Here is a 115,343-nt window from a genome sequence, read left to right on the forward strand (position 1 = left end):
CGGTGCCAGGTGGACCAGTAGAGCTTGTAGGTATAGGCCTCCGGCTCAGCTGGCCGGATTCGGCGTTCGCCAGCATGCGCAAGGCGTTGTAGCGCATGATCTTCAAACCGATGTGGGCCTGGGCGAGCCGCTGCCGGATCAGCGGGTCGGCGGCCTTGCCGTTCGCCTTGGCGGTGGCGATCAACTCGTCCAGCTCGGTACGGAAATGCATCTGCTGGGCCAGTGTGGACACGCCACGCTCGAACCCCAGCAAGCCCATCGCGACCTTCCAGCCCTGACCCTCCTCCCCACAAGGTCGCAAGCCTTGGCCCCGCCCCGTCGAAGAACACCTCGCTGAACTCGGACTCGCCGGTGATCTGCCGGATCGGCCGTACGGTGACGCCCGGCTGGTGCATATCCACCAGCAGGAACGACAGCCCCTTCGATCCGCCGATCCCACCTCGGTTCGGCACAGGACGAAGCACCAGTCGGCGATCGAGCCCATGGACGTCCAGATCTTCTGGCCGTCGATGAGGTAACGATCGCCGTCGCGCCGCGCCTTGGTGCGCACGTTGGAGAGGTCCGAGCCGGCATTGGGCTCGGAATAGCCCTGGCACCAGATGCTGCGGCCGCCGGCGATGTCCGGCAGGAAACGTTGCTTCTGCTCCTCGCTCCCGAAGGCCAGCAGGGTCGGACCCGCGAGTTCGATGCCGATATGGCCGATACGGGCCGGGGCGCCGGCGCGCGCGTACTCCTCGGCGAAGACGACCTGCTCGGCGATGGTGGCGTCACGCCCGCCGAAGGCTTGGGGCCAGCCGATGCAGCTCCAGCGCGCCGCACCGAGCCGCTCCTCCCATTCGCGGCGGCGCTCGATCGCATCCACATGGTTATGCAGACCGCGCAGATCCTTGAACGGGCCGGACAGTTGCTCTTCCAGCCAGGCGGCGGCCTCGGCGCGGAAGGATTCCAATTCGGGGGCGAAGGCCAGGGTCATGGCGAGCCTCAGTAGATTTCGAACAGCCCGGCGGCACCCATGCCACCGCCGATGCACATGGTGACGACTCCATACCGGGCTCCCCGCCGCCGGCCTTCCAACAGGAGGTGGGCGCTCATGCGGGCTCCGCTCATACCGAACGGGTGGCCGACGGCGATGGCACCGCCGTCCACGTTCAGCTTCTCATCGTCGATGCCGAGCCGGTCACGGCAGTAGAGCGCCTGCGATGCGAAGGCCTCGTTCAGCTCCCACAGATCGATGTCATCCGCTTTCAGCCCGTTGCGCTCCAGCAGCTTCGGCACGGCGAAGACCGGGCCGATCCCCATCTCCTCGGGTGCGCAGCCGGCGACGGCGATGCCGCGATAGGCGCCCAGCGGCGTCAAGCCCAGCCGGGCCGCCGTCTTCGCCTCCATGACCAGCACGGCCGCGGCGCCGTCCGACAGCTGCGAGGCGTTGCCCGCGGTGATGTGACGCCCTTCCTTCACAAGCGCGCCGTCCTTGTAGATGGGGGCGAGCTTGGCCAGTCCTTCCAAATTGGTGTCGGCACGCGCGCCCTCGTCGCGGGTCAGCGTCACCTCCTCGTAGGTGGTCTCGTTGGTCTCCTTGTTCAGCACGGCCTTGCGGGTGGTGAGCGGGGCCAGCTCGGCATCGAACCGGCCGGCGGCCTGGGCCGCGGCGGTGCGCAGGTGGCTGCGGACGCTGAACTGGTCCTGTGCTTCGCGCGAGATGCCGTAGCGCTCGGCCACCACCTCCGCCGTCTCGATCATCGGGATCCACATGTGCGGCATGTGATCGAGAACGGACTGCGAGCGCGCCCGGTAGGTGCTCTTGTGCTTGGTCTGGGTCAGGCTGATGTTCTCGACGCCGCCGGCCACCACCACGTCCATGCCATCGACGATGACCTGCTTGGCGGCCGTGGCGATCGCCATCAGGCCGGATCCGCACTGGCGGTCCAGACTCATGCCGGCGACGCTCTGCGGCAGGCCGGCGGAAGCCACGGTGAGGCGGCCGATGTTGTAGCTTTGGTTGCCCTGCTGCGAGGCGCAGCCGATGATCAGATCCTCGACCATGGCCGGGTCGATCCCGGCCCGGCGGACCGCTTCGGCGGTCACATGCCCGGACAGGGCGGCGGCATCGGTGTCGTTGTAGGCGCCGCGGTAGGCCTTGCCGATGGGGGTACGGGCGACGGAGACGATGACGGCTTCACGCATGGGAGCGGCCCTTCAAAGGAAATAGCGGGAAACGGTGTCGGCGACGCAGGCAGGCTTGCCATGCCCGTCGATCTCGACGGTCACGCGGACGGTCGACTGGACGGCCCCCCCCTTGACCTCCTCGACCTTGACGATCTCGCCGCGGCCGCGGATGCGGGCGCCCACCGGCACCGGGGCGACGAAGCGCAGGCGGTCCAGCCCGACATTGACGCCCGAGGAGAAGCTGCGGATCGTCAGGATCTGCGGCAGGAACAGGTTGACCAGGCTCAGCGTCAGATAGCCGTGCGCGATGGTCGTGCCGAAGGGGCCGTCCTTGGCACGGACCGGATCGACGTGGATCCATTGATCGTCGCCGGTGACGCGGGCGAAGGCATCAATGCGGTCCTGATCGATGGACAGCCAGTCGCTGGCGCCGAGGTCGGTGCCCTCCTTGCCCAGGAGATCGCGGGGAGTGTCGAAAACGACCGGCACCGTCAGGCCCTCTGGCTCGATACGGACAGGACCTCGCCCGTCATGTAGGACGACAGGTCCGAGGCCAGGAAGACCATCACGTTGGCGACTTCCCACACCTCGGCCGGGCGGCCGAACGCCTCCTGGGCGGCCAGACGCTCCAGCGCCTCCTGCGAGGTCACCTTGGCGAGGAACGGGTGCATGGCGATCGACGGCGCGACGGCGTTGATGCGCACGCCGTGTCGCGCCGCCTCGATTGCCGCGCAGCGGGTGAAGGCCATCACGCCGGCCTTGGCGGCGGCATAATGTGCCTGTCCCGCCTGGGCCCGCCACCCGAGGACGGAGGCGTTGTTGACGACGGCGCCCGTGCCCCGGGCGTACATGCCCGGCAGGAAGGCGCGGCACATGCGCAGGACGCTGGTCAGCGTGACGTCGATGACGCGCCCCCACTGCTCGTCCGTCATCTCGACCACCGACACCTCGCCGCCCAGGCCGGCGTTGTTGATCAGGACGTCGACGCCGCCGAAGCTGGCCTCGGCCGCGTCGCGCAGTGCCTGGACCTCGTTCTCCTTCGTCACGTCGCACACGAAGGTGGCGGGGCGCCGGCCGGTTTCGGCCTCCAGCCGGTCCGCCGCCTCGCCCAGGCGCCGCTCGTGGAAGTCGCTGATCAGCAGGCGGGCGCCTTCCTCAGCCGCGCGCTTGGCGACGGAAAAGCCGATGCCGGTGCCGGCGGCGGCGGTGATGACGACCGACTTGTCGCGCAGCAGGTCGCGGGCCGGCGGGTAGATGGGGGTCAGGCTCATGACGGTCTTTCCTTGCGTGGCGGTGGCCGGGGCCGATCAATCCAGGCCTTTCAACCCAGGCCGATCAGACGGGCAACCCGTTCACGGTGATGGGCGGCGTCGCCGAACCAGGTCGAGCTCGACCAGGCGCGCTTGAAATACAGGTGGGCGTGGTGCTCCCAGGTGAAGCCGATGCCGCCGTGCAGCTGGATCGCCTCGCCGGCGCACATCCGATAGGCGTCCGTGCACCAGCTGCGTGCGACGGATCCCGCTTCGAACACCGCCTCGCCGCCCTGGTCGATGGCAACCGCGGCGTAGAGCGCCGCCGAGCGGGCGGCCTCGACCGCCACCATCATGTCGGCCAACTCGTGCTTCACCGCCTGGAAGGAACCGATGAGACGGCCGAACTGCACGCGCTGCTGAGCGTATTCGACGGTGGTGGACAGGCAGAATGCCGCACCGCCGGCCTGTTCCGCCGCCAACAGGCCGGCCGCGACGGCCAGGGTGCGCTCCAGGGCCTGCCCGGCGGCATCCGGCGCGCCGAGGATCGCGTCCTCTTCCACCGTCACGTCGTGGAACAGCAGACGCGCGAAGGGGCGGGTGGGATCCAGGCCGGGCAGCCGCTCGACCGTGAGACCGGGAGTGCCCGCGGACAGCACGACGATGCTGATCGCCTCATCGCCCACCGAGCCGGGAGCGCGAGCGGCGACGAGGAGCAGGTCTGCCACATGGGCGAACGGCACGAAGCCGGCTTCCCCCGTCAGCCGCCAGCCGGCGCCGCTGCGCTTCAGCACCGCGGTGATGCCGTCGGGCGACGGCCGCCCGTCCGCACCGGTGATCGCCACCGTCGCCTTGCTCGAACCGTCGGCGAGGGCCGGCAGCAGGGCGTCCCGCTGCGCCAGGGTGCCGGCGTTCAGGATCGTCTGGACGGCAAGGACGGCGGTCTCGAAGAAGGGGATCACCGCCAGCCGGGCGCCGAGTTCCTCCAGCACCAGGGCCATCTCCACGGCGCCGAAACCGGTGCCGCCTTGCGCCTCCGGCACCATCAGGCCGGTATAGCCCATCTCCACGGCGAGTGCGTTCCAGAGCGCCGCGTCCCAGCCGTCAGGCGAGGCGATGGCCGCGCGGAGCTGTTCCAGCCCGGCCTCCTTGGCGAGGACCGCCCGCACGCTCTCCCGGATGGCTCGCTGGTCGTCGGTCAGGGCGAACTGCATGGCCAACTCCTCACGCCGCGCCATAGACCGGCTTGGCCGGTGCGCGGCCGTTCAGCAGGCGGCGGACCACCGGCCCCAGCTCGTCGGCCTTCCAGCGCGCCTTCTTGTCGATGTCCGGGCTGTCGGTCCAACCCTGCGACAGGAAGATGCGGCCGCCCTTCAGCTCGAAGACCTGCCCGGTGACATCGCTGGACTCGGCGCTGCACAGCCACGCGATCAGTGGCGCGGTGTTCTCCGGTGCATAGACGTCGAGGCCGTCCTCGACGCGGCTCATCTCCTCGGCGAAGACGCTCTCCGTCATGCGCGTGCGGGCGCTGGGAGCGAGCGCGTTGGCGGTGATGCCGTAGCGGGCCAGTTCGGCCGCCTGCACCAGGGTCAACGTGGCGATGCCGCCCTTCGCCGCCGAATAGGCACTCTGGCCGATGCTGCCCTGCAGGCCGGCACCGGAGGTCGTGTTGATGATCCGTGCATCGACCGGCCGGCCGGCCTTCTGCTGGTTGCGCCAATAATCGACCGCATGGCGGCTGGTGCAGAAATGGCCGCGCAGATGGACGCGGAGGACGGCGTCCCATTCGTCGGGCGTGCAGGACACGAACATGCGGTCGCGCACGAAACCGGCGTTGTTCACCACCGCATGCAGGTCGCCGAAGCTGTCCAGCGCGCATTGGACGATGCGCCTGCCCGCCTCCCAGTCGGTGACGTCGTCGGTGTTGGCGACCGCCTCGCCGCCGGCCGCGCGGATCTCGTCCACCACCTTCTCGGCGGCCCCCTTGGTGGTGCCGTCCTCGCCGTGCCGGCCGACGCCGAGGTCGTTCACCACCACCTTGGCGCCTTCGACGGCCAGACCCAACGCATAGGCACGGCCGAGACCATTGCCCGCACCGGTGACGACGACGACCCGCCCCTCGCAAATCCGCGACATCATTCTTCCCCGTTCTTTGAGGCGTCGGCCAAGCCGTAGCGCCGTTCCCGTTCCTGGGCCGTCTCGCCACGCAGGCGGACGGCGATGGCGTTGGCGCGAATGCGCGGGCGGTCCGGCTCGGCGGCCGGGATCGGCTGGCATTCGGCCAGATCGGTGAGAGACTCCCGCGCGAGGCGCTGGTACTCGCCCTCGCCGGTGTTGCGCCAAGTGATCTGTTCCGGCGCGAAGGCGCGCAGGACCCGCGCCGGATTGCCGGCGATCAGGCTCCGTGCCGGCAAGCGGGCGTCCGGCCGCACCAGCGACAGGGCCGCCACCAGGCACTCGTCGCCGACCTCGGCGTTGTCGAGGACGACGGCGTTGATGCCGATCAGCGTGTGGCGGCCGATCCGGCACCCGTGCAGGACCGCGCCGTGCCCCACCGTGGCGCCGAGGCCGACCACGCAGTCGTTCCCGGACGAGGTGTGGATCGTGCAGTTGTCCTGCACGCTGCTCGCCCCCTCGACCATGATGCGGCCGAAGTCGCCGCGCAGCGAGGCGCCGGGTCCGATGTAGCAACCGGGGCCGACGATCACGTCGCCGATCAGCGTCGCCATCGGGTGCAGGAAGCTGCTGGGATCGACGACCGGAACGATGCCCTGGTAGCGGTAGACCGGCATCGGATCACAGCCGTTCGATGATGGTGACGTTGGCCTGCCCGCCGCCCTCGCACATGGTCTGCAGCGCGTAGCGGCCCTGGCGCTTTTCCAACTCGTTCAGCATGGTGGTCATGATGCGGGCGCCGGTGGCGCCGAGCGGATGACCGAGCGCGATACCGCCGCCGTTGACGTTGACCCTGGCCGGGTCGAGGCCCAGCTCCTTGATCCAGGCGAGCACGACGCTGGCGAAGGCCTCGTTGCACTCGAACAGGTCGATGTCTTCCAGCCGCAGACCGGTTTTCTCCAGTGCGTGGCGGGTCGCGGGGATCGGCGCGGTGAGCATCCAAACCGGGTCGGCACCGCGCACCGTCATGTGATGGATGCGGGCGCGCGGCGTCAGCTTGTGCGTCTTCACCGCGCGTTCCGAGGCGATCAGCAGGGCGGCCGACGCGTCGGCGTTCTGGCTGGACACGCCGGCCGTGATGGTTCCGCCCTCGATCAGCGGCTTGAGGGTCGCCATCTTCTCGATGGAGGTGTCGCGGCGCGGCGTCTCATCGTCGGCAAAATCGCCGACCGGGGCGATTTCCGCTTTGAAACGGCCACTGTCGATGGCGGCCAGCGCCTTGCGGTGACTGTCGAAGGCGAAGGCCTCCATGTCGTCGCGCGAGATGCCCCACTTGTCGGCGATCATCTGGGCCGAGCGGAACTGCCCGACCTCCTGGTCGCCGTAACGCGCCCGCCAGCCGGGCGAGGTCGAGAAGGGATCGGGGATGCCGTACTGCTGGCCGACGATCATGGCGGCCGAAATCGGGATCATGTTCAGGTTCTGCACGCCGCCGGCGACCACCAGATCCTGCGTGCCGCTCATCACGCCCTGTGCCGCGAAATGTACCGCCTGCTGGGCTGAGCCGCATTGCCGGTCGACGGTGACGCCGGGAACATGGTCGGGCAGGCCGGCGACCAGCCAGCAGCTGCGCGCGATGTCGCCGGCCTGGCTGCCGATGGTCTCGGTGCAGCCGAACACCACGTCCTCCACCGCTCCCGGATCGATGCCGGTGCGCTCCATCAGCGCCTTGATCGCGTGGGCGCCCAGATCGGCGGAATGCAGGGTTGCGAGCGACCCCTTCTTGCGGCCGATCGGCGTGCGGACGGCGTCGATGATGTAGGCGTCAGGCATGGTCGGTCTCGTTCAGGAAGGTCTGGTCGGGGCCCAGCGGGTGGTTCAGGACGCGCTGTTCGACCCGCGCCGTGTGGAAGGCCGGGTCGCCCCAGGCGTAGGTCAGGGCCAGGGCACGCTTCAGGAAGAAATGGACATCGACCTCCCAGGAATAGCCCATGGCGCCGTGCACCTGGATGGCGGTGCGCGCGCCGAGGTCGGCGGCCTCGGCAGCCACCAGTTTGGCGTGGGAGACGACCGCGCGTGACCGGACATCGCGCGCGGCCAAGCGGGCGGCGGCCGAGTGAAGTACCGGCCGGGCGAACTCGATCTTCACCTGGACGTTGGCAAGCAGGTGCTTCACCGCCTGGGTGGAGCCGATGGGCTTTCCGAACTGCGTGCGCTCCTTGGCGTAGTCGACCGCGAGATCGACGCAGCGCTGGGCGATGCCGAGGCACTGCGCGGCGGCGAACAGGGCGCCGCGGTCAAGCGCGTCTGCCAGCAGCGGACCCGCCGTGGCAGCGGTGGCGAGACGGGTCGCCGGCGAAGGAGCCCACTCCACCGAGAAAAGACGACGGAACGGATCGATGCTCGGTTTGCGGATCAGGCGGACCGCGTCGCGCTCCACGAGGTGGATCGCGCCATCATGGACCAGCAGCAGGGCGGCGGCGGTGTCGGCATCGGCGACCAGCGGGTTGACCGGATGGCCGATGGCGACGGTGACCTCGCCCGCCATCGCCGCGGAGAGCAGCGCATGGCCGGGTGCGGCGGCGGCCAGCAGGGGCAGGGCGATGCCGGCATGCTCGACCAGCGGCTCCGGCAATGCGGAGTGGCCGGCCGCTTCGGCGACGATGGCGAAGTCGATCTCGGCCAGGCCAAGACCGTCCTGCTCCGCCGGCACCAGCACCGGCACCAGCCCGGTCTCCACGATGGCGGCCCAGCGGCCCTTGTCGTGGACCGTACCGGCGTCCATCAGGCTGCGCAGGGCCGGGGGTGGGCAGCGGTCGTCCATCAGCTTGCGGACGACCTCGGCCAGCATCTTCTGTTCGTCGGTGAAGGTGAAGTTCATCGGCCAGTCCCTCAGCGCGGCAGGCCGAGCATCCGCTCGGCGATGATGTTGCGCTGGATCTCGTTCGAGCCGGCATAGATCGGCCCGGCGAGCGAGAAGATGTAATCGTCCAGCCAGTCGCCGGTCGGATTCGGCTCGTCCGGGTCGGGCATCAGTTCGGCCCGCGCTCCGAGGATCGACAGGGCGACGCGGTTGAGCGCCACGTCCAGTTCCGACCAGAAGATCTTGTTGGTGCTGGTCTCCGGCCCGATGGGCTGCCCGGCCAGGATGCGGCTGGCGGTGGAGTAGATGGACAGCGCATAGGCCTCGGCGTCCATCCAGGCGCGGGCGACGGCGGCGCGGGTCGCCGTGTCGGCCGGGTTGCCCTGGCGGCGGTACAGCTCGGCCAGACGGGCGGCGGCCACCTGATAGCGGGCCGGGCTGCGCAGCATCAGGCCGCGCTCGAACCCGGCGGTCACCATGCAGATGTGCCAACCTTGGCCGTCGTCGCCCAGGCGCTGCGAAACCGGCACGCGGACGTCGTCGAGGAAGATCTCGGCAAAGCCGACCTTGCCGTCGATGCGGGCGATCGGCTTGACGGTGACACCGGGCGCGGTGAGCGGGAAAAGGATCAGCGTCAGCCCCTTGTGGCGCTGGCTGCCCGGCTCGGTGCGGAACAGGCCGAACGCCCAGTCGGCGAAGGCGGCGCGGGAGGACCAGGTCTTCAGCCCGTTCAGCACATAGTGGTCGCCGTCGCGGGTGGCGGTGGCGCGCACGCCGGCGAGGTCGCTGCCTGCCTGCGGCTCCGACCATGCCTGTGCCCAGATCTCGTCGCCGGACGCCATGGCCGGAAGGAAGCGCGCTTTCTGCTCCGGCGTGCCGAACTCCATCAGGGTCGGGCCCAGCAGGAAGATGCCGTTCTGGTTGACACGGCCGGGTGCGCCGGAGCGGTAATACTCCTCCTCGAAGATCAGCCACTGGATCAGGTCGACGCCGCGGCCGCCATACTCCTGCGGCCAGGTGACCATGCCCCAGCGGCCTTCGGCCAGGGTGCGCTCCCAGGCGCGGTGCGCCTCGAACCCCTCGCGCGTGGCATCGAAGGACGGCAGCGGCTTGTCGGGCACATGGCGCGCGAGCCAGTCGCGGATCTCGGCGCGGAACGCCCGCTGTTCGGGGGTGTAGGTCAGGTTCACCGCTGGCTCCTAGAACTGCGCCGCTTGGCCTTTGTTGTGGACGAAGGCGTCGCGCGCCTTCTGGCTGTCCTCGTGCATGTACATCTCGAGGGTGAAGCCCTGTTCGAAGCGGTAGCCGTGGCAGGGATCGGTCGCCTCCAGCCCGTTCAGCGCCTGTTTGGCCAAGGTCAAAGCCGTGCGGCTCTTGGCGGCGATGACGGCACAGAAGCTGCGGGCCTCGTCGAGGAGCTGATCGCGCGGCACCACCTTCTCGACCGCGCCCAGGCAGTGGGCTTCCTCGACCGTCACGCGCCCGCCGGTGAAGAAGGCGGCACGGACCTTGTGGAGGGGCAGCATGCGCGACATGAAGGCGGCGCCGCCCATGGCGCCGCGGTCGATTTCCGGCAGCGAGAAGAAGGCGCCCTCGGCACCGATCAGCACGTCCGATGCTCCGGCGATGTTGACGCCGCCGCCGATGACGAAGCCGTGCAGGGCCGAGACCACCGGAACCGGGCAGTCGCGGATCGCCTTGAACGTCAGGTAGTTGTCCCGGTTCAGCTTGACGATGCGCTCGGGATGGGCCTGCATCTCCTTGATGTCGACACCGCCGCAGAAGCCCTTGCCCTTGGCATGGATCAGCACGCAACGCACGGACAAGTCGGCGCCGGCTTGCTCGACCAGGCGCGGGATCAGCTCCCAGCCGGTGGTGTCGAACGCGTTGACCGGCGGCCAATCGAAGACGATCTCCGCGACGCGGTCATGGATTTCAAGCGTGATCGGCATGGAGCGTCCTTGTGGCGGGAAGGGTGTCGGGATCGGCCAAGGCGGCCAGACGCTGGCGGGCTTCGGCGACGATGCCCTCGACGAGGTCGCGGCAGGTCGGGATCTCCGTGATCCGGCCGCCGACGATGCCGGTCGCCATCACCCCCTCGTCGGGTTTGCCTTCGACCACCGCCTTCTGGATCAGCATGGGGGCGCTGGCGGCCATCAACGCCTGCTGCAGCGTCAGCCCGCCATGTCCGGTCATGCCGCGCACGGAGCGGATCAGGTCGGCCCAGCCGGCGCCGGTCTGCCGCTTCATGGCGAGGCCGCTCTCCACCGCACGCAGCCACATGCCGATACGGCCGGAGCGCTCGATGCGGTCCATCAGGGGTGTCCGCACCATGCGCTGCGGCAAGCCGTCCAGCTTGGTGGTGAGCAGGATGGACTCGGTGGTCGCCTTCAGGTAGCGCTCCTTGCTGGCCATCGGCACCGGGCTCTCGGCGGTCAGCAGGAAGCGGGTGCCCATGGCGATGCCGACCGCGCCGTAGGCGAGGGCAGCGGCGAGGCCGCGGCCGTCGGCGAAGCCGCCGGAGGCGATGACGGGGATCTTCACCGCATCCAGCACCTGCGGCAGCAGGACGGTGGTGGGAACCGAACCGGTGTGGCCGCCACCCTCGCCGCCCTGGACGTTGACCATGTCGACGCCGAGCTCCGCCATCTTCTGTGCGTGCTTGACCGCGCCGACCGTCGGCACGCACAGGATGCCGGCGTTGCGGAAGCGGGCGATCATCTTGGCATCCGGCCCGCGTCCGAAGCTCACCGCGCGGATCTGGTCCCGGTTGGCGATGATGATGTCGACGATCTCCGCCGCGCCCGGCTGGAACATGTGGAAGTTGACGCCGAACGGCTTCGTGGTCAGTCGGCGGACGACGGCGATCTTCGTCCGCGTCTCCTCCGGGGTCATCACCGCCGCACCCAGGAAGCCGAAGGCTCCGGCTTCGCAGGAGGCGGCGACCAGCGGCGGCTCGGCGACCCAGCCCATGGCGGTCTGGATGATCGGATAGCGGCATCCGAGCCGATCGACCATGATCGTGTGCAGCGGGTCGCGGGCCATCCGATCAACCCTCCTTCGCCTGGGCCTTGTTCGCCGACGCCATCGACTTGGCGTCGAGGCCGCCCAGGCTGTTGCTCGAGGTCAGGTCGCTTTGGGCGTGGGCAAAGTGGTGCATGTGGAACACCGCGTCCATCGCCGTGCGCTTGCCGCGCAAATCCTCGACATGGTTGAGGGCCTGCTTGGTCAGCCAGCTGCCGAGGCGGGGGCGGGAGGCCAGCTCGGTGGCGACGGCGCGCACCTCCTCCTCCAGCCGGTCGCGCGGCACCAGACGGTTGACCATGCCGAAATCATAGGCTCGCTTGGCCGGCATGCGCTCGCCCAGAAGGATGAACTCCTTGGCGATGCGCGGCGGCAGCTCGAAGCCGTGCGCGAAATACTCGACGCCGGGGATGCCCATGCGGCCGACCGGGTCCTGGAAGAACGCATCCTCGGACGCGATGATCAGATCGCAGACCCAGGCCAGCATGAGCCCGCCGGCCACGCAGGCCCCCTGCACCATGGCGATGGTCGGCTTGGGCACGTCGCGCCAACGGCGGCACATGCCCAGATAGACCTCCTGCTCGCGGGTGTAGAGCAGCTCCGCCGCCGGCTTGTTCACATGGTCCGGGTAAAGCAGTTTGCGGTCGAACGAGCTGTGCAGGTCGCGGCCCGGCGTGCCGATGTCGTGGCCGGCGGAGAAATGCTTGCCCTCGCCTTTCAGCACGATGACCCGGATGCTGTCGTCATCGACGGCACGCCGGAAGGCGGCGTCGAGTGCGTAGGTCATCTGCGAGTTCTGGGCGTTGTTGTATTTGGGGCGATCCATGATCACCCAGGCGATCGGCCCCTCGGTCTCATAGCGGACCGGGGTGTCGGTCTCGTAGGTGGGCTGGACGGTCTTGGGTTCGACGAGGTCGTTCATGGCCAGCCTCATGCAGCCCGGCGATCGCCGGGGGATTGTCCTTGAACACGGTCTTGCGCACGCCGTTGGGATCGAGCCGGGCGATCAGCTCCAGCTGCCCGGCGGTCGGCGCCGGCGTGGTGGGGATGTGATCGGGACGGACCAGCGGGAAGCCGGTGTTGTCTTGCACCTGCTCGAAGGTCACGCCGGGGTGCAGGCTCACGACGCGGACAGCGTGATCCGGCGCACCGAAGTCCAGGACCGCCAGTTCGGTCACGATGATGCGCAGGTCGAGCCCCGCCGGCGGCTTGCCGTTCAGGTAGCGGGCCGGGTTGTAGCCGGCGCTGCACACGAAGTCGACTTCGCCCGGGACGAAAGCGCGGGTGGTGTGGGACGCGAAGAAGAAGCTGTTGGGGTGATGGACCGAGTTGCCCGGGAAACCGCGCGCTCCCAGCATCGCCGATTTTGGTTTGGCGTGGTCGCCGATGACGCTGATGTTGGTCTGGCCGAAACGGTCGATCTGCACCGGCGCCACCATGGCGTGGCGCTTGCCGCCCCACAGCGTGGAAAACACACGGTCGTAGGGCGACCAGCCCTCGATCTCCGGCTCCCGGTGGCTGCGCGGGCCCGGCGGCACCGGCTCGGAGGTGTAGAAGCACTCTCCGTCGGTGGTCTGCAGGGCGGGGTTGAAGGTGGTCTTGGCCAATGCGGTGCCGAGGCGCGGCAGCGGTCCGATGCCGGTGGCCATCACTTCGCCGTCGTGGCGCCAGGCCTCCGCGGCGGCAACGATCACGAGTTCGGCCAGGGAATAGTTGGGCGTGGTCATGCTTCGCCTCGCTCAGTAGACGGGCTTGGGCAGCGCGGCGATGCGGTCGAGACCGCCCACGGCTTCCAGGTAATGCTCGGGCGGCAGCTCGACGAAGGAGGCCCGGTAGGCGGCCCAGGCCTCGGCGGACGAGGCGCTGTCGACATAGGCCTTGAGGTGCTTCAGATCGAGCTGGTAGTCGGGGTCGGCGCTGGTCGGATGGGCTCCGAAGGGCGCCTCGGCCACGCCGGTGATCAGGCTGCGTTCGCACAGGTTGAACCGGGCGTTCGCGCGCATGTCCAGTTCGGCCGTGGGGACGACCTTCTCCGCGCTCACATAGACTTTGTCGGCGGCGCGGGCCATCAGCTCGTCGAACAGCGGGTCCGGGCTGAGCGTCAGGACGTTGCCGCGCTGGTCGGACCGGTGCACGTGCAGCAGCGCCGCGTCGAGTTTCAGCGCCGGCACGGCGATCAGCTCCTCGCCGTCCTCGTAGGGGCTGCGCACGGTGCGGAAGACCGGCTGGCGGATGATGTCGGTGCCGGCGCCGATGCGGGTGGGCAGGAACGGCACGCGCATGGCCGCGGCCCGCAGGCCGAGGTGGAACATGCCCTCGTCGAGTTCCAGCACTTCCAGACCGGCCTGCCGGGCGGCGCGGAAATGCGGGTCCAGCGGGTAATGGTCCAGCGAGACGAAGGAAAACACCAGCTTGCGGATCCGCTTCTCAGCGGCCAGCAGGCCGATATCGGGTCCGCCGTAGCTGACCACGGTCAGATCCTTGAGACCGCTGCGCAGGATCGCGCGCACCAGCGCCATCGGCTTGCGGCGGGTTGCCCAGCCGCCGATCCCCACGGTCATGCCGTCGGCGAGCTGGGCGACGACGTCATCGATGGTCATGCGTTTGTCGAGCATGGGGTCAGCCCTCGCTTTCCGGACGGGCCCAGGCGTGGCCCCAATCGCTGACCGGCAGGCTCGTCGTCACAATCCAGGATTTCGGGTCGATCTGCAGGCCATGGCAGCCGTATTCGATGTCGAAACCGCTCGGCGAGCGCATGTAGAAGGACAGCATCTTGTCGTTCACGTGCCGGCCCAGGGTGCTGGAGATGCGGACATTGTTCTTCTGAGCGCGCTCCAGGGCGCGTCCGACGTCGTCGATGGTGGCGACCTCGACCATCATATGGACCAGCCGCGACTCGTTCGGCGGAAGCTGACCCAGCGCCAGGCTGTGGTGACGGATGTTCTCGGCGTGCAGGAACGCGAAGCCGACGCCGGGATCGTCGTCGCCGCCGGCCAGGTAGAAGCGGCCGAGGTCCGTATCCCCGAACCCCAGCACATCCTTGTAGAAGGCATGGACCTCGTCGAAGTTCAGGGCGGCCAGCACGACATGCCCAAGACCCATTTCGCCGGACGGACCGGTCACGAATTGGCTGACGCCGGCCGGCGATTGGAACGGCACATAGTCGAGAAAACGACCGTAGAAGATCTCCAGCTCATAGCCGGTGGGATCGGACGACCGCGCCAGTCCTGCAACCTGTCGAGCCTTGGCTTCGGCCGCGCCGGCCACTTCGACCGGACGCCCGGCGGCTTTCAGGCGCTCGATGGCGGCGCGGAAAGCCTCTTCGTTGGCGAACTCCCAGCCGGGCTGCACGAAGGCATCGCGGTCGCCGCGCTGCACCCAGAAGCGGAACGGACGGTCGTCCATGCGGAACAGGAGCACATCGTCGCGTGGCGAGGGCGCCGGCATCAATCCGAGGATCCCGGTGGCGAAGCGCGACCAAGCGTCCAGATCCCGGGTCTCTATCACAACGTATCCGAGTGACTTCACTCTCATCAGGCGCGCTCCTTCCCCACTTGGCCACCTCCCGCTCCGCCATCTGCGCGAATCCGGGATCAGGAGGTCTGCGTTCTACGGTTATGCGCTTTTAATATCCATATTTACAGCGCAAAGCTACAATAAACTTCGCCATTAACCGTTATTCGCGTTACCGATGCCCCACCCGTCAACGCGGCTCGCGGGCATGGGCCTTTACGATCTCCAGAAACAGGGGGCGTTCACCGCCGCCATCCACGGCCAGCTGCGCGCCACTCACATAGGCGGCGAGGGGAGAGGCGAGGTAAAGCGCGGCCGCGGCCACGTCACGGCCGCGGCCCATGCGATTGAGGGGCAGGGATGCGGCGATGGCGTCGCGCGCAGCAGCGGTGCCGTAGGTTTCCTCGGGATTCTCCGTCTCGATCAGTCCGACGACGATGGCGTTCACGCGGATTCGTGGGCCCCATTCCTGTGCCAGGCTCTGCGTCAACCCGAGCAGGCCGGCCTTGGCGGCGCCGTAGATGGCCGTTCCCGGCGAAGGTCGTATGCCCGAAACGCTGGCGATGTTGATGATGCTGCCGCCCTCCTCCTGTGCCGCCATTACGCGGTGCGCTGCCTGGGACACATGCAGGGGGGCCAACAGGTTCAGTTTCAGGATCGCTTCTGAGAAGCGCGGCGAGGCGGTCGCCGCGTCGGCCTGTGGCGAGCCGCCGGCATTGTTGACGACGATGTCCAGGCGGCCATGGCGCTCGGCTACGGAGTCGACGAGGGCGCGGGCCTGGTCCGCGTCGCGGAGGTCGCAGGCATGGAAGCTGGCAACCCGGCCATCGGCACTGGGAAGGGCTTCCGGTTCGAGGCGGCCGCAGACGGCGACCTCGCAACCGGCCTGCAGGAAGGCCTCGGCGATGGCGCGGCCAATGCCGCGCGTTCCCCCGGTAACGATTGCAACGCGGCCGGGCAGGGGGATCAGGGATAGCGGGTCGGACAAGGGGAGCTCCTGGCGATGATGGGTATGTTGCAACGTCGGAATCGGCAGCAAATGTGCATTTCAATGAATAAGTCTTGCAAAATTGCTATTTTGCGTAAATGATCGTACCACATCCTACGAAGGATGCCACGACTCTCGAAGAGCATGCGTCCCACCAATCAAGGAATCCCGACCGTGGCTACGAAAAGCGCGCTTCATCCCAGTCCCTCGTCCGAACGTGTGGCACCGTTGGTGGAGGTCACGCCCGAAGAGTTGATCGCGCGCGCGCGAGCCATGATCCCGACACTGCGGGCGCGGGCGGCGCGGGCCGTCGCGGAGCGCTGTGTTCCGGCGGAGACCATCGCCGAGATGCAGGAGGCCGGGTTCTTCCGTATCCTTCAGCCACGACGCTGGGGCGGCTACGAAATGCACCCGAACGTCTTCTTCGAGGTGCAGAAGGCGGTGGCGAACGGCTGCATGTCGTCAGGCTGGGTTCTGGGCGTGGTCGGCGGCCATCCCTACGAACTGGCACTGTTTCCGGATCAGGCCCAGCGCGATGTCTGGGGCGAGGACCAGAGCATCCTCGTCTCCTCCTCCTACCAGCCGGTGGGCAAGGTGGAGCGGGCCGAGGGCGGCTATTATCTGAGTGGCCACTGGGGCTTCTCGAGCGGCTGCGACCACTGCCAGTGGGTGCTGCTCGGGGCGGTCATTCCGCCGGAGAAGGAGGGCGATGCGCCCGATATGCGCACGTTCCTGGTGCCGCGCACGGACTATGAGATTGTCGACGGCTGGACCGTGTTCGGTCTTCAGGGCACCGGCAGCCAGGACATTGTGGTAAAGCGCGCATTCGTTCCGGAGCACCGGACGCACAAGTCATCCGATGGCTTCCTGTGCGCCAATCCCGGTCAGGTCGAGAATTCCGCCCCGCTATTCCGCCTTCCTTGGGCGCAGCTGTTCCTGCGTCTGGTCTCCACCGCCGCATTCGGCGGCACGCGCACCGCGATCGAAGCGGCCATCGGCATCATGAAGGAGCGGGTGTCCACCAACACCGGCAAGGTGTCCAAGGCGGATCCGCTGCTGCTCAACGCCATCGCGCGCGCCTACGCGCAGCTTGACGAGATGGAGGCGGTGCTCCGGCGGAATATGGACGACATGCTCATCCGTGCCGAAGCTGGCGAAGAGGTGCCGATGGAGAAGCGCACGCTCTACCGCTACCAATCGGCCAGCGTGGTGCGCCGCTGCGCCGCCTTGGTGGACGACCTGCTGCCAATGCTCGGCGGCCGGGCGATTTACATGTCGAGCTCCATCATTCAGCCCTGGCTCGACCTCATGGCCGCACGGGCACATGTCGCCAACGATCCGAACAACTTCGGCCCGGACCTGACGAACGGACTGCTGGGCGACGAGCCGGCATTCAAGTTCCTCTGAGTGTGGCGGACAGAAGGACCGCAATCAAATGGTCATGGCTGCGCTTAGGACGGCCCGGCACCGCCTCCGGTCCGGATATGAGATTTGCATCAACGAGGCGGGTGACGGCCCGGCTGTCGTGTTCATCCACGGCAGCGGCCCGGGTGCCAGCGGCGCCTCCAATTTCCGCCTGAACATCGACGCGTTCGTTGCGGCGGGGTACCGGGTGCTCTTGCCCGACCTGATCGGCTACGGCGCCTCATCGAAGCCGGAGGGCATCGACTACACACTCGCCCTGTTCACCGACACGCTCCACGAGGCGCTGCTCGCCCATGGCGTGGGCAAGGCGACATTGGTGGGCAACTCCCTGGGGGGAGGCATCGCGATCCAGATGGCGCTGGACCATCCGGCCTTCGTCGACCGGCTGATCCTCATGTCACCAGGCTGCATTGAGGAGCGTGAGGTCTATTTCGCGATGCCGGGAATCGCGAAGATGGTCAGCGACTTCGGTGGTCCCGACTTCACCATCGGGGACCAGCGCCGCCTCGTGACCAACCTCGTCTACGATCCGGTGCATGTCACGGACGAACTCGTGGCCGAGCGCTTCGCGGTAGCCCGCACCCAGCCCAAGGACGTGCTGGCGCGCATGCGCACGCCGAACTTGGCGCCGCGCCTGGGTGAACTGAACATGCCGATCCTGGGTTTCTGGGGCCTGCAGGACCAGTTCCTTCCGGAGAGCGGTGCCAAGCGCTTCCTGGAGGCCTGTCCGGACGCCCGCTTCCTGACCTTCAACAAGGTCGGGCATTGGGTGCAGGTCGAACGCGCGGAGGAGTTCAACCGCTACTCCGTCGATTTCCTCAAAACCACCGAAGGCACGCGCCGATGATACCCCACAGCGATGAACTCTACCGCGCCCTGCGCGGCCGTTTCACCGTTCCGCCCTTGTCCGAGCGCAATGCCACGCTGACCATCGACGACGCCTACGCCATTTCCCTGTCGGTGGTGGCGCGTCGCCAGGAGGACGGCGAGCGGATCGTCGGCAAGAAGATCGGCGTCACCTCCAAGGCGGTGCAGGATATGCTGGGGGTGCACCAGCCGGACTTTGGTTTCCTCACCGACCGCATGTGGATCCACGACGGTATCATCGACATCGATGCGAGCAACCTCATCCAACCCCGTGCCGAGGCGGAGATCGCCTTCATCCTGAAGGCGCCTCTCCGCGGGCCGGGCATCACCGCGGCCGACGTGCTGACGGCGACGGAGGCCATCGCGCCCTGCTTCGAGATCGTCGACAGCCGGATTCACGATTGGAAGATCGGCATCGTCGACACGGTGGCCGATAACGCGTCCTGTGGCGTCTTCGCGCTCGGCGAGGCACGCGCCGATCCGCGTGACTATGATCTGGCGATGCTGAAGGTAACGGTCCAGAAGAACGATGCCCCGCTGTCGGAGGGTTACGGTTCCGCCGTGCAGGGATCTCCGCTGGAAGCGGTGGCGTGGCTCGCCAACACGCTCGGGGCCTACGGCGTCACGCTGAATGCCGGTGATGTCATCCTGTCGGGCAGCCTTGTCCCCCTCGCGCCGGCGGAGCGCGGCGATCGGTTCGAGATGGACCTGCAGGGGATCGGGACCTGCACCATCCGCTTCGTCTGACCCGCCGCCATGCGCCTTGCGCTCGACCATTTGACGGCCGTCGATACGCTGCCGACGGACCTCGCCGACATCGCGGCGGCGACCGGGTGCGGGGGGATCTGCCTGTTCCTGCAGTCCATGTCCGTCCTGCCCCGGATGCCGCCTTTCGATCTGGTCACCGACACCGCGGCACGCCGGGCGTTGCGCGCAAGATGCCGTGACCTCGGTCTCACCGTCGATCTCGCCTATCCATTCACGCTCGGCGCGCGGTCCGCCCCTGGCGATTTCCAGCCGGCACTGGAGGTCGCGGCCGAGCTCGGCGCTGCAAGTGTAAATGCGCTGCTCTATGACCGGGATCCAGTTCGCCGCCTGGACACCTTCGCAGGCTTCTGCGAACGGGCCAGCGCGGTAGGGCTGAAGGTTTCCGTAGAGTTCTACCCGCCATCCCAAGTGAAGACGCTGCGGGAGGCGAGTGCGCTCATCGAGGCTGCCGCCCGGCCGGGAACGGCCGGCATCACCCTCGACCTTCTGCACCTCGTGCGATCCGGCGGTTCGATCGCGGATGTCGCAGCCGTACCTCCGGACCGGATCTTCATCGCACAGATCTGCGACGGTCCCGCCATGGCCGATCCGGAGCGGCTGGTCACCGAGGCAGCGGAGCAGAGGATGCTGCCGGGAGACGGCGCCTTCGATGTCAGCGGCTTTCTGCGGGCTCTGCCGGCAACCGCAGGGCTCAGTGTCGAGGTTCCGCAGGAGGACCGGCTCCGACAGGGTCTCGCGCCTTTGGACCGGGCCGCAGCAGCCGTCGCTGCCACACAGGCGGCTATTGAGGGTGCAGGGCGGTGATCCCACCCTCATCGGACACGGAACTGGACATCCGCCCGAGATGCTCGCCCGGCGGCCCTGCCTCCACCACTCGTTGATCATCGGTGTGGCGACGCTCAGGCAATCACGTCGGCCATGGCTGATGGCATCGGTCCGCATCCACATCTGACCCAAGGCGCATTCCGCACTCCACGCCTGAGATAGAAATCCGCTACCGCCCGCGACTGCGGATTTGCTCTATTCTCTACCCGCGATGTGGGCATGGCCGGCGTCCCATCGAGATTCCGGCTATCGGCTCGACCGGTGGGTTCGGGCATTGCCGTGCCCCAGATCAATGAAAACGGTCGCGTGGCCTGGGTAACATTGCTACATTGCGTAGCGATAGGCATCGTTGGCAATCACTCGCAAGGTTTTCCATGCAGATTAGAAAAGGGCGCCGGGCGGCCGGGGCCGGACTTGACGCGGTGGACGAGGCCATCATCGATATCCTTCGATCGAACGGGCGGGCGACCAACCAGGAAATTGCCGATCGCTTGTCCATCACTGCCGGCACGGTTTCCGCTCGCCTCAATCGGCTGGAAGAAAGCAAGGCGATGAAGGTTGTCGCCGTCGCCGATTTCGCCGCCCACGGTTACAATATGCTGATCGCCACCGGTGTGAAGGTGCTTGGACGGCCAGTGGCCGAGGTGGCGCGGGAATTGGCGGCTTTGCCGGAAGTGTTCAGCCTGCACATCATGAACGGAAACTATGATATCGAAATGCTGGTCATTCTCCACGAATTCCAGGAAATCAATACATTTCTGCTCGATCATGTCGCCAAAATTCCAGGTATTAGTGAAATAAATCCGGGTATCGCAGCGAACATCGTCAAATTTGAATTCAATGTGGCGCCGCTATGACCGGGCACAAACTTGACGAACTGGACCACCGTATCGTCGAGGCGCTGAGCCGTGACGGTCGCTCCTCAAACCGTCAGATCGCCGCTGAACTGAGTGTCACGGAAGGAACAATCCGTACCCGAATCAAGCGCCTGCAGAACGAAGGCCTGATCCAGTTCACCGTCGTCACCAGCTTTCGTATGGCGGGGTCGCCCAATCTGGTGATGATGGGCATCCATGCCGAGCCTAGCTGCGTCCCGGATCTTGCGACCGAGCTGTCTTCGATTCCGTCGATCGGCTGCGTCATGGTGTTGCTCGGCCGCTATAACCTGATGGCTATGGGGCTGTTCACCAGCCTCGAACAGGTGCACGAACTGGTCAGCACGCGGATCAAGACCCTGCCGGGGGTCCGCGAAGTAGAGGTGTCCGTTTCGATCCACAGCCTGAAGTATGACGCGCGTATGGCGCGGATCGTTCCCCGGCAGAGCGTTATCCCGACCGTGGAGGACTGACACTATCAAATGAGCAATGGCTGTCTTGCTCTTGACGCCGGATCAACTGGTGGATTGAAGCGGACACCATAAGCGAATGAACTCCTTATGCAGGTGGCGGGTCACGCACGGACCCGCCACGATGCCGTCCAGTTCGGCAAACAGGGGCGTCGTTCCTTGACGGATGCAGTCGTGAATGGGCGTCGTGTGCGTGCACCTCTCCATTCTCTCGTTGCTATAGGCCCGCATAGTTGGGGCCGCCGCCTCCTTCCGGGACCACCCAGTTGATGTTCTGAGTCGGGTCCTTGATGTCGCAGGTCTTGCAGTGCACGCAGTTCTGCGCGTTGATCTGCAGGCGCGGGCTGGCGCCGTCGGCGTCGCGCACGATCTCGTACACGCCGGCCGGGCAATAACGCTGCTCCGGTGCATCGTACAGCGCCAGATTGACGCTGATCGGAACCGACTTGTCCGTCAGCGTGAGATGCGCCGGTTGGTCTTCCTCATGATTGGTGTTCGACAGGTATACCGAGGAGAGCCGGTCGAAGGTCAGCTTGCCGTCCGGCTTCGGATACTCGATCTTCGGCGCCTCGCCAGCCTTCTTCAGCGTGGTGTGGTCAGGGCGCTTGTGGTGCAGTGTCCATGGCGACTTGCCTTTGGTCGCCGTCTCATACACCGCGTTTGCCAGACCCGCCCACAGCCCTTTCTGAAAGCCCGGACGGATGTTGCGCACGGCATGCAACTCCGACCACAGCCAGGAGTTCTTCATTCTCTCCGGATATCCGGTAACCTCGGGTCTGTTGTCGCCACCGGTCAAGTGGTCGAACACCGCCTCGGCTGCCACCATGCCGGACTTCATGGCGGTGTGGTTGCCCTTGATTTTCGGAACGTTCAAGAATCCCGCGGTGTCGCCCACCAGCAGGCCGCCGGGGAAGGTCAGCTTCGGAATCGACTGGAAACCACCCTCCGACAGCGCGCGGGCGCCGTAGGCAATGCGCCGGCCGCCTTCGAAGGTCGGACGGATCACCGGGTGCGTCTTGTAGCGCTGGAACTCCTCAAACGGGCTCAGATGCGGGTTCTTGTAGTCAAGCCCGATGACAAAGCCCACCGATACCAGGTTGTCGTTCAGGTGGTAAAGGAAAGAGCCGCCATATGTCTTCGGGTCCAGCGGCCAGCCCAGGGTGTGTTCGATCCGGCCGGGGTTCGATTTGGCTGGATCGATCTCCCACAGTTCCTTGATGCCGATGCCGTAGGTCTGCGGATCGACGCCGTCGTGCAGGTTGAAGCGCGCCATCAGCGCTTTTGTGAGTGATCCGCGGCAGCCCTCGGCGAATATTGTCTGGCGCGCATGCAGCTCGACGCCCGGTGTGTAGTTGCCGGTCGGCTCACCGTTCTTGCCGATGCCCATGTCGCCGGTGGCGACACCCTTCACCGCACCGGTGCCGTCATAGAGCACTTCGGCGCCTGCGAAGCCGGCGTAGATCTCCACTCCCAGTTCCTCGGCCTGCTGACCAAGCCAGCGGCCCAGGTTGCCCAGGCTGATGATATAGTTGCCGCGGTTATGCATCTGCGGTGGGGTGGGCAGGCGAACCGCTTTTGTCGGCGTCAGGAAGAGGAAGCGGTCATCCTTCGCCGGCGTGTTCAGCGGCGCGCCCTTGACGCGCCAGTCGGGAATCAACTCATCCAGGGCGTGCGGCTCGAACACGGCGCCGGAAAGCAGATGCGCGCCAACTTCCGAACCTTTCTCGATGACGCAGACCGAGAGCTCCTTGCCCGTTTCCGCTGCCAACTGCTTCAGACGGATGGCGGCGGACAGACCGGACGGCCCAGCACCCACGACGAGAATGTCGTATTCCATCACCTCGCGCGGATCGCGCTCCATATCTATCGACCTCCTATGCGCAGGGCGCGCAAGATGCGGATGTTGCTAGTCCGCCAAAGCGGCGTGCGGCGCGATGGTGTGCGCAGATTGCTCATGAAAAGCGTCACCGGCACGCGCGTTTTGCTCCGCTGAAATGGCGCCGAGGTCATGCAGGCTGAAAACGGCTGCAGGATTGATGTCGCTGAACGCCAGGCAATCTTCAAACGTGATCATCGTTTTGTATCCGTTTCTCTTAGCGTGACGGTATCGGAGGATTGTGTGTGTAGTCGTAAAAGCCGCGACCGGCCTTGCGGCCGATCCATCCGGCTTCGACATGCTTCACCAGCAGCGGGCAGGGGCGGTACTTTGGATCGGCCAGCCCTTCATAGAGCACCTGCATGATGCCGAGGCAGGAGTCCAAGCCGATGAAGTCTGCCAGCTCCAGCGGACCCATCGGGTGCCTGGCTCCAAGCTTCATGGCGATATCGATGTCTTTGGCGCTGCCGACGCCCTCATAAAGGGTATAGACGGCCTCGTTGATCATCGGCAGCAGGATGCGGTGGACGATGAAGGCTGGGAAGTCCTCGGCGACGGCAGCGGTCTTCCCGATCCTTGTGGTCAGGTCGGCGATGGCGGCAAACGTCTCCTCATCAGTCGCGATTCCTCGGATCAACTCGACCAATGGCATCACCGGCACCGGGTTCATGAAGTGCATGCCCATGAACTTTGACGGTCGGTCGGTGGAGGCGGCCAGATGGGTGACCGAAATCGAGGAGGTGTTGGTAACGATGAGTGCCTCAGCCTTCAGGTGCTGAGCCAGAGTCCTGAAGATCCGGCGCTTGACCTGCTCATTCTCAGTGACGGCCTCGATAACTAGATCAGCATCGACGAACACCGATAGGTCGCTGCTGGTCGAGATGCGGGCCAAGGCCGCGGCTTTATCGGCTGCGTACAGTAGTCCCTTGCGGATTGAGCGATCCAGGTTTTCAGTGATGACGGTTATGGCTTCGGCAAGTGCGTCCTCGCTGATGTCGCACAGAACGACGTTGAGGCCGGATTGGGCGCACGCGTACGCGATGCCGCTGCCCATCTGACCGGCACCGACAATGCCAACCGTCCTGATCGTGACCATGCCGACGTCCTTGATAAAGAAGCCGGGCACGCGCGCCCGGCTCAAGTGTCGCGCTCGGACAGGGAGGAGCCTGAGCGCGAGGAAACGCGGAAAATTTCAAAGAGCTTCGGTCAGCTCCGGCACGGCCTTGAAGAGGTCCGCGACGAGGCCGTAATCGGCGACCTGGAAGATGGGCGCTTCCTCATCCTTGTTGATCGCGACGATCACCTTGCTGTCCTTCATGCCGGCGAGGTGCTGGATCGCACCGGAGATGCCGACGGCGATGTACAGCTCGGGCGCCACGATCTTGCCGGTTTGTCCGACCTGATAATCGTTCGGCACGAAACCCGCGTCCACGGCGGCGCGGCTGGCGCCCACCGCGGCACCCAGCTTGTCGGCGAGAGCCTCCAGCATCGGGAAATTCTCGCCCGACTGCATGCCGCGGCCGCCCGACACCACCACGCGGGCGGCGGTCAGCTCCGGACGCTCCGATTTGGTCAGTTCGGCCGAGACGAAGCTCGACAGGCCGGCGGCGCCGGCGCTCGACACCGCCTCGACCGAGGCCGAACCGCCTTCGGATGCTGCGGTCTCGAAGGCGGTGGTGCGGACGGTGATGACCTTCACCGAATCGGCCGACTGCACGGTGGCGATCGCGTTGCCGGCGTAGATCGGCCGCTCGAACGTGTCGGCGGAGACCACCGCGGTGATGTCGGAGATGGCGGCGACGTCCAGCAGGGCGGCGACACGCGGCAGGAGGTTCTTGCCGACCGAGGTGGCGCCGGCCAGGACATGGCCGTAACCGCTCTTGGCGGTGGCGACCACCAGCGGTGCGACATCTTCCGGCAGCTGGTGCTCGTAAGCGGCATCGTCGGCCAGCAGCACCTTGGCGACACCGGCCACCTTGGATGCTGCCTCGGCGGCGCCTTGCGCGCCCTTGCCGGCAACCAGGACATGGACGTCTCCACCGATCTTGGCGGCGGCGGTGACGGCGTTCAGGGTGGCGGGCTTCAGCGACGCGTTGTCGTGTTCCGCGATGACGAGACTGTTGGCCATGGTCGGTTCGTTCCCCTCAGATCACGCGCGCTTCGGTCTTGAGCTTGTCGACCAGTGCGGCGACGTCCGACACCTTGATACCGGCCTGACGCTTGGCGGGCTCGGCCACCTTCACCGTCTTCAGTCGCGGCGTCACATCGACGCCCAGGCTGTCCGGCGTAACCGTCTCAAGCGGCTTCTTCTTCGCCTTCATGATGTTCGGCAGGCTGGCATAGCGCGGCTCGTTCAGGCGCAGATCGGCGGTGACCACCGCCGGCAGCTTCAGCGACACGACCTCAAGCCCGCCGTCGATCTCGCGCGTCACCGCCACGGCGTCACCAGCCGGCGCGACCTTCGAGGCGAAGGTGCCCTGGCCCCAGCCCAGCAGAGCCGCCAGCATCTGGCCGGTCTGGTTGCAATCGTCGTCGATCGCCTGCTTGCCGAGGATCACCATTCCCGGCGCCTCCTTTTCGACCAGCGCCTTGAGGACCTTGGCGACGGCAAGCGGTTCGGTGGTGACGTCGGTCTGCACCAGGATGGCGCGGTCGGCACCCATGGCGAGAGCGGTGCGCAGCGTCTCTTGGCACGTGGCCGGGCCGACGGACACGACGACGATCTCGGTCGCCTTGCCGGCCTCCTTCAGGCGGACGGCCTCTTCGACGGCGATCTCGTCGAAGGGGTTCATGCTCATCTTCACGTTGGCGGTCTCGACGCCGCTGCCATCCGCCTTGACGCGGATCTTCACGTTGTAGTCGACCACCCGCTTCACGGGCACCAGGACTTTCATGGGCTCTTTCAATCCTCGTACAGGGCGCGTTGGCGGTCTGGTTGGCCGGTCGCCGGGCACCAGTGGGGTTGGCCCCCGGCGGACGCGGCTCAGGCTGCCTGGGACCGCTCCTTGATCAGGTCCAGGGCGACGTCGACGATCATGTCCTCCTGCCCGCCGACCATCTTGCGCCGGCCGAGTTCGATCAGAATCTCGCGTGCGTCGATACCATAGGTCTGCGCCGCCTTCTCCGCGTGCCGCAGGAAACTGGAATAGACCCCGGCGTAGCCCAACGACAGGCTCTCGCGGTCCACCCGAACCGGACGGTCCTGCAAGGGACGCACGAGGCCGTCGGCGGCATCCATCAGTGTGTAGAGATCACACCCATGCTCGTAGCCCATGCGATCCAACACGGCGATCAGCGCTTCCAGTGGTGCGTTTCCGGCGCCCGCACCCATGCCGGCCAGAGAACTGTCGACACGCACCGCACCGTTCTGGACGCCGACCACTGCGTTGGCAACGCCGAGAGTGAGGTTGTGGTGCGTGTGGATGCCGACCTCCGTTTCCGGTTTCAACGCGGCGCGGAATGCCTTGACGCGTTCCGCTGCGTCTTCCATCAGCAGGGCGCCTGCCGAATCCACCACATACACGCACTCAGCCCCATAGCTCTCCATCAGCTTGGCCTGCTCGACCAGCTTCTCGGTCGGGATCATGTGGGCCATCATCAGGAAGCCGACGGTGTCGAAGCCCAGTGAGCGGGCGTGTTCGATGTGCTGCCGGGAAACGTCGGCCTCCGTGCAGTGGGTGGCGACGCGCACCGAGCGCGCGCCGGCCTGGTACGCCTCCTTCAGATCCTCCTTGGTGCCGATGCCGGGGATCAGCAACACGGTGACTTTGGCGTGAGTCAGCACGTCGGCCACCGCGGAAATCCACTCGTGGTCGGTGTGCTTGCCGAAGCCGTAATTGAAGGTGCCGCCTGCAAGCCCGTCGCCGTGACAGATCTCAATGGCATCGACTTTGGCGGCGTCCAGCGCCTTGGCGATGGTCGTCACCGTCTCCAGCGAGTATTGGTGACGCAGTGCGTGCATGCCGTCTCGCAGCGTCACGTCCTGGATGTACAGCTTGCCCATGATTTGGCCCTCCCTCAGGCCCTCAAGGTGCGCTCGACCCAGCGGTCGGCGGTGGCCATGGCGGCCGAAGTCATAATGTCGAGGTTGCCCGCGTAGGCCGGCAGGTAGTGCGCCGCTCCTTCGACCTCGAGAAAGATCGAGGACTTCAAGCCGGAGAATTCGCCATATCCCGGGATGCGCAGCGGGTTGTTGTCGCCGATGTGCTCGAACTGGACCTTCTGCTTCAGGCGATAGCCGGGCACGTAGCTCTGGACCTCCTTGACCATCGCCTCGACGGATGCTTCGACCTCCTCCGGCTCCGCGCCCTGGGAGAAGGTGAAGATCGTGTCGCGCATGATCACCGGGGGCTCCGCCGGGTTCAGGATGATCACTGCCTTGCCGCGATCCGCCCCGCCCACTGTTTCGATGGCACGCGCCGTGGTCTCAGTGAACTCGTCGATGTTGGCGCGCGTGCCGGGGCCCGCCGAGCGCGAACTGACGGAAGCCACGATTTCGGCATATGGCAGAGCCTTTGCCACGCGCTTGACCGCGTAGACCATGGGAATTGTGGCTTGCCCGCCGCAGGTCACCATGTTGACGTTGGGCTGGTCGAGGTGGGCGTCGAGGTTGACCGGCGGCACGGTGTAGGGGCCGATGGCGGCCGGGGTCAGATCGATCACCTGCTTGCCGGCGGCGATCGCCGTCGCCGAATGCTTTTTGTGCGCATAGGCCGAGGTGGCGTCGAACACCACCTTGATATCCTCCCACTCCGGCATCTTCACCAGTCCGTCCATACCCTCGGCGCAGGTGGCCACGCCCATGCGTGCGGCGCGGGCGAGGCCGTCGGAGGCCGGGTCGATGCCCACCATAACGCCCATCTCCAGGTTGCGCGCGCTGCGCATGATCTTGATCATCAGGTCGGTACCGATGTTGCCCGAGCCGACGATCGCTACCTTGACTTTGGCCAAAGCCACCTCCCGCAAATTCAAAGCCAGACATCGGCGCTTCCGAAGGCTGCGCCTCGGCCTTCGATTGGAGACGCTAGACGATTTCTACGCAATGCGTCAATAAATTCCGTCACGTATCCGGTGAGTGCGTTTCTGTTGTCGGAACTGACGACGCAAACATCGACGCTGTCGATGGGTGCTCAGCGTTCAACGAAAGCTCGCTCGATGACGAACTCGCCTGGCCGGTGGCTCGCGCCTTCGGAAAAGCCATGCCCTTGAAGGATGGTCACCATGTCCGTCAGCATGGCCGGGCTTCCACAGACCATGACGCGGTCGCGGTCGGCGTCCAATGGCGGCAGGCCGGTGTCGGCGAACAGATGGCCGCTCGTGATGAGGTCGGAAAGTCGGCCCCGGTTGGTGAAGGGCTCGCGCGTGACGGTCGGAAAATAGATCAGCTTGTCTTTGATCGCGTCGCCCAGGAACTCGGTGCCGGGAAGGGTATTGGTTATGTAGTCGCAATAGCCCAACTCGCTGACATGGCGGACGCCGTGGGCGAGCACAATCCGGTCGAAAGCCTCATAGACGTCCGGATCGCGGATGATGCTCATGAAGGGTGCCAACCCGGTTCCGGTCGAGAGCAAGTACAGGGTCTTGCCGGGCCGAAGATTGTCCATGATGAGCGTTCCCGTCGGCTTGCGGGACACCAGCAGCGTATCGCCGGGCTGCAGGTGCTGAAGCCGGGACGTCAGCGGGCCACCCGGAACCTTGATGCTGTAGAACTCGAGGTGATCCTCGTAATGAGCGCTGACAATGCTGTAGGCCCGCATGAGCGGCCGCCCGCCCACTTCCAGGCCTATCATGACGAATTGGCCGGGTTTGAAACGCCGACTTGGTGAGCGACTGGTGGTGAAGCTGAACAGCGTCGGATTCCAGTGATGAACCGAACGGACCTTTTCTTGCTGGATGGACATGCGCTGACCCTTTGCTGGACGGCTGGCTTTTCCGGCTGGGCGGAAGGTCGTTATAGGGCGCGGCGCGCAACGTGTTTGCCCGATGGCCCCTATCCGGCGTGATTTGACCAGCGCGCGGACTGGCCACCTGGAGCGGGGCGCCGGTGCTCATGGCCTCGCCCGCCTCCGCGCCTGCGCCGGTTGTCGTTGATCTGATGACGCCGCTGCTTCACGCGTCCCATTCGAGCGGAAGCGCTTTCAGCATCATCGTAGCTCCGGGCGCGTTTTCGATAGTCCGTCCGGGCGTAACCCGCAGGTTCGGCATCCGCGGCAGCAGTTCCTCGAGCATGACCCTGATCTGGGTGCGTGCCAGATACGCGCCGACGCACAGGTGCGGCCCCGACCCGAAGCCGAGATGCTTGACCCGGTGTCCCTGAGCCCGGTTGAAATCGACGGTCAGCGGGTCCGGGAACGCGCGGGGGTCCAGGCCTGCGATGGGCGTTCCGGCACAGACCGGATCGCCCTCCTTGAACGTCACGCCATGATATTCGAAGTCCTTCGCAGCAGCGCGGCCGATGAAGGAGATGCCGAACCGGCGCAGCATTTCTTCCAGGGCGACCGGGATCTTTTCAGGGTGGTCGAGGAGATAGTGTCGGTGTTCCGGGCTCTCCGCGAGAAACCGCATGATGTGGGTCATCTGCGACGTCACCGTGTCGAGCCCGCCGGTGAACAGCATGATGGTGATCGAATGCATTTCCTCGAATGTCAGCGCGCGCCCATTCAGCCGAGAGGCGACCATCGCGCGGAACATACTGCCCTGGTTGCGTTCGGGATCGGCGAGCTGCTCGGTCAGCCAGCGCGTGACGAAGTCGTACGCCGCGGTGAAACCATCCCGCATCTCCTGCAGCGACCGGCCGCGGAAGATCCCGTAAATCCACGACAGGCACTCGTCACGATGGCTGGGGTGTGCGCCCATCAAGGCGAGGAAGATGTCGATCGGGAGCTTGTAGGCGAAGTCGTGCACGAACTCGCACCGGCCCGGCTGGAAGGCACCGAACAGCGCGCGGGAGAAATCCCGTGAATCGTCCTCCAGCGTGGCGAGGGCACGCGGCGAGAACAGGTTGTTGGCCAGGATCTGCCGATAGCCGGAATGATCCGGCGGATCGAAGCTGTTGGGGATCAGCTTGAGCGGGTTGACCATCTTCGGAATGGACAAGGAGGTGGCGGTGAACAGCTCGTGGCGCCTGAACACCTCGTCAATGAGGTCGGAGCGCGTCACCACCCAATAGCCGCCCAGGTCCGGGGAGAAGAATATATCAGGTTTTTCCGCCAAGCTCGCGATATACCCCCAAGGATCTCTCCGAAATTCGTCGTCATCACGAAAGTTAAAACGCAAAACAAGTTCAGAAGGAACATGGTCGGGGATGAGTATGTTATTGTCCATCGTCGTATTTCCTCTACAAGAGTGGCGTTCTACATGCGCAAATTTATCTCTGGCTCAACAGTGAGGCGCTGACCGATTGAGCGCAAGCCGGAGCGCTTCGGAGATTCGGACAGGTTTCGCCGGTTCGGACAAAATGAGGTGAGGGGGGCTTGACCTCGACGCGGGGCACAGGCAACTGTGGGAAATGAGCGCACCCCTCAACATTCTGGCGGGCAAACATTTACCCATCGGCGAGGCGCAGCTCGTCGAGTGGCACTGGCCTTCACCGATAGATGTGACGATCTGCGAAGACCGCCACATGATCGAGATGTCGCTTCCGCCATTGGCTGCCGACGGTATGGCGAGTTTTCCCGATCTCTCCCCAGGCCGCTTCAGCTCCATCGGAAACCTGTTCCTGAGACCGGCCGGTATCGCCATTCGTGCCCGGAGCAAGGGCGGTCATATTCAGGTCGTTCGCGTGGCCGTGCAGCCGGCGTCCTACGCAGCGATCGTCGGCACCGAACTCGATTATGAGGAGGCGTTGCTGCGCGCCGGGCTCGACCTGCGTGACGATGTGCCGAAAATGCTACTGCACCGGCTGCGTGAGGAACTGACGGCTCCCGGCTTCGCCAGCACCATTCTTGTCGAAGCCTATGCCGTGGCGCTGGTGGTCGAGACCGCGCGGAGCGTGTCGGATCGTGCAGAGCGCCGGGCGGACACGGGACGGCTCGCGGGCTGGCAATACCGTCGGGTTTGCGAGCGCATCGAGTCGGACCCGACATCGCCGACGCTCAGCGAACTTGCGCGGCTGTGTGGCGTAAGTCCGCGCCACTTCGCGCGCTTGTTCCGCGCACTGACCGGGGAAAGCGTGACGGCCTACGTCACCCGCGTCCAGATCGCTCGCGCAGCGGCGCTTCTGGAGAAGGACGACCTGCCTTTGAAGGAGATCTCCGCCCGGCTTGGCTTCACCAATCCCGGGAGCTTTTCCACCGCGTTCCGCCGCGCCACCGGCGTCACTCCCAGCCGCTACCGCCGCGAACGCGCATACCCATAGATCAGAGCGACTTCATCGCACAAGCGGGTAAACCGCCTGCACGCGGAGGAAAACAAAGCCATGGCCCAGCGCCAGCAATTCGACTTCGTCATCATCGGTGGAGGGTCGGCCGGGTGCGTCCTCGCAAACCGCCTGTCGGCAGATCCGCGGACGCGCGTCCTGCTCATCGAGGCCGGTGGGCGCGACCGCAGCGTGTTCATCCATGCCCCCGGCGGACTGCTGCCGATCATGTACCGCGGCTGGTTCCAATGGATGCACGTCAGCATTCCGCAGAAGGCGACCGGGGATCGGATCATCTACACGCCACGAGGCAAGGTGCTCGGAGGGTCCTCCTCCATCAACGGGATGGTTTACGACCGTGGCGCGGCGGGCGACTACAACCTCTGGCGCCAACTGGGGAACGAGGGGTGGGCGTACGAGGATGTCCTTCCCTATTTCAAGAAGCTGGAGGATTACCGGCCGGGTACCGGTCCGGCGGACACCGGTCCTTTCCACGGCCGGGGCGGCCCGGTGCACATCAGCCGGCCGGGCATTCGCCACCCCCTGGCCCAGGCCTTCTGTGAGGCGGCGAAGGCCGCCGGCGTCCCCTACAACGACGACCTGAACGGGGCGGTCCGTGAGGGGGTCGGGCCGGTCGACGTCACTGCTTCCGCGGGACGGCGTTACAGTGCGGCGCGGGCTTATCTGCGCCCTGCAGCAGGGCGAGCGAACCTGACCGTCTTGACCGACGCCCATGTGACACGTGTGCTTACGACCGGCAAACGGGCCACGGGCGTGGAGTACCGGCACGGGGACGCCACGCTCCAGGTGGACGCCGCACGGGAGGTCATCCTGTCGGCCGGCGCCATACACTCGCCGCACATCCTGATGCTGTCGGGGATCGGCGAGGCGGCGCACCTCGCCCGGTTCGGCATCCCCGTTGTGCATGATCTGCCCGGCGTCGGCCAGAACTACCGGGACCATGTGGCGGTGACCGTGAAGCAGGCCTGTACGCAGCCGATCTCCCTCTACAATTTCTTCAATCCGTTGGTGGCTGCAAAGGCGGTCGCGGACTTCGTCCTGTTCCGCAGGGGCCCTCTGGCCCAACCCCCGATGGAGGTGACGGCCTACCTGCGCACGATGCCCGGCTCGCACGAGCCCGACATCAAGATCCACTTCTCGATGGCCCTTTACGAGGCGATGGGCCGGAAGCTCAGCATGCGCCACGGCTACTTTGCCCACATCGACCTGCTGCGGCCGGAAAGCGTGGGTGAAATCCGCTTGGCTTCGGCCGATCCGGCAACTCCGCCGGCAATCGATCCCAACATCCTGTCGACTGAAAATGACATGGCGATGGGACGGGCGGCGATCCGTGCCACGCGTGCGATCTTTGCGCAGTCCCCGTTCGACCCGATGAGGGGGGAAGAGTTGGCTCCCGGCGGGGCAATGCAGTCCGACAAGGACCTTGACGCCTATCTGCGGGCAACGGCGGTCTCCGATATCCATTCCGTCGGAACCTGCCGGATGGGCCCGGATCCGATGGCCGTCGTCGATTCCCGACTGCGCGTCCATGGGATCGGGGGCCTCCGTGTCGTCGACGCCTCGGTTATGCCGCGCGTGCCGGGTGGGAACACCAACGTGCCGACCATGATGGTGGCGGAAAAGGCGGCGGACATGATCTTGGCAAGCTGACCCTGATATTGCTTGGCGCTGACGATTCGGGGCCGAGCTCGCTCTGCACGAGCCGTTGGTCCTGCCCGGTCATCGCGCAATCGATACTGGCGTCCGACTTGAAAACTCCGAACGCGGATTGGAGGGCCTGAGCCGATTCCGAACGCGCCCAGGCCTGCGGAGCCGCCTCGTCGCGTACTGTCACGTCGATTGCGCAAATTCAGGTTGCTATCCGCTTGATACCGTTGTTTGCGCGCCTATTGCGGTATAATATTACGCATACATCGATCAAGGCGCGCTCCAATTTCCGGCTGTGCGTATGGAGCTTTCCCCGTTGCGCTGTGCCTTCGTCATTTCCAGCGGACGCGGATGAGGCCGGGGAGAGCCCCTTGAACGGGGTCTCGCCGACGCCTGAGCCGATTTGGAGCTTGTTCCAGCGCCAGGAAATCCGGTCGTGCCCATGCCCTGCTGCGGCCGAGCGGAGAACTTCAACTTCAATGGAGGAACTGCCATGAGCGGGTGATCGAGGAGACAGATTTTGCCGGGGCCGCCCCCGTTTGCCGGTGAGCGCCTCCATCCTCACCGAGCCTGCGGTCCTGGATGTGTATCGCTTTGCTTCCCATCACTCGGGGCCGGTGGACAGCCGGCCCGCCCTTTTCCCGGGCACGCTGCGCCTGACCACCGCCGCCGCGTGCTCGGCCGATTGATCAACAAAGCAGGAGCTAGGGATGAAAACGGGATCTTGTGCCGTGGCCATATTGGCGCTGTTCATCGTGAATGGGGCACAGGCCGCCGTCACGGCCGACGAGGCGCAGAAGCTGAAGAGCGAATTGACCCCCATGGGAGCGGAACGTGCCGGCAACAAGGAGGGCACGATCCCCGCCTGGACCGGGGGCCTGAAATCGCTTCCCGGTCAGGCGCCGGGTAACCATCGCCCCGCCATCCATCCCGAAGACCAGGTTCAGTTCTCGATCGATTCGAAGAATATGGATAAGTATAAGGACAAGTTGTCGCGCAATCTGATGGCCACGATGGCCAAGTATCCGAACTTCCGCATCGACGTCTACCCTACCCGGCGCACTGCCGGGCTCTCCCAGTGGAACTATGACCAAACCTTTTTGAACGCCACGCGCACGACGACCACCAATGACGGGCTAACCGTGGAGAACGCGTTCGGCGGCACCCCTTTCCCGATCCCGAAGACGGGACGCGAGGTGCTCTGGAACGCGACGATGCGCATCACGGTACCGGAAATGGAGAGTGTCGCCAGGAACTGGGCCGTAATGCCGAACGGCGACAAGGTTCTGCTGTCCGAGTTGAACATGCGGGTCGCCTATCCGATGTATGATCGGAACAGCAGCATCGAGGAATACAAAAAGGGGCCGGGCTTCTTCAGCCTTACCCGCTCCGAATTCAGCGGCCCGCCGGTGAAGAACGGCGAGATGTTGCTGATCCGCTTCCCCGCGGACACCTACACGAAAAAGAACGATATCTGGCAGTATCTGGCGGGACAGCGGCGGCTGCGCAAGGCGCCGAACCTTGATTACGACGCGCCGAACCCGAACACATCCGGCATGAGCAACATGGACGAATCGTACGGCGTGTCCGGCTCGCTGGACCGCTTCGATGTGAAGCTGCTCGGCAAGAAGGAGATGTTCATCCCGTATAACAACAACAACATCGCTCTGATGAAGATCGATGATATCCTGAAGCCGAACTTTCCCAATCCGGATGCGGTGCGCTGGGAGCTGCATCGCGTCTGGGCGGTGGAGATGACGGTCAAATCGGGCATGCGCAATACCGTTCCCCATCGCATTGTCTACATCGATGAGGATTCATGGAACTTCGCCCTCATCGATTCCTTCTCGGCCGATGAGAAGCCGTGGAAGCTGACTTACTTCAACCAGTATGTCTGCCCGGATGGGCCGATGGTGGGGCTCGCCGGCTACTTCAGTCTGAACCTACAGAGCGGAACCTACCTGATGGAAGGCGAGATCTCCGGTTCTCCCAAGCCGCTGAACTGGGTCGTGAAGAGCCCGGCCAGCTACTACAGCCCGGACGCGCTGGCGGCGGCGGGCGTGCGCTGAGCCGGGACCGGGTGGTGGCGGACTTGACATGGTCCGCCACCAGTCAGGTGACAGCCGAGGTGTCGAAAATGGCGGGCTGAGGTGTGTGACTGTGTCGGGTTTGGTATTCAGGGGGCGCCGAATGTACGGTTTCCCTCGAACGGAGTCCGCATGGCGGCATCGTCGCCTTGGGCCCATGCCGGCCCGCTCCCCCCAGGATCGAGGAGCGGGCACCACATCGTCACGCCCAATCAGGCGGTACGGAGCCGCCGCAGGTCTTCGGACGAAAGCGTGAGGTCGCACGCCGCGACACTCTCGGCAATCTGTTCCGGCTTGCTGGCGCCGATGATCGGGATGGTCGGCACCGGCTGCGAGGTCAGATAGGCGAGCGCCACGTCGTTCAGGCCGGCGCCCCGCTCCTCTGCCACCTGCTGGAGAACGGCGAAGCGGCGGCGGTTCGTGTCGTTGAGGTACATGTCCCGCAGGTCGTCGGATAGCCCGGCCTCGCCGGCAGTCGCCAGCTTGGTGAAGAACCCCCGGCTTTGAGCCGAATAGGGAATCATTGTGAGGCCGCCGGCATGGAGCGCCTCGTACCCGTCCTCATAGTAGTTACCGTAACCGGATGTGGCGGCCATCGCGCGGTCGGGTGCCGCCAGTCCCCAGAACGGCTGGCAGGCGACAAAGCCGGCATGGCCGATGCTGCGGGCGTAGCCCTGGGCCTCGGTGATCCGGGCCACCGACCAGTTGGACGCTCCGAAATACCGGATGCGGCCCGCTTGCTGGTGGGCGATCAAGGCATCGATGATGGCGCCGACCGGTTGCGCCTCGTCGTCCATATGGAGCCAGTACAGGTCGATCGTGTCGATCTGCAGGTGCTCAAGGCTTTCGCGCAGGTCCTGCTCGAGGTGGACGGGGGTGACGCGCTTTTGATAATCGCCGGCGCGAATGTCGAAGAAGGCGCCCTTGGTGGCGACCACGATGTCGTCGCGCCGCTTCGTCTTCAGCCACGCGCCCACGGCGCGTTCACTCGCTCCCTTTGGGGCGTCGGCAATCCAGTCGCCGTAGGAGCGCGCGGTGTCGATGAAGTTGCCGCCAAGTTCGGCGAAGCGGTCGAGAAGCGCGTTCGCCCGTCCCTGATCGACGGCGGTGCCGAACATATTGGTGCCGAAACACAGGCGGCTGACCGCCAGCGTCGTCTTATCCAGAGTGACCTTGGACAACATTCTTCTCACCTCTTGGTCAGGCGACGACCCTTCCAGGCCCATCGCCCTGATGGACGCCGTTCGCGCCTCCCAGGACGGGAGGCGCGCGGGCGGATTCGATTGCGGAAGGAGAGGGTGCGTCGGCGCTCAGGCCGCCGCTTCCCGGTGCGTCGGCATGCCGCGAACGGGATAGGTGCCGTTCGCCAGCGATTGGAACTTCTCCGCCTCGGCGCGCGGGTTGTAGAACTGCTTGTACCACATGCGCACCTTCGAGAAGGCGCCGTCGCCCGGAACGGCCAGCGGCGTGATGCAGGCGCGCTTGTTTCCCCAGATCTCGAAGTCCTGCGCCAGCGCCCCCAGCGCGCCGGCCTGCGCCTGCCGGGCTGCCGGCAGGTCGTCCGGTGTGGCGATCGCCTTGCCGCTGTTCACCAGCAAGCCGTGCCAGGCCATCAGCGAGCCGTCGTCGACCGGTGTGTTGGCGATATACATGATGGCGCTGGCCTCGTTGTAGTAGGACAGCAGAATGCCGGGACCGGTGTAGAAGGTATCGGTCTCCAGGATAAAGCCCGGCAAGAGGGTGCGGTGCGGCGCCCCCTGGTACTGGCGTAGCACGATCCCGTTGATCTCGTTGCGGAAATAGATCGGCTGGCCGCCGTGCGTCGGACCCAGGTGGCCGACATCCGCCATGTTGTCGATGATTTCCTGCGGGTGGCAGGGCAATATGCCGAGATGGTCGATCGCCCAGTGGACATAGGCGGGGTTGTCCCATTCCGGGATGACCGGAAGGTCGAAGTCCGGCCCGCCGCCCTCGGGATCATGCCACGTGAACAGGCAGCCGTACTTCTCCTGCAGCGTCCAGGTGCCGACCTTTGCCGCGGCCGGGATCTTGCCCTGGAGGTAGGGGATATGGTTGCAGTGCCCGTCCGGTCCGAACCGCCACGCGTGGTAAGGGCAGCGGATCGACTCGCCCTCCACATGCTGGTTGTCCTTGATGACATAAGAGGTGGTGTTCTTCGCCAGATGGGTGCCCATGTGCGGGCAATAGGCGTCGATCATGTAGGCGCGACCGCTCTCGCCCCGGTAGAGCACAAGGTCCTGGCCGAAAAAGCGCACGGACTTAGGCACCGATGTGACCTCCGCCGCCTCCGCGACCATGAACCATCCGCGCGGAAACGTGAACGGCCCCAACCCATAATCCGCAGTCCCAGCCATGACGGCCTCCCTCAGCGTTTCGTGTGATAGCTCGCTTGATGCGATCCTAGCACGGTATATTTCTCCGAGAAATACGATTTATCTAGGCAACAATCCGCTATTTGCGTAATTTTGATCCAAGTCAATCACCTGCCTGGCCGATCATCCGCAAGGCGGCAGCGGGTGACTGAAAACCCACACACGCGATGAATGGGGTTGAGATGAGCGGCGGCGATCAAGCCTGGGATATGGACGTTGACGTCCTGGTGGTTGGGTCCGGCGCGGGCGGGTTGCTGGCGGCGGTGGTTGCCGCGCACCACCACGCCAAGGTGCTCGTGATCGAGAAAAGCGACGAGTACGGCGGCACCTCGGCCACGTCGGGTGGCGGCGTCTGGATCCCAAATAGCCCGCTGGCTCCGCCCGACCTGCACCAGGACAGCCCGGACGACGCGTTCCGCTACATCCGCGCGCTCAGCGATGTGAGCGTGCCGGACGAGAACATCCGCGCCTACGTGCAGTGGGCACCTGAGATGCTGCGCTGGCTCACCGCCAATACGCCGGTGCGCTACAAGAGCCAGCCCTACATCGACTACCACGCCGAGGTTCCCGGCGGCAAACTCGGCTATCGTACCCATCTGCCTGAACCGATGGACGGCCGCTTGCTCGGACCGGACATGCTGGACCTGCGGTCCACGTCGCCCGCGGCAAGCCTGTTCGGCGTCATCAATTGGCAGTTGTCGGAGACCTTTGCGCTGCTGTTCCGGCCCAAGGGATGGGTTCGCACAGCCGCGCGCATGGTCGCCCGCTATTACGGCGACCTGCCGCATCGCTTCCGCTCGCGCAAGGACCGCTTCCTGACGCTCGGCACCGCGCTCGTCGGTGGCCTCCGGCTGGCCGCGAAACAGCGCAGTGTTCCGCTTTGGCTGCGCACCCGTTTGCTGGAGCTGGTCGCGGAAGAGGGGCGGGTGGTCGGTGCCGTGGTCCAGCAGGACGGCCGCAAGCTGCGGATCCGCGCCCGCCGTGGCGTCGTGCTGGCGGCGGGAGGCTTCGAGCGGAACCCGGAGATGCGTCAGCAACACATGCCCGCGGTCCCTGTCCCGACGGTGAGCGGCTCGCAGGAGAACAACACCGGCGACAGCATCCGCGCGGCGACGGCGATCGGTGCGGCGACGATGAACCTCCACATGGCGTGGTGGGCACCGGTGTTCTCGATCCCCGGCGAGAGCCGTGGCCGCTTGTCCACGATCGAGCGGGCTCTGCCCGGCTCCGTCCTGGTGAATCAGGCGGGCCGCCGCTATTTGAACGAGGCGGCGTCCTATCACGTGGTCGGGCGCCAGATGATCGACGCCGACCGGCCGGACGCCCGCACGAACCCGTCCTGGCTGGTGTTCGACGCCATCTTCCGGCGGACTTATCCGGTCGGACCCATCCTGCCGCTTCTCCCGGACTGGGTGCTCAGTGCGCCGCTGCGCAGCATCCTCAAGAAAGCCTCCACGATCGACGGGCTCGCCCGTGCCATCGGCGTGCCGGCGGCCACGCTGCGGGAGACGGTGGGTCGCTTCAACACCGGGGCACGGCAGGGCGTCGATCCTGAATTCGGCCGCGGCGCCCAGGCCTATGACCGGATGTTCGGCGACCAGCGCGTCCAGCCCAACCCTTCGCTTGGTCCCATCGAGACGGCGCCCTTCTACGCCATTCCCATGCATGCCGGCGACATCGGCACCTGCGGCGGGTTGAAGACCAACGCCGACGCCCAGGTGCTGGGAACGGATGGCCTGCCCATCGCCGGCCTCTACGCTGTCGGCAACAACGCCGCGTCGGTCATGGGCGGCAGCTATCCCGGCGCCGGTTCGACGCTCGGCCCCTCGATGACCTTCGGCTTCGTGGCCGCCCGGCATGCGACAGGGGCCAACGTCCCGGCCTGACGCCGGGACGTGGCCGGGGGAGGGAAGGCTGTGGGATTGGCGGCGCACCCTTGCGGGGGACTCTAGGGGGTGCGCCCGGCCGCCGCCGGGATGCGGTTCAGCGCCGGATCGATGCCGTTCCCGGTCAGCGGGCAATGGGTGCCGGACGGGCCGTACATCACCGCGACGCAGCGATTGCAGGCGGTGCAGGCGGAGTGGTGGGCCGGATCGTCGCGGAAGCGCCGTACCAGGTCGGCGTCATGCACCAGCGACCGCGCCATCACAACCGCTTCGAACCCCTCGTCCAACACGCGCCGCGCCGCGTCGAGCGACAGAACGCCACCGACATAGCCGAGCTTGCAGGACACCGCTGCGCGGACCTTGCGGGCGGCCTCCAGGAAATACAGCTCGGAAAAGCGCACGGTCTTCGGCGTCGCCAGCTTGAGCAACGTGAACTGCAGCTTGTTGAACAGGCCGCTCTTCATGGCGGCGAAGTCGTCGAAGGGCAGGGGGCTGGAGAAAATGGCCCAGGGAGCCTCGATGTTGCGCCCGCCCGACAGAACCAGCATGTCAGCCCCGGCGCGCTCCAACAGGCGTGCCGTGACGATCGCATCCTCGACCGTGGCGCCACCTTTGACGCCGTCATAGAGATTGATCTTGGCGAGAACCGCGATATTCGAGCCGACCGCCTCCTTGACGGCCGCCATCACCTCGACCGGGAAGCGTGCCCGGCCTTCCGTCGAGCCGCCATAGGCGTCACGGCGCTTGTTCGAGAGCGGTGACAGGAACTGATTGAGCAGGTAGCCGTGGCCCATGTGCAGTTCGACCGCGTCGAAGCCCGCCTTTACCGCCAGACGTGCGGCGGTGACGAACTCGTCGCGGACCTGGTCCATGTTCGCGCGCGTCATCGCCCGCTGGAGGGGCCGGCCCAGCATCAGCCCGATCTTGTCGATGCCGCCGCTGGCGGACATGGCGCGCCGCGTGGTCAGCTCCTTGTGCTGGGCGAAGCTGCCGCCATGCGTGATCTGCGCCGAAATCAGCGCGCCCTCGGCATGCACCGCCTCGGTGATCGCGCGGTAGTGCGGGACGCTGGCCTCCGAGATCACACCCTGGTCGGTGAAGGTGCGGCCGTCCGGCGATACCGCCAGATAGGCGAGCGTCGTCATGCCGACGCCACCGGCCGCCAGCCGGCGGTGGAACTCCAGAAGTGCCTTCGTGGGCAGGCAGTCCCTCGTCATCATCTCGTTCGCGCCAGAGCGGATGAACCGGTTCGGCACTGTGACCGGCCCGATGGTGATCGCGGAGAAGGCGTCGATCATGATGTCACTCGTGTGCTGGGACGGGTGGGGTGGGCATCCCGGCGATCGGCCGGGATGCCGGGGAGCGGCCGTTCAGCTTTGGGTGAGGAGCTGGGCGACTTCGATCAGGTGGCCTTCCGGGTCGGCCACGAAGGCCACCCGCACACCATGGGCCGGCATGTCGCGGGCCTCCTGCACCAGTGTGCCGCCGGCGCTGAGCGTGCGCTGGACGAACGCGTCGGTGCTGTCGGTGATGAAGCCCAGGATGACCTCGGCCGTGGAGGGCGCCGATGTGTCGAGAAACTTCAGGAGAACGAAGGTCGCCGCCCCTTCGTAAGGCGGCTTGAAAAGGATTTCGCTGATCTTCCGCCCGGCGATCTCCTCATCGACGCGAGCCATTTCTTCCAGCCCGCACACGGTCTTGTAGAAGGTCGCAGCGGCTTCGAGGTCGGAGACCAGGAGCTTCGTAAATCCAAAGTTGTTCTGCACGGTGTCCTCCAAGGGGTTGATCGATGCCGCGCCGGGGGCGCGAGGATTCTTTGGTTCGAGGGTGGAGGGAGCGGGCCTATGGGCTTTGGGCGGCTTGATGGCAGTGGCGCTCCAGGCTTGCTGGCCAGCGCCCGCAGTCGAATTTCGCTCCCCATTACCGTTTCCTGGACGGATTGCCGGTTGCTCGAACCTTATAATAAGTGAGCGCTTACTTTTCAGCAAGAGCGCCCGTTGCCGCCCCGTGCCGACAGTTCAAAAGCCGCCTTGCCAGACCTGCGCGAAGAAGGGACTGCGCGTCGCCACCGCATCATAGGTCGACGGATCGACCATGCAGGTCGGACACCAATGACCACCTCGCAGCATAAGGTTGGGAGACATGTGGAAGGCATGCCCCAATGCGCAAATCCAGCCAACCGGCGCGTGGGGGGCGCCCTCATAGCCGGTGGTGCAGCGCCCGCCGCGATACTCCGCGGCCTGCCGCAAATCGGCCGCCGTCCAGTTCTCCTTCGGCTTGCCGTCGTCATAGCCGTGGTCCAGGTAGGACGGGGAGCGCGACGGCTGTTCGAGCGTGAATTGGTCCCAGTCGGCCGGCAGCGCCTGCCATTTCGCGCGCGAGCCGAAGAACGCGTCGATGTGCGCCCGGTCGTCACACGCAATCCAGTGCAGCGGTCCGCCTTCCGCCTTCGCCAACGCCTCGATCCGTTTGCGCGCGGCGCCCTGAGCCAGACGCGCACCCAGTTTGACGTAGAAGGGCAGCGCATTGCGAAAGTCGTTCAGGAAGTCCGCAAAGCTCTCGCGTCGGAACGGCACCAGCGCTTCCAGAGTGTCGGAGTCGCTGTACCACTGCCCGTGGAAGTTCCGCGTGGCGAACCAGTTCGGCTGAAAGACCTGCCGGAAGTCGGAAAATCCCAAGGTCTGGAAGGTGGCGGCGGCGAACTCATGGCTCACCTTGCGCATGCCCGCGCCGCCGCCGATGTTGAAGAAGTTGCGCCAGAACGCTTCCGGCACGCTGTCCTCGCAGGTGTTCGCGGCCAGATTTCCGGAATCGCCGGCCGTTACCCATTCCAGCACCGCATTGAAGGGGTTGTGGAACATGATCGGATCATGGATTTTCCAGAGATGGGGATGGGCAATGCCGGTCTGGCGCAGGGACACCCAGTGCTTCAATCCGGACTCGGCGACGATTGCCTCGGCCCGGGTCTTGCTCACCGCGTAGTGATCGAAGTGGCTGATCTTGATCGGGTCGCCCGTCCGACCCCAATGGACCGGCGCCTGCCGGTCGCCGGTCTGGGCTACGGTGCCGATGTAGACAAGGCGGACGCGATCAGGGTCGGGCTGCGCCTTGATCGCTTCCACGATGTTGCGGGCCCCCCCGACATTCACGGACATGGTGCGCTCGGGAAAACGGTCGGCATAGGGCGAGACGAGGCCGCCGATGTGGAGCACCTGGTCCGCCCCCGACACCCCCCGCAGGACATCCTCGTATCGGGTCAGATCGCCCCAGACGATCTCCAGGTTGCGGTGGCCGCGGTAACGCTTGATGACAGGGGTCGCGGCGTCGTTTGGTAGAACGAGGGCTTTGACGCGGAATCGGTCAGAACGATTCAGCAGCTGGCGCAGCGTTTCTCCGCCCATGTTTCCTGACGCGCCTGTCAGGAAAATCGTCGTCTTGTCCGCCATCTCCGCCCCTCTGCCTTGACGGGTGCGGTCAGAATGCGTCGGGACGCATCAGCGCGTCGGTGCCGCCATCGTTGAAGATGATCTGGCCCAGCAGATAATGTCCCTCGAAGGTCAGCAGATAGGCGGCCAGTTCGGCCATCTCGTCGGGCACGGCGAAGCCCTTCACCGCCATCGGATTGGATTGGGCGATCAGCTTGACCATCTCCGGATCCCGCAGCAGCGGTGCGGTCATGCCGGTCTCCACCACGCCTGGAGCGATGCCGTTGAGGAGGATGCCCGCCCCGGCCCATGCGGGCGACACGGCCGTCCGGCGCAGCCAGAGCGACAGCGCGCGTTTGGACGACATGTAAGACAGGTCCGGCTGCTCGGCGATGGCAGCGACCGCTGCTGCTTCGTCGCCGGCCAGACAGGCGGTGACCGCCGCGTCATGGACCGGCAGAAGCGCCGCCGTCGAACAGATGGCGACCGCCCGCGGACGGGGCGCCTCAGCCAGCAGCGGGCGCAAGCTTTCCAGGGTCGCCACGGCGCCGAAGTAGTTGATTGACAGCGTTGCCGGCACGGGATGCGAGATGCCGGCGGCGGCCACCACGCCGTCGAGGCGGGGCATGAGCCGCATGGCAGCCTCGGCCATGGCTTTCCGTCCCCCTTCGGTTCCCAGGTCGGCTTCGATGTCGGCATCACGCAGGTCGACGCCGATGACGCGGTTTCCGCCCGCTTCCAGGCGCCGCCGGATCGCCGCGCCGATGCCCGACGCCGAACCCGTGATCAAATAGGTGCAGGTCATTCCCCTCTCCCTTTTTATTGTCAATGACGATTGTTTGGAGGTTGGCTGGCGGTCAGGCGCCGTGAACGGCGCGTTTCAACTGGCCCGTCGACTCCGCCCGTCGATGGCGGGGCAGCAGGAAATAGGCCAGCGCCGGCAGCAGGACGAGCGCACCCAGCATGTTCCACAGGAACATGAACGCCAGCATCACCCCCATGTCCGCCTGGAACTTGATGGGCGAGAACGCCCAGGTCGCCACGCCAAGCGCCAGCGTGAAGCCGGTCAGCATCACCACCTTGCCGGTGAACAGCAGAGCTTGGTAGTAGGCCGTGGACAGCGACATTCCAGCACGCAGAGCAACCAGTACGATGCTGAGCACATAGAGCGCGTAATCCACGCCGATGCCGACGCCGAGTGCGATCACCGGCAGCGTCGCAACCTTCACGCCGATGCCGAGATGAACCATCAACGCCTCGCCCAGAACCGACGTGACGATGAGGGGCACCACGGCGCAGACCACCGCCTGCCAGGAGCGGAAGGTGATGAAGCACAGCAGGATGACGGCGCCATAAACCCACAGCAGCATCGTGCGGGAGGTCTCCTTCACGACGATGTTGGTCGCCGCCTCGATCCCGCCGTTGCCGGCCGCCAGCATCAGCTTGGAGTTCGGCGTGTCCTGTGCGCGGAAGGACTCCACCGTCGCAACCACCCGCTCCAGCGTTGCCGCCTTGTGGTCGGCCAACGAGATGGCGACCGGCGTCTGCTCGCAGTTCCGTCCCACCAGGTCGACCGGCACCATCGAGGTCATCTGGTTCAGCGTCAGCTGGTTCGGTGTCAGATCGAACCATTTCAGGTTGCCCTCGTTCAGGGCGATCAGCATCCTGCGGCTCATCGACGCCAGTGAGGTGGTGCCGGTCACACCCGGCACCTTGCGCAGTGCCGCCTCCATGCTGTCCATCCGCAGCAGCGAGTCATAGGCGGCGCAGGTCCCCGGCGTGGTTTTCACCATCGCCACCAGCACGTCGCTGCTCATGTTGTACTTGGAGATGAGATAAGCGTTGTCCTGATTGTACCGGGAGTCCGGGCGCAGCTCCGGTGCGCCGGGATCGAGATCGCCGATCTGCAGTTTGTGGCTTTCGTACCAGCCGCCGACGGCCAGGACTGCCGAAACGGCGATCGCGACCGTCGCCCAGTTACGGCGCGTAAAGAGATCGAGGAAGCGCCAAACGGCGTTCTTCTCGCCGTTGCCTGACAGCACCGCCGTCTCATCCCGCAGGCTGCGCCGCGCCGCCGCGGCGTCAACGCCGGTGTAGCTCAGCAGGACCGGCAGCAGGATCAGGTTTGTGAAGGTCAGGATGGCGACGCCGATGCTGGCCATGATGGCCAGATCCTGGATCACCCGGATCTGGATCATCAGCAGGACGGCGAAGCCGACGGCATCGCACATCAGCGCGGTAAAGCCGGCAACGAACAGCCGGCGGAAGGTCTGTCGCGCCGCGTGCAGCTTCGGCATGCCGCGGCCGATGTCCTGCATGACTCCGTTCATCTTCTGGGCGCCGTGGCTCATGCCGATGGCGAAGACCAGGAAAGGCACCAGGATCGAATAGGGGTCGAGAATATAGCCGCCCAGCGGCAACAGGCCCAACTGCCAGACGACGGCGATCAGGGAGCAGGCCACCACCAGAAAGGTGCTGCGCAGGCAGCGCGTATACCAGTACATCAAAACCGTGGCGATGACGATTGCCCCGGCGAAGAACAGCAACATTTGCAACAGGCCATCGATCAGATCGCCGACCACCTTGGCGAAGCCGGTGATGTGGATCCTGATGCCGTCCTTTTCGAACTTGGCGCGCAGGTTCTCCAGGCGCTCCGACAGCTTGCCGTAGTCCAGCGGCTGGCCGGTCTGGCTGTCCTTGTCCAGAAGCGGCGCCAGGATAATCGTGGAGCGGAAATCGTTGGCAACCAGTTGCCCCACAATGTTGGCGCGTAAGATGTTCCCCTGCAATTCCTGCAGGCTGGCGGGCGAACCGTCATAGGTATCCGGCATGACCGGACCGGACGCGAAACCGTTCTCAGTCACCTCCGACCAGCGGGTTCCAGGCGTCCAGACGGACTTCATGAACTGCCGGTCAATACCCTCCGTCAGGAATGTGGCGTCGTTGAGTTGCTTCAGCACCTCGATATAGTCGGGGTCGAAAATCGATCCTTTGGTATTTTCGACCACGATGCGGACGACATTGCCCTGATATTCCTGCGCCAGAGAAGATTTGTTGGAAAAATAGTTTTGAATGTAGGGATGATCCGTCGGGATCATGTTTTCGTAACTTGCGTTCAATCGAATGTTCAGCGCTTGCCAGCCGAGCAGGGCAGTGATCATTGCGCAAATGAACACGATTGATTTGCGATGGCTGAACAGGAAGCGCTCGATCATGGAGCCGCCCTCGACGTCGAACGGGACGTCGGCGTTCGCATCATCCCTCGCCTTCACGTGAGCCATGTCAGTTTTTCCCATGTTTGAAGACTACTGCGCACGAGGAGGCAGGACAGTGGACGGAGCGGAGAGGATCGGCTGAACGCCTGCCGGCCCAACTGCCAGGACAGCGCCATTGGCGGCCTCGACCAGACCGGAAACAGGCACATGCACCGGGGCTTCGACCCGCTGAAACTGCGAACCGCCTCCGGTCCGCCGGTAGATCTGGCCGGCTTGATCGGCCAGAAGGGCGGTGCCGTCACGCAGACGAATGGCACTGGTCATGGTCGCGGCACCGGCCAGCTCAACCTTCGTCCAGGACATGCCGCGATCTGAGGATCGGAATGCATTTCCGCGCAGGCCGACGATGATCACGTCGTCGGAAGAGGTGGCAAGGGCGGCGAAGAGGCTGCCCTCGTAAGGCGAGGTCAACGCCTCGAATGTGGCGCCGCCATTCTGGCTACGGAAGAGGCTTCCCTGCTCGCCGACGATGTAGATGTCCTGGCCATTCGGTGTCGCCGCACCGGCATTCAGGTGCCAATGCCCTTGATTGTCGATTGCCGCGCTGGCAGGCGTCCATGACGTGCCGCCATCCTCCGTGCGCATTGCCAATCCATAGGCTCCCAGCACCAGGGCTCTACGCTCGTCGAACACCAGAAGATCGAGGAAAGGCTTATCCGGCCCATCCTGCACAAGGCGTTCGGCAGCCCGCACCGCCTCGCTTGCACCGTCTGCCCCGGTCTTCTCGCGGGCATCCTTCAGGAATGCGGCTGCGACGGACATACCGTCCAGCTGCTTGGTCCATGTTTCCCCGCCGTCGTCGGTGCGCAGGACGACGCCGAAATGTCCGATGGCCCATCCCCGCCGAGGAGAAGCGAAACGCACGGCGGTCAACGTCACGTTGACGGGCACTGCCGCCTGGCGCCACGTCGTGCCATTGTCGTCAGACAGGAAGACGATTCCGCGCTCCCCGGCCGCGACCAAGCGGTCACCCGCGCGCGTGATAGCGATAAGGAAGGGCGCGGCGGCAGGACTGGATGTGGTGGCCGGCATTTCCAGCACGGACCAGCGGCCGGACGGCGCTGCCGCCGCGTCGCCGTTCCAAACCCCACCTGACAGAGCCAGATAGCTTCCCAATAGCAATACTGCGGGCAAACGGCGCTTCATGATCTCGCTCATCGCTTCAAGACTGTTTCGGGCACCAATCTGGCGGCCGGATGGCGTCCGGCCTGCCTTATGCTGTCCTGGAATGTCAGAAGGTCCGCTGGACATTGAAGGACACGAAATCACGATCAACAAAGGGTTGGCTCTTCAGGTCTCCGACCCAGTGTGTATAGGAAAAGCCGCCCTTCCAGACGTTCTGATAGGTCAGGTTGGCAGCCAGTGAGACCGAACCGGCGCCGCGCACCATACTCGGATCGATGGCCGACTTACCGAACAGCCCATAGCGCACGTTCGGTCCGATGCTCAGGTCCAGCCCCGGAGCGACCTGGTAATAGTCGAACATCAAGCCGACCTGAGCGGCGCCGGCGGAACGGGTCTTGTCCGGATCCCGCAGATCGACTTGACTCAGATTCTGGTGCGTTCGCATGACGTGGTTGAAGGCGAATTCGCCCGTGAGCGTTGCGCCCTCCCACAGGCCCATCTCCGAGCGCGGCAGGCTGTAAATCGTCGAGACCTGGGCATGGAAGGTATCGCCGGTCGGGTACCAGCGGTTGTCACGGCCATCGCCGGTTTGGCCGGGGAGAAGTACCAAGCCGATGTTCGGATTGTAGGCAAGCGGTTGATTGCGGCGGACGCTCACCTCGGCACCGACATTGGCGTCGCCGACGTTGGTCGTCAGACTGGCACCATAGAGTTGCACCGCTTCCGGGAACGCCAGATAATATTCAGGCGTGAAGGAGGAGGTCAACGGCGTGTAGACCACCGGATCCTTGGCATGGAACTGCAACGCGTAAAGACCGATCGAATAGTCTCCGTCATCCGGGGTGTACTTGATTGACGCGCCGAATTGACCTTGCGAGTTTCGCGGCTTGCGGTCCTCGCGACGGGGAGCAATGCATGTCCGGTCCGGTATCGCCGCAGCGATCAGGCAGCTGCCCCCGTAATCGACGAAGTCCACCGAGCTGAAGAAGCTGCCGACAGCCGGATTGCGGTTGCGGCGCCATTCAAGCTGGTAATAGCCGGCAACGGAGAAGTTCTGGTCGATCTGAAGCTGGCCGCCGACTTGAGCGACCGGCATGATCAGTTCCTTGACCTGGGAGCCGGGAACGCTGACCGCTTTGATCGTGTCGAGCGGTGCCATGCCCGCGGCGATGCCGTTCGCGCCAAAATACAGGCTTTCGCCCCACAGCTGTGCATAGCGACCTGCACGCAGGCTGAGCGGCATGTCGCCGACTTCGGTCCTGCCGTACGCGAACGCATCGAGAAGCTCGATGTTGCGGCCATGCAGCTGTCGCGTTTTCTGCGGGAAATCGTGGTTGGAGATATTGGGCGGCTGGTTGTAAGTGGCGTCCGAATTGTTGTCGGTGTGGCTGTTGTAGACTGTGTCGTACCATGCAGCGGCGCTGGCTCGGAAGCCGTATGATTTGAGATAGTTGACGTCGAATTCCGAGAGTACGTCGATGCGGTTGGAGATCGGACCGTTACGGAAATTGCGGTCGCCGTCGTCACGCTGGCTGGCCGTCAGCCCATTGACCACGGGCCCATTGATGACCGTATCGGATGGGCTCTCGGTGCGGAAGGCGAGTGAGTATTTTAGGGTGTTGTCCCACGAAATCTGCCATCCGTCCTGATCGTACAGCGATGCCGCCGCGGCCGACCCCGCCAGCAAGGTCATGACGCTCGCTGCGGGCAGCATGGACGCGAGGACCGCAAAGCGGCGATGCATCGGCCTGCTGCGCTTGTCGGTGCACTTCCCGACCGGCGTAATCCTGGACTTGTTGGTGCTTGTGCGCATTCTGTCCCCACTCGAAGGCATTATTATTTAAGCGTCTCCTGGGAGTCCCCCGGGGGACGAGTTGTGCGTCGAGGAAAGGCCCGGCGCCGGACGGCAGGCGTCGGGCACCGCCTTTGGAATCTGCTTGGCTTGGTCGGTTGGATTCAGCGCACGCCGGCGGCGGCGAGCGAGTCGGGCGTATAGTAAGTGGCTGGGCTTCTGGGCACCGCATTGAGCGGCTTCGGCGAACCGGAGATATCCGCTTCAAACAGGTAGGAGCCGTTCTGTAGATTCACGCCGAAGGACCCGGCAATGCCAACGACACCAACGTCCGCACACACATACTGCGGCATGTAGGTCACCTTCCAGGGCTTGCCATCGGCGGAGAAGGAATCAACGATCGTAAAGTTCCAGCTGTCTTCGTCGACGTAGACAATGCGATGTGGAACCGTGTTGCGCTGGCCCTCCTTGATCTTCATCTCGACAACCCACACCCGGTGCAATTCCCATCGGACCGCCTCCGGGTTCGGGAACTTCGGCTGAACGATCTTGTCGGGCGACATCAGCACCAAGTTGTTGTTGTTATAGGGAACGTACATCTCCTTCTTGCCCAGCAGTGTCACGTCGAAGCGGTCGAGCGGACCGGCCACCCCATATGACTCGTCCACATTGGACATCCCCGAAGTATTCGGGTTTGGTGCGTCGTAGTTCAGATTCGGTGCCTTGCGCAGGCGGCGTTGGCCAGCAAGGTACTGCCAAATGTCGTTCTTATAGGTGTAGGTATCTGCGGGAACACGGATCAGCTGCATCTCGCCGTTCTTCACCGGCGGAGCGATGAACTCGGATCGTCCGAGTTGAAAGAAACTGCTGTTCTTCTGGTAATCCTCGGCAGTCAGAGCCGGATCGAACATCGGCGAGTACCAGCGCTGATTTACCTGCGATAGCAGGATCCGCTCGCCGTTCGCAGTGACCGCCCAGTTGTTGGCAATATATTCGAACTCAGGCATGCTGAAGCGCATCATGCCGTTCCACATCACCTCGCGCCCGGTTTTCGGAATGGGAAAGGGCGGACCACCAAAGGCGTTGACCACAGTCAATCCGTCATTGGTGGTGGTGGTGCGGGTAGCATTCTGCAGCGTCTGCTGGACGGCCCAATCCGGATAAGACGCGGTGCGGCGCGTCGGGTAGACGTCGATCCGGAAATCCGGATACTTCGCCATAAGGGCCATCAAATTGGCTGAGAGCTTATCCTTGTACTTGTCCATGTTCTTGGAACTGATTGAGAACTGGACCTTGTCTTCAGGGTGGACAGGCGCCCGAGGGTCCCCCGGCTTGTAGCCGGCGGGCGCTTTCAGGCCACCGTTCCAGGCGGGGATGGTTCCATCCTTGTTTCCCGCGCGCTCCGCGCCCCAGGGGGTCAGCTCGCTCTTCAGCTTTTGCGCTTCCTGGGCGGTGACGGCGGCCTGCGCATCCTGTACGGCGAACAGCGCCACCAGACCCAACAGCCCAATCCTCGTGATCATCGCTTTGCTCCCCATAAAGCCGTTTTTTGTGCTTTGTGCTTCAGCGTCCTGCGCGGCGGGATGGGATCATCCGCACCGCATTCGTGATCATGCTGCCCAACTCGGACGGCGAAATCCAGCAAATTCGTTTGATTGACGCACAATTTCTACGAAGATCGATGATTTGAGAGCCTCAAGTAGGCATTTTGCATGGAGCGTGAGGTGGGCGGCGACGTTTCCTGTCAGGAGCCCCCTTGATGATGCGTTTATTTTGTGCTCATCTTGTGCGCAGATGCGGGTGAAAGCCGCACAATAACTCCATATTGCAGAGCGTCGTTGAATGCAGGAGGAATCGCTATGCAGCGCATGAATGGTCGCGTCGCCATCGTCACAGGCGGTGCCAAAGGCATGGGGGCGGCGACCTGCCGTCTTTTCGCACGGGAGGGTGCGTCCGTGGTCATTGCAGACACAGCGGGGGAGGAGGGGAGGGCGCTTGCCGCCGAACTTGGTGACCGGGCGTTCTTCCATCGGCTCGATGTTACGAGTGCTGAGGAGTGGCAACGGCTTGTCGCGACGGTCCTGGCGCGTCAGGGCCGGATCGACGCGTTGGTGAACAACGCAGGCATCGTCTCGTTTGCGGATATCGAGCATGTGTCGGAGGCTGACTTCGACCGCGTGTATGGCGTGAACGTGAAAGGAGCGTTCCTTGGCATCAAACATGTCGGCGGCGCGATGAAGGCGGTCGGGCGCGGTGCTATCGTCAATATCTCCTCCATTGATGGCCTGCGGGGCGCCAGTGGTGTGGCTGCCTATGTCGCCAGCAAATGGGCATTGCGAGGGCTTACAAAGGCGGCCGCTCTGGAATACGGCCACCATGGCATTCGCGTGAACTCCATCCACCCTGGGGGCGTTGATACAACGATGGGCAACCCGGTGGGGCTCACCGGCGCAGCAAAGAACAGCGGCTACGAGCGTGTGCCGCTCCAACGGATCGGCGAGCCGAGTGAGGTTGCTGCAGCCTCGCTCTTCCTGTGCTCCGACGAGGCGTCCTACATCTGCGGTGCCGAACTGGCGGTGGATGGGGGTTGGTCGGCGGGGCATTATCACGTCATGCTTCCGGGCGCCCCTGCGTCACTGGCGCCCGCCGGTTGAAAGATCGGCCCCGTGGCCGCAGGCCCCGGGACGTTCGAAAGGACGCGGAAACTGGCGGGCCTCATCTCATCGGATGGTCTTTCCCGGCATCTCCCGACACGTCGGGCGTGGGCACCGCCGCAAGCCGCAACTTCCTCGCCCGACCAGTCGACACTCCGATCCTCCACTGTCATTTTCTTATAAGTAAGGACTTGCTTACACCTTGCCGGCTCATCGAATCAAGTGTAATCAAGGGTACGGATTGCTGGCGCACCAAGCGAGTCCAGCGGTCCCGCATGACGTGGGTGCGACGCCCGTCACAAGTCAGGACATCGCGTTATGACGTTCCCTTCGGGCTCTGGAGAAACCGTTGGATGCAGACTAACGGATGGAACACTGACCCGCCCCCAGGCCACCGCCGCATATCCTCGGAGATTAGGATGAACATTGACCCTCAGTTTACTCCATTCCTGGAGGGTGCCGCCCAGTTCCCAAAGGCCAATAGCATTCCGGCACCGGTCTTCCGCGATCTGGTAAGGCAGGCATCTGTTGGCTTCCCGAAGTTGGAGGTACCACTGGGGGCCATTACGGACCGGACCATCCCTGGTCCAGGCGGCGATTTGCCGGTACGGATTTACACACCGATTGCCAGCGCTGCGGCCCCGGTGATCGTTTATTTCCATGGTGGTGGCTATATTGCGGGTGATCTCGACACCCAAGACATGATCTGCCGCGGACTGTGCGACGGCGCTCGCAGTGTCGTTGTATCGGTCGCTTACCGGCTGGCGCCGGAAGACCCTTTCCCAGCCGCCCATGAGGATTGCTGGGCGGCCACGCTCTGGGTTGCGGAGAATGCCCGCGAGATCGGCGGCATTTCCGGGCAGTTGGCTGTTGCGGGCGACAGCGCCGGCGCCGACCTCGCCGCTGGAGTCGCTCTTCGCGCCCGCGATGCGGGAGGGCCGGCGTTGTGCGGACAGGTCCTGATCTACGGTGCGGGCGGCTACCCGTCGGGAGAACCGGAGTCAATGCGCGAGAACCGCAACGCTCCGTTTCTGCATGCCGATGACGTCCTCTACTTCTGGCACCAGTACCTGTCAAATCCCGAGGTCGAACAGCTTGATCTTCGGGCGAGCCCCGGGCGTGCATCGTCGCTTCGCGACGTGGCTCCCGCCATGATCGTCACCGCGGAAGCGGATCCTTTGCGCGATTTTGGCGAAGGCTATGGTCGCAAGCTTGTGGCGGCGGGCGTTCCGGTTCAAATGCGCCGATACCCTGGCATGGTTCACGGGTTCCTGTCGTGGCTCGGTGTGATCGATGCCGCCCATACCGCCATGGGCGACACCAGTGCATGGCTGAGAACGCAGTTCGCCCGCACGGCCGGCGGCTGATTGCTGCGGAGCGTCGATATCACCTGCGTCTATCGAACCACTTGGGCGCTGAATGCCCGCTCTGGAGCAAATGATGGGAAACACGAGAGACGTTTTCGCCGGCGGCGTCGCCGTCATCACCGGTGCCGGTGCTGGCATCGGCGAGGGGTTGTCACGACGGGCCGGCGAACTGGGCATGAAAGTCGTCCTCGCTGACATCGTTGGAGATCGTGTCGAGACGCTCGCCAGCGAACTTCGGGCGGGCGGGGCTGAAGTCATGCCCATCACCGTCGATGTCGGCAAGCCGGATGAACTGGAGCGGCTCGCCGAGCATGTCCACGCCGTCTGGGGCGATGTCCGCCTGCTGATTAACAACGCCGGTATCGAAACCATGGGACTGAGCTGGGAGATTCCGAGCCACCGGTGGGAGCAGACGTTGAACGTGAACATCCATGGCGTGATCCATGGTGTCCGAGCGTTCGCCCCGCGCATGCTGGCCAGCGGAAAGCCGGCCTGCATCGCCAACCTGGCGTCGATCGGCTCCTTCTCCGTGATGCCGACCCAGACGGCCTACATGGTGACCAAGCACGCAGTGCAGGCTTTCACCGAATGCCTGTATTTGGAGATGCAACTCACCGGCAAGCCGATCCAGGTTTCGTCGATCATCCCCGGAATGGTCAAAACGCGGATCTTCGACGCGACAGCCGGTGAGGGTGAGCCCGAAGGCGCGCATGGATACCGCACGGCGATGCGGGAGATGATGGCCAGCTATGGCATGGATCTGACCGAAGCCTGCCGGATCATTTTCGATAAGCTGGCTGCCGGTGAGTTCTGGGTCGATACCCAACCGGAGATGACGGAGGGCTGCGTTGGAGACCGCATCTCGTTCCTGAAGAACCGCGCCTTTCCGGCTATTCCGGCCGCCGCCCGAGGGCTGCTCGGTTTGGACAACTGAAGGCCGGGCCGCAACATTCCCACGCTGGGACGGTCTCCCGTCATCTCACCGATGAAGGCACAAAGACCGTCCCTCCCGTTCCACCACTCTCCCAAAGTCACGGCATGCGTGCTGAGGGAGCTTGGCGTAGGATTGGGGTAGGTGACTGGCATTGAGGACGATGAAGGAGTTGCCCATGCGAGTGAATACCGACTTCAATGATCCACCGTCATCACGCGTGATATGATATGTGTCGGATTTACCGATAGGTCACGTTCCGTACCGATGCCACTGGCTTAATGAAATTCCGCCGATAGGACTCCATGACACGCAAGCGATTGATTGGTGCGGACCGGCGCGCCTCCATTCTCGAAGCCGCCACTAAAGTTTTTGCGGAGCATGGCCTTGATGGTGCCAAAACACAAAAAATCGCCGCAGAGGCAAAAGTTTCGGAAGCGCTGATCTTCCGCCATTTCCAATCCAAGAACCATCTTTATCGTGCCGTTCTGCGCAAGCTGATCAGCGATCAGAATGAATCATTCAACGTGGCCGGCTTGCCAACCCCGGACACCGCTGGTCTCGTTCAGACAATGAAGGTTTATTTTGCCTTTGCCCTGAACAGCCGCACTCAGCCGCATCCCGAGAGAATCCGGGTTTTATATGCAAGCTTGGCCGGAGATGGGGCTTACGCCCGGCTCATATATCGACGAGCCTTGAGGATCAGCATTGGCCCTTTGCAAAGGGCTTTGGATGCCGCAAGGGCGACCGGCGATCTGGTCGGGGAACCGGTGGATGCTGCCAATTTCATGGCGCTGACGGAACATATCGGTTCTTACGTGACTATTTCCCGTTTGCCGGACAAACCCATCATTCAATATTCCGGAAACGATGAGGAACTGCTCAGGCAGCTTGTTTGGTTCTGCGGACGCGGCATCGGGCTGACCGAAGAGGCTCTCCGCCGGCACTTCGATGGCGCAGCCGCAAAGCCTCCATCATCGGCTGGGCAGGAATGATCCGGTGAAGATGTATCGCGGGACCAGCGGCTGGTGAATCCCGCTGGTCCGAATGCCGACAGCGCCACCCAGGAGACCGGCTGCGGTCGGCGTGATGTCTCCGGCTACCCCTTCGCCGTGGACGTTTCCAGCCGCAGGTCGGCCACCAGCGTCAGAACCTGGTCGGCATGGTCCATGCGGCAGATCAGCAGGTCGGGCAGATAGGGGTCGGCACGGTTGTAGACCAGGGGATCGCCGTTGATGCGCGAGACGTGCAGCCCGCAGGCCCGGGCCACCACCGCCACCGGAGCGCAGCTGTCCCATTCATACTGGCCACCCGAATGCAGATAAATGTCGGCTTCGCCGCGCACCACCGCCATCGCCTTGGCCCCGGCCGAGCCCATGGGCAGCAGGCCCGCATCCAGCCGTTCGGCCAGCGCGACCGCCTCCGGCGCCGGGCGGGTGCGGCTCACCAGCATCCGCGGCCGGCCGGCCGGGGCCTCGGGCACCGCCGGCGGAGCGCCGGTGCCCAGGGTCAGCGGGATGCCGGGCAGGGCCACCGCGCCGACTTCCGCCCGGCCGTCCACCGCAAGCGCCACATGCACGGCCCAGTCGGTCCGCGACTCGCCATACTCGCGGGTACCGTCGAGCGGATCGACGATCCAAACCCGGCCGGCTCCAAGCCGGGCGGGGTTGTCCTTCTCCTCCTCGGACAGCACGGCGTCGTCCGGCTGCTTGGTTCGCAGGACCTCCATGATGAAGGCGTTGGCAGCGCGGTCGCCTGCCTTGCCAAGGTCTCCGCCTTCGAACAGCCCCGACCCTTGCAGCGCGACCAGAAGACGCCCGGCCGTGTCGGCGATTTGGTAGGCCAGTTCAGCGTCGTTCATGGGATCAGCCTTTCGATGATCAGGTCGGCGGCCTGCTCTGGCGTCATCCGGGTGGTGTCGATGCGGATGTCCGGCGCCTCGGGCGGTTCATAGGGGCTGTCGATCCCGGTGAAGTGGGCGAGCTGCCCCGCCCGCGCCTTCTTGTAGAGCCCCTTGACGTCGCGCCGCTCCGCCTCATCCAGCGGAGTGTCGATATGGACCACCAGGAAGGTGCCGGGCGGCATCATCGCGCGCACCATCGCGCGCTCGGCCCGGAAGGGGCTGATGAAGGCGGTGAGGACGATCAGGCCGGCGTCGCTCATCAGCTTGGCCACCTGGCCGACCCGGCGGATATTCTCGATCCGGTCGGCGTCGGTGAACCCCAAATCCCGGTTCAGGCCATGCCGGATGTTGTCGCCGTCGAGCAGGAAGGTGTGGCGGTTCATCCGCACCAGCTTCTTCTCGACCAGATTGGCGATGGTCGATTTCCCGGCACCCGACAGCCCGGTGAACCACACCACGGCCGGCGACTGGTTCTTCAACCTGGCGTGCGTCTCGCGGGTGACGTCGAGCGCCTGCCAATGGACGTTCTGCGCCCGCCGCAGCGAGAAATGCAGCATGCCGGCCGCGACGGTCGCATTGGTCTGCTTGTCGATCAGGATGAAGCCGCCGAGCTGGCGGTTGTCCGCGTAGGGTTCGAAGGTAATCGGCTGGTCGGTCGCAACCACCGTCACGCCGATGGCGTTGAGTTCCAGCGTCTTCGCCGCCAGATGCTCCAGGCTGTTGACGTTGATCTGGTATTTCGGTTGCTGGAGCGTCGCCGTCACCGTCCGGGTGCCGAGCTTCAGCCAATAGGGACGTCCGGGCAGCAGCGCCTCGTCGGCCATCCAGACGACGGTCGCCTCGAACTGGTCGGCCACCTGGGGCGGTTCCTCCGCCGCCGCCAGCACGTCACCACGCGAGCAGTCGATCTCGTCGGCGAGGCACAGGGTCACCGACTGTCCGGCGACCGCGACATCGAGGTCGCCGTCCTGTGTGACGATCCGGCTGACCGTCGTGGTCTTGCCCGAGGGGAGGACGCGCACCGGGTTTCCCGGACGCACCGTGCCGGACGCGACGAGGCCGGAGAAACCGCGAAAATCCAGATTGGGCCGGTTGACCCATTGGACCGGCATACGGAAGGGCTTGCGCTGGTCCGACGCCACGTCGATCGGCACCGTTTCCAGATGCCGGATCAGTGTCGGCCCGCGATACCAGGGCATCGCCTCCGACAGCGTGGTGATGTTGTCGCCCTTGAAGCCGGAGATCGGCATCGGCACGAAATCCTCGATGCCGATCGACCGGGCGAAGGCGCCATACTCCGCGACGATCGCCTCGTAGCGGGCCTGATCGTAGCCGATCAGGTCCATCTTGTTGACCGCCAGCACGATGTTGCGGATGCCGAGCTGATGGGCGAGGTAGGAGTGGCGGCGGGTCTGAACCAGCACGCCCTTGCGCGCGTCGATCAGGATCACCGCCAGATCGGCAGTGGACGCGCCGGTCACCATGTTGCGCGTGTACTGTTCATGGCCGGGCGTGTCGGCGACGATGAACTTGCGCTCCGCCGTGGAGAAGAAGCGGTAGGCGACGTCGATGGTGATGCCCTGCTCGCGCTCGGCGGCGAGGCCGTCGACCAGCAGCGCGAAGTCGATGTTCTGGCCCTGGGTTCCCAGTTTGCGGCTGTCGGCCTCCAGCGTCGCCAATTGGTCCTCGAAGATCATCTTCGAATCGTACAGCAGGCGTCCGATCAGGGTCGATTTGCCGTCGTCCACCGACCCGCAGGTGATGAAGCGCAGCAGCGATTTGTGCTGGTGGCGGTCGAGATAGGCCTCGATGTCTTCGGCGATGAGGCCGTCGGCCTCGTAGGCCGGCTGTAGAGCGAGGGTGCCCGGCATCAGAAATAGCCCTCCTGCTTCTTCTTCTCCATCGATGCGGCTCCGGCGTCGCGGTCGATGGCACGGCCCTGTCGTTCCGACGTGGTGGTGAGCAGCATCTCCTGGATCACCGCCGGCAAGGTCGTCGCCTCGCTTTCCACGGCGCCGGTGAGCGGGTAGCAGCCCAACGTGCGGAAGCGGATCGAACGCTCCACCGGCGTTTCGCCGGGCCTCAAGGGGAAGCGTTCGTCGTCGACCATCAGCAGCATCCCGTCACGCTCGACCGTCGGACGGCGGGCGGCGAAATAGAGCGGCACGATGGGAATGTCGTTGAGATGGATGTATTGCCAGATGTCGAGTTCGGTCCAGTTGGAGATCGGGAAGACGCGGATGCTTTCGCCCTTCGCCTTGCGGGCGTTGAAGAGGTTCCACAGTTCGGGCCGCTGGCTCTTGGGATCCCAGCGGTGGCTGGCGGACCGGAAGGAAAAGACCCGCTCCTTGGCGCGGCTCTTCTCCTCGTCACGGCGGGCTCCGCCGAAGGCGGCGTCGAAGCCATGGAGATCCAGCGCCTGCTTCAGCCCCTCGGTCTTCCACATATCGGTGTGAACCGGACCATGGTCGAAGGGGTTGATGCCCTTCTCCACCGCCTCCGGGTTGTGATGGACGAGCAGCTCCATGCCGCTGTCCTGGGCCATGCGGTCGCGCATGTCGTACATGGCCTTGAACTTCCACGTCGTGTCGACGTGCAGCAGCGGAAAGGGCGGCGGGCTCGGGTGGAAGGCCTTGCGGGCAAGGTGCAGCATCACCGCCGAATCCTTCCCCACCGAATAAAGCATCACCGGCTTTTCGGTCTCCGCCACGACTTCACGGAGGATATGGATCGACTCCGCCTCCAACCGTTGGAGGTGGGTCAGGCGAACGGCATCACGTTCCGCCAAATTTGTCTGATTCATCGTTCTGCTTCTTGAGTCGTTGCTGCTGCGTGCGCCCTGCGGATCAGCACGTGACGATGAAGCCGCCACCGACCGGCAGCTTTTGGCCGGCAGCACTTGGCCGGTGATCCCACTTCACGCGCCGCCGGCGAGGAAGAGCACGGTGACGGCGATGTCCCGCGGCACGCCGAGACCGCCGGCCGGGGTGCGGGCGAGCGCCGGCTGGGTCCATTGCGGATTGGCCCGCCGCGACGGCGTCGATGCGAATGTTGTCACCACCCGACCCAGGGTATCGCCGCAAGCTCTGTTCCTTGGGGCGCCGTGGGAGGCGCTAGGGCCGCGGCGTCCGATGGAAAGCTTCGGCACGCGCCTTCAGCGCCCGCGCGGTGTCGTCGAACGCCCGCTTCACCCACGGGCCGCAGAACCGGAACACGTGGATGCCGCTGGCACCGAGAAAGGCATCGGTGGTGCGGTAACGGCAGCTTTCCGGCCCGGTCGCCTCGATGATCTGGTCGCGGCGGGCGGCGTAGGGCCATTCGGGGGTGTGGCGCAGCTCCCAAGACAGGAGCTTCTCCGGCTCGAAGGCGCACACATACTCGCAGTTCGGAAACAGTGTGCCGGGCATCGTGTAGCTCACCAGCGTCATCGACACCGGCGCCCCCATCTCCAGCGTGGACTCCGCCCGGACACAGAACGGGTTCCATTCGCCATAGCGGGGCAAGTCGATCAGGATGTCCCACACGACGCGGGCCGGCGCGGCAATCTCGATGGTGTCGGACGCCACGACGGCATCCGGGTCGTACCCGGCCAGGGGATCTTCCAGAACGGATTTCATCGTGTCACTCCTTGGGAAATGCGGAGGCGGCCGTCGGCCGCCCCGATCATGGCGCCACCCAGTCGCCGCCGTTGACGTCCAGCGACGCACCGCTGATTTCGCTGGCGTGGTCGGACAGCAGGAAGAAGACGGACTTGGCGCAATCCCGGTCCGGCGGGATGCGGCCGACCGGGATGCGGGCGGCGGTTTCCGCGCGCAAAGCGGCGCCGCCGTCCTCCTGCGCGGCGAAGTAGGACTGGAGCGGCACGCCATCCATCCAGCCCATCAGGGCGGTGTTGACACGGATGCCGGTCCCGGCGAGTTCCACCGCCAGCTGGCGGGTCAACTGGCCGAGCGCCGCCTTGCCCATGGCGTAGCCGCCCTCGCCGGGAAAGGGGCGGCGGGTGGCCATCGTCGACACGTTGACGATGGAGCCGCCACCCTGCCGCTTCATGAGCGGGATCACGGCCTGGGCGATGCGCAGGCCGCCCACGGCGATCACGTCGAGCGCCCGCGACACCTGCCCGATGTCGCAACGCTCCAGCGGTGCCCAATCCGGGTGGTAGTAAGCGGAATGGACCAGCCCGTCGATGCGGCCGAACGCCCGCACCGCCTCGTCGGCCAAGCGCCGGCACTGGTCCGTGTCGGTAACGTCGGTGGGCACCGCGATCGCCTCGCCGCCGCCGGCGGAGATCTCGCTCCGAAGCGCGTCGATGACGTCGGTCGAGCGCGCGGAGATGACGACCTTGGCCCCTTCCGCGGCGGCCCCGCGGCACAGTGCCTGCCCCATCCCCGGGCCCACCCCGGTGACGACGACGACCTTGTCCTTCAGTATCATGACGCCACGCTTTGTTCGTAGAAGGCGAAATCAGCCGCGATTCCCTGAGGCGTGAGGCCGAACGCCTCGGCGCTGTACTTGTGGCGCGGACGCTTCTCGCGCGCGTTCGCCGCGACGCAGGCCTGCATCGCCGCCTCGTCGCCGGGGCCGACCGCGAGGTCCATGGCCTGCATCGCCGCCTTGCCGGCGCCGAGGGGATCCTGCACGGTCCGGCGGTAGTCGATGTCGATGACCTTGCCGGGCGGCAGCCCCGCACGGATCGCCTCGAAGCGCTTCAGGCCGTCGACGAACCGCTTCGTCCAGTACGCTCCCTGGGTTTCCCGGCGGTAGGTCGTGCTGGCGTTGATGGTCATGGACGCGCACATGCTGCAATAGCTCGGCAGCACCTCGGCCGGATCGCGGTGGGTCATCACCAGCGTCGCCTCGGGGAAGACGGTAATCAGGCCACCCAAGCCGCCCAGCAGATGGTGCGGCGTCTTCAAAACCCACTTCCGTCCGCGCCGCCAGGGCGACTGGCTCTGCAGGACCTGCAGCCAGACCCGGAGTTCCCGATAGGCGCGCTCGTGGTCCTGCTCGGCCTGCCAGAAGCCGTAACCCGGGATGTGCATCATCGAGTCCCAGGTCGTCGACAGGAAGGTCTTGTCGAGGAGGATGATCTCCTCGGCGACCTCCATCGCGTCGATCGGGTCGATGCTTTCGAAGTCCGGCCACGCCGTCAGGAGATCCTGCACGACCTGCTTGGCGAGATCTTGGCGCGGTGTCGGGTTGCCGGGCGCCTCGCCGTCCAACGGCAGCGGAAACGTCGTTTCCCACCAGTAGGGCGAGGTGAGCTGCGGCGAACTGGCGAGAAGCCGGTGGAGCATGGTGGAGCCGGTGCGCGGCAGGCCGACGATCACGCCGGCCACCTGGATGCTCTCGTCGAGGATCGCCGGCCGGTCCTTCAGCAGCTGCGTCAGCTTGAGGCGGTCCGTCAGGGCGGCGATGATCCGCTCCACCGGTCCGCCGTCGGCCTGTTGCAGCCCGGCTTCACGATTGATGAAGCCGACCAGCGCCTCCAGCGGGTCCATGAACCAGTCGTCGCCGAAGTCGTGCAGCCCTGTCCGGCGCTTCGCGACGTCCATCAGTCGATCCGTGGTGATCTGTGCGGCCATTCCCGTCCTTTCCTGTCTATGCATCGTTGGTGCCGCGCCGCCCGTCACAGCGGGATGACCCGCGTCGCCGGGACGGGATGCTCGGTCGCGCCCGTCCAGCGCCACAGCATGGTGCCGTGGCTATGGCCGCAGGTGTCGAGCCAGTTGCCGAAGCCGGGATCGCGTGCGGCGACCACCACGGTCACCGTGCCGTCGGGGTTGAGGACGGTGCTGTGGTCGTTCACGTGGATCCGGGCGAAGCGGTAATCGAGCGATTCCATCCAATAATTGTTGATCTGCAGGTTCCAGGTCCGGCAGGCGGGGATGCCGGTCTCGATGACCAGCGCCTCATCCTCCGCCAGCTGCCAGTAGCCATGCAGGTAATGGATCATCGGGTCGCCGCCGGCCCGCAGGAACATCGTCTGGTCGGTGGTGTCCAGACGATTTACGTGGCTGGCGCGGAAGCGCTCTGCCCACTCCACGAAGGTCCGCGCCGTGCCGCTCACGAATCCGGCGGTGCGATCCAGCGCGCGCACGAGGAACTCCGGGTCGAGCGGGGCGGGCGTGGCAGGACCGTCCAGCGCTGCGATCTCCATGCGATGCGGCGTCTCGCCGGCCCGGTCGCGGAAGGTCTGGCGGACCACGATGAAACTGGTGTCTTCCGCCATCGGCAGCCAGTTCACCGCATCGGCAGGCCGCTCCTGGCTGACGATGATCTCGAAGCTGCCGTCCGCCGCGACCGCCATCTCCTCCAGGGCAAGCTCCCCCGTGGACGCCATGCTGCCGTCGATGGCGTAGCGATTGGCCTTGGACCCGAAGGTCAGGATCGGACAGGTGCCGAGCGTGCCGGTGATGCGGTAGCGGCGCCGTGGATGGACCGTGGCGTTCAGATAATGGTTGTCAGGATTGTCCGCCCCGATCTTCGCGGTGCTGTGCGATGCCTGGTAGAAGCCGGGAAAATCCGGATCGGCCCATTCGAGATTCATGTCGAGGGAGATCCGCAGCAGCCGGGTGAGATAGCGGAACCCCTCGGCGCGGTCGAGCGGTTTGGCAGCTGCCTGGGATTGAAGGACGATGTCGCCGGCGCGCTCCATCGCGCGGCAGAAGTCCCGCCACGCCTGACCGGTCATCACTTCGTCCGTTGCTTTCGTCATGATGCCCTCGCCGCATTGGCCGGATCGCGGCTTGGCCGCATGCCGTGTAGGGTAGGGTGATGCCGTCCAACCCGGCAATGCGCCGGGATTCACCCGATGCGACGCCGCTTTCGCCGACAGGACGCGTTCAGCCGGCGAAGCGGGCGCGCCGTGCGAATTCCTGGGGTGAGCAGCCCACCCGCCGGCGGAAGGCCGTGGAGAAGCTGCTCGGGCTCGCAAAGCGCAGGCGGTGCGCGATCTCCTTCAAAGCAAGCGCGTTTTCCAGCACCATACGTTCGGCCCGCGCCTGCCGGGCCACCTCTATGGTTTCCGACAGCGTGCAGTCCTTCGAGACCCGGTAGGCGCGGGCGAGATGCCGGGGGCTCAGGCGCACCAGGCGGGCGAGTTCGTCCACGGTCGGCGGCATGGCCGCGTCGTCGTGGATCCGCTCCTCGATCCGGCGCAGCTGCCAGGGTGCGAGCCCGCCGTGTGTCGGCTGGTCAGCGGCGGCGCGTCCGGCCAGATAGCGCATCAGCTTGACCACCATCATGGTCGTAAGGCCGTCGAGGAGAAAGGACGAGGCCATTCCCGGTGCACGCATCTCCGACAACGTCCGCCGGACCAACATCAGGACGGACGGCGCATCGACCTTGAGGAGCCGGCGCTGGACGTCCGGATCCGCGTGGTCCGCGGCAAGGTCCAGCCCCTCGGCGAACGCTTGCGGATGGAAGCTGACCCGCAGGAAGCGCTGCTCGCCGCCCTCGCCGTAGGAATCGAGTTCCGTCCCGGCGGGTTGGAACATCATGTCGCCCATCGGGAAGAACGCCAAGCCATCGCTCTCGCGATACCGCCCCGATTTCGCCCCCGATTTCGCTTGGCGTGAACCGGTGAGGTTGAAGCTGAGCGTAGGCTCTTCCTCTCGGAGCAGAATCCGATTTGGCGAAGGCCACGTGTGCCGACAAAGTTCCAGCGTTGCCCGCGGTGTGCGGGCCTGCAGTGCAATGTTCCAGCCCTGGGCCATCATGCGAACTCCCTGTCTCCCTTATCCAGAACCCGCCGGCGGGCGCCGGCGGTCAGCGTCAGTCGAAGTTGGCCTGCCCACCGTCGAGGGGAATGGTGACACCGGTCAGATAGCCGAACTCCGGTCCGACCAGCGCGGCGACGGCCCGCCCGATGTCCTCCTCGCACGCGCCGACGCGGCGCAGGGGGATGGTCTTGAAGAAGGCCGAGGCCTCTTCGGGGAACGCGTCGATCCAGCCTGTCATGCCCGGCGACAGGGCGTGCGGGGCGATGGAGAGAACGCGGATCCCGTCCACCCCCCACTCGGCGGCTGCGGCGCGGGTCAGCATGCGGATGGCCTGCTTGACGGCGGCGTAGGTGCCGTAGGTCGCCATGTCCCACCGGCGGGTGACGGAACTCGTCAGGTTCACGATCACACCGCCGCCGCGCGCCTTCATATGGGGATGGCACGCCTTCATCAGCCGGAAGGTCGCCATCGGTCCGCTGGTGAAACTGCGCAGGAAGGCCTCGTCGCTGGTGTCGATCAGGGACCCGAGCGCCACCTCCTGGGCGTTGTTGACCAGGATGTCGAGATGCCCGAAGGCATCCAGCGTCCGATCGACGGTGCGCGTCAGATCCGCGGGGATGGTGACGTCGGCGGCCACCGGTACGGCGCGGCCACCGCGCGCGGCGACGGCTCCGCAGGTGGCGGCGAGCTTGTCCGGGGTCCGGCCGCAGACAGCAACGGCGCAGCCCTCGGCGGCGAGCGCCAGCGTGATGCCTTGGCCGACCCCTTGGCCAGCCCCGGTCACCAGGGCGACCTTGCCCTCGAGACGGCTCACAGCGACTCTCCGAACAGGCTCGCCAGGGGGGACGCCACCGTTGGATCCCAGGCGTGTCGTGCGCTTGCGGTAAGTCCGCCATCGACCACCATGTGCGTGCCGGTCACGAAGGCAGAGTCGTCGCTCGCCAAGTACAGCGCGGCACGGGCGATGTCGTCGGGGCTGCCGGCGCGCGGGATGGGCTGGGCGTGCGCGCACAGTTCGGCGACCCGCGCGGCCAGTTGGTCGGCCGCGGGGCGTGACAAGCCGGCGGACGCGCCGAAGATCGAAGTGGCGATCATGCCGGGGCAGATGGCGTTGACACGGATCTTCCGAGCTCCCAGCTGGGCGGCGGCGGCTCTGCTCATGTGGATCACGGCCGCCTTGGCGGTCGAATACGCCATCGGACCCCATCCGGCCTCCAGCCCGGCGATGGACGCGGTGTTGATGATGGAGCCTCCGCCTCGCGCCTCCATCAGGGGTGCGCCGTGCTTCATACCGAGCATCGGGCCGCGCACCAGGATGGAGAAGACCCTGTCCCACTGCGCCGCGTCGATCTGCGTAAGGTCCGTCATCAGGTCGCAGATGCCGGCATTGTTGAACAGCACGTCCAGCCCGCCGAAGGTGCCGGCCGCCGTCGCCATGGCCTGCGTGATGTCGTCTTCGCAGGTCACGTCGCACCGGACGTAGCGAAGACTCTCCGGATATCGCTGCTCGAGGATCCGCCCCTTCTCGTCCTGAATGTCGGCGACGACGACCTGGGCTCCTTCGGCGACGAAAAGCTCAACCGTGCTCAGGCCGATTCCCGATGCGCCGCCGGTGATCACGGCGACCTTTCTGTCCAAGCGCCCCGCCATGTTCCGCCCCTGTTCGTTGTCGTTCAGCGGTAACCGCGGCATCCGCGCCCCTGGGTTTCGAAGCAGGCCAGTGGCACGTTTGCAGCGTTCCGGCAGCAACACAATACGCATACATGTACAAAATCAGCAATACGTTCGCTATATTCGGAGCTTCACTGGCTTGGCGCGACGTTGTCGCATAGATCCGGTTCGTGGTGCGGGACGTCTGCGCAGCCGGTTTAAAGGTGGGCTACACCGCCGACCTTCAGGTGAAGGTCCGCCTCCTGGACATCAGTCCGATGGTCTGGCGACGGCTACTGGTGCCGGATTTTCGAGGTGCTGCGCAGCCAGGGCCTGCAGATGAACCACGATATGATCCTTCTGACCGACGGCGGCGACAATCTCCCTGCTCTGGTGGACGGCTACGCACCCTGCACCGAGCACTACCTCGACTGGTTCCACGTTACGATGCCACTGACGGTGCTCGGGCAGTACGCCAAAGGCCTGGCGCATCACAACGCCGAGGAGGCGGAGGCGATCCAGACCCGCCTGGAGCGCATCAAGTGGCGGCTGTGGCACGGCGACGCCCGTGAGGCACTGACCCGGATCGAGGATTTGGCCGAGGTTCTCGCCGAGATGGAGAGCAGCTACCCCAACCTGGCCCGTTTCGCCAAGGCAACGACCGAGTTCGCCACCTACATCCCGAACAACCGCTCCATCATCCTGCACTGCGGCGAGCGTCGGCGCAACGACGAGGCGATCTCCACCGCCTTCGTGGAATCCACCGTCAACGTCGTGGTCGACAACAAGCGCTTCGCCAAGAAGCAGCAGATGCAGTGGACCAAGCTCGGCGCCCATCGGCTGGTCCAAATCCGCACCCGGACCCTCGACGGCACCCTGCGCGACACCGTTACGGCGTGGTACCCGGCCATGGCCGCCAACGCCTCTTCAGCCCCGGGCACCGTGAAAGCTGCCTGAGCGCCCCACACTTCTGCATGCTCTCGACACAGCCGCCCGTACCGCGGTGAGATCGCGCCTCAGACCATAGGCGAAGCCCGCCAAGAGGGTGCCGTCCGCCGTCAACAGCCAGCTGTCCAGCTCTCCGGTTCACCATCCCGACCATTGCTTCGGTCTGGTGCCGGCGCTGATTCGCTGGACCGACGACCGCCGCAGCAAGCCGCTGGACATCTTCACCTCCATCGGCGGGTGGAAGCAACTGGCGTTGCTGTTCCAGGCCGGCGCCACCGATCCCGAACGGTGTCTCTCCTTTCCCCTGCGCTGGGTCGAAACCCAGGAGGATGGCGTGATCGGCCCCTATCGCCTGCGCACCGCGCTCACCCGCCACTCCATGCCCAACCGCGCCATCCAGCTGGAGACGGGCAACGCCGCCTTCGCCTATTCCGGCGATGGCCGCACCACGCCTGACTCGGAAGCACTGTTCCGCGGTGACGACCTGCTGTTCCACGAGTGCCTGACGGTAGAACCGGATCCGGTCCAGCCCTTCTACGCCGCCTACGGTCAGCTGTCCGATTTTCCCGACCGGCTCGGCGTCCGCGCGATGCGCCTCTATCATGTTGACCGTCCATTTTCGGATTCTGTCAGCCTTATCCAGCAGTTCTCCGCAATGCCGGTCAGACCAGCAACGGGATGGCTCCGGCTTGCCAGCGGCGGCGGATGACCGCGGTGCGCTTTTTGCCGCTGGAGGTCTTCTCGATGGTTCCCTTCGGCACGACGGCGATGTCGGTCGGCACGAAGCCGAAGCCGTCGAGGATGCAGCGCCTGATCGCCGTCAACCGTCCGCTGACGACCGGCAGCGGCGATGCGGCGTTTCCTTCGACCAGAAGCACCTGACGCGTTCCGCCAGGCTCGTCTGCGGCGAACAGCACCGCGCGTCCGGGACCGACGAAAGGCAGCGATTCGACCTCCAGTTCGACATCGGCGGGTATGACGTTGCGGCCGCCAACCACCAGCATCTCGTCCTTGCGGGCGACGAAGAACAGCTCCCCACCTTGCAGGAAGCCGAGATCGCCGGAGCGCATCCATCCCCGGCCGAGGACCCGCTGCGTCATCGCGTCGTCCCGCCAGTAGCCGGGGGTGAGGCAGGGGCCGGCGACCGTGATCTCGCCCAGCATCATCTCGCCGAGAGGACGCCCCACCTCGTCGCGCACGACGAGGTCGCATGCGTCGTTTGGCCTGCCGACCGAGACGAGTTCCACCGACTCGCCGTCGTCGTCGGCAAGCACACGGCCCCCTGGAGCGATGCGCACGCGCAGCCGGCGGAGCCCCGGGTCATGGGTATGGGTGCAGCCCAGCGCGTATTCCGCCATACCGTATCCGGCGCGCAGCTGCGATGACGGCATCCCCAGCGGCGTCAGGACGGCTGCCGCCTCGTCCAGCACCGCTGGGCTGATCTTTTCGGCGGCGATATAGAGGATCAGCGCCGACAGATCGCAGCCGCGGCCATGCAGACGGCGCACCCCGCGCAGCGTCGCCGCCAGCACCGAACTGGTGGAGAAATTCAGGTCGCTACCCCGCGCTGCCATCGCGGCGAACCAGCGTGCCGGATTGCGCATGTACCAAGCGGGGGGTGCCACCATGGCATCGGCCCCGGTGAACAGCGGCAGCAGAATGCCGATGAACAGCCCCATGTCATGATAGAACGGCAGCCAGGACGCGATCGAGCGCGGCGGCCGGTCTCTGCCGGCACCTGCATAATTGTCGGCGAGCTGGCGGAGCTGCGCCATCACCATGGCGTGGGTGACCATCACGCCCTTCGGCTGCCCGGTGCTGCCCGAACTGAACTGGATCAGCGCCAGCCCATCGGCGCTGCCGTCGCCACCGCCATTGCCATCGCCGACGGTCACGGGCAACCGCTCCAGCGGCGCCTCGAGCGCCGCCACCGTGGTCAGCAGCGGTTCGAGCTGCGGAACAGCGGCGGGACGGTCGGTCACCACCAGCCGTGCATCGCTTCGCCGCGTCACTTCCTGCAGGAAGCGAAGGAAGCTGCCCGCCTGATCGGTGCTGTCCGCCGAACCAAGGGCCGTACCCGACCAGGGCCGCAGCGGCACCGGCACGGCTTGCAGTTGCCACAGGGCCAGCAGCAGGCAGATCGCGGCCGAGCCGGTGTCGAGCAGCGTCACCACGCGGTCGCCCGGCCGGATGCCGCGTGCCGCCAAACCGGCAGCCATGGCGACGGAGCGGGTCCGCAACTCCGAAAGCCGCCGATCCATCCCTTCGGCGGGAAAATGCCACAGCGGGTCGCCTGCGCCCCCTCCATGGTCGAGCCAGTTCAGAAGCCCCTCCATCGCCGCCTCACACCGCCCGCACGGCAATGGCCGCATTGACGCCGCCGAACGCGAAGGATTGCGAGACCGCCGCGTGGAAGCGACGGGCGCGTGCCTCGTTCGGAACGCAGTCGATGTCGCAGTCGGGATCGGATCCCAGATGGTTGACGGTCGGTGGCACCACGCCGCGGGCCATGCCGAGGATGGTGGCGATCAGCTCCAGCGCACCGGCGGCGCCGAAGGTGTGCCCGATCTGCGATTTGGTGGAGGACATCATCAGCCGCGCCGCATGGGGACCGAACACCGCATGGGCCACTTCCGTTTCCACCCGGTCGTTCAGCGGAGTCCCGGTGCCGTGGGCATTGAGATAGCCGATCTGATCGGTGGCCAGCCCGGCGTCGGCCAGGGCATGCATCACGGCCCGGGCTGGGCCGCGCATCGTCGGCTGCACGGTGTCGGTGGCGTCGCTCGACATGCCGAAGCCGGCGATCTCCGCCAGCACCGGGGCGCCGCGCCTGTCGGCGGATTCCAGCGTCTCGATGACCAGAATGCCGGAGCCTTCGCCCAGCGCCAGCCCGGAGCGGCCATGGGAGAAAGGACGGCAGGTGTCGGAGGCGATCGTCCGGGCGGCGTCGAATGCGCGCATCACCGCATAGATGACGTTGGCCTCGGTTCCGCCGGTCAGCGCGCGTTCGACATAGCCGTGACGCACCATCATCGCCGCCTGCGAGATGGCGTGCGACCCCGAGGCGCAGCCGGTGGCGATGACGAAGGACGGCCCGAGGATGCCGTGCTCGATCGCGATCATGCCGCAGGCGGCCTGGTGGTTGGTGCGCGGCACCGTGGTCGGATGGGCGCGCGGGCGGCGGTTGCCGAACAGATGGATGGCCGTCTCTTCGCGCGAGATCTCGCCGCCGCCGCCGCAGCCGAGCACGATGGCCGCATCGGTCAGGTCGGCGGAGGTCAGGCCGGCTCCGGCAATGGCCTCCTGTGCGGCCAGCAACGCATACTGCACGAAGGGCTCGCAGGTCAGCAGCTGCGCCTCGCTGAAATAATCCAGCGGCCGGTAGCCGGCGACGGTCGCGGCCGGACGGATGACCTCCATCCCCTCGAAGGTCCGGCGGGTGGGCTGGATGGCCGTGCGCGCCTCGGTCACGCCCTGCCAGAAGGCGGGAAGGCCGACACCGAAGCCGGTGACGGCACCCAGCCCGGTCACCACCACCCGGTGCGAGCCGTCGGGGCGCCGGTACCGACCGCCTGTCATGCCGTCACCTCTCTGGCGGCGGCCAGACGCCGGACCAGCACCTCCAGCTCGCCGCAGGTCTCGAAGACATCCAGCCCGTCGTCGACGATGCCGATACCGAACAGTTCCTCGATCTCGAACGTGATGGTGATGACCTGGATCGATGCCAATCCCAGCCGGTCGAAGCGGGTGTCGGGAGTGAACTCGGCCTCGCGCAGGCTGGGCACGACCTTGACGATACAGTCCTTGATGCCGCCCCAGACCGGGCTGTCGGCGAAGGGGGTGGAGTCGGGCATCGGCGTTCCTTCGGTTGATGGCAGTTGGGTATCGGGACGGCGGTCGCGCGAGCCGGGTCAGCCGGTGGTGACCGGCAGCTCCAGCTCGCTGGACACCGGTGCCTGTCCGTTACCGGTGATGGTCAATGTTAGCACGGTTGATGCCGATGGCGCGGTAATGGTGGTTTGTCCCGTCTGTTTTGTCGCGTCCAGCGGCACGGATATCGCGGATTGGTTGCCGATTGCCAGGGTCGCCGAGGTTGCGTTCAATGTCTGGTAGCTGACCGTCACGCTGGCGCCGGGGGCTGCCGGACTCGGCGTCGCGCTGAAGAGCTGGACCTGGAGGTACGGTCCCGGACCGAGATGGGCAAGCAGCGGCCCGCTTCCGGCGCCTGGGCCATAGGCGGTCAGCGTGTAGTCCTGTCCGCTGGTGCTCACGGTCGGCGATCCGGGAGCTGGATTGGCCACATTGTAGGTGACCTGGGTCAGTGTGGAGTCGGTGTAACGGAACCAGCGGATCCGCACCGGATTGAAGGTGACCGCCGCCGTTCGGTTGACCGGCCCCTGATAGCCCAGCGCCTGCAGGGAGAAGGTCACGCTGGACTGGTTGCCGCTGAGATAGCTGCCGGGAACTACGGGCTGCTGCCCCTGGGCGCCCACGCGTTGCGCGCCGTTGGGGGTGGACAGATAGAGCGGGGTGACGGCGTAGGTGCTGCTCCAGCTCAACACCGCGCTGGCGTCGGTGTCGATCGGGCCGCTCGGATCGCAGGACAGCGTGGCGCTGACCGGTCCGAGATAGGCGGTCGTGACGGCTTGCTTGAACTGGCGGTCGTCGGTGTAGAGCTGGAGCGTGTAGATCGTCTGCGCTTGCGACACCGGCATCTGCAGACTGTCGGTGAAGCTGCTGCCCTGCACCGGGCGCTTGATGTTGCCGGGCTGGATCAGCACGTAGCTGCCGCCCGAAACGGTCCAGTTCAGCGTCGTCGACTGGCCCTGCGCGACGGTGATCGGGTTGGCGTAGAATTGCTGGATCGCCAGCGGCTGGTTGGTTTTGACGATGGTGACGGCCGTGGTGCCGCCTCCGGTAAAGCTCTCTTGAACCGGGAAGGCGGCGGTGCCGACCGTATCGTCGACCACCAGATTGTTAAGGTAGACCGACAGGCTGGCTCCCGCCGCCAGGGCCGGGCCGGTCAGCTTGATGTAGGGCGGATTGGTGCTGAAGTAGGTCAGGGCCAGCCACGCCGGCGTGCTGGTGGTCACCGAAACCCCACCCAGGCCGGTGGCGATGGCGTCAGCGCCGGTGCCCACCGGAATCTTGACGTAGATGGTCTGGGTGCCCGTCAGCGCGGACGTCGCGTTGGGATTGGTGATGGTCAGCGTCGGCGCGGTCGTCGCGCCGATGATCAGGCTGTTGGGGTCGAACCGGTATTGGTAATAGGGCGGCGTGGTCGCTGTCGGGGCCGCTGCCATGGCTTTGTACCTCTCGTGGAACTGCATGTGGGCGAGTTTCTGGTTGGCGACGGTTCGGGTCGTTGTGGAGGGGCAGTTGGAGGAGCCGCTGGAGGGGGTGGGCACCAGCCCCAGCCAGCCTTCGCGCGCCGCCGGTATGGCCGTCGGCAGAAGCGCCTGGGGCTGGCTGCTTTTCAGGTTCGCAACCGTCTCCCATACGGTGACGCCGGTTCTTGCGATCCACGACCATGTGCCGGAGACGTTGCCGGGCAGCGGCATCTGCACCTCGCGCGGATCGATCAGCAGCGGGCCGACGCGGAAGGTGGCCAGCAGGGTGTTCATCGCCGAAACGACCCCTGGCGGCAGCGAGACCGTCTCCACCGGCAGGATGCCCGAGACGGCGGGGATGGAACCGCGCGGATCCATCAGCACCGTCAGCCGGTGGACCGGTCCGTCGGGCAACAGGGTGAAGGACGGGTCGGGGTTCAGATAGCCCGACGTCGTGGCCGGGCTGCCCGCCGCCAGCAGGGTCGGCAGCCGCGCCATCGCCTTGCCGAGGTTGCTGCGCGGGTTGCCGGTTCGCGACGACAAGGCGCGGCGCACGGTGCCGAAGGCGGTGTCGAAGCCGCGTAGCGGATTCAGCAGCGAGTAATCGTCGTCGAGGAAGAAGCCGAGCGCGCCATTGCCGTCATAGGCGATGTCGCCGACATAGACGGGGAAGGACATGGCGGTGACGCCGCCGTCATCGTTCTGGCCGGTGGTTGCCCAGGACTGGTCGTAGGCCGGATCGCCGTCGAGATTGAGGGCGATGTCCGCCCGCACCACGGCCACCGGCTGACCGATCAGCACCGCAAGATTGTCGCCGTTCGGCTGCGGCGTCGGGGTGGTGCGCCACAGCGTGACATCGATGACGTCCAGCAGATCCTGCAGCGCCTGATCGCCGGAGATCGGTCCCTGAGCCAGCAGCCCTTCCACGAAACCGAGAAGATGAGCGTTGCCGATGGCCGGCGGCGAACCAAGCGGCAGGTTCAGCCCCGGCGCCGGATCCCAGCGGATGCCGCGGCCGTTGTCGGTCTCCACCGGCAGGATCTCGCCCAGCGGCGTCCCGTCGGCGGCGAACACCTGCACGCTGTTATCCAGATGGTTGGGCAGCAGCCAGCCGGCGACCGGGCTGGTCAAATTGGACGAGTTGGTCGGAATGGAGTCATCCTCGGCGTCCAGCAGGGTCAGCGCCACGCGGGCCGGCTGCTGGATGCGCGGAGCCACCTGGACGAAGCGCTTGTTGTCCTGGCCGCCGGCGTCGGGGGTGGTGACGCTCTTGGAGCGGATCGGCAACACGTCCTGGCCGGCATTGGTGGTGCGCAGGATCTGTCCGAAGGCGTCCACCACCCAGAGCTGGTTGATGACGTAATGGCCGGACCGCACCGGGTAGAAGGCCGGCGCACTGCCGTCGGTGCCGCTGCCCGGCAACGGCACGACGGACGGCGCCAGCTCCAGCCAGCTCTCGACCGCCGGGTCGTCGCTGGTCAGCTCCGTCATCTGGCCCTGCTGCATCAGCATGAAGCCGCCGAAGCCGCTCAGCGCCTCGGTGACGATGTCGTACTCCGCGATGTCGGCGGCGGCCTGGGTCAGGGCGTCCTGCTGGTACTGCGGCAACTCGTCGAAATTGGGATTGAGCGTGACCAGATCGTTCAGCTTCTCCGCCAGCCCGGCAGCGATCTGGGTGCCCACCAGCGACCGGCCGCTGATGACCTCGCTCGCGGTGCCAATGGCGGTGCCCGTCCAGCTGTAGTCGAATCCCTCCAGCGTCCAGCCATCGAGCATGCCGGCGGCGGCGTCCGCGGTGGGATACCAGGTAACCTGCCAATCGATGTAGAGCGGCGTCCAGGGAGGCGACCAGGGCAACACCGACCGCTTCAGCGGCACGACGCCGGTGAAGCCGACGGCGGCCCCCACCGTCTCTTCGTTATACGGGGTGTCGGGGGTGGCATTCCACGGTGCCGTCTGCTGGGCAGCGATGGTCGCGGCCAGCGTGTCCAGCTGCGCAGATGTCGGCGTGATCCCGGCCTTCTCGTAGGCGATGGCGGCCAGGAAGCGCGCGTTCGCAGTGTCGAACAGCATCACCTCGACCAGATAGTCGGTCATCTCCTTCGGCACGCCGGAATTGGCCGGCGGCAGGGTGGGGACGCGGCTGGTCAGGTCGCTGGCATCGATGGTCTGGGTGGTGCCGCCGACCGGTTCGACCACCGTCAGCGCCGATACCGTCTGGCCGGTGAAGCGGCTGAACAGGCTGTCCTCGGGTCCACCATCGGTTCCGGGAGGCAGCAGGCGGGTGTCTTGTTTGGCGCCGGCCACCATGACCGCCGCCGCCGCCGGGGCGTGGAACCGCGTGTTTCCGTTGCTGGACAACACGAATTCATTGCCGAGCAGGCTCAACAGCGCTGTTTTGTCAGTTTCGACGGCGGCGGCTTGGGTGGTGCGCTGGGCGTCGAGCGTCGTCAGGGTGGCCATGACGGCGTCGATGGCGTCCTGGACCTTCTGGGTATCCGGCGAAAAGGGGCCGAGCTGCGCTAGCTTGTAGACCAGCGCGAAGAGCTGCCAGACATTCGAGGCGATCAGCTGGCTGGTTCCGTCGAGTGCCGCCTGATCGTCATTGAGCGCGGTCAGCGCCTGGGTCTGGGCGGGCGACAGGTCCACCGTCTGCAGGGTCCGGCCGCGATCGGAGGGATCGTAGTCGGGCCGCGCCACCAGCCAGACGGTGCCGCCATCGGCCTTGGCGAAGCGCGCCTCCAGCGTCCTGGTGGCGAACACCGACGGTTGCTGGAGATAGTCGAACACCAGATCCTGCTGCACGGCGAGGATCAGGTCCTCCAGATCAGGCTGGTTCAGTACACTGGCCATCCAGGCGGCGATCGCCTCGACACCGGTGCCGCCGACGGCAACCGACACCGGATTCTGGCCATTCAGCACCGGGTCGCGCGGGTAGCTCTGCTGCGGGCCGCTCCACGTCATGCCGAACACCATGCCGTGGCACAGCGTCTGGCTGGCGAGCTGCATCTGGATCGCCGGGATGGACGCCCCCCCGCTGATCGGATTCGCGGCCTGCCAGGCCTGCCAGGCCGCTTCTGCAGCCGCCAACCCCGACTCGCCATGCACATTGAGCAGCAGCGTGTTCAGGATCGACTGCCACTCGTCCTGGGTGGTGAAACCCTGCGGGTCGGCGTCGGTGACGCCCAGCAGCGGATCGAAGTCCGAAGGGCTGTACCAGCCCAGCATGGCGTAGGTGACTGTGCCCGAGGACACGTCCGACAGGCTGTCGTAGAAGCTCAGCACATTCAGGGTGTTGTCGTAGGTGACCACCCAGCTGACGCAGCCCGGTCCGACCGACCGCAGCAGCGGTTGCGCCGGACCGGCCGGGTTGGTCCAGGCGTCGAAGGTGAAGGCGCGGCCGACCCATTGGGTGTTGCCGGTCTGGGTGGGGTCGGGATAGGTGTTGCTGCCCTCCCCCATGTCGCCCAGAAAATCGCCCTGGAGCACCCATACGGTGAACACCGGAGCGGTGCCGGGTGTCGTCACCACGGAGCGGGCCACCAGCCAGCGGTTCGGGATCGGCGGGAAGAGGACCGATCCGTCGGGCTGTTGCTGCCCCTGGCGGTAGCCCATCGGCAGCGTGGCCTGCAGATGGGCGCCGGTGCCGGGCGGGTCGTTGGCGGGACGGAGCTGGAAAGGCTGCGGCTCCGGATCGACGTTCGCCGGAACCTTGCGGTAGTCGATGGCGAGGTCGGCCCAGCTGCCCTGCTGGTTGGGAACGCCGACCAGCAGGCATTCGATGCTGATCGGCACGAACAGGCAGGGGCCGGGCCACAGCGGGTCGACGATGGGCGAGGCGGCGGGCGAGGCGGCGGACGCGGCAGAGGGCGCAGCAGAGGGCGCGGCGGTGTTGGGCTGGGTATCCGTCATGGTCTGCGCTCCGATCAACCCGCGATCCGGCCCACGGCGGGGGCGGTGGTTCCCGTGGGGGCGCTGACGCCCCGTTGGCCGGTCGGGGCGCTGACGCCCCACTGGAAGGACTGCATGCCGGCCGCCCGCACCATCTGCACGGCGAACTCGGCTGCGGTGAAGGTGTTGGCGCTATCAAGCGCGCCCAGAGTCTGCATGGCCGCTTCGAGCGAGGCGGCCGAGGCGGCGACGTCGAGCACGCCGGCCGCAGCACCGCTCCGCATGGAAACAGCCGCCTGCTGTCCCTGAATCTGCTGACCGGCGGGATAGCCGCCATAGCCCAGGCCACGCAGGAAGCTCATGTAGCTGCTGGCGAAAGCGGTGGTCGGGCGGACGCCGAAATGCAGGCTTTCCGGCGGCTGGAGGAAGTCCACCACCCGGGGCAGCCCGTCGAACAGAGCGATCAGCACATCGTCCGACAGGCGGTCGAGCCGCAGAAGCGGCAGCTTCAAGGTGGCGGCATCGTCGGCATAGGCGCTGACCTCCACCCCCGGCCAGCCGGAAACGGCGGCCGAACGGATCAGCAGCCCGGTGATGGGGCCGGTCGCCGTTCCGCCCGCAGCACTGGATTGGGCCGCGGCCGCCTTCAGCGCGGCACCGGCGCGGCTGTGGCCGCTGGTCGCCTTGGCGCGCAGGGTCGGACGCACCGTCGAGGTGTGCGACAGCGCCTGATCGACCAGCTGTTCGATGGTCGCCATCATCTGCACGGAATCTGCGCTGGTCGACAGCCCGATGCTCACCGCGCCCTCAAGCAGCCGGTGGATCCAGTTGAGGTCGATGTAGAAGAAGCGGATCGATTCCTTGGGCAGCATCCGCCCGTCGGGCGTGATGTACTCGAACGGCACGCCGTAGAGCAGCGCCGCACGGGCCAGCCAGTCGATGACCGCGGGAGGCGGGTCCGGCAGTTCGACGGGAGGCTGAGAGGCCGCCGCGCCGGAGGCCGCGGGAGCGATGGCGGCCGGCAGGGCGACGCGGGCGTGCGCCGGGCCGGTCCGCAGCGCGGCCAGCGCCGGGGCGGTCGCCGTGTCGATGAGCGCCTGCAGGGTGGCGGCGCGGTTGCTGATGGCACGGTCCATGACGATCACTCCGCGGAAGGGCCGAAAACATGGTCGAGCAGCGCCTCCAGCGGATCGGCGGCGTCCGTCGCGGTACCCGCGGCAGCGGCGGTCCTCAGGCCGGTTATCCTCAGGCCGGGAGCAGCCGCGACCGGCGGCCGGTCCTCGCGGCGGATCCGGCGGGGAATACCGGACAGGGTTCCGCCATCGGCGGCGGGAACCGCCGCCTCCCGCCCCGCCAGCCCGGCGAACGCCTCGGCCAGCGCCACGGCGGCGGTTTGGTGCGAGAGGGCCAGCGTGCGCCCGCCGCTCCCCGGCCCGGCGGCCGGCAGAGCGCGCATCGTCTCCGCCGTGACCGGCAGCGCGCCGGCAACCTGCCCGAGCACCACATTGGCGGCGACCGCTTGGTGGAATTCCTTGCGCCACAGGAACATCAAGCGGGCGAAGGTGGAGTCCGACAGGGCGAGCAGCCGGCCGATCTGCCAGGCGGCGGCCTGCGACACGTCGAACAGCGCCGTGGTCGGGTCGTAGCGGATCGCCTGATCGCTGAAGACGAACGGTCCCAACCCGTCGGCCTTGGTGGGCACCGCACTGGCCGGGCCGCGATACCAGGCCGTCGCCTGTTCGCCCACCCGCATGCGGTAGGTCAGCGGCACATAGCCCATCCCGAGCCCCATGGCGGCGATGGCGGACGGATCGTCGGAGGCCGCAGAGCCGTTGCCGGAGGCCGGGATCGGCAGGTGGGGCAGCTGCACAAGATCCACGCCGCCATTTTCGGGCAGGGCCTGCATGATCTCGATGAAGTCGCCCTTGGAGACATCGGCCTGCACCTTCCACCACGCCAGCGACGCGAAGCGGATGGTGGTGTAGGAGGAGGGAATGGTGCTGCCGGCCAGTTGGTCCTGGTGACCTTCCAGCGAGACCAGGAACAGGTAGTTCACCGCCCCCGGCTGGATCGTCCGGTTGCCGACGACGATAGAGAAGGTGCCATCCTCGTCGAGCCCCAGGATCTCCTTGTGATCGGTGTTGACCTCGCGCACATGGGCCAGCCAGGACAGGTCGGCCACCGTCGGGGCCACCGACTGGAACAGCGTCACCGGCAAATCCAGCAGGAGCAGCCCCGTCTGCATGTCGGCCGGCGAGACGCCCGACAGCTGCGGTCCCAGCACTGCCGGGTCCGTCGGCTGGACCAGATCGGACACCGTTCCGCTGTGCACGGGCGAGGGTGCCGCGACAGCGCCGGCCTCGCCGCCCAGTTCCGTGGCGGTCACCGTGAGCAGGCCGATCCAGGGGGCCGGGACGCTGTCCGCGGGCGGGACGCTGCCGTCCAGCGTGCGTTCCCACGGCAGCGTGCGCCGGCGCAGCACCACATTGGGCAGCGTGTTCTCCCAGGAGCCCGTCTGGTTGGCCGGCGGCATCACCGACTGCAGGTCGCCGGGGGCCAAGGCGAAGCGCGGCCCCTGGATCTGCAGCGTCTGCACCGCCGTGTAGGTGGGGGGCGTGTCCTGATCCTTGATGCCATCCACGGTCTGGGTGGCGCTCAGCCGATAGGTCCCGGCGGGCAGCGGCGGCAGAGCCGCTTCGCTGAAACGGATCTGTCCGGGTTGCAGCGCGTCGCCGTCACCGGCCAGCGCGATCGCGTTCGACATGGTGGGATCCCCTTCCTCACGAACCTTTCCTGCCAATCGCCCCCACCCGGTCGGGGAGGGGGTGCCCGCACCCCTATGCCGCGTTGCTGCGGACGAACCGCAACACGGTCGGGCCGCCGTTCCGCCGGCCGCCGGCGGACTTCGCCGCCGCGGCCGGTCCCAGGGCCCGACGCGGCGCCACGCTGCGTCCCAGCACCGGGAGTGACAGCCCGTCCCAGCCGGCCTCCACCTCGGCCGGTGTGCCGGCAAGCCCGTAGACGCCGGCCAGACCCTCGACGCCGCGCACCAGGACGGCATGCCGTTCCCCGTCATCTGCCACCGAGGCGGCCACCGAGGCGAACGCCGCGGCGTCGTAGAGCAGGATGGTGCCGTCGCCGGCCGCGATCCGAACCGCCGGGGTCGCGGCGACGCCGTAATCGACCGTCCAGGGGGAGCCGGTGGCAGCGATCTTCACCGTCACCGCATCGGCGTCCGCCGAGCGGTCCAGCACCACCGCGACGGTTCCGACGGTATGGCTGAAGACCGTCTCCACCCAGCCCGGCGCGGTGCGGCCGACGCCGGTCTGGACGCGGTTGCGGTTCAGCATCGCCGCACCTTCCACCGGTCCGCGGGCCGCGATGGGCGCGGCATCGCCATCGCGCAAACCCCGCTGCGGGCGCGGTCCGGCCTGGGGCCGCACGGTGCAGCCGCTGCCGAGCAGGGTGTAGCGGCCGACCTGGACCAGCGTGCTGTGCCGGTTCCAACCGGCGACCGGCGCCGTTTGGTCACCTTCCACTCCGACCAGCGTCACCTGGGCGGTGTCGGCGGGCAAAGGGGCGGGCAGAGGCTCGGCGCCGCTGCCGGCCGGCGAGACCAGGCGGCTGGACAGGATGCGGCCGGCCTTGTCGAAGGCGTGGACCATCACCGGGGTTCCGCCCTGCAATTCCAGCATCGGCGCTCCGGCGCCCCGTCCTGCATCGAACACCGCGACGGATCCCGGCTGCAGGCTCAGGCCGGCCTCGATCGCGGACGGTGCGGACCCTGCGCCGGCAAGCGTCCGGGCACCGCCGCGCGTCGGGCGGACGTTGGCGTCGGCCCAGCGCATCACCACCTGCGGCGCCGGCAGCAGGACCGATCCCTTGCGAGCGGCACCGCCGGCCGCCCCGACAGCTGCCCCACCGGCCAGCTGGATACCCCGTGGCACAGGAGCCGCCAGCGCGTAGGCCTGGGAGGAACCCAGCAGCCGCGGGGCGAGGGGGGCCTCCACCGCCGCGGTGCTGGCAGAGCGCTTGGGCTGCGGCGCCGTCAGCGTCTGCGGACCGGAGGTCGCAAGGTCGAAGCCAAGCTCGGCGAGGCTGGGGGCGGCCTGGAAGATCTGGTCGGCAAAGCTGGCCATCACCGACAGGTTCTGGTCGACGATGACCGCGACCTGCGCATCCTCCAGCGCCTGCATCACCTGGCTGCGCAGCGTCGAGGGCGTGGGCGCCATGATGCTTCCCATCAGGACGGCGAAGCGGTCGTCCTGCGGCAGCGCCGCCGGTGCGGTGTAGACCGGGGTGACGGCGAAGGGCAGCGGCAGCGGGTCGGCCTGCTCGTAACCGAAGGACGTGAGCAGATCCATCGGCTCCAGCGTATCGACCACGTGATCGCCGGTGGCGGCCAGGGTCATGCCGAAGGCAGCACCGGCGATGAAGTCGGAGGACGGCTTGCCCACCGGGTCGAAGGCCTGCGTCGACCACATCGCCGCCGCCGCGCCGCCGGACAGGGTTGCGGGCGTCAGGCCGGGCCGGTCGATGGACAGGGTGGTCCATGCCCCCTGATCGTCCTGCGATTCCAGCGTGACGGCCATCCCGGTCGCGATGTCCGGCAGATCCATCGGCGGGATGCCCAGCGACGGGCTGGAGGCCTGATAGCTGGACTCCGCCACGGTGACGGTGGAGGCCGGCATCACCGACCGCACGTCGATGGCGAAGGGGGCGGACTGGACCGTCGGCCCGAATTCCCCGGTTTCGCTCAGCAGACCGCTGCTGACCTGGATGTTGACGACCACCTGGGTGGCGTCCGCTCCGTCCGTGTTGCCGGAGGAGGTGTCCACCCCCTCCGCCGCCAGCATCATCGACGCCGTCCGGGCGGTGGCCAGGGGAGCCGCCTGCGAGTCCGGCTGCGGCAGCATGCGCGCCTCGAACTCCTCCCAGGTCAGCGGCTGGGTGCTGGACAGATCCTGATCCTGGTTGCCGAAGGGGATGGTGAAGGAGATGACGTACCAGCTGACCTTGACCTTGCCGGCGGTGGGCGGACCCCACAGCTCCAGCCCGGCCCCCCAGCTCGGCGGTCAGCGTCACCTTGACCCCGGCGACCTCGAAGCCGAAGGACACGCCGACCGACACCTGCACCCCGGCATAGTAGTAGAAGGGTTGCCAGGCGATCAGGAAGTCGGCCCCGGCGTTGAACCAGGCCTTGAGCGGCCCGGCCTTGAACAGGGCCTTGAGATAGCCGCCGGCCATGATCATCGACGGCGTCAGGGCGAAATAGGTGCCGCCCGACACGCCGACCGTCATGGCCGAGGTGCTCAGCACCGGCCAGTCGAAGCCCAGGCGCGGCACGTTGGGGTAATGGTCCGGCGGCTGGAAGGACGGGTTGTAGCCGCCCAGCGTGATGACGAAATCGCCGGCATAGGGGTTCGAGCCGAACCAGAATTTCGCGGCGAAGCCGCCGGTCAGCTTGCAGTTCTTCGCCAGCAGGAACGAGCTGGGGGTCAGCTGGGCGGTAACCGAGATCTCGCCCTCGTCCGGCTTGAACGAGGCGACCAGCGCCAGCTCGATGTAGGCCAGCGCCGAGGAGGGCGAGACCTGCGGCGGCAGGGTGGCGGTGGCGACGCCGATGACGTCGATCTCGAACTCGCGCCCGAACTTCACCAGCAGCATGGCGAAGACGTCGAGGATCTGGAAGCTGGAGAATTTCAGGCCGGCGGCGATCCAATAGCTGCCGATCTGCGGATAGACGTCCTGCGACAGCACGGCGAGTGCGCTGGCCGGCGTCGGATCGCTGCCGAAGGTCGCCTGGGAAATGGCGCCCTGGATCAGCGGGAAGGACATGATGTTCCCGGCATCGGGAACGATGATGTTGCGGTTGACCGAGAAGCCGCCGGCCACGCCGTTGACGAAGAAGGCCGGCACGCCGCCCAGCGGCGCGTTCAGGTTCAGGAAGACGAAGAAGGACACCGCCTTGTCGCCGTCGGGCTTGTCCGGATCGACCGGAATAAGCGCGAAGGAGCCGACGGCGTAGAGCGAGAAGCTGCCCGCCTTGACCAGAAGCTGGCCGTCGTAGCGCAGCGGGTCGTTCTGCTTCAGCAGCCCGCCGGACACGCTGACCGAGCCGCCGCTGAAGGACACCGACAGGCCGGCCAGATCCAGGCTGTACTGGCTGTAGTCGGTGATCTGGGTGACGTTGACGCTCACCGACAGGTCGATCAGTTCGACGTCCAGCCCCGCCAGCGTCAGGCCGCCGTCGAACAGTACGCTGCCGATCTTCGTCGGGTTGTCCCAGCCGATGCCGACCTTGTTGGCATGGACCGGGCCGAAGCTGCGCTGCACCGGCAGCCAGATGCGCGTCTGGCTGCTGCCGCTGCTGTCATACAGGTCGACGCCCAGGTCATGGCCGGACATCCAGCCGGCGCGCATCGAGAAGCCAGGATTCGCGGCCGGATTGCCGGCCGAGGTGGCGTCGCCCGAACCCAACAGATTCTGGGCGACCGGGTTGGTGTTGGCGCCAGGCGTCAGCGTGTCGGGGGCCAGCGAAATGGCGATATCCTCGACATCGACGCCGCCGCCATAGGCGGTGATGGGGTTGGACTGCGCGAAGTCGAAGGTCAGCAGGCCGCGCGGCTTGATCTTGGCCAGCTGGAAGCGGCTGAAATCGACCAGCGGCGTGCCCGCCTTGCCCTGGAAATCGACGCCCGATGTTGATCAGGCGCAACTTGACCGCGGTGAAGTCGGGGATCAGCCCGTCGACCGGCAGATAGGCCGCGACACCGGGTTGGTACTGCGACGGGTCCGCACCGGTCAGCGCGATCCATTCGGTGTCGGTGGCGCCCAGTTGGAAGACCAGATAGGGCACCTGCTTCAAAGACAGGCCGGTGGCGGCAAAGCGCACGCCATAGCTGCCGTCCGGTCCGGGCTCCAGCCAGATGCCGCCGCCGTCGGGGAAGGACAGCACCTGAATCTGCGTCTGGGTCAGCGCCTTGAGGAAGCCGGCCAGGAAGCCCTCGACGCCGAGCGATTGCAGCGCCGCCAGATCGTTCAGCGCATAGGCGCCGCACTCGGTCACCAGAAGCTGCGAGGCGGTGAGCACCTGTCCCGCCGTCAGGGTCGAGCCGGTGAACAGCGGTGCGTTCAGCCAGCTGACCACCGTCCGGGTGTTCAGAACCACCACCGAGACGTAGCGCGGCAGCGCCTGCACCATCACCCCCTCCAGCCAGACGGCCAGCGCCGCCTCCAGCCGGCCGGCATATCCGTCGCCAGTCGCCACGCCGAACGGCAACGGCAGCAGTTCGGCGTTCAGGCTGCTGGAGACGCCGGCCTTCATCAGGGGGTCGACCGCCGCCGCGACGCCGCCGCCGGCGCTGTCGTAGGTCACCGTCAGGCCCGGCCCCTGGTCGAGCGCGATGATGGCCTGGGCCGACAGGCCGAACTGAATGCGCGCCTCGGGCGTGCCGGTCAGCGGCACGCCGACGCCGGTCGGGGTCAGCGCCACCACCACGCTGTCCGCGGCGGTGATCGACAGGGTCGCCCAGATGCCGACGAGCGTCTCGGTGCCCACGGTGCGCACGCCGGCCATGACGGTGACCGGCACCGATTTGGACGGCGCATAGACCAGGAGGCCGCCGTCGCTCGACACGCCGCTCAGCGCCAGCTGCAGCAGGCTGGCGACGGCGGATGCGGTGGCGGCCGCCTGCTCCGGCTGCAATCTTTCGCGCAGCCATGCCAGCGCCGCCGCTTCCAGCGCCGCCGCGTCGGGCTGTGCCGCGATGAGGGACTGCACCAGAGCGTTGATGTCCAGCGAGGCCGCGGTGCTGCGCAGCGCCGTGACGAACTGCGTCAGCGTCGTGTCGCCCTCGGCGGCGAGCTGGTCGAGCAGTTGCTGGGTCAGCGTCTGCAACAGCGTCTGCGCCACTTCGGCGGCGACCTGGAGGACGAAGGTCTGCCAGCCGCCGAACGGCACGAGATCGAGCACCGGCTTGCCGTCGCCCTCCTCGCCGACCGTCAGCGTGAAGCCCTTGTCGTAGCCGCCCTGCAGAAACAGCGGCTGGTCCAGGCCGGGGATGGCGGCGGTCAGCCGGCCGCTGCCGCTCAAGCCCGGCTGGTAGTTGGCGGTCAGCGACAGGCCGAAGCCCATCGACTGCAACTCTGCCCCGGCCAGCAGCGGCATCGCCTCGCTCAGGGCCGGAGCCACCGTGAACAGACCGGTCGCCGGGTCCGCGGTCACCGCAACCTGCAGCCCATAAGGCAGGCCGGACAGCAGCACGCCGTTGGTCGCCTGCGCCAGGGTCAGCCCTCCCGCGCTCCCGGACGGCAGACTGCCCAGCACCTTCTGGATCTGCGCGATGTTCAGCAGCCCGTCGCTGCCGACCACCGCGTCCGACAGAAGCCAGTCCACCGGGTTCTCGAACAGCCCGAGCGCCGACTTCATCTGCCAGACGCCGGTGTCCGGATCGGGATCCGCCAATCCGAACGCCTGGAACAGACTGCACGCCAGCGGATATTTGGCGAGCAGCATGTCGTCGACCACCTCGGCCACGAAGGTCGCCAGCACATAGGCCGGACCGATGGCGGCGAGCTGATCGATGAAGGCGCTCTGGTTGAAGGGCCAGATCACCAGCGGCGTGGGCTGCGGGACCGAACCGTCGCCCCAGACCAGGGAGACCGTCACGCGGGCGCACTGCCGCCGACCGTGTAGGTCAATGTGGACAGGACGCTGAACCCCGCATCGGGCAGGAAGCAGTCCAGCGTGGCGGTGATCGCGCCGGTCTGCAGATCGACACGCACGGTCAGCGACGGGTCGAGGAACGAGCCCACCGTGAAGCCGCCGCGCGGCAGCGTCAGCGTCATGATCCGGCCATTGGCCGTGGTCAGGGTGCAGGGGCCGACGGGGAAGCTCTGCGAGCCGTGCGTCATCGCCGCGATCACCGACGAGCGGGCATCCGGATCGGACAGCAGGGCGGTCAGGCGCTGCGACAGCTCGGTGGCGGGGGCGCGGGCGACCGCCAGTATCGCTTCGGCATTGGCGGCATAGCCGTGATCCGCGTCGGTCACCAGCCCGAGCCCGGCCAGCATCGCCAGCAGCGGCTCCGGCATCTCCGGCAGCGAGAAGCACAGCGTTGCGTCGATGGCCTGGAACAGCCGCGGCTGCACCGTCGCATCGGCCAGCGCCGCCATCAGCCGGTCGGTCAGGAAGCCCAGAGGGTTGGACGCCAGCGCCGTGAAGCCGCCGGGGTCGATGCCGTAGGGACCGTCGGCGCTGGCTGCGGGCACCGCCAGCCCCAGGTCGGCGAGGACGCCGTAGACCAGCTGGAAGGTATCGTCGCCCTTGAAGGCCGCGGCGGCCACGCCGATGGCGGCGTTGACGACCGCCAGCAGGGCGCTGTTGGACGACGGATCGAGCGTACCGTCCAGCACCGTCACCGTGCCGTCGGTCTGCTTCGCCGCCAGAACCGGGGTTGCGGCGAAGCTCGCCGTTCCGCCCGACAGGTCCATCGTCAGCACGACGCCCAGCGTCACGCTCTCGACGGCGACGCCGCCGACCGTAACCAGGGTGCCGCCGGCACCGCTCAGCACGGTCTGCACCGACAGGCCGGGAACGCCGGACGCGGAGACCGGCTCGCCGGTGCTCCAGGAGATGCCCATCGGGTCCAGCCGCACGCTGGTGACCGCGGTGATGTCACCCGCCGTATAGGACAGCAGCGTCGACAGTCCGGGAACCGCCATGGTCTGGCCGGAATCCTGCCACAGCGTGCCTTGCAGGTTCCACGGCACGTCGAGCGGCACCCGGTAGGGATCCAGCTGGGTGCCCGTGCCGGCGACGGGTGCCGCGGTTTCCGCCGTGCCGTCGATCGCCCAGCCCAGCAGGCCCAGCACCGCGGCGGCGCGCTCCGGGGTGGACAGCACCGACTTCAGCTGGGCCCGGACCTGGGCAATGGGATCGGTGAAGCTGGTGGGGGCTAGCACCGGCATGCCTTCGGGCCAGTCGATGCCCTGCGGCATGAAGGGGCCGAGGTTGGGCAGCAGCCCCAGCCAGCCGTCGAGCGCCAGCCCGCCGCGGCGCTGCGCGCGGTAGAGCGCCACGCCCAGCACCCCGGTCAGGATGGCACCGAAGGTGGCGGCCTGATCGGTGACCAGCTGCGACAGCGCGGTGGCGTCGGAATAGTTCATGTCGCTGCCGACCGGCTCGGGCACGCCGTCGACCACCAGGGTCGGGGCCGCCACCGACATCGACCAGTGCCAGCCGTCGTAGGGGCTCCAGTAGAGCGACAGCCCGCCCTTGTCGATCTGCAGCGAGGCTCCCGCCACCGTGGGCGTCGAGACGCCGGACGGCAGTGCGCCGTAGACGCCGATGCCCGGCAGGATCTGCGCCGACTGGATGCCCCGGCCGGCGGAAGCACCGGCGTCGAGCCCCAGCGCCTCGATGCGGAAGGCGAGGTCCAGCGTGTTGCCGGCGATCGGCAGCGTTGCCCCGACGCCGAGGCCCAGCACCAGCCGCTTGGCTGCACCGCTGGAAATCTGGGCATCGGCGATGTAGGCCACCAGCGCGGCCGGACTTCCCGTCGGACCCAGAGTCATGCTCCAGGGATCGCTGTTGGTCCCGGACCCGGTCACGCCGCCGCTGCCGCCGCCGACCTGCCGCAGGACGGTGCCCAGGGCTTCGACCATGAAATAGAAGGGCAGCTTGTCGTCGACCTGGACGTCGCCGCGGATCAGCGCCGCCCAATAGCGGCTCAGCGCCTCGACGGGAAACTGGATGGAATCGGGCAGGCCGGACAGGCTGAAGGGCGGCGTCAGCGACGATGGCCAGGCGGTGGCCCCCGGCGGCGGGGCGACGCCGAGCAGCGCCGCGAGCGACGGCCCGACCTCGCTGTCGGCGCCCAGACCGAACAGCGCGTTGAAGGCATCGCCGATGGCGGCGTTCAGCTCGGCCTCGGCCGCCGCGACGAGGTCGCCGGGCTGGGTCAGGTCGATGGTGGGATAGCTGCCGTTGGGCGTCGTCACCGACAGCAGTGAAAAGGCGGGCTGAACGGTGGCGCCGCCATCGGCGACGATGACCGACATGCCGCCGGCCAGCGCGCCGAAGCTGTAGGTGCCGCCGAGGATGGTCCCGCTGTAGAGCGGCTGGGCGATGTCCTTGTTGGCCAGCAGGATGCCGGCCTTGAAGCGGCCGGGGGCGACGCCCTGTACCCCGCCGCCGGTGGCAAGGGTGAAATCGAGGATTTCCAGCCCGGCGCTGCCGGTCACCGCGGCGCTGGAGCTGCCCAGCACCAGCGCCGTGGAGGCGAAGGCCAGACCGGGATAGAAATGGCGCAGCCCGGCCGTATCGGTTCCGGTGCCTGCGGTCAGCCGCAGGGTGCCGACGCCGCTCACGCTCAGGACAGGCACGGCGAAGGGATCGTCGCGCGTTCCGCTCCCCGACACCGTGGCGTCACTGCCGGTCAGCCCGCCGACGGCCCCGCCCACCGCCTTCATCCAGGCGGACAGGGTCGGCCCGTCGGTGGCAAGCGCGGTGAACCAGTCGACGAAGGGCCGTGCCACGTCGCCGCCGCTCACAGCCAGGGCGATGAAGCTGTCCCAGCGCAGGATCGGCAGCAGCACGCCGTCGACACCCGGCACGCTGGCTCCCAGCCCCAGCGCCGGCAGCAGGTAGGACAGAGACGGCTGGTCGCCGACCAGCTTGCCCAGCGCCGTCACCGCCAGCGCCGCGGCTGTCGCCAGGATCTCGGCACCGCTGATCGCCTGCAGGTCGGCCAGCGTGAAGTCGCGGGCACCCGGCGCGGTGGGCAGGGTCAGCTGCGTGATGACCAGCGAGACGTTCACCGCCGGGTCGGTCGCAGGCGACAGACCGACCGACAGGCGCACGCCGGTGAAGGAGAAGCCGGCCGCGTCGATCAGCGGCCCGTCGCTGCCGGTGACCTCGAAGCCCATCGTGAAGGGATGGCCGGCCTGCCCGACCACCACCTCGACGCCGCCGTTGCCGAGCAGGGCGACCGGCACCATGCCCCAGACCTTCAGGTCGATGCTGGACGGGCCGTCGGCCACCAGATCCAGCTCCGCCTTCTCAGTCGTCCCCAGCGTCACCGTGGTGGTGTACATGACGCCGAAACCGAACACCGTCGGCGGTTCGCCGCTGCCGTTGCTGTCGGTCGAGACCGGCTGGGTCGCCAGATAGAGGCCGCTCGGCGTGTCGGTGCCGGGCTTGTTGATCGGATACCATGTTCCCAGCGCCCCCGGCTCCCGCACCGGGATGCCGAGCGAACTGCCCGAGGCTTGGCCGATCAGCTGGGCGATCACCAGGGCCAGCGTGACGGCGTTCTCGCTCATGCCCTGGCCGGTCTTGCCCACCGGGTCGGTGAACCAGTCCGGGTTGAGCTGGTAGACGCCCTCCTGCCCATCCACCGGCAGCAGCAGCCCGCAGGCGACCGCAAGCTGGATGGCCGGCGCCTCGACGCCCACCGCCTCGATCAGGATGGGGCTTGTCGCGCTGGTCAGGTCGACGGCCAGAAGATCCGCGGCCAGAAGATCCGCGGCGGCGGCTCCCCGCAACGCAGTGGAGCGCGCCGGAACGATCCCGGTGCGCGCGGTCTCTGTGGTCTCGGGCTCTATGGTCACGGGTGTCACTCCCCTGTGCGAAGCCATTGCACCAGCGCCGGCCGGCCCGGCCGGCCCGGCGCTCCGTCGCGTCCGGCATGTCCTATCAGTCCATCGGGAAGGCCGATCCCCCCGGCTCCGCCGGCTCCCCCCGTGCCGCCGGCGCCGGGGGAGCCGTCCGCGACGTCGAGGTCGAAGGCGGACCCCGGCTGACGGACATGCACGTCGAGCCGCAGCAGGCCGGCATCGCCGCCGGCCCCGCCGTCGCCGCCGTCGCCGCCATGGCCGCCGTCGCCGCCCCGGCCCATGCGGTAGAGAGCGACGGCATGGCCGCAGGCCCCCGACCCGCCGCCGCCGCCGCCGCCGCCACTGCCGCCGCGGCCCGGCCGCACCAGCAACCGGGAGCGGCCGGTCACCGTGTGGATGGTGACCGCCATGTCCCGCAGCGGCATGCCGTTCAACCCCGGTTCGCCGGCATGCCCGCCGCTGCCCCCTCCGCCGTCTGGCAGGTCCAGGCTGCCGGTCGGACCGGCACCGCCGCGTGCACCGGGGTCGCCGTCGCGGCCGTCGGCGCTGACCAGCAGCAGCGTCGCCGGATCGACGCCGCCCGCCGTCTCCGGCCGCGCGCCGACCAGTTGCCCGACCACCAGCCGGGCCGCTCCGCCCGGCACCACCAGCCGCGCGCCCTCCATCAGCGTCAGCCGATGCACATACAGCTCCACCGGGTCGCCGAACGGCGTTTCCAGCGTCAGCTCGGCGCCGGGGCGCAGGATGATGCTGTCCAGCGCATAGCGCACCCAGGTGTGGCGGAAGGTCTGCGCCGGTTCGACGAAGGAGCGTTCGGGCACCCAGGAAATCCGGATGGCCTGTCCGTGCCGGGCGCTGTCGAGCCAACGCCGTCGGAAGCTTTCCGGGTCGATGCCGTGGAAGGACAGCTGGCGGTCCACGAAGGCGCGGGCGTCCGCAGGCATCTCCTCATGGGCGACGGTCTGCGGCCCGGAGTAGCGGGGCAATGGCGGATTGAAGGGATCGATCACCCGGTTCCTCGCCGGCCTGGGCCAGCTGGAGACCACGGCGGTCGCGTCGGGCACAGGTGTGGACGCCTCGGCCTTGTCGGGCAGGGTCTTGGTGGGCATGGCAGCGTTCCGCACCGGCCGTCAGGAGTTGGGGACGAATTGCAGGGTCGAGGGTTTGCCGGGTTGCCCCTGCTGGCCCGGATTGCCCGGATTGCCCGATGTGCCGGGAGGCTGCCCGGCGCCGCCCGCCCCGCCTTTGCCACCTCCGCCCCCGGGTCCCCGCAGCCCGCCGAAATCCTGGAACACGACGGTGGTTCCCGGATCCATGGTGTCATACCGGATGAGGATCGTCGTGCCGTTGGCGCCGTTGCCACCCTGGCCGCCAGCGCCGCCGTTACCACCCTGGCCGCCCGCGGCACCGGAGCCGCCGTTACCGCCGGCACCTCCATTCCCGCCCTGACCGCCGCTTCCGCCCTGTCCGCCGGTTACACGGGTGACGAAAGTGCCGCTGATGTTGCCGACGAAGAAGGTAAAGGCTGACGGCATGGCCCCGTTGGCCCCCCACGTCCCGCTTGCCCCCGTTCCCCCGTTCCCGCCTGGATAACCGGGAGCACCCGAAGCACCTGTCGCGCCCGGCCATCCCGCGGCACCACCGGCTCCGTTGGCTCCCTGCACGATGATATTGGGGGTATCGGTGGCGCTCGCCGCCATGGAGGTCATGGAGCCGACGGTAAGATGTGCCGTGCTTTCGACCGACAGGGTCGCACCCGGTTCCAGCAGGATGGAGCCTGCGATCAGGCGAAGGGGCTGGCTGTCGGGCGAGCCGATATGCAGGGTCTGGCCGGTTCGGACCATGATCGTGTTGGTGGCGAAAACCCGGCTTCCTCCGGCGAAAACCTGCGCCGGGGCGAGCGCGCTGACCCTCGGGTCGGCGGACAGGACGATGCGGCCCTGGTGATCGGCGGTGTCGAGGACCGGACCGGCGAGATGCCCGGGATTGAGTCCGTAGAATTCCACCATCCGGGAAAGGAAGGGCGTCAGCTCGGGCTCGGTCGCTGCGACGATGCGTGGCGCGGCGGTGGCGGCGAGCAGGCCGAGTCGGCGCGCGTTCGCCGTCAATGCGGCCCGCGATCCGGCGGCGGGCCGCATGGCAACGAGGGATTGCGCGCTCGCCGACGCCTGGGGGTTCAGCAGCGAGGTGTAAAGGGCGAGCGCATGGCCGGTGGTGCTGTTGACCGGGCTCAGCATTCCACCGGAAAGCCGCATGGTTGTCGGCAGCGGAGCCATCACCGACATTCCCTGATTGGCCGCGATCACGTCGTTCGGCAGCAGGAGCTGATAGCTGACGCCGCCAAGCGCCGTCTGGTAGGCGCTCTGGAAGGCGTAGTCGCCGAAACGGACGGTGCCGAAGCCATAGACGGCGGTCGCGGAGGGGATGCCGCTGTAGGGAACCAGCGCCAGATTGTAGGCGGCGAGCGCGGCCAGGGCGCCGCCGAAGTCATGGCCGGCGAATACCAGCGGCTTGCCCGCCACGCCGGGAACCGCCGACAGGGCGGTGAACAGCGCCGTCGCATAGCTTGGATAGAAGGCGTACAGCCCCTGCAGGATGCGGCCGCCGGAGGTGAACCAGGGCAGCGGCAGCAAGGACTCGTTGCCCATGAAGGCCAGAAGCTCGATCCACGAGCAGGCGCCGCGCGATGCCACCACCGTGCGGTCGCCGGAGCTGTAGATCGACGCCCAGGTGACGCCGTTGACCACGACATCGGCCGCCCGCGTGTAGCCGGACGGCAGCGGCTGCGACAGGTCCGGATGCTGGAAGCGCCCATAGGTCGCCGTCGTCAGCAGAGCCAGCGTGTAGGCGAGGTCGCCGCTGTAGCCGGGAACCGGCGTCACCGTTCCGCCGCCGGGCAGCTGCGGCTGCGGCGCGCCGTATGCGGTCTGGTAGAAGGCCGGCGTTCGCTCCAGCCAGGGCACGTCCGAAGTGGGGACCGACGCAGTCAGCGTCTGTGCCGCACCGCTGAAGGCGAAATCTGTGGGGGCCCCGGCAATCGACGGATAGAAGTCGATGCCGTTGAGATTGCACAGGAAGACCGACCCCAGCGCCGCCGTGACCGCCGCCGCATAGGAGGTGTTGCCATAGGCCGGGGTGGAGAAGGAATAGCAGCCGGCCGCGCCGACCGGGCTGGTCATGGAGCCGCCGCTGCCGTCCGGACCGGTCTGTCCGGGCCGCAGATCGAGTGCGGCCAGCTGGGCCAGCGGCCCGGCCGGACCCATGCCAACCACCAGAAGCGGCACGTTCGAGGTGAATCCGGGCACAAGCTTCAGCTTGGAGATCGCGGTCCAGATCTGCGTGTGGATCGCGTTGTAGGCCAGCGAATAGCCCTGGGCGATCAGGGAGTCGTTGCTGCCGACATTCAGATAGGGGGGCGGCGTGGTGGTGGTGGTGAGGAGGGATTGCTCGAAGAAGGAGATGAAGGCGGGCCAGTTGACCGCGACCGCCAGCACCGCGACAGGTCCGTCGATGCCGGCCATCGTGCCGGTGGCAAGGAATCCCTGACCTCCGCCCGATGTGACGGAGCCCTTCGCGAAGGTGGTCACGAGATTCAGGTTCGCCGGGAGATAGGCTTGGCTGAGGTCTCCGCCCGCAATGTCGACCAGATCGAGCAGGGCATTGGCGGTGGTCGCAGAATACTGGCTGACGGTTCCCATGGCACCAGGGCTCCCGGCGTGAGGATGTTGGCGGAGGAGTGGGGAAGGGAGGCGGTGAAGAACCGCCGTGAGGCGTCGGGAAGCCGTGATTGGCAGCCCCCCGGCGCCTCACGGTCGTCGATCAGGCCGCCGATGCCGCGGTGGGATACTTGATGATGGTCTGGGTGCCGGACTGGCCCGGATTGCCGGGGGTTCCCGCACGGCCGGCGCCGGCGTTCGCACCGGACACGGCATTGCCGCCGGCCTCGTTTGCGCCACCGGCACCACCGGGGCCGCCCACGCCGCCGCCGCCGCCGGTACCGCCGGTGCCGCCCGGCGTCAGCACCAGGATGTCGCCCGGATCGGTGTCCCAATAGACGGTCACCGATCCACCATTCCCGCCATTCCCGCCGTTTGCACCGTCGCCCCCGGTGCCGCCATTGCCGCCGGCACCGCCTTGGGTGGTGTTGCATTGCGGATTCTTGCCGCTGCTGTCGGTGCAGACGGCCTGATTCTTCCCGCCGTCGCCACCGGCGCCGCCAGTGCCGCCATTGCCGCCGGTGCCGCCATCGCCGCCGGTGCCGCCCTGCGCCAGGACGGTGAGCGAGCCGGACAGGCTGCCGTAATGGAGGATGAAGGGGGGCGGCGCCCCGCCGGAGGTACCGGCGGTGCCGGAGCCCCCGGCCGCACCGCCGCCGCCGGCCGTGCCATTGGTGGCGCAGGTGCAGGTGTAGGTGGTACCGCAGCAGCCCTTTTTGGGAGTGGCGGTTCCGGCGTTCCCGGCGACGCCCGGCGTTCCCGTGCCACCGGGCGTGCCGGCGGCGCCGTTGGTTCCGCTGGTCCCGAGAATCAGGATCTGCGCGTTGATCGAGTTCGTCATGTCAGGTGTCCGTTCTCGACGATGTTTGTGGGGGGCGGTCAGCCGTTGTTGGGCCGCATGGTCATCGTCGGTCCCTGACCGGCCGGGGTGTTCCGGCCGGTGGCACCGGGCGCTCCCGCGCTGCCGCCTGCGCCGCCGGCGTTGCCGCCTGCACCGCCGGCGCCACCCTGGCCGAACGTCGACGCGTCGAGGCTGTAGGTCGGCGAGCCGACGATCTCGTCGTACAGGATCAGAATGGCCGTGCCGATGGACGCGCCGTTGCCGCCCGCGCCACCATTGGCGCCGTTGCCGGCGTTGCCGGCGTTGCCGGCCGGCATATTGGCCCCGTACTGGCTCTGGCAGCACCCGACCACGGCGATGCCGGCACCGCCGGTTCCGCCCGCGCCGCCATTGCCCCCATTGCCGCCGGTTCCACCGTTGCCCGCGGTGACCTGGACATTGAAGGCGCCGGAGATGGTCCCGGCGATCCAGGTCAGGCTTGCCGGGCAGCTGCCGTCACTGCCGGGCGAGCCGGCCGTCCCATTGCCGCCGGTGCCACCGGCGGTCGCATTGGTCGGCGCCGTGCTGCAGGATGCGTTGTTTTTGCCGCCGCAGATGCCTGCGGTCGCATTGGTGCCCGAAGGACCCTGTCCGCCGGGGCTGCCGCCGGTGCCGTTCGTCCCATTGGTGCCGGTGACGACGACGTTATAGATGACACCCATTGGGCAGCCCTCACAGCATATTGATCTGGGCGGCCTTGAAGGTCACCGGGATGAGGATCTGGATCTGTCCGCCCTGCTGCACGGTGACGGTGCCGAAGATGGCGACCGCGCCGAGCACCGGATCCTGGGTGACGTACGGGCTGTTGGGACCGATGACCAGGGGGTTGCCCGGCGTGACGGTGATGTCCTGCCCGGTGGTCAGCAGGACTTGGCTGGGGAAGCGCAGGGCGTTGATCACCGGCTCGAAGGCCTTGACCTTCTGGCTGTTGCCGTTGATGAAGGCCAGCATCGCTTGGCCGATGGTCCTCTGGTCGGCGGGATGGATCAGGCTTTCCAGCGCGCAGTTGTCGTTGCGTGCCCGTTCGATCGCCTTGTCGAAATCGGTCTGCACCGGCTGGGTCGGATAGCGGACGCTGCGGTCGGCATGCGGGTTCGCCGCGAAATGATCGTCGGAAATCCCGGCGATGTCCTTCAGATGCTGGACCGACTGCAGGGCGACCAGCTTCGAGCCCATATTGTCCTCGGACGGGTCGGAGGAGATCACCATCGCGCCCGAATGGCTCTGCGGGCCGAACGACTTGCCCGCGAGCTGATCGAGGGTCAGGTCGACGGGCTTCACCGCCTTGTTCAGAAACGCGACATGCTGCTCGCGATACGTGGCAAAGCTCACTGCTATTCTCCCTTTTGCATATGGATGTTCATCTGTCACACGCCGACGCTTCGCGGTTCGGCAAGTCGCTGCTTGACGATCGGGACTCGGCTTTCGCGGGAAAGTATTTGTCTTTATGCGCCGACGAAGTGTGCAATTGATGCTCTTAATGTGTCAATAACAAACAAACGTAATTTCTCATTTTTCAAAAATATGATAATGGAGTGGAGTCTAATAATTATTAACATACGAATGTAGCGTTTAGAAAAACACGCCAATATGATGAAAAATTGAAAATTAATACCTGTGTATGCTTATGGAACATCTCCATGCATCGTAGACATTGTCGTGTAATATATGCCTATATAGTAGAAAGGAGCGAGCGACCCGGTCCGTCAGGAGGTCGCAGGGCCGGCGCGGCCGTGCCGGGTCCAGGTTGCAATGCCCCCCTCCCACACATCCTTGTTTCCAAGGGACTCCAGTATGCTGACCCTGAAGAAGACCGATCCCAACGGGCTGATACCGACCCTGCGGCGCTGGCGCCGCAACGCGTCGCTCTACAAGTCGGGAGCGTTGTTCAACCCGCTGTTCGACCTGCACACCGGCGGTGCTTCCCGTCCGGTGTTTCACGATATCGACCGGGAAACGCCCGCTCTGCGCCGGATCGATGCAGCCTACGACACCATCCGCGAGGAATTCGATCAGGTGCTGGCGGCCTACGAGCGGCTGCCCTCCTACCACAGCATCGATACCGACGTGATCCACTCCTCGGGCCGGTTGCAGCGCGACCGGCGCTGGAGCGTGTTCATGCTGACCTGTTTCGGCCGCGTACCGCAGGCTGCCCAGACGCTGGCGCCGCGCACGCTGGAACTGGTCCGGGAGCTGCCCGGACTCTATCAGGCGATGTTCTCGATTCTGGAACCGGGAAAGAGCGTGCGCGCCCATGTCGGGCCGTCGCGCATGTATTTGCGTTATCACCTGCCATTGCGCGTGCCGACGGTCCGACCGCCCCACATCCGGGTGAAGGACCGCATCCATGTGTGGAGAGAGCGCGAAAGCGTGCTGTTCGACGATTCTTGGGATCATGAGGTTGTCAACGACAGCCCCGAGATGCGCGCGATCCTGATGATCGACGTCGCACGCCCCATGCCGGCACCGCTGCGGATGGTGGCCAGGGGCATGGCCACGATGGCGTCGCTACATTATGCGCCCCGCATCGTCCGCACCATGGATGCGCTGGTGCCGCCGCCGGGCCGCTGAACGGACCAGATCCTGTTGTGGAGAGCATGTAGAAGTGTGATTGGCGTGTTGAGCCATCTTCGCCCCCTGATCCCAGGTCAGCGACCGGCGGAGTTGTGCAGGCAAGGTTGAGATCGTGCGCGCGATGGCATCACGGACAGCCTCGGCACCATGGCCGGCAAGCGCCGGCCCATTCTTGACGCGCGGGCCGCTCGCATGCCCCGGCATCGGAGGCAGATGGAGCAGCATGGTGAAGCGCGTCGTCCGCTCCACCAATGTACCGATTGCCGATCCGCCCAAGCCGATGATGAGATCTCCTTCCCAGTGCCCCGGCACCGCCCGGTCCGCCACCTCCGCCGGGCGTTGGCTGATCATGATCTCCGGGGTGATGAAGGCCTTGCCCCGCTTGCGGGTCCGCGCCATCGGAACGCGCAGGGTCCGCCCGGTTCGCAGGCAGGCGGTCAACTCGCGGCGCAACGCTCCCCGGCCTTGAATGAACAGCGCCTGGTAAATGGCCTCATGGCTGATGCGCATCGTCGGGTCCTCCGGAAAGTCGAGCCGCAGACGCCAGGAGATCTGTTCGGGGCTCCACGCCTTGCCCCACCGCCGGTCCTGCCGGCGCCCGTGACGGCGCATTTTCCAAGGCACGGTCGGCCCATGGATTGTCGCTCCGTCCGGAGCAACCACCGTGCCGGCCAAGCGCTCCTGCACGTAATCGCGTAGAACTGGATTGACCACCAGCTTGGCAACTTTGGGTCGGCGCGCCGAGCGATCAGCATGCCACTGCGCAGTCGTAGCTCGATACTCCAGCCCGCCCGAGCGGGTGGCGGCATTGCGCCGCAGCTCCCGGGAAGTCGTCGATGCCGCTCGCCCCAGCTGGCGAGCAATTTCGCGCACACCGAGCCCCTGGGCATGCCGCACCGCGATCTCCTCCCGCTCCGCAAACTGCAAATAACGCTTTGAAGGCAGCTTCGCCGATGGCGCAAACTTCGCTGGTGGCATACCCCCCGCCTCTCGGAACCAACGTCCCCCCACCGCGGGCGACACGCCAGCCAGGGATGCCGCATCCTCACTCGATTGTCCCGTCGCAATCGCCGCCCAGAACCGCCGGTGATCCTCACGCTGTGCCGATGGGGGCCGACCAGGTGACCGCAGAGCAGCCCGCTCAGAACGATCCGAGCCCCGCTTCCGCTTCTTCATCGCAACCTCCTGCGTCAGGCTGTTGCGACGACCGCTTGAATCCGCCTTGCGAGCCGCGGTCGGAGTGATGGATGAGGCCGCTGCCCTTTGCCGGTCGGCGATTGTGGAGCGCCTGCTCCAAGGCGTCCAGAACGAAGCTGGCGTGGGCGGTGCGCGACACCCGCCAACCGACGATGCGGCGGGCGAAGGCGTCAATGACGAAGGCGACGTAAACGAAGCCCTGCCATGTGGCCACATACGTGAAATCTGCCAGCCACAAGGCATTCGGGCGAGACGCCTGGAACTGGCGGTTCACTCGGTCCTGCGGACAGGGTGCTGCCCGGTCGCTGATCGTGGTGCGCACCGCCTTGCCGCGTGTCGCGCCCTTCAGGCCCATCTGCTTCATCAGTCGGGCCACCGTGCAGCGCGCCACGTCGAGGCCCTCCCGCCGCAGCTGCCGCCAAACCTTCCGTACCCCATAGACCCGGGAGTTTTCATCCCAGACCCGCCGGATAGCCAAACTCAGTTCCGCGTCACTTCGCGAGCGGGCCGGCGCCTTGGCCGGATCGGCCGTCCGGGCGGCATGGGCATGGTAGGTGGACGGGGCGATCGGCAACACTCGGCAGATCGGCTCGACCCCGTGGACAGCGCGGTGCTCGTCAATGAAGGCGATCATTTCTTGAACGGGCGGTCGAGCTCCGCCTGGGCGAAATATGCCGACGCCTTGCGTAGGATCTCGTTCGCCTGGCGCAGTTCCCGCACCTCACGCTCCAATGCCTTGATCCGTTCCTGCTCGTCCGTTGTCGGACCGGGCCGCTTGCCCTGGTCACGCTCGGCCTGCCGGACCCAGTTCCGCAGCGTCTCGGGATGACGTTGTTGCGTCGAGGCGGTGGAACTTCTGACGGCGTGGCCGACGCTGTTGATTACGCGATGCGGACGGAGTCCGGGCATCCGAGGTCGAGCATGCGGTTCAGGACCAGGACGGCGACGCCGATCTCGGTCTGCTGCCGGTCGTCGGTATGGAAGCGCAGACCATCCCCGATCACGTGTTTGTAGCGGCTGAAGAAGGCCTCCACGAGCGCGCGTAAGTTGTAGCCGGATGTTGCCTGCCACGCCCTGCGACCACCGTCAGCGATGGCCTGCAGATGCCGGTCCCGCGGTGCCGGATCGCTCTGCGCGGTATGGCTCGGCACCGCGGTGGAGCGCGGCGGCACGACCACGGCCGCCCTGGGTGCCGCTCGTTCACGGCCTCGTAGACGCCGCTCTGGTCGTAAGCGCCGTCGGCGATGACGGCCTTGAGTGGCTCAGCGATCTGGTTCAGCTGTGGGCCGACTTCCGAGGCGTCATCCACGTCATGGTCGGTCAGTGTCGCGGCGACGATGCGCCCGGTGGCGGCGTCCAGGCCGATGTGCAGCTTGCGCCACGCGCGGCGCCGGCGCGTGGCGTGCTTCTCGACCAGCCAGTCCCCGGGGCCGCACAGCTTCACACCGGTGCTGTCGACCAGCAGACGCACCGGTTTGTTGGCTGTTGCCAGCGGGGCCAGGACGGTGACGGTCTTGGCCCGGCGGCTGAGCGTGGAATGATCCGGCACCGCCAGATCGAGCCCGAGCAATTGGACGAGGGAGGCGACCAGACCCTCCGTTTGCCGCAGGGCCAAGCGGTACACCGCGCGCAGCGTCAATGCTGTGAGGATCGCCAGGTCGGAGTAGGTGCGCTGCCCGCCCGGTGTGGATCGGGTCTCGGCCCGCCAGCGCTCCACGGCCTCGTCGCTGAACCACACGGTCAGGCTGCCACGCGCCCGCAACGCGGCATCATACTCCTGCCAGTTGCGAACCCTGTATCGCTGCTTGGGGATGTGATGACGGCGCACGGCGTTGGCTTTGAACGGCATCGGCTGGATCAGAACAGAGAAAGGTCAACGACGCCTCCCCTACGATGCCACCCCGCCAGCCGCAATCCCCGCCTCGCTGCAACAACGTCGACGGTGGTCTGTGCCTGGACCAGATCGGCTTCCGCCATGCGGCCCGCCCGGATCAGCGCCCAGCTCGTCGCTTCCAGCTCATGGGCCCGTCTCAATGCTGCGCGCGCCAGCACGATCTGTTGGCGCGTCTGGATGAACTGGTGATAGGCCCGCAGGATGTCGGTCACGGTTTCGGACACCACCGCCTTCAGCCGAAGCTGCGCATAGCGCTCCTGCAGACAGGCCTGACGCAACGGCGCCGTCGCGGCATCGACGCCGGCTCCCCGCAACAGCGGTTGGACCAACGACGCGTTCAGGGCCGATATCCCCGCGATCGTACCGCTGTCCGGCTGCCGGCTTCCGCGCTGGCGCATATCCCATCCGAACTGGATGGTGGTGCCCAGCGGCGTCAGCATCTGCACGGTCGGTGCGATCCCGACGGCGCCGGTGCGGGTGGAGCCCGTGCGGTCGACCCCGACGGAGCCGACGATGGAGCCGACCGGGGAGAAGCGCGATTCCGCGACGTGCAGATTGAACTGGTCGAGAACGCGTTCGAGATAGGCGCCGCGAACCGCCGGGTTGCGGCGAAGGCCGAGATACACCGCTTCCGGCAGGGTCAGCCGGACCTCCGGTTCATCGGCCGGAAGCTCGGCGGCCGGACGCTCCGCGGATGTCGGGCCGCTTCCGACGTAGGACCGCAGCGGCGGCATCTGCGCATGTGCCGCCCCGGCGCCCAGCAGGACAATCATCGCTGCACAGCAACTGACCCTTCACTCCCGCCCCCTCACCGGCACCAAGCCCCCGTTGCGTCAATCCCAGCCCGTCAATCCATGTCCGGCCGATCAGGCCTTGATGTCGAGCGGCCTGTCCGCACCGGCCGCGACCGGCGGCACGCCGTTGCGGAACAGCGGCATATCCTTCAGATCCTTGACATAGCCGCCGGTGGCGACGGCGCCGGGCGCCTTGTCCTTCAGGCCGTCCAGGGCGCCTTTGATCATGCGGACCAGCGGGCTGTCGCTGTCGAGGGCATCGGGTTCCTGGCCGCTGTCGCGCATCGACTGCTCATACCCGAACTGGACGGCGGCACGTTGGACGGCCCAGTTGTTGGACGTCTTCTCCTCGTCGCTGACGCCGTCCAGAAAGGATGCCCCGGCGCGATAGCGGGCTGCGGGATTGCTGCCCGTCGGGTCGGCGGCCATCATGGCCTGCCCCTGCTGCTGGGACATGATCGACTGGGCGGTATCCTGTTCGTCCTTCGAAAAGCTGCCGTCGCTGTTGCTGGCGATGGCATAGAGGGAGCGGCGGTCCAGTCCGCCGAAGACGGTGTCCCAACTCTCCTGCGTCGCGTGCATATAGTCCATCGGCTTGCCCTTGGCCGCCAGCTCGGCGTATTTGGCATCGATGGTCGCCCGGGCGTCCTTGGCGACGGTCGCGAAATCCTTTTTCCCGGCGGATTGGGCGGCAGCCTGACCGGACAGGGATGTCTGGGCCGTCTTCGACAGCGTGACGACCGCGGCGGTGTCGCGCGCACTGCCGGTGGAGCCGCCGCTTTCATCCGCCGCCTCTGCCGTGCCCTTTGGGGTGGACGGCGTGCTGGCGAACTGAACGGGCGGCTGCCGATTGGTGCCCGTGGGATTCATTGTGCCCGTGGGATTCAGTACGTTCATCGGTCACTCTCCCGCTGCCGCCGGCTCGCCGGCGCCTTGAGGCACCGGCAAGCCATGACACTTTTCAGTAACGACACGGCTTGTGTACTGTACCGCAGGCTGTGTTACTGGTCGATCAATAAATTCGGAAGTTGGCGGTCCAGTCGCCGTTGCTGCTGACGTTGCTCGCGGTGCCGGAGCAGTTCACGCCCGTGGCGCTGGGGGTGGCGTTGGTCGTCGGCCAGTTCCAGACGGAGCCGGACATGGTGCGCGACGGCACGAAGAAGCACCGCTTCAGATTGTCCTGGCGGCGATAGTAGAAGCTGCCGCCCGTGGAGGTCGGGTAGGGGCTGGTCACGCTGATCGCGGCGGTCGTGCCGCTTGGAATGATGGTCGTCGGAAAGCTGGGCGACGGAACGCCCTGGAAGCCGCCGCCGGCCTGGAACTCCACCGTGGACGTCGTGTCGTTCTTCACATAGACCGTCATGGTCGCAGCCATCGCCGACGTGGTGGCGACGGCCATGGTCGTCATGGCGGCCAGCCCAAGCAGCGTCCGGCGCAGAATCTGTTTCATCTTGCACCCGTCATATCGATTTCGGAATTATTGCATGTCGCACGTCAGGGCTTTGAGTGTCCTGGCATGTCGCTTCCGTTTCTGGAAAACAAGCAACTCGCGAACTTGTACATTATTATTTTAAAGAGTCAAAGCAATAATCTTCAACCATTCGAGATTCTTGCGTTTATTTTCTAATTAATATTTAATGTTTCCGTATGTACGCTTAGATACAGAATGATTATTTATTGAACTTTCTTGTGAATGTGGTGGGAATTTGTCCCAACCCTTCTTCCCGGCAGAAAGGATTGGGGGTTAAAAGGCGCCAAACTCGGCTTTCTCTCCATTGATGCGGCGGAAAGCCGAATGCGGTCGTTTACGGTTGTAGAATACCGCCATGTGGGCGAATAGGGATGACGCCACGGATACCCTGGTGTTTGTAAAGCGGAATGGGGCCAGACCTGCCGCCCAAATTCAAGGTGGGCGCGGACGCGCTCCCTGAACCGCGCCGGATTTCCCGGTGGACGGTCGAGCGGTGACGACCCAAAGCCTCGGTGATTGCCATCACCGGCATCTTGGCATCGTGGATGTCCTGAATGGGGCGAGGCTCGGCAAAATCGATCTACAAATATTGTTCACCGATCAGCGCTCGCCACCCGTGAACCGCTGTTGTTACAAGAAAGTTGCACTTCAGAATAGAACCTACCCCGCCTATAAATTAAAACACATAAGTTCAGTTATGGAAATACCTGTAGGAGGATTTCTCATGTCAGGCACGTCAGATACCTAACCGCTCTGCGCGTTTGATCCCTGTTGCTGACAGTCTTACCCTGAGGCTGTCAACAACGTGTCAGGTGCGTCATGCACCTTCAGCGTATCGTGATGCCTTCGGGCTTGGTCAGTTGGACAGCTTTCGACGACCACGGTGTCGTGGTTCTGGAAATCCGCGACTTTGTGCTGTTCCTGGAGGCACGCCACTATGCGCCCAGCACCGTCCGACACTACGCCCGTCATGTCGTGCAGTTGGGAAATCATCTCGGAGCCTTGGGTAAAAGCTTCGCGCAGTTGACGGCTCCAGTGAACTGAACCGCCCTGTGTTTCCCGGAGGCCATTTGTGTTGAGTCACGCCGCCATGGCGACGTCCTCGGTTTTGGCACAGTACCGCGCTTTGGCCTCGGCGGGAGGAATGTTGCCGATGGGTTCGAGGAGACGTCGGTGGTTGAACCAGTCGACCCACTCCAGGGTGGCGAACTCGACGGCTTCCAGGGTGCGCCAGGGACCGCGGCGCCGGATCACTTCGGTCTTGTAGAGGCCGTTGATGGTTTCGGCCAATGCGTTATCGTAGGAATCGCCAACGCTGCCCACGGAGGGTTCCACCCCAGCTTCGGTGAGGCGCTCGGTGTACCGAATGGCAAGGTATTGCGACCCGCGGTCCGAGTGGTGAATGAGACCGCTGCCCTTGGCCGGTCGGCGGTCGTGAAGTGCCTGTTCGAGCGCATCCAGAACGAAGCTCGCGTGGGCTGTGCTGGACACCCGCCAGCCCACGATGCGGCGCGCGAAGGCATCGATGACGAAGGCCACGTAGACGAAGCCCTGCCATGTCGATACGTATGTGAAATCGGCCACCCACAAGGCATTCGGGCGGGGCGCCTGGAACTGCCGGTTCACCCGGTCGGCGGGACTGGGTACCGCCCGGTCGCTGATCGTGGTGCGCACCACCTTGCCACGCATCGCTCCTTTCAAGCCCATCTGCCTCATCAGTCGAGCCACTGTGCAGCGTGCCACGTCGATACCCTCCCGCCGCAACTGCCGCCAAACTTTACGTACCCCATAGACCTGGAAGTTCGCGTCCCAGACCCGCCGGATAGCCCCACTCAGCTCCGCGTCGCTTCGCGAGCGGGCTGGCGCCTTGGCCGGATCGGCCCGCCGGACGGCATGGGCGTGGTAAGTCGACGGGGCGATCGGCAGCACTCGGCAGATCGGCTCGACCCCGTGGACGGCGCGGTGTTCGTCGATAAAGGCGATCATTTCTTGAACGGGCGGTCGAGCTCCGCCTGGGCAAAATACGCCGACGCCTTGCGCAGGATCTCGTTCGCCTGACGCAACTCCCGCACCTCGCGTTCCAGCGCCTTGATCCGCTCCTGTTCCTCCGTCGTCGGACCGGGCCGCTTGCCCTGGTCACGCTCGGCCTGCCGGACCCAGTTCCGCAGCGTCTCGGGATTGCAGCCGATCTTCGCTGCGATCGAGCTGATTGCCGCCCACTGCGAGGCATGCTCGCCTTCGTGTTCGAACACCATCCGAACCGCGCGCGCGGACTTCAGGGGCGTATTTGGGGGATGCCTGCTTCGTCATAATGACCCCACTCTCTCAGAAGATGGGGCCTCCGGGAAACCCGGCGCGGTTCACCAGAGTTCGACCGTTTCCTCATGACAGCGGTTCGATATGGTAGCAGCCAGGCTTCCGCCCACGCTCGAATTGTGCCATTGCATCAGGAACGCCATGCCGGCTCCGCCAGCTTGCACAACCAAGTCTTGTTTTCCATCAAGGGCTTCTATCAGTTCCTGGACCAGCGGCAGAGTTCAGCGGTCTTCGCTGAAGCCGAACGCCACCGGGCCTACGATGCCTTGGACAGCTACCGGCCGTTCCTCCACCACATTTCCGGTCGCAAGGCGCAGCGCCGGTCGGAGCGCCGGGCCGACCGGACCGTCAAGGCTGCCGCCGCCAAACGGGCGGCCGATGCCCGGCTGCGGCCCGAACAGGTCTTGCGGATCATCGAAGCGGCCACCTTGGCCCGCGATGCCTTCCTGGTGGTTCTCCTGTACACGACCGGCATGCGGATCGGCGAGGCGCGCGGGCTCCACCACGAGGACATCCGGCTCGACGAGAACGTCATCTGGGTGACGCCACGGACCCTGGAAAACGGTGCCCGGGTCAGGAACGGCAAGCCCCGCCCCATCCCGGTTCCCGGCTTCATCCTGCGCCTGTACGAGGATTACCTGGCCAGCGACGAGTCCCTGCCGGTGTTCGAGACCGGCACCGACTACGTATTCTGCAACGTGCAGGGTGGACGGATCGGCCGCGGCCGCACCGAGGCCAACGCTTACGACATCCAGGACCGTCTGATCGGCAAGTCGGGTATCGCGTTCACTTGGCACATGTTCCGGCACTCGCACGCGAGCGAAGCCATCGCCCAGGGCTATAGCCTGCTCGACGTCGCCGATCGCCTCGGGCACGCCAGTCCGCAAACGACGAACGACATCTACAAGCACCTGTTCAACGTCGAGTATCGCAAGCATTATCTGCGCAGCCATGAGGAGTTGGCAGACAAGCTGGATCCCCTTCGGCGCCGAGCGCTGAGCGAAGGAGCAGTCAAATGGCTCTGACCGCCGTCCACGTCAATCCGCCGGCAGACGCCTACCTCGGCGGTTTGCGGGCTGTGATCGCTTCCATCTCCCCCGCTCTCCTCGACCGGGATCGCTGGGGGTTCCAGACACTAAAAGAGGTTTATGGCATTGACGAGACATCACACCTTTATAGTAGAAGCGACTCGGGGGCAAAGGGGATTTCCATCCGGCCGAGCGCAGATCAAATCTCATCCGACGTTTTTCTGCGTGGAATTGGTTATGATTTCACCATCCTTCCCGAACCCTTTCGGACTGAACTGAAGGCTTTCTTTGCTTGGCGACTAGCCCGGCCCCAGCATCGTTCCCGTGAGCCACACTGCCGTACGGTTCGGCTCATTGCCTTCTGCCATCAGCTTTCTGCCAATCCCACGGCCTTGCCCCGGCTGATTGACTACGGACATCCTATAGAGTTTGGAGCGGGAAATGGAAGCTCTCCGCTTCGGAATAGTATGGAACTTTGGTTGAACGAAGTTGGGTTGAGTACGACAATTGACACTCCGGAAATCATTACACGTGATGAAAGCGGTTCTCGCGTTATCACTCGACATAACCATCGCTGCCAAAGCAGCATGCCCGCCAACGAGCTGACCTTTATCTTGGTGCTGCTGCGGGAGCGGAATGAAGCTTCTGGAGCGGCGTGATCTTATTCTTATGCGGGATCTCTACCCCGAAGAGGAGATTGCCGAGGCCCCGCGAAGAGAATCCTACATTCATTTTTACGGATTCCGGTTGGATTGGCTACGCCATGCCGCTCGCCATTTCATTCTCAGCAAGATCAATCACCAAGAACTTCGCCCAACATCATTGCCGGGGTTCATTTCACGCCTTCAATTGCTTGAAACCTGCTTACGCGAAGAGCACGCCGATCCTCAAATCGAGCACGTTACCGAGTCCTTTATTAGGGAGCGCTTCCTGAATTGGGGGAATACCCGCAAGTGCGTCGGCAAGAACTGGTACGCCGACGTCTGCAATCTCGTTCGCTACGCCTCCTGTTACTTGGCCGACCGCGGTTGGCCAAACCTCATGCTGGACAAGCGCGATCTCCGCCGTGTCGAAGGCATGTGGCCTGGAGGACGTGGCTATCAGTTGAAGGTGACGGAGCGCACCATACCCGATGATATTATCGAGCAGATGTTCCAGAAGCTCGACAGTCTCGACCCCGTCCTGAAACGCCTTCTCATTCTTGGCCGCTACACCGGCATGCGGAGTGCAGATCTTCACGCCCTCGATTTCGACTGCCTGAAGGACGATCCTGACGATCCACGCTTTATGATTCTGACGTTCTACCAATCCAAGGTGCAACGCTGGAACACCAAGCCTCTTCTGAGGGAAGACGCCGCCCACGCGCTTGTAATCATGACCATTCGCGAGCAGCAGACCGAGGTGCACCAGCAATGGGAGCATGAGACAAAGTATTTGTTTCCGACACGAACCGGCGACGGCGAAACGACCCTGACCGGCAACTACACCCGGGACGCCATCAAGAAATGGATGCTTACGGAAGGCATCCGCACCAAGGATGGAGCTTTTTGGGAGTTCGGTTGGCATGGCTTGCGGCACTTTCATGGCACCGAACTGGCGCTGCAAGGCCATGACATTGCGCTGATCCAGATGGAGCTGGGCCATGGCTCCGCCGACATGACGATGGTTTACATCAACCGCCGCCTGCACCTGAAAAAGAAGGCCTTGTTGGAGAAGGGCGGCGGCCGATTCATCGACATCAAGGGCCAAGTGGACAACAAGATGGCGGCCCTTGCCGTGCGCCGGGATGCCACGCTGGCCGTGGATGTGCCTGGCGGCCTGTGCTCCCTACCTGGCCAACTGGGCGAATGGTGCGAGCACAACCGCGCCTGCATGACTTGCATCCATTTCCGCGCAGACGTCGATCAACTGGCTTTCTTCGACCAGGAGTACGCGGCCATTACCGACACCATCGCCCGTTTGAAGCAGGAGGTTGCCGAATACCGCCAGCAGAGACGGACTCGCATGGCGGAGATTGGCGAAAAGCGGCTGGCGCACAACCAAGCTCTGTTCATAAACCTCACCACCATCATCGCGACCATCAAGGCAGAAGGCAGCTACCGTGGCGACACCCACAAATACCAGCGGCCTACGGGCAGCAACGGAGGAGAAGCACATCCGCAAGCGCCGGGCCGTTGAGGCCGCCATCCAGGACATGCGGCACGCCGGCGAGGCGATCACCTTCAAGACCATCGCCGAGAAAGCCGGCGTCAGCCGCGAATACCTTTACCAGAACTTCAAGGCAGACATCGAGCAGCTGCGGACAGCGACGCATAGCCGGCGCATCGAGATGGAGGGCGAACCGGTGCCAATGCGCACCGCCCGCCGCTCGGCCACCATCGAGGCGGCGTTGTGCAACAAGATCACGCGCTTGGAAGAGGAGGCCACGGAACTCCGCAAGCAGAAGACTGCGCTGGAGCGCCGCTACGAAAGGGCCCTGGGCGAGGCCGAGGAATGGCGCCAACGGCATCAGCGCGCCTTGGCAGAACTGCTGGAATTGCGCGGACGGCTGATCCGGAACGACGGCTGATGAGCGCCGAGCCTGGGGCCGCCGTAGCGCACCCCAGGACAGTTTCAAGTTCGGCGGCGGCCATCGGCTCCCCAGCCTGTACCGCAATACGAGGCTAAACCAACTCCTGAAACCCGCTCAAGTACGGCGTTCAAATACCCTCTTTATTGCTAACCATCCTGCTAAGTGGACATGTCAACAGCGTGTTATACCCTGAATTTCAGCCACATCAGCGCACTTCTTACAGGTAAATGGAAAATAAGGATTTGCAACCGCCCAGAACGGAGGCGGCGCGAGCCACCCGATACTGCGTTACAGATATCTTGTAACGCAAACCCCGCTTGCCGCCGCCGTATCGCGTTACGCTTCCCCTGTAATGGAAAACCGTAGGACAGCATGGGACGGTCACGGATCGGAACCCCGGACGAGGCGGCGGCGCGCAAGCGCCGCCGCGGCGCGGCTCCGCCTCTTCGTCGAGCGGATCGAGCAGCTTGAAACCGAATTGGCCGGCACCCGGACCCGCAACCCCGCCCTGGCCGCCTGAGCCGACGAACGGCGGCAGATCCAGGCGGAGCTGAAATCCGTCTGGAAGGAGTTGGAAGGCACCGGCTTCTCGGCCGCCGTAACCCGGGAAATTCTCTGCCTGCGCAAAATGGGCGACGCCGACCGCCATGAATTCGAGACCCTCGTCGGCCTCTACAAGCAAGCACTCGGCATGAATTGACCGGCACCGCTCCGGAAAACAGACACCGGACGTTATGACGAGCCGGCCCTGCGGGATGTAGGACACAGAGTCTCACCGTGTGCGACCTCTACCACCTCAGGAACGCGAGCACCAACACAGCGGCTGCTCCCCAGAACACGCACTTGAGAACGGCCCGGACAAACCGCTCGCGGCGCAGTATCTCCTGGTACTTCCTGTTGCGATCTTGGAACTTGTGGATGAGTTCGTCGCACTCCTTTTCACTTTGCTCCACTCGCTTCAAGTCGGTCGTCACCATTGGTTCCAAAACGACGGCCGAGACCCCTTGGTATCCATGTATGGTGTAAGAGCCCGTCCGAGAAGAAGTTGAATCGGATGAATCAGTTGTGATTCAAAGGAGCCTCCAAGACGGAGGTGAGGATGTGGAGGCCGGAGAAGCGGGAGCGCCATAATCGTAGCATGCTGCGTTACCCGAGCGACCTGAGCGATGAGGAATGGCGGATCGTCGAGCCGCTGATCCCGCCGGCACGACGCGGTGGCCGGCACCGCAGCGTCGACGTCCGGGCGGTGCTGAACGGTGTGCTGTACGTCTTGGAGACGGGTTGCCAGTGGCGCCACCTTCCCAAGGACCTGCCGCCGCGCAGCACGGTACACGGCTATCTGCACCTGTGGGCCTGGGATGGCACGCTGGAGCGCATCCATCATGACCTCTACCAACAGGTCCGCGAACGGGAAGGCCGCGAGGCCAGCCCGACCGCCGCCGTCGTGGACAGCCAGAGCGTCCGCACGGCGGAAAAAGGGGGCCTGCGGCGGACCCGGTCGGCTATGACGCGGGCAAGAAGATCAAAGGCGTCAAGTACCACATCCTCGTCGATACGCTAGGCCTGCTCCTGAACGTCGCCGTCCACCCTGCCGACATCCAGGACCGCGACGGCACAGCCCTGGTCCTCGACAAGGCAACCCGCGCGCTGTTCCCCTTCATCCAGGTGATCTTCGCCGATGGCGGCTACCAAGGAGAGGTCGCGGCCACCAAGGTGAAGGAGGCCGGTAACTGGCAGTTGGAGATCGTCAAACGCTCCGATCAGGCCAAAGGCTTTGTCGTGCTCCCAAAGCGATGGCTGGTTGAGCGAACGCTGTCATGGCTCACCCGCTGCCGACGCCTCGTCCGACATTACGAGCAGTACCTCCGCACCTCCGTTGCTTTCATACGCATCGCTATGATCCGCCTGATGCTCCGGAGGCTTGCTCGGAAATAATCTTTCAGGACAGACTCTAACGGCAGTTGCCGCTGCTGGCAGTGCCCTTCACGTAGCGGGTGCCGAGCACGGCAGTGGCACCCAGGCTGTGTGCCAAGTCGGCAAGCGCAGCACGGGCTTCGTCGGGGGACGCCTTCCCACCAACCTCAACGGCATCCGCTTCGACCAGCACCCTCCCCCTCTTCAGGCTGGTCTCCTTGAGGAACAGAAAGCGGTCAGGACGAACCCAGTAAAGTGCTTGGTCGCGTGCCACACGTACTTGGCGGGCCTCCACGCCTTTCGGCGTCGGAACTGGATCAAAGGTGACCAGCGCCCCTTCGGCGATCCGCTCTGGATCAACGCGCTCCGCAAAGCCGTTGACATGGACAAAATAGCTTTTTCCATCCGAACCGTCGATGAAGCCGAACCGCTTCGCAGCCACGAACGACCATATGGCCCCCTCTAATAGAGCCATCTCGTCCTTCATTCCGCCAGATACGCACTGCATCTTCGGGTAGCACAAGACGAACATCCGCTCGAGACTTCCACAGAACGAAACGGTGATTTCCATCAGCGGGAGAACATTCTATGTCGGAACACCACGGCATGGAACGCGACCGAACTGGACCGAGGGCTTGACCGGGCACAACCGGGCAGCGACCAGCGATTATGAAAATATACTGATCGTCATGCGATGTCGCATAGCTTATCAGTGTTTCGACGGGACATGGGCGGGCTTCGTTGCCGATCTGGTCGACGGGGCGCCGTACCTGTTCTGGATCCGTGGCAGGGACGCGCCACCGGTTTCAAGCGCGACCCGTACGCACGTGAACTGGGCACTCACCCGCCATTCCCGAATTGTCCCTGTCTGGTCCGCGGGAGCGCCGGCTATCCATGGCACGATGAAGGATGGCGATCGCCGGCCTTCCGCGACCTTGTCATCTACCAGCTGCACATCGGCGTGTTCTGGGCCGCCGATTTCCAGGGCCGCGACCGCCGGACAGGCTACGGCCGTTTCCTCGATGTGGTCGAGAAAATCCCCTACCTGCGCGACCTGGGCATCAACGCAATCCAGCCGCTGCCGATCCAGGAGTATGATGGCGAGATCGGATTGGGGTACAGCGGCCTCGACTACTTCTCGCCCGAGATGGCCTACGTGGTCGAGGATAGGGCTGAACTGGAACAGCATCTGGCGACCGTGAACCGGATGCTCGCCTCGACAGGGAAGCCTGCCGTGTCGGCGGCGAATATCGCGTCCGGGCCGAACCAACTCAGATGCCTTTCGGCGGCGCCCTGCGGCGCTCGGAGTTCGTCGCCCTCGACCGCTCCGACCTGGCCTTCCGCGACCGCGGCGTGACGGTGACGATCCGCCGCTCCAAGACCTACCAGCAGGGCACCGGCGTGGAGTTGGCGGTTTACGGCTCGCCGCGGCCGGCGTTCGACGTCGCCGCCGCCCTCACCATCTGGCCGGCGCTGCGCGGCGAGGTGCCGGGCCCGCTGTTCCTCCAGGCCGACGGCAGCGGCACCACCCATCCTGATCGCGGCCGGCTCGCCGGGCAGACGGTGGCACGCATCGTCAAGCGGCCGCCGACCGCGACGCCCAGTTCCACGACATCATGCGCCAGACCCGTCACAAAAGCGCCGACGTCGCCCGACGCTACATCCGTGACGCCAGCCTGTGGAAGCGCAACGTCAACGAACTGGTGTTCACCCCGGCGCCGGTAGAGCCGGAGCCGAGGTGAAGGCGTTGAGCAGGCAGAAATTACGCGAACAGAGAGAATCCACAACGAACGACAAAATAGGGTTCGAACGCTCGTTGTCTTACTCACCGTATGTTGTCACTCCTCAGGCGGTTTGCGCATCACCTGGAACCTTGAGGCCAGTTCGGTCGCCACTCCCGCCCATGGGTAGGGCTTGGACTGTCTGTGGCATTCGATTTGCTGCTGCGCATGTGATCCTTATGGGTGTGCTTTTCATCACGTTCTCCACCTCCACCGGAAACTTGGCTGACGGGTGGATTGGTGGAGGCACCATCCGGACGTGGATCCGCGCTTTCGGGAATTGGTCTTGTCCGATCCTCGTGGCTGGCGCCAGGGCCTCCCCAGCGGATCGTGTTAGGGTGCTTCTTTGGCATGAACGTTGTCCTTTACAGGAGAGCAACTGCGCCCACAAAGCCATGCGCTGGTATTACAAACCGGTTCACCCGCCCAGGGGCAGTGCTCACATGTTGTCGCGGATCGCGTCCTTGGCGCCGCCGATGGAGTTTTCGACCTTACCCTTTGCCTTGTCGGCTGCTCCCTCAGCCTTCATCTTCTCGTTGCCGGTGACGTTGCCGACACCCTCCTTGATACTGCCCTTGGTCTTGTCCATGGTGCCTTCGATACGATCCTTATCCATTATGTTCTCCTGATATGGGGAACGGCCGGGGGCTCCCGACCTTCATGACAAGCAACTTCCCCGGCCACCCACTTGTCGCCGCCGCCCAACGACAAAGTGCGCCGGCAGCACGGATGAAAAACCGTCCGCCATCCGCCCGGCGGATTTCGAGGGTCTAGCAGGGCGCGGAAAAACGAACATATTCGGGCCTTTTTCCCCCGCTGCGGCTTGAGAATGGGAGTTCTGACGCCCGTTTTCATCAGAATAGAGCGCCTTTTCGCGCTCTGCGGCTCCCGGAACCGCCATTCAGGCGGATTCCGGGCGTGATTATGCCGCCGCCAGCAGCTTGGGCAATCGGATCAGGTTGTAGGCGGTAGCGGTCAGGGTGAACATCCAACCGACGCGGGCCGTGCCGCGATGACGCGTCTTGCGCAAGCCGGCTCCCTTGATCCAGCCGAACACCTCCTCGATCCGTTTGCGGACTCTCAGGCTGACGGCGTAGCCGGGGTGGCGGGTGGTCCGGCCGTCGATCGCCGAGCGGCGGTTGCTCGTGTTCTGCGCAACATGCGCAGCGGCGCCCAAGCTGCGCATGTTCGCCACGAAATCCTTGGTGTCGTAAGCCTTGTCGGCGCCGACTGTGATGCGGTGGCGGCCGGGGATGGCCTCAATCATGGACACCGCCGCTTCGCGTTCAGCCAGACCGGTGGCCGCGGTGAGCCGGACATTCACCACCAGGGCGTGACGGTTCTCCATCAACGCATGGCCCATGAAGGCCAGCTTCGCCGGCTGCCCGTTGCCCTTGCGGTACAACCGCGCCTCGGGATCGCTGGTCGAGGCATGGGTCTCGTTGGACCGCTTCTCGCCATGAAAGTCGCGGTCGCCGTTGCGCCCCGGCCCCGGCGGCTCGCCGCTGCCGTCCTTGGGCCGAAAGCTCTTCACGCTGGCCCAGGCTTCGATCAGCGTGCCGTCCACCGAGAAGTGCTCGTCCGACAGCAGCGCCTTGACCTTCGGCTGACCCAGCACGGTGGCCAGGAACGTGGCCGCCACATCCCCGGCCAGCAGACGCTCACGGTTCTTGGTGAACACCGTAACGTCCCATACCGGGGCGTCCATCGACAGGCCGACGAACCAGCGGAACAGCAGGTTGTAATCGAGCTGTTCCATCAGCTGGCGTTCCGAGCGCACCGAGTAGAAGGCCTGGAGCAGCAGAGCCCGCAGCAGCTTCTCCGGCGGGATCGACGGCCGCCCGATCTTCGAGTACAGGCCTTCGAAGGCGGGCGACATCACCTCCAGCGCTTCATCCACGATGGCCCGGATCGGCCGCAGCGGGTGATTGGCCGGAACCCGCGCCTCACAGCTCACGTAGCTGAAAAGACCCTCGCTGCGTTCGTCCGATCCGCGCATCATCCCCTCTCCGACCGCACCCTGTGCCAGCAGAGAGAATCACGAGAGCCCGCCGCAGCACAGCCTTTTTCCGCATCCTGCTAGAGACCGGTGTCGGCCTGACCGGCGCACTGTGCGTCGACAGCGCCGTGCTGCGTCAGGCGAGCCTGCATTCGGCCGGGCGTGTTTCCCCCGATCAAATCTCCTTCAGCTTTCTGGTGGATACGGCCAAGGCCTTGTTTCCGGATGGCTTTTCCCGGCTTCCCCGCAGGGCCGACAACCTGTCTTGACCTGGATGTCTCGAGCACCGGGCACGCTCGCCGCCGCGGTTGTGCGGGTCTGACGAACGCCGTCATCGAAGTTTCCAGGAACCGGACCTCATCACGTTCAGTTTATCCGGCAGCAGAGCAACGACAGCTCTTCTAGTCGATCAATCAGAATGTGGAGGCTCCGCATGCCTATTCTTCTCTGGCTCCTGGGCGTTCCGGGACTCATCGTGATCCTGCTCTGGGTGACGGGCATCATCGGCTTCTGATCCCAGCCCGATCCAGCAGTTTCCACAGCATGAAGGCCTCTCCCGGCACCGTCGGGAGAGGCCTTCCATTGTCACCGGCAGCGATGGGAGGAGCCGCTTACCGGACGCCTGTGCCGTCGCCGGAGTGCTGCCGGTTCAGGGAGGTCATGCCGTCCTCATACTTGAACTCGGGCAGGTTCCGCACATCGCCTTCGGACAGGGTGGAGACGTGCAGCTTGTCGTCGTCAGGCCGGCTCTGCACCTGGGCGAAATCGATGGCGATCTTCTTTTCGTTGATGCCGAGCAGACCGCCGCGCGACAGCACCAGCTGCTGCGCCTGACCGTTGCCGTCGAGAATGACGTCCTCGACCTCGCCCAGCTTGTCGCCATCCTTGCCGACGACGTCCTTGCCCATCAGCTTGTCGACGCTGGCCACACTGGTGGATGCGACGCCGGCCGTGTCCGCTGCCGTTTCGTCCGCTGCCGCTCTGGCCGGGGTCTGGCCGACGGTGGCATCAGGCCGGGCCTGCGTCGTCCCGGCGGCGTTCTGACCCGCGGGTGCTTGCGCCCAGGCGGTTCCCACCATCAGCGCGACGGCGGAAATTGCTCCAAAGATCGGTTTGTTCATGTGCTTCCTCCTTCCGTACTGCTGAAGGACTGCCGTAGAGCCCTCTTCCCACGAACCAACGAACGGCAAATGTTGTTGCCGACCGTAGGGCAACTGTGGCGAGGCAATGGTCCTCCACATCATGACGCGGCACTCCGCCGGCGTCGCCGCGACGGCAGGTCCACTCTCCACCGCAAAGTTTCTTTTCCCGACCCCGCAGAAATTTCAGCAACAGGATGAACGGGTCGGAGTTTCTTGGGGCATGGACCGGCGACGCCTCTTCGGATGCGGCCGACATTCTGTCCATCCAATGCAAATCGCCACCAAACCAGATCAGAGGAGAAGCCTCATGAAACGCCACGACCTGGCTCTGTTCTCGGCCGCCCTGTTGATCGGCAGTGCGTCGATCGCCTTCGCCCAACAGCCCTCCGGCACGGCAACCTCGCCGTCGATGTCGTCGGGGTCCCAGTCCTCGGGCCCGGCCACGTCGGGGGCCACCGGCACCACCACCCAGTACAACCGCCAGAGCTCCGACCAGCAGCCCAGCCCGTCCCATAACGGCACCTCTGGCATGAACACCGGCAATTCGGGCAGCAGCGGCTCCTCGGCACTCGGCTCGGGCCAGAGTGGCACGTCGGGCGGCACGGCTGGCGCCACCTCCGGCAACTCGGCCGGCGGCACCGGCGGTTCGGGCGCGTCGAACGACATGTCCGGGTCCGGCACGTCCGCGACCCCTGGCGCGACCTCCGGTCAGGGAAGCTCGTCCACCGGGATGAGCGGCACCACCGGTAGCACGATCAACAACAGCACCGGCAGCGCCGGTTCGGCCGGCAGCATGCAGTCCGCCTCCGGCGAGGTCGACAAGATCGACAATGACAAGAAGACGCTGACCCTGAAGGACGGCCACAGCTACAAGCTGGATGACAGCGCCAGCCTTCAGAACATCAAGAAGGGCGACCGGGTGTCGGTGACGTACCGTCAGGACGGCGGCGACCGCCGTGCGGTGTCGGTCACCGAAGGCAGCCAGAGCGGCTCCTCGGCCACCGGCACCACCGGCACCGGCAGCTCGACCGGCGATTCCACCATGGGCGGGGCTTCGGGCACCAAGACCAAGTAACCCTTCACAGCGTCCCGAACCGGCAGGATCGGCGGGCATGGGCAGCCGCGGCAACCGCGGCGGGCGTCCATGCCCGCCTTTCGATTCCGCCCGTCGTTTCCGGGAACATTGGGCGGCCCTGGTCTTTATTCTTGAAGACCCTCAACGCCCAACGACCGTGCCGATTTCGCCATGAACGCCGCCCCGCACATCCTGATCGTCGACGACCATGCGGAAATCCGCGACCTGCTCGGCCGCTTCCTGCGCCAGCATGGCTTCCGCGCCACCTGCGTTCCGGATGGACAGGCGATGCGGGATAGCCTGACGTCGGCACAGGTCGATCTTCTGGTGCTCGACGTGATGCTGCCGGGCGAGAGCGGGCTGGATCTGTGCCGCGATGTCCGCCGCCACTCCACCACCCCCATCATCATGCTGACCGCCATGGGCGAGGAGACCGACCGTATCGTCGGGCTGGAGGTCGGGGCCGATGATTATGTGCCGAAGCCCTTCAACGCCCGCGAACTGCTGGCCCGCATCAGGGCGGTGCTGCGGCGGACGGTCATGCCGGCCGACGCGCCCGGCCCGCGCAGCAGCACGTTGAGCTTCGCCGGCTGGAGGCTGGATCTGGTACGGCGCGACCTGCTGTCGCCGGATGGCGTCGCCGTCGACCTGACCTCCGGCGAGTACGACCTGCTGCTCGCCTTCGCCGAGAACCCGCAGACGGTGCTGAGCCGCGAACGGCTGCTGGAGCTGTCGCACAACAAGGTCTTCACCGCCTACGACCGCAGCATCGACGTCCAGGTCAGCCGGCTGCGCCGCAAGCTGGAGGACGAGACCCATGCCGATCCGCTGATCAAGACGGTCCGCGGGATCGGCTATCTGCTGACGGTGCCGGTCACCCGGCCGTGAGGCGCCCGGTGCGGAAAGGCCTCGTGCCGGACAGCCTCGTCGGCCGCACCG

General features: G+C 65.9%; 96 protein-coding genes, 9 pseudogenes and 2 other annotated features (1 of these 107 running past the window's edge). Of the genes and pseudogenes, 29 read left to right on the top strand and 76 right to left on the bottom strand.

Going from position 1 to position 115,343, the window contains the following annotated elements; genetic code table 11:
* The 17 genes from F1643_RS10660 to F1643_RS10740 form a co-directional block, all read right to left on the bottom strand.
* On the bottom strand, positions 1–973 hold a 973-nt coding region (locus F1643_RS10660; protein ID WP_206692434.1), incomplete at its 3' end, for an acyl-CoA dehydrogenase family protein.
* Positions 974–981: 8 nt separating this feature from the next.
* On the bottom strand, positions 982–2,184 hold the full coding sequence (locus F1643_RS10665; RefSeq protein ID WP_194913087.1) for an acetyl-CoA C-acyltransferase: 1,203 nt from the start codon (positions 2,182–2,184) through the stop codon (positions 982–984).
* Between the two features lie 12 nt (positions 2,185–2,196).
* Positions 2,197–2,655 carry a MaoC family dehydratase gene (locus F1643_RS10670; RefSeq protein ID WP_194913089.1) on the bottom strand — a complete coding sequence of 153 codons (459 nt, stop codon included), beginning with the start codon at positions 2,653–2,655 and terminating at the stop codon, positions 2,197–2,199.
* Between the two features lie 2 nt (positions 2,656–2,657).
* Positions 2,658–3,437, bottom strand: a complete 780-nt coding sequence (locus F1643_RS10675) for an SDR family oxidoreductase (protein WP_194913090.1) — start codon at positions 3,435–3,437, stop codon at positions 2,658–2,660.
* A gap of 50 nt (positions 3,438–3,487) precedes the next feature.
* A complete protein-coding gene (locus F1643_RS10680; protein ID WP_194913092.1) occupies positions 3,488–4,630 on the bottom strand; it encodes an acyl-CoA dehydrogenase family protein in 1,143 nt (380 codons plus the stop codon).
* Positions 4,631–4,640: 10 nt separating this feature from the next.
* Positions 4,641–5,555, bottom strand: a complete 915-nt coding sequence (locus tag F1643_RS10685; protein WP_206692435.1) for an SDR family oxidoreductase — start codon at positions 5,553–5,555, stop codon at positions 4,641–4,643.
* On the bottom strand, positions 5,552–6,208 hold the full coding sequence (locus tag F1643_RS10690) for a gamma carbonic anhydrase family protein (RefSeq protein ID WP_194913093.1): 657 nt from the start codon (positions 6,206–6,208) through the stop codon (positions 5,552–5,554). Before F1643_RS10690 ends, F1643_RS10685 begins: the two co-directional genes overlap by 4 nt.
* Positions 6,209–6,212: 4 nt before the next feature.
* The gene (locus F1643_RS10695; RefSeq protein ID WP_194913096.1) at positions 6,213–7,364 is read right to left on the bottom strand and encodes an acetyl-CoA C-acetyltransferase; all 1,152 of its coding nucleotides are present in this window, start codon (positions 7,362–7,364) and stop codon (positions 6,213–6,215) included.
* Positions 7,357–8,412 (bottom strand): acyl-CoA dehydrogenase family protein, encoded by a 1,056-nt coding sequence (locus tag F1643_RS10700; protein ID WP_194913099.1) that lies wholly within the window; start codon positions 8,410–8,412, stop codon positions 7,357–7,359. The genes F1643_RS10695 and F1643_RS10700 overlap by 8 nt, the downstream gene beginning before the upstream one ends.
* A gap of 11 nt (positions 8,413–8,423) precedes the next feature.
* On the bottom strand, positions 8,424–9,584 hold the full coding sequence (locus tag F1643_RS10705) for an acyl-CoA dehydrogenase (RefSeq protein ID WP_194913100.1): 1,161 nt from the start codon (positions 9,582–9,584) through the stop codon (positions 8,424–8,426).
* Between the two features lie 9 nt (positions 9,585–9,593).
* The gene (locus F1643_RS10710) at positions 9,594–10,346 is read right to left on the bottom strand and encodes an enoyl-CoA hydratase family protein (RefSeq protein ID WP_194913102.1); all 753 of its coding nucleotides are present in this window, start codon (positions 10,344–10,346) and stop codon (positions 9,594–9,596) included.
* Positions 10,330–11,439: a nitronate monooxygenase family protein gene (locus F1643_RS10715; RefSeq protein WP_194913103.1), complete on the bottom strand. Its 1,110-nt coding sequence runs from the start codon at positions 11,437–11,439 to the stop codon at positions 10,330–10,332. The genes F1643_RS10710 and F1643_RS10715 overlap by 17 nt, the downstream gene beginning before the upstream one ends.
* Positions 11,440–11,443: 4 nt before the next feature.
* Complete coding sequence (locus tag F1643_RS10720) at positions 11,444–12,340, bottom strand: enoyl-CoA hydratase (protein ID WP_194913104.1); 897 nt, start codon at positions 12,338–12,340, stop codon at positions 11,444–11,446.
* A complete protein-coding gene (locus F1643_RS10725; RefSeq protein WP_206692436.1) occupies positions 12,273–13,145 on the bottom strand; it encodes a CoA-transferase subunit beta in 873 nt (290 codons plus the stop codon). The genes F1643_RS10720 and F1643_RS10725 overlap by 68 nt, the downstream gene beginning before the upstream one ends.
* Positions 13,146–13,157: 12 nt before the next feature.
* Entirely contained in the window at positions 13,158–14,033 is an 876-nt protein-coding gene (locus F1643_RS10730; RefSeq protein WP_194913106.1) for a CoA transferase subunit A, read from the bottom strand.
* Positions 14,034–14,037: 4 nt separating this feature from the next.
* Positions 14,038–14,865: a VOC family protein gene (locus tag F1643_RS10735; protein ID WP_206692437.1), complete on the bottom strand. Its 828-nt coding sequence runs from the start codon at positions 14,863–14,865 to the stop codon at positions 14,038–14,040.
* A 256-nt stretch (positions 14,866–15,121) separates the two neighbouring features.
* Positions 15,122–15,919, bottom strand: a complete 798-nt coding sequence (locus tag F1643_RS10740; protein ID WP_194913110.1) for an SDR family oxidoreductase — start codon at positions 15,917–15,919, stop codon at positions 15,122–15,124.
* A 174-nt stretch (positions 15,920–16,093) separates the two neighbouring features.
* Here F1643_RS10740 and F1643_RS24715 point away from each other — a divergent pair, with 174 nt between their 5' ends.
* From F1643_RS24715 to F1643_RS10770, 6 genes are all read left to right on the top strand, one after another.
* Positions 16,094–17,326, top strand: a complete 1,233-nt coding sequence (locus tag F1643_RS24715; RefSeq protein WP_206692438.1) for an acyl-CoA dehydrogenase family protein — start codon at positions 16,094–16,096, stop codon at positions 17,324–17,326.
* Between the two features lie 118 nt (positions 17,327–17,444).
* On the top strand, positions 17,445–18,191 hold the full coding sequence (locus tag F1643_RS10750) for an alpha/beta fold hydrolase (RefSeq protein ID WP_206692439.1): 747 nt from the start codon (positions 17,445–17,447) through the stop codon (positions 18,189–18,191).
* Positions 18,188–18,958, top strand: coding sequence for a fumarylacetoacetate hydrolase family protein (locus tag F1643_RS10755; protein ID WP_194913115.1), 771 nt, complete (start codon positions 18,188–18,190; stop codon positions 18,956–18,958). The genes F1643_RS10750 and F1643_RS10755 overlap by 4 nt, the downstream gene beginning before the upstream one ends.
* A gap of 9 nt (positions 18,959–18,967) precedes the next feature.
* Complete coding sequence (locus tag F1643_RS10760) at positions 18,968–19,783, top strand: sugar phosphate isomerase/epimerase (RefSeq protein ID WP_194913116.1); 816 nt, start codon at positions 18,968–18,970, stop codon at positions 19,781–19,783.
* Between the two features lie 443 nt (positions 19,784–20,226).
* Positions 20,227–20,661, top strand: a complete 435-nt coding sequence (locus tag F1643_RS10765; RefSeq protein ID WP_206692440.1) for an Lrp/AsnC family transcriptional regulator — start codon at positions 20,227–20,229, stop codon at positions 20,659–20,661.
* A complete protein-coding gene (locus F1643_RS10770; protein WP_194913119.1) occupies positions 20,658–21,152 on the top strand; it encodes an Lrp/AsnC family transcriptional regulator in 495 nt (164 codons plus the stop codon). The genes F1643_RS10765 and F1643_RS10770 overlap by 4 nt, the downstream gene beginning before the upstream one ends.
* 214 nt (positions 21,153–21,366) lie before the next feature.
* On the opposite strand, the gene F1643_RS10775 is transcribed toward F1643_RS10770, so the two are convergent.
* The 9 genes from F1643_RS10775 to F1643_RS10815 all read right to left on the bottom strand — a co-directional run bounded on the left by F1643_RS10775 (position 21,367) and on the right by F1643_RS10815 (position 30,348).
* Positions 21,367–23,010 (bottom strand): electron transfer flavoprotein-ubiquinone oxidoreductase, encoded by a 1,644-nt coding sequence (locus F1643_RS10775; RefSeq protein ID WP_194913120.1) that lies wholly within the window; start codon positions 23,008–23,010, stop codon positions 21,367–21,369.
* Between the two features lie 45 nt (positions 23,011–23,055).
* Positions 23,056–23,223, bottom strand: coding sequence for a hypothetical protein (locus F1643_RS10780; protein WP_194913122.1), 168 nt, complete (start codon positions 23,221–23,223; stop codon positions 23,056–23,058).
* A gap of 19 nt (positions 23,224–23,242) precedes the next feature.
* The gene (locus F1643_RS10785) at positions 23,243–24,121 is read right to left on the bottom strand and encodes a 3-hydroxybutyryl-CoA dehydrogenase (protein ID WP_194913231.1); all 879 of its coding nucleotides are present in this window, start codon (positions 24,119–24,121) and stop codon (positions 23,243–23,245) included.
* A 96-nt stretch (positions 24,122–24,217) separates the two neighbouring features.
* The gene (locus F1643_RS10790) at positions 24,218–25,153 is read right to left on the bottom strand and encodes an electron transfer flavoprotein subunit alpha/FixB family protein (RefSeq protein WP_194913123.1); all 936 of its coding nucleotides are present in this window, start codon (positions 25,151–25,153) and stop codon (positions 24,218–24,220) included.
* 16 nt (positions 25,154–25,169) lie between these two features.
* Complete coding sequence (locus F1643_RS10795) at positions 25,170–25,919, bottom strand: electron transfer flavoprotein subunit beta/FixA family protein (RefSeq protein WP_194913124.1); 750 nt, start codon at positions 25,917–25,919, stop codon at positions 25,170–25,172.
* A gap of 89 nt (positions 25,920–26,008) precedes the next feature.
* On the bottom strand, positions 26,009–27,028 hold the full coding sequence (gene dmpG, locus F1643_RS10800; RefSeq protein WP_194913125.1) for a 4-hydroxy-2-oxovalerate aldolase: 1,020 nt from the start codon (positions 27,026–27,028) through the stop codon (positions 26,009–26,011).
* Positions 27,029–27,042: 14 nt separating this feature from the next.
* On the bottom strand, positions 27,043–27,975 hold the full coding sequence (locus F1643_RS10805) for an acetaldehyde dehydrogenase (acetylating) (RefSeq protein ID WP_194913126.1): 933 nt from the start codon (positions 27,973–27,975) through the stop codon (positions 27,043–27,045).
* Between the two features lie 179 nt (positions 27,976–28,154).
* On the bottom strand, positions 28,155–28,925 hold the full coding sequence (locus tag F1643_RS10810; RefSeq protein ID WP_194913127.1) for a ferredoxin--NADP reductase: 771 nt from the start codon (positions 28,923–28,925) through the stop codon (positions 28,155–28,157).
* Between the two features lie 208 nt (positions 28,926–29,133).
* Positions 29,134–30,348 (bottom strand): cytochrome P450, encoded by a 1,215-nt coding sequence (locus F1643_RS10815; RefSeq protein ID WP_194913129.1) that lies wholly within the window; start codon positions 30,346–30,348, stop codon positions 29,134–29,136.
* Between the two features lie 184 nt (positions 30,349–30,532).
* Between F1643_RS10815 and F1643_RS10820 the strand changes: the two genes are divergently transcribed.
* From F1643_RS10820 to F1643_RS10830, 3 genes are all read left to right on the top strand, one after another.
* Positions 30,533–31,381, top strand: a complete 849-nt coding sequence (locus F1643_RS10820; protein WP_194913130.1) for an AraC family transcriptional regulator — start codon at positions 30,533–30,535, stop codon at positions 31,379–31,381.
* 60 nt (positions 31,382–31,441) lie between these two features.
* Entirely contained in the window at positions 31,442–33,052 is a 1,611-nt protein-coding gene (locus F1643_RS10825) for a GMC family oxidoreductase (RefSeq protein WP_194913132.1), read from the top strand.
* A gap of 728 nt (positions 33,053–33,780) precedes the next feature.
* Positions 33,781–35,118 (top strand): DUF1329 domain-containing protein, encoded by a 1,338-nt coding sequence (locus tag F1643_RS10830; RefSeq protein ID WP_194913134.1) that lies wholly within the window; start codon positions 33,781–33,783, stop codon positions 35,116–35,118.
* 230 nt (positions 35,119–35,348) lie between these two features.
* On the opposite strand, the gene F1643_RS10835 is transcribed toward F1643_RS10830, so the two are convergent.
* Complete coding sequence (locus tag F1643_RS10835) at positions 35,349–36,320, bottom strand: aldo/keto reductase (RefSeq protein WP_194913136.1); 972 nt, start codon at positions 36,318–36,320, stop codon at positions 35,349–35,351.
* Positions 36,321–36,446: 126 nt separating this feature from the next.
* Entirely contained in the window at positions 36,447–37,511 is a 1,065-nt protein-coding gene (locus F1643_RS10840; protein WP_194913138.1) for a Rieske 2Fe-2S domain-containing protein, read from the bottom strand.
* Positions 37,512–37,711: 200 nt separating this feature from the next.
* Here F1643_RS10840 and F1643_RS10845 point away from each other — a divergent pair, with 200 nt between their 5' ends.
* The gene (locus F1643_RS10845; protein WP_194913141.1) at positions 37,712–39,415 is read left to right on the top strand and encodes an FAD-dependent oxidoreductase; all 1,704 of its coding nucleotides are present in this window, start codon (positions 37,712–37,714) and stop codon (positions 39,413–39,415) included.
* A gap of 62 nt (positions 39,416–39,477) precedes the next feature.
* Here the strand turns inward: F1643_RS10845 and F1643_RS10850 are convergent, their stop codons facing one another.
* The 8 genes from F1643_RS10850 to F1643_RS10885 all read right to left on the bottom strand — a co-directional run bounded on the left by F1643_RS10850 (position 39,478) and on the right by F1643_RS10885 (position 50,555).
* On the bottom strand, positions 39,478–40,713 hold the full coding sequence (locus F1643_RS10850; protein ID WP_194913143.1) for an NADH:flavin oxidoreductase: 1,236 nt from the start codon (positions 40,711–40,713) through the stop codon (positions 39,478–39,480).
* A gap of 72 nt (positions 40,714–40,785) precedes the next feature.
* Positions 40,786–41,193: a VOC family protein gene (locus F1643_RS10855; protein WP_194913144.1), complete on the bottom strand. Its 408-nt coding sequence runs from the start codon at positions 41,191–41,193 to the stop codon at positions 40,786–40,788.
* Positions 41,194–41,433: 240 nt separating this feature from the next.
* Positions 41,434–42,861, bottom strand: coding sequence for an NAD(P)-dependent oxidoreductase (locus F1643_RS10860; RefSeq protein WP_194913145.1), 1,428 nt, complete (start codon positions 42,859–42,861; stop codon positions 41,434–41,436).
* A 28-nt stretch (positions 42,862–42,889) separates the two neighbouring features.
* The gene (locus tag F1643_RS10865; RefSeq protein WP_194913146.1) at positions 42,890–43,645 is read right to left on the bottom strand and encodes an SDR family oxidoreductase; all 756 of its coding nucleotides are present in this window, start codon (positions 43,643–43,645) and stop codon (positions 42,890–42,892) included.
* Between the two features lie 52 nt (positions 43,646–43,697).
* The gene (locus F1643_RS10870; protein ID WP_194913147.1) at positions 43,698–46,121 is read right to left on the bottom strand and encodes an RND family transporter; all 2,424 of its coding nucleotides are present in this window, start codon (positions 46,119–46,121) and stop codon (positions 43,698–43,700) included.
* A gap of 24 nt (positions 46,122–46,145) precedes the next feature.
* Positions 46,146–47,273: a YCF48-related protein gene (locus tag F1643_RS10875; RefSeq protein ID WP_194913149.1), complete on the bottom strand. Its 1,128-nt coding sequence runs from the start codon at positions 47,271–47,273 to the stop codon at positions 46,146–46,148.
* Positions 47,274–47,346: 73 nt separating this feature from the next.
* Positions 47,347–49,053, bottom strand: coding sequence for a DUF1302 domain-containing protein (locus F1643_RS10880; protein ID WP_194913150.1), 1,707 nt, complete (start codon positions 49,051–49,053; stop codon positions 47,347–47,349).
* Positions 49,054–49,196: 143 nt separating this feature from the next.
* Positions 49,197–50,555, bottom strand: coding sequence for a DUF1329 domain-containing protein (locus F1643_RS10885; RefSeq protein WP_194913151.1), 1,359 nt, complete (start codon positions 50,553–50,555; stop codon positions 49,197–49,199).
* 336 nt (positions 50,556–50,891) lie between these two features.
* On the opposite strand from F1643_RS10885, the gene F1643_RS10890 reads away from it, so the two are divergent.
* From F1643_RS10890 to F1643_RS10905, 4 genes are all read left to right on the top strand, one after another.
* A complete protein-coding gene (locus tag F1643_RS10890; RefSeq protein WP_194913152.1) occupies positions 50,892–51,686 on the top strand; it encodes an SDR family NAD(P)-dependent oxidoreductase in 795 nt (264 codons plus the stop codon).
* Positions 51,687–52,105: 419 nt separating this feature from the next.
* The gene (locus tag F1643_RS10895; RefSeq protein WP_194913153.1) at positions 52,106–53,053 is read left to right on the top strand and encodes an alpha/beta hydrolase; all 948 of its coding nucleotides are present in this window, start codon (positions 52,106–52,108) and stop codon (positions 53,051–53,053) included.
* A gap of 70 nt (positions 53,054–53,123) precedes the next feature.
* On the top strand, positions 53,124–53,987 hold the full coding sequence (locus F1643_RS10900) for an SDR family NAD(P)-dependent oxidoreductase (RefSeq protein ID WP_206692442.1): 864 nt from the start codon (positions 53,124–53,126) through the stop codon (positions 53,985–53,987).
* 302 nt (positions 53,988–54,289) lie between these two features.
* On the top strand, positions 54,290–54,979 hold the full coding sequence (locus tag F1643_RS10905; RefSeq protein WP_194913154.1) for a TetR/AcrR family transcriptional regulator: 690 nt from the start codon (positions 54,290–54,292) through the stop codon (positions 54,977–54,979).
* Positions 54,980–55,083: 104 nt separating this feature from the next.
* On the opposite strand, the gene F1643_RS10910 is transcribed toward F1643_RS10905, so the two are convergent.
* From F1643_RS10910 to F1643_RS10960, 11 genes are all read right to left on the bottom strand, one after another.
* The gene (locus F1643_RS10910; protein ID WP_194913155.1) at positions 55,084–55,845 is read right to left on the bottom strand and encodes a 3'(2'),5'-bisphosphate nucleotidase CysQ; all 762 of its coding nucleotides are present in this window, start codon (positions 55,843–55,845) and stop codon (positions 55,084–55,086) included.
* Positions 55,842–57,758: a sulfate adenylyltransferase subunit CysN gene (gene cysN / locus F1643_RS10915; protein WP_194913156.1), complete on the bottom strand. Its 1,917-nt coding sequence runs from the start codon at positions 57,756–57,758 to the stop codon at positions 55,842–55,844. Before cysN ends, F1643_RS10910 begins: the two co-directional genes overlap by 4 nt.
* Positions 57,758–58,690, bottom strand: a complete 933-nt coding sequence (gene cysD / locus F1643_RS10920) for a sulfate adenylyltransferase subunit CysD (RefSeq protein ID WP_194913158.1) — start codon at positions 58,688–58,690, stop codon at positions 57,758–57,760. Before cysD ends, cysN begins: the two co-directional genes overlap by 1 nt.
* 114 nt (positions 58,691–58,804) lie before the next feature.
* Positions 58,805–58,945 (bottom strand): hypothetical protein, encoded by a 141-nt coding sequence (locus tag F1643_RS10925; RefSeq protein ID WP_194913160.1) that lies wholly within the window; start codon positions 58,943–58,945, stop codon positions 58,805–58,807.
* Between the two features lie 55 nt (positions 58,946–59,000).
* The gene (locus F1643_RS10930) at positions 59,001–59,504 is read right to left on the bottom strand and encodes an SRPBCC domain-containing protein (protein ID WP_194913162.1); all 504 of its coding nucleotides are present in this window, start codon (positions 59,502–59,504) and stop codon (positions 59,001–59,003) included.
* Positions 59,505–59,550: 46 nt separating this feature from the next.
* Positions 59,551–60,321 carry an SDR family oxidoreductase gene (locus F1643_RS10935; protein ID WP_194913164.1) on the bottom strand — a complete coding sequence of 257 codons (771 nt, stop codon included), beginning with the start codon at positions 60,319–60,321 and terminating at the stop codon, positions 59,551–59,553.
* Positions 60,318–61,442 carry a sulfotransferase gene (locus F1643_RS10940; protein ID WP_206692443.1) on the bottom strand — a complete coding sequence of 375 codons (1,125 nt, stop codon included), beginning with the start codon at positions 61,440–61,442 and terminating at the stop codon, positions 60,318–60,320. The genes F1643_RS10935 and F1643_RS10940 overlap by 4 nt, the downstream gene beginning before the upstream one ends.
* A gap of 74 nt (positions 61,443–61,516) precedes the next feature.
* Positions 61,517–62,605: a DUF1214 domain-containing protein gene (locus tag F1643_RS10945; RefSeq protein WP_194913168.1), complete on the bottom strand. Its 1,089-nt coding sequence runs from the start codon at positions 62,603–62,605 to the stop codon at positions 61,517–61,519.
* Between the two features lie 127 nt (positions 62,606–62,732).
* A complete protein-coding gene (locus tag F1643_RS10950; RefSeq protein WP_206692444.1) occupies positions 62,733–63,608 on the bottom strand; it encodes an AraC family transcriptional regulator in 876 nt (291 codons plus the stop codon).
* A gap of 55 nt (positions 63,609–63,663) precedes the next feature.
* Positions 63,664–64,425 carry an SDR family oxidoreductase gene (locus F1643_RS10955; protein ID WP_194913169.1) on the bottom strand — a complete coding sequence of 254 codons (762 nt, stop codon included), beginning with the start codon at positions 64,423–64,425 and terminating at the stop codon, positions 63,664–63,666.
* On the bottom strand, positions 64,422–65,249 hold the full coding sequence (locus F1643_RS10960; RefSeq protein WP_206692445.1) for an SDR family NAD(P)-dependent oxidoreductase: 828 nt from the start codon (positions 65,247–65,249) through the stop codon (positions 64,422–64,424). The genes F1643_RS10955 and F1643_RS10960 overlap by 4 nt, the downstream gene beginning before the upstream one ends.
* A gap of 315 nt (positions 65,250–65,564) precedes the next feature.
* On the opposite strand from F1643_RS10960, the pseudogene F1643_RS10965 reads away from it, so the two are divergent.
* Positions 65,565–66,218: pseudogene (locus tag F1643_RS10965) on the top strand (ISKra4 family transposase); the annotation flags it as partial.
* Positions 66,219–66,306: 88 nt separating this feature from the next.
* Positions 66,307–66,918: a ribonuclease Z gene (locus F1643_RS10970; RefSeq protein ID WP_194913171.1), complete on the top strand. Its 612-nt coding sequence runs from the start codon at positions 66,307–66,309 to the stop codon at positions 66,916–66,918.
* On the opposite strand, the gene F1643_RS10975 is transcribed toward F1643_RS10970, so the two are convergent.
* The 16 genes and pseudogenes from F1643_RS10975 to F1643_RS11040 form a co-directional block, all read right to left on the bottom strand.
* Complete coding sequence (locus F1643_RS10975) at positions 66,872–68,545, bottom strand: AMP-binding protein (protein ID WP_194913172.1); 1,674 nt, start codon at positions 68,543–68,545, stop codon at positions 66,872–66,874. The two genes, F1643_RS10970 and F1643_RS10975, sit on opposite strands and share 47 nt — an antisense overlap.
* Before the next feature lie 7 nt (positions 68,546–68,552).
* Positions 68,553–69,788, bottom strand: coding sequence for a beta-ketoacyl synthase (locus tag F1643_RS10980; protein WP_206692446.1), 1,236 nt, complete (start codon positions 69,786–69,788; stop codon positions 68,553–68,555).
* Positions 69,785–70,063 carry a phosphopantetheine-binding protein gene (locus F1643_RS10985; RefSeq protein WP_194913173.1) on the bottom strand — a complete coding sequence of 93 codons (279 nt, stop codon included), beginning with the start codon at positions 70,061–70,063 and terminating at the stop codon, positions 69,785–69,787. Before F1643_RS10985 ends, F1643_RS10980 begins: the two co-directional genes overlap by 4 nt.
* A 57-nt stretch (positions 70,064–70,120) precedes the next feature.
* The gene (locus F1643_RS10990; RefSeq protein WP_194913174.1) at positions 70,121–75,451 is read right to left on the bottom strand and encodes a hypothetical protein; all 5,331 of its coding nucleotides are present in this window, start codon (positions 75,449–75,451) and stop codon (positions 70,121–70,123) included.
* Between the two features lie 14 nt (positions 75,452–75,465).
* Positions 75,466–76,566, bottom strand: coding sequence for a hypothetical protein (locus F1643_RS10995; protein WP_194913175.1), 1,101 nt, complete (start codon positions 76,564–76,566; stop codon positions 75,466–75,468).
* A gap of 5 nt (positions 76,567–76,571) precedes the next feature.
* Positions 76,572–78,194 (bottom strand): hypothetical protein, encoded by a 1,623-nt coding sequence (locus tag F1643_RS11000; RefSeq protein ID WP_194913177.1) that lies wholly within the window; start codon positions 78,192–78,194, stop codon positions 76,572–76,574.
* Positions 78,195–78,267: 73 nt separating this feature from the next.
* Positions 78,268–80,346: a hypothetical protein gene (locus F1643_RS11005; RefSeq protein ID WP_194913178.1), complete on the bottom strand. Its 2,079-nt coding sequence runs from the start codon at positions 80,344–80,346 to the stop codon at positions 78,268–78,270.
* A 9-nt stretch (positions 80,347–80,355) separates the two neighbouring features.
* Positions 80,356–80,484, bottom strand: a pseudogene (locus F1643_RS24720) (DUF6603 domain-containing protein); the annotation flags it as partial.
* Between the two features lie 40 nt (positions 80,485–80,524).
* Positions 80,525–81,853: pseudogene (locus tag F1643_RS24725) on the bottom strand (DUF6603 domain-containing protein); the annotation flags it as partial.
* Positions 81,825–84,101 carry a hypothetical protein gene (locus tag F1643_RS11010; protein ID WP_194913179.1) on the bottom strand — a complete coding sequence of 759 codons (2,277 nt, stop codon included), beginning with the start codon at positions 84,099–84,101 and terminating at the stop codon, positions 81,825–81,827. The pseudogene F1643_RS24725 and the gene F1643_RS11010, both read right to left, overlap by 29 nt.
* The gene (locus tag F1643_RS11015) at positions 84,098–88,045 is read right to left on the bottom strand and encodes a hypothetical protein (protein WP_194913181.1); all 3,948 of its coding nucleotides are present in this window, start codon (positions 88,043–88,045) and stop codon (positions 84,098–84,100) included. The genes F1643_RS11010 and F1643_RS11015 overlap by 4 nt, the downstream gene beginning before the upstream one ends.
* Positions 88,046–88,050: 5 nt before the next feature.
* Positions 88,051–89,160, bottom strand: coding sequence for a hypothetical protein (locus F1643_RS11020; protein WP_194913182.1), 1,110 nt, complete (start codon positions 89,158–89,160; stop codon positions 88,051–88,053).
* A 21-nt stretch (positions 89,161–89,181) separates the two neighbouring features.
* Entirely contained in the window at positions 89,182–91,749 is a 2,568-nt protein-coding gene (locus tag F1643_RS24225) for a hypothetical protein (protein WP_194913183.1), read from the bottom strand.
* Between the two features lie 121 nt (positions 91,750–91,870).
* Positions 91,871–92,608, bottom strand: coding sequence for a PE-PGRS family protein (locus tag F1643_RS11030; RefSeq protein WP_194913184.1), 738 nt, complete (start codon positions 92,606–92,608; stop codon positions 91,871–91,873).
* A gap of 38 nt (positions 92,609–92,646) precedes the next feature.
* Positions 92,647–93,309 carry a hypothetical protein gene (locus tag F1643_RS11035; RefSeq protein ID WP_194913185.1) on the bottom strand — a complete coding sequence of 221 codons (663 nt, stop codon included), beginning with the start codon at positions 93,307–93,309 and terminating at the stop codon, positions 92,647–92,649.
* A 10-nt stretch (positions 93,310–93,319) separates the two neighbouring features.
* Positions 93,320–93,979 (bottom strand): hypothetical protein, encoded by a 660-nt coding sequence (locus F1643_RS11040; RefSeq protein ID WP_194913186.1) that lies wholly within the window; start codon positions 93,977–93,979, stop codon positions 93,320–93,322.
* Between the two features lie 462 nt (positions 93,980–94,441).
* On the opposite strand from F1643_RS11040, the gene F1643_RS11045 reads away from it, so the two are divergent.
* Positions 94,442–95,218 (top strand): aspartyl/asparaginyl beta-hydroxylase domain-containing protein, encoded by a 777-nt coding sequence (locus tag F1643_RS11045; RefSeq protein ID WP_194913188.1) that lies wholly within the window; start codon positions 94,442–94,444, stop codon positions 95,216–95,218.
* A 42-nt stretch (positions 95,219–95,260) separates the two neighbouring features.
* Here F1643_RS11045 and F1643_RS11050 read toward each other — a convergent pair.
* From F1643_RS11050 to F1643_RS11080, 7 genes and pseudogenes are all read right to left on the bottom strand, one after another.
* Positions 95,261–96,397: pseudogene (locus F1643_RS11050) on the bottom strand (IS30 family transposase); the annotation flags it as partial.
* Between the two features lie 46 nt (positions 96,398–96,443).
* Positions 96,444–97,327 (bottom strand): annotated as a pseudogene (locus F1643_RS11055) (IS3 family transposase); the annotation flags it as partial.
* Positions 96,978–97,094, bottom strand: a sequence feature (AL1L pseudoknot). (Overlaps the previous pseudogene by 117 nt.)
* A pseudogene (locus F1643_RS11060) lies at positions 97,300–98,267 on the bottom strand (IS5 family transposase). The pseudogenes F1643_RS11055 and F1643_RS11060, both read right to left, overlap by 28 nt.
* Before the next feature lie 8 nt (positions 98,268–98,275).
* On the bottom strand, positions 98,276–99,085 hold the full coding sequence (locus tag F1643_RS11065) for a TolC family protein (RefSeq protein ID WP_194913189.1): 810 nt from the start codon (positions 99,083–99,085) through the stop codon (positions 98,276–98,278).
* A 93-nt stretch (positions 99,086–99,178) separates the two neighbouring features.
* Positions 99,179–100,003: a hypothetical protein gene (locus F1643_RS11070; RefSeq protein WP_194913190.1), complete on the bottom strand. Its 825-nt coding sequence runs from the start codon at positions 100,001–100,003 to the stop codon at positions 99,179–99,181.
* 115 nt (positions 100,004–100,118) lie between these two features.
* Entirely contained in the window at positions 100,119–100,556 is a 438-nt protein-coding gene (locus F1643_RS11075; RefSeq protein ID WP_194913192.1) for a hypothetical protein, read from the bottom strand.
* Positions 100,557–101,040: 484 nt separating this feature from the next.
* Positions 101,041–101,157: pseudogene (locus tag F1643_RS11080) on the bottom strand (helix-turn-helix domain-containing protein); the annotation flags it as partial.
* A gap of 239 nt (positions 101,158–101,396) precedes the next feature.
* Here F1643_RS11080 and F1643_RS11085 point away from each other — a divergent pair.
* Positions 101,397–101,621, top strand: a complete 225-nt coding sequence (locus F1643_RS11085; RefSeq protein ID WP_194913194.1) for a hypothetical protein — start codon at positions 101,397–101,399, stop codon at positions 101,619–101,621.
* 36 nt (positions 101,622–101,657) lie between these two features.
* Here the strand turns inward: F1643_RS11085 and F1643_RS11090 are convergent.
* A pseudogene (locus F1643_RS11090) lies at positions 101,658–102,887 on the bottom strand (IS3 family transposase).
* Positions 102,489–102,605 (bottom strand) — a sequence feature (AL1L pseudoknot). Its footprint overlaps the pseudogene before it by 117 nt.
* A 131-nt stretch (positions 102,888–103,018) precedes the next feature.
* Here F1643_RS11090 and F1643_RS11095 point away from each other — a divergent pair.
* The 6 genes and pseudogenes from F1643_RS11095 to F1643_RS11120 all read left to right on the top strand — a co-directional run bounded on the left by F1643_RS11095 (position 103,019) and on the right by F1643_RS11120 (position 108,428).
* Complete coding sequence (locus F1643_RS11095; RefSeq protein ID WP_194913197.1) at positions 103,019–103,918, top strand: tyrosine-type recombinase/integrase; 900 nt, start codon at positions 103,019–103,021, stop codon at positions 103,916–103,918.
* A complete protein-coding gene (locus F1643_RS11100; RefSeq protein WP_194913199.1) occupies positions 103,909–104,580 on the top strand; it encodes a hypothetical protein in 672 nt (223 codons plus the stop codon). The genes F1643_RS11095 and F1643_RS11100 overlap by 10 nt, the downstream gene beginning before the upstream one ends.
* Positions 104,558–106,099, top strand: a complete 1,542-nt coding sequence (locus F1643_RS11105) for a tyrosine-type recombinase/integrase (RefSeq protein WP_194913202.1) — start codon at positions 104,558–104,560, stop codon at positions 106,097–106,099. Before F1643_RS11100 ends, F1643_RS11105 begins: the two co-directional genes overlap by 23 nt.
* 16 nt (positions 106,100–106,115) lie before the next feature.
* Positions 106,116–106,490, top strand: a complete 375-nt coding sequence (locus tag F1643_RS11110) for a DUF6262 family protein (protein ID WP_194913203.1) — start codon at positions 106,116–106,118, stop codon at positions 106,488–106,490.
* 538 nt (positions 106,491–107,028) lie between these two features.
* A pseudogene (locus tag F1643_RS22890) lies at positions 107,029–107,193 on the top strand (GapR family DNA-binding domain-containing protein); the annotation flags it as partial.
* A gap of 399 nt (positions 107,194–107,592) precedes the next feature.
* Positions 107,593–108,428, top strand: a protein-coding gene (locus tag F1643_RS11120; RefSeq protein ID WP_255542458.1) for an IS5 family transposase whose coding sequence is annotated in 2 segments (ribosomal slippage) — positions 107,593–107,977 and positions 107,977–108,428 — 837 coding nt in all. Because the reading frame shifts where the segments join, the coding sequence is not laid out codon by codon here.
* Between the two features lie 16 nt (positions 108,429–108,444).
* Here F1643_RS11120 and F1643_RS11125 read toward each other — a convergent pair.
* Positions 108,445–108,978 carry a cold-shock protein gene (locus F1643_RS11125; RefSeq protein ID WP_206692447.1) on the bottom strand — a complete coding sequence of 178 codons (534 nt, stop codon included), beginning with the start codon at positions 108,976–108,978 and terminating at the stop codon, positions 108,445–108,447.
* Between the two features lie 156 nt (positions 108,979–109,134).
* On the opposite strand from F1643_RS11125, the gene F1643_RS11130 reads away from it, so the two are divergent.
* Both F1643_RS11130 and F1643_RS11135 read left to right on the top strand, forming a co-directional pair.
* Positions 109,135–109,764 (top strand): hypothetical protein, encoded by a 630-nt coding sequence (locus F1643_RS11130; protein WP_194913205.1) that lies wholly within the window; start codon positions 109,135–109,137, stop codon positions 109,762–109,764.
* Positions 109,683–110,132 carry a hypothetical protein gene (locus F1643_RS11135; protein WP_194913206.1) on the top strand — a complete coding sequence of 150 codons (450 nt, stop codon included), beginning with the start codon at positions 109,683–109,685 and terminating at the stop codon, positions 110,130–110,132. The genes F1643_RS11130 and F1643_RS11135 overlap by 82 nt, the downstream gene beginning before the upstream one ends.
* A 495-nt stretch (positions 110,133–110,627) precedes the next feature.
* Here the strand turns inward: F1643_RS11135 and F1643_RS11140 are convergent, their stop codons facing one another.
* The 4 genes from F1643_RS11140 to F1643_RS11155 form a co-directional block, all read right to left on the bottom strand.
* Positions 110,628–110,804, bottom strand: coding sequence for a CsbD family protein (locus F1643_RS11140; protein WP_194913209.1), 177 nt, complete (start codon positions 110,802–110,804; stop codon positions 110,628–110,630).
* Positions 110,805–111,110: 306 nt separating this feature from the next.
* Complete coding sequence (locus F1643_RS11145) at positions 111,111–112,187, bottom strand: IS5 family transposase (RefSeq protein ID WP_194913242.1); 1,077 nt, start codon at positions 112,185–112,187, stop codon at positions 111,111–111,113.
* 611 nt (positions 112,188–112,798) lie between these two features.
* On the bottom strand, positions 112,799–113,308 hold the full coding sequence (locus F1643_RS11150) for a PRC-barrel domain-containing protein (protein WP_194913211.1): 510 nt from the start codon (positions 113,306–113,308) through the stop codon (positions 112,799–112,801).
* Between the two features lie 312 nt (positions 113,309–113,620).
* Positions 113,621–113,995, bottom strand: a complete 375-nt coding sequence (locus tag F1643_RS11155) for a hypothetical protein (RefSeq protein ID WP_194913214.1) — start codon at positions 113,993–113,995, stop codon at positions 113,621–113,623.
* A 64-nt stretch (positions 113,996–114,059) separates the two neighbouring features.
* Between F1643_RS11155 and F1643_RS11160 the strand changes: the two genes are divergently transcribed.
* The 3 genes from F1643_RS11160 to F1643_RS24730 form a co-directional block, all read left to right on the top strand.
* On the top strand, positions 114,060–114,404 hold the full coding sequence (locus tag F1643_RS11160) for a DUF1344 domain-containing protein (RefSeq protein ID WP_194913216.1): 345 nt from the start codon (positions 114,060–114,062) through the stop codon (positions 114,402–114,404).
* Between the two features lie 171 nt (positions 114,405–114,575).
* Entirely contained in the window at positions 114,576–115,292 is a 717-nt protein-coding gene (locus tag F1643_RS11165; RefSeq protein WP_194913218.1) for a response regulator, read from the top strand.
* 23 nt (positions 115,293–115,315) lie between these two features.
* Positions 115,316–115,343, top strand: the 5' portion of a protein-coding gene (locus F1643_RS24730; protein WP_194913219.1) for an ATP-binding protein. The gene runs 1,304 nt beyond the window's last position; 28 of the gene's 1,332 nt are visible here — the first part of the coding sequence; the start codon lies at positions 115,316–115,318; its stop codon lies off the right edge, out of view.

It is taken from the genome of Azospirillum sp. INR13, from assembly GCF_015390205.1.
Classification (GTDB): Bacteria; Pseudomonadota; Alphaproteobacteria; order Azospirillales; family Azospirillaceae; genus Azospirillum.

Excerpts from the sequence above, each read along its gene's own strand:
- F1643_RS10890 (WP_194913152.1), top strand. The coding sequence starts at position 50,892 with ATGCAGCGCATGAATGGTCGCGTCGCCATCGTCACAGGCGGTGCCAAA.
- F1643_RS10825 (WP_194913132.1), top strand. The coding sequence starts at position 31,442 with ATGGCCCAGCGCCAGCAATTCGACTTCGTCATCATCGGTGGAGGGTCG.
- F1643_RS11130 (WP_194913205.1), top strand. The coding sequence starts at position 109,135 with ATGGGCGGGCTTCGTTGCCGATCTGGTCGACGGGGCGCCGTACCTGTT.
- F1643_RS10760 (WP_194913116.1), top strand. The coding sequence starts at position 18,968 with ATGCGCCTTGCGCTCGACCATTTGACGGCCGTCGATACGCTGCCGACG.
- F1643_RS10895 (WP_194913153.1), top strand. The coding sequence starts at position 52,106 with ATGAACATTGACCCTCAGTTTACTCCATTCCTGGAGGGTGCCGCCCAG.
- F1643_RS10880 (WP_194913150.1), bottom strand. The coding sequence starts at position 49,053 with ATGCGCACAAGCACCAACAAGTCCAGGATTACGCCGGTCGGGAAGTGC.
- F1643_RS11100 (WP_194913199.1), top strand. The coding sequence starts at position 103,909 with ATGGCTCTGACCGCCGTCCACGTCAATCCGCCGGCAGACGCCTACCTC.
- F1643_RS11030 (WP_194913184.1), bottom strand. The coding sequence starts at position 92,608 with ATGACGAACTCGATCAACGCGCAGATCCTGATTCTCGGGACCAGCGGA.
- F1643_RS10860 (WP_194913145.1), bottom strand. The coding sequence starts at position 42,861 with ATGGCGGACAAGACGACGATTTTCCTGACAGGCGCGTCAGGAAACATG.
- F1643_RS11150 (WP_194913211.1), bottom strand. The coding sequence starts at position 113,308 with ATGAACAAACCGATCTTTGGAGCAATTTCCGCCGTCGCGCTGATGGTG.
- F1643_RS10710 (WP_194913102.1), bottom strand. The coding sequence starts at position 10,346 with ATGCCGATCACGCTTGAAATCCATGACCGCGTCGCGGAGATCGTCTTC.
- cysD (WP_194913158.1), bottom strand. The coding sequence starts at position 58,690 with ATGAATCAGACAAATTTGGCGGAACGTGATGCCGTTCGCCTGACCCAC.
- F1643_RS11005 (WP_194913178.1), bottom strand. The coding sequence starts at position 80,346 with ATGCTGCCGCAGCCGGACTCGCAGGCGGCTCCCCTGGCCACCGCCCGG.
- F1643_RS10810 (WP_194913127.1), bottom strand. The coding sequence starts at position 28,925 with ATGTCCATCCAGCAAGAAAAGGTCCGTTCGGTTCATCACTGGAATCCG.
- F1643_RS10910 (WP_194913155.1), bottom strand. The coding sequence starts at position 55,845 with ATGAACGACGCTGAACTGGCCTACCAAATCGCCGACACGGCCGGGCGT.
- F1643_RS10680 (WP_194913092.1), bottom strand. The coding sequence starts at position 4,630 with ATGCAGTTCGCCCTGACCGACGACCAGCGAGCCATCCGGGAGAGCGTG.
- F1643_RS10790 (WP_194913123.1), bottom strand. The coding sequence starts at position 25,153 with ATGGCCAACAGTCTCGTCATCGCGGAACACGACAACGCGTCGCTGAAG.
- F1643_RS10725 (WP_206692436.1), bottom strand. The coding sequence starts at position 13,145 with ATGACCACGCCCAACTATTCCCTGGCCGAACTCGTGATCGTTGCCGCC.
- F1643_RS10815 (WP_194913129.1), bottom strand. The coding sequence starts at position 30,348 with ATGGACAATAACATACTCATCCCCGACCATGTTCCTTCTGAACTTGTT.
- F1643_RS11110 (WP_194913203.1), top strand. The coding sequence starts at position 106,116 with ATGCGGCACGCCGGCGAGGCGATCACCTTCAAGACCATCGCCGAGAAA.
- F1643_RS10905 (WP_194913154.1), top strand. The coding sequence starts at position 54,290 with ATGACACGCAAGCGATTGATTGGTGCGGACCGGCGCGCCTCCATTCTC.
- F1643_RS10685 (WP_206692435.1), bottom strand. The coding sequence starts at position 5,555 with ATGATGTCGCGGATTTGCGAGGGGCGGGTCGTCGTCGTCACCGGTGCG.
- F1643_RS10700 (WP_194913099.1), bottom strand. The coding sequence starts at position 8,412 with ATGAACTTCACCTTCACCGACGAACAGAAGATGCTGGCCGAGGTCGTC.
- F1643_RS11155 (WP_194913214.1), bottom strand. The coding sequence starts at position 113,995 with ATGTCGTTCGACGCGCCCGAACCGCCGGTGCCGCCGGCCGAGTTGCCG.
- F1643_RS24225 (WP_194913183.1), bottom strand. The coding sequence starts at position 91,749 with ATGGGAACCGTCAGCCAGTATTCTGCGACCACCGCCAATGCCCTGCTC.
- F1643_RS10785 (WP_194913231.1), bottom strand. The coding sequence starts at position 24,121 with ATGGTCACGATCAGGACGGTTGGCATTGTCGGTGCCGGTCAGATGGGC.
- F1643_RS10675 (WP_194913090.1), bottom strand. The coding sequence starts at position 3,437 with ATGAGCCTGACCCCCATCTACCCGCCGGCCCGCGACCTGCTGCGCGAC.
- F1643_RS10850 (WP_194913143.1), bottom strand. The coding sequence starts at position 40,713 with ATGATCGACGCCTTCTCCGCGATCACCATCGGGCCGGTCACAGTGCCG.
- F1643_RS11140 (WP_194913209.1), bottom strand. The coding sequence starts at position 110,804 with ATGGATAAGGATCGTATCGAAGGCACCATGGACAAGACCAAGGGCAGT.
- F1643_RS11085 (WP_194913194.1), top strand. The coding sequence starts at position 101,397 with ATGCACCTTCAGCGTATCGTGATGCCTTCGGGCTTGGTCAGTTGGACA.
- F1643_RS11145 (WP_194913242.1), bottom strand. The coding sequence starts at position 112,187 with ATGCGCGGATCGGACGAACGCAGCGAGGGTCTTTTCAGCTACGTGAGC.
- F1643_RS10780 (WP_194913122.1), bottom strand. The coding sequence starts at position 23,223 with ATGATCACGTTTGAAGATTGCCTGGCGTTCAGCGACATCAATCCTGCA.
- F1643_RS10885 (WP_194913151.1), bottom strand. The coding sequence starts at position 50,555 with ATGATCACGAGGATTGGGCTGTTGGGTCTGGTGGCGCTGTTCGCCGTA.
- F1643_RS11105 (WP_194913202.1), top strand. The coding sequence starts at position 104,558 with ATGAAGCTTCTGGAGCGGCGTGATCTTATTCTTATGCGGGATCTCTAC.
- F1643_RS10775 (WP_194913120.1), bottom strand. The coding sequence starts at position 23,010 with ATGGAGCGCGATCCGCGCGAGGTGATGGAATACGACATTCTCGTCGTG.
- dmpG (WP_194913125.1), bottom strand. The coding sequence starts at position 27,028 with ATGGGCAAGCTGTACATCCAGGACGTGACGCTGCGAGACGGCATGCAC.
- F1643_RS10870 (WP_194913147.1), bottom strand. The coding sequence starts at position 46,121 with ATGGCTCACGTGAAGGCGAGGGATGATGCGAACGCCGACGTCCCGTTC.
- cysN (WP_194913156.1), bottom strand. The coding sequence starts at position 57,758 with ATGCCGGGCACCCTCGCTCTACAGCCGGCCTACGAGGCCGACGGCCTC.
- F1643_RS11070 (WP_194913190.1), bottom strand. The coding sequence starts at position 100,003 with ATGAACGTACTGAATCCCACGGGCACAATGAATCCCACGGGCACCAAT.
- F1643_RS11160 (WP_194913216.1), top strand. The coding sequence starts at position 114,060 with ATGAGCGGCACCACCGGTAGCACGATCAACAACAGCACCGGCAGCGCC.
- F1643_RS10935 (WP_194913164.1), bottom strand. The coding sequence starts at position 60,321 with ATGATACTGAAGGACAAGGTCGTCGTCGTCACCGGGGTGGGCCCGGGG.
- F1643_RS11045 (WP_194913188.1), top strand. The coding sequence starts at position 94,442 with ATGCTGACCCTGAAGAAGACCGATCCCAACGGGCTGATACCGACCCTG.
- F1643_RS10735 (WP_206692437.1), bottom strand. The coding sequence starts at position 14,865 with ATGCCGGCGCCCTCGCCACGCGACGATGTGCTCCTGTTCCGCATGGAC.
- F1643_RS10755 (WP_194913115.1), top strand. The coding sequence starts at position 18,188 with ATGATACCCCACAGCGATGAACTCTACCGCGCCCTGCGCGGCCGTTTC.
- F1643_RS10730 (WP_194913106.1), bottom strand. The coding sequence starts at position 14,033 with ATGCTCGACAAACGCATGACCATCGATGACGTCGTCGCCCAGCTCGCC.
- F1643_RS11035 (WP_194913185.1), bottom strand. The coding sequence starts at position 93,309 with ATGGGTGTCATCTATAACGTCGTCGTCACCGGCACCAATGGGACGAAC.
- F1643_RS10985 (WP_194913173.1), bottom strand. The coding sequence starts at position 70,063 with ATGCCCGACTCCACCCCCTTCGCCGACAGCCCGGTCTGGGGCGGCATC.
- F1643_RS10945 (WP_194913168.1), bottom strand. The coding sequence starts at position 62,605 with ATGACGAAAGCAACGGACGAAGTGATGACCGGTCAGGCGTGGCGGGAC.
- F1643_RS11020 (WP_194913182.1), bottom strand. The coding sequence starts at position 89,160 with ATGCCCACCAAGACCCTGCCCGACAAGGCCGAGGCGTCCACACCTGTG.
- F1643_RS10980 (WP_206692446.1), bottom strand. The coding sequence starts at position 69,788 with ATGACAGGCGGTCGGTACCGGCGCCCCGACGGCTCGCACCGGGTGGTG.
- F1643_RS10690 (WP_194913093.1), bottom strand. The coding sequence starts at position 6,208 with ATGCCGGTCTACCGCTACCAGGGCATCGTTCCGGTCGTCGATCCCAGC.
- F1643_RS11135 (WP_194913206.1), top strand. The coding sequence starts at position 109,683 with ATGCCTTTCGGCGGCGCCCTGCGGCGCTCGGAGTTCGTCGCCCTCGAC.
- F1643_RS11065 (WP_194913189.1), bottom strand. The coding sequence starts at position 99,085 with ATGATTGTCCTGCTGGGCGCCGGGGCGGCACATGCGCAGATGCCGCCG.
- F1643_RS11125 (WP_206692447.1), bottom strand. The coding sequence starts at position 108,978 with ATGGAAATCACCGTTTCGTTCTGTGGAAGTCTCGAGCGGATGTTCGTC.
- F1643_RS10665 (WP_194913087.1), bottom strand. The coding sequence starts at position 2,184 with ATGCGTGAAGCCGTCATCGTCTCCGTCGCCCGTACCCCCATCGGCAAG.
- F1643_RS10990 (WP_194913174.1), bottom strand. The coding sequence starts at position 75,451 with ATGACGGATACCCAGCCCAACACCGCCGCGCCCTCTGCTGCGCCCTCT.
- F1643_RS10865 (WP_194913146.1), bottom strand. The coding sequence starts at position 43,645 with ATGACCTGCACCTATTTGATCACGGGTTCGGCGTCGGGCATCGGCGCG.
- F1643_RS10900 (WP_206692442.1), top strand. The coding sequence starts at position 53,124 with ATGATGGGAAACACGAGAGACGTTTTCGCCGGCGGCGTCGCCGTCATC.
- F1643_RS11165 (WP_194913218.1), top strand. The coding sequence starts at position 114,576 with ATGAACGCCGCCCCGCACATCCTGATCGTCGACGACCATGCGGAAATC.
- F1643_RS10845 (WP_194913141.1), top strand. The coding sequence starts at position 37,712 with ATGAGCGGCGGCGATCAAGCCTGGGATATGGACGTTGACGTCCTGGTG.
- F1643_RS10950 (WP_206692444.1), bottom strand. The coding sequence starts at position 63,608 with ATGATGGCCCAGGGCTGGAACATTGCACTGCAGGCCCGCACACCGCGG.
- F1643_RS10995 (WP_194913175.1), bottom strand. The coding sequence starts at position 76,566 with ATGGACCGTGCCATCAGCAACCGCGCCGCCACCCTGCAGGCGCTCATC.
- F1643_RS10820 (WP_194913130.1), top strand. The coding sequence starts at position 30,533 with ATGAGCGCACCCCTCAACATTCTGGCGGGCAAACATTTACCCATCGGC.
- F1643_RS10840 (WP_194913138.1), bottom strand. The coding sequence starts at position 37,511 with ATGGCTGGGACTGCGGATTATGGGTTGGGGCCGTTCACGTTTCCGCGC.
- F1643_RS10930 (WP_194913162.1), bottom strand. The coding sequence starts at position 59,504 with ATGAAATCCGTTCTGGAAGATCCCCTGGCCGGGTACGACCCGGATGCC.
- F1643_RS11075 (WP_194913192.1), bottom strand. The coding sequence starts at position 100,556 with ATGAAACAGATTCTGCGCCGGACGCTGCTTGGGCTGGCCGCCATGACG.
- F1643_RS10975 (WP_194913172.1), bottom strand. The coding sequence starts at position 68,545 with ATGGAGGGGCTTCTGAACTGGCTCGACCATGGAGGGGGCGCAGGCGAC.
- F1643_RS10795 (WP_194913124.1), bottom strand. The coding sequence starts at position 25,919 with ATGAAAGTCCTGGTGCCCGTGAAGCGGGTGGTCGACTACAACGTGAAG.
- F1643_RS10940 (WP_206692443.1), bottom strand. The coding sequence starts at position 61,442 with ATGGACGTCGCGAAGCGCCGGACAGGGCTGCACGACTTCGGCGACGAC.
- F1643_RS10770 (WP_194913119.1), top strand. The coding sequence starts at position 20,658 with ATGACCGGGCACAAACTTGACGAACTGGACCACCGTATCGTCGAGGCG.
- F1643_RS10695 (WP_194913096.1), bottom strand. The coding sequence starts at position 7,364 with ATGCCTGACGCCTACATCATCGACGCCGTCCGCACGCCGATCGGCCGC.
- F1643_RS11000 (WP_194913177.1), bottom strand. The coding sequence starts at position 78,194 with ATGTCGAACGCGATCGCGCTGGCCGGTGACGGCGACGCGCTGCAACCC.
- F1643_RS10720 (WP_194913104.1), bottom strand. The coding sequence starts at position 12,340 with ATGAACGACCTCGTCGAACCCAAGACCGTCCAGCCCACCTACGAGACC.
- F1643_RS10715 (WP_194913103.1), bottom strand. The coding sequence starts at position 11,439 with ATGGCCCGCGACCCGCTGCACACGATCATGGTCGATCGGCTCGGATGC.
- F1643_RS10875 (WP_194913149.1), bottom strand. The coding sequence starts at position 47,273 with ATGAGCGAGATCATGAAGCGCCGTTTGCCCGCAGTATTGCTATTGGGA.
- F1643_RS10835 (WP_194913136.1), bottom strand. The coding sequence starts at position 36,320 with ATGTTGTCCAAGGTCACTCTGGATAAGACGACGCTGGCGGTCAGCCGC.